81 protein-coding genes and 1 pseudogene are annotated in these 87,960 nt (G+C 65.6%); 49 read left to right on the top strand and 33 right to left on the bottom strand.

Annotated features, from left to right (window positions below; genetic code table 11):
- Window positions 1–233: 233 nt before the first annotated feature.
- The 4 genes from OGL92_RS16425 to OGL92_RS16410 all read left to right on the top strand — a co-directional run bounded on the left by OGL92_RS16425 (window position 234) and on the right by OGL92_RS16410 (window position 5,418).
- Window positions 234–599: a CopG family transcriptional regulator gene (locus tag OGL92_RS16425; protein ID WP_263145455.1), complete on the top strand. Its 366-nt coding sequence runs from the start codon at window positions 234–236 to the stop codon at window positions 597–599.
- Between the two features lie 217 nt (window positions 600–816).
- Window positions 817–3,798, top strand: coding sequence for an N-6 DNA methylase (locus OGL92_RS16420; RefSeq protein WP_263145454.1), 2,982 nt, complete (start codon window positions 817–819; stop codon window positions 3,796–3,798).
- A 1,056-nt stretch (window positions 3,799–4,854) separates the two neighbouring features.
- Window positions 4,855–5,058 (top strand): hypothetical protein, encoded by a 204-nt coding sequence (locus tag OGL92_RS16415; RefSeq protein ID WP_263145452.1) that lies wholly within the window; start codon window positions 4,855–4,857, stop codon window positions 5,056–5,058.
- 135 nt (window positions 5,059–5,193) lie between these two features.
- Window positions 5,194–5,418 carry a hypothetical protein gene (locus tag OGL92_RS16410; protein WP_263145449.1) on the top strand — a complete coding sequence of 75 codons (225 nt, stop codon included), beginning with the start codon at window positions 5,194–5,196 and terminating at the stop codon, window positions 5,416–5,418.
- A gap of 246 nt (window positions 5,419–5,664) precedes the next feature.
- On the opposite strand, the gene OGL92_RS16405 is transcribed toward OGL92_RS16410, so the two are convergent.
- Complete coding sequence (locus OGL92_RS16405) at window positions 5,665–6,561, bottom strand: LysR family transcriptional regulator (RefSeq protein ID WP_263145447.1); 897 nt, start codon at window positions 6,559–6,561, stop codon at window positions 5,665–5,667.
- Between the two features lie 84 nt (window positions 6,562–6,645).
- Between OGL92_RS16405 and OGL92_RS16400 the strand changes: the two genes are divergently transcribed.
- Window positions 6,646–7,419, top strand: coding sequence for an NAD(P)H-dependent oxidoreductase (locus OGL92_RS16400; RefSeq protein ID WP_263145444.1), 774 nt, complete (start codon window positions 6,646–6,648; stop codon window positions 7,417–7,419).
- A gap of 367 nt (window positions 7,420–7,786) precedes the next feature.
- Here OGL92_RS16400 and OGL92_RS16395 read toward each other — a convergent pair whose 3' ends face one another.
- Window positions 7,787–8,680, bottom strand: a complete 894-nt coding sequence (locus OGL92_RS16395; RefSeq protein WP_263145441.1) for a LysR family transcriptional regulator — start codon at window positions 8,678–8,680, stop codon at window positions 7,787–7,789.
- Window positions 8,681–8,778: 98 nt separating this feature from the next.
- Between OGL92_RS16395 and OGL92_RS16390 the strand changes: the two genes are divergently transcribed.
- Both OGL92_RS16390 and OGL92_RS16385 read left to right on the top strand, forming a co-directional pair.
- Window positions 8,779–10,152 carry an MFS transporter gene (locus OGL92_RS16390; protein WP_263145438.1) on the top strand — a complete coding sequence of 458 codons (1,374 nt, stop codon included), beginning with the start codon at window positions 8,779–8,781 and terminating at the stop codon, window positions 10,150–10,152.
- The gene (locus tag OGL92_RS16385) at window positions 10,142–10,357 is read left to right on the top strand and encodes a hypothetical protein (protein ID WP_263145436.1); all 216 of its coding nucleotides are present in this window, start codon (window positions 10,142–10,144) and stop codon (window positions 10,355–10,357) included. The genes OGL92_RS16390 and OGL92_RS16385 overlap by 11 nt, the downstream gene beginning before the upstream one ends.
- Before the next feature lie 173 nt (window positions 10,358–10,530).
- Here OGL92_RS16385 and OGL92_RS16380 read toward each other — a convergent pair whose 3' ends face one another.
- The gene (locus OGL92_RS16380) at window positions 10,531–11,883 is read right to left on the bottom strand and encodes a PLP-dependent aminotransferase family protein (RefSeq protein ID WP_263145463.1); all 1,353 of its coding nucleotides are present in this window, start codon (window positions 11,881–11,883) and stop codon (window positions 10,531–10,533) included.
- Between the two features lie 163 nt (window positions 11,884–12,046).
- Here OGL92_RS16380 and OGL92_RS16375 point away from each other — a divergent pair, with 163 nt between their 5' ends.
- Complete coding sequence (locus OGL92_RS16375; RefSeq protein ID WP_263145433.1) at window positions 12,047–12,934, top strand: DMT family transporter; 888 nt, start codon at window positions 12,047–12,049, stop codon at window positions 12,932–12,934.
- A gap of 200 nt (window positions 12,935–13,134) precedes the next feature.
- On the opposite strand, the gene OGL92_RS16370 is transcribed toward OGL92_RS16375, so the two are convergent.
- From OGL92_RS16370 to OGL92_RS16360, 3 genes are all read right to left on the bottom strand, one after another.
- Complete coding sequence (locus OGL92_RS16370; RefSeq protein WP_263145430.1) at window positions 13,135–15,486, bottom strand: TonB-dependent siderophore receptor; 2,352 nt, start codon at window positions 15,484–15,486, stop codon at window positions 13,135–13,137.
- 76 nt (window positions 15,487–15,562) lie between these two features.
- Window positions 15,563–16,495, bottom strand: coding sequence for a FecR domain-containing protein (locus OGL92_RS16365; RefSeq protein ID WP_263145427.1), 933 nt, complete (start codon window positions 16,493–16,495; stop codon window positions 15,563–15,565).
- Window positions 16,492–17,001, bottom strand: coding sequence for a sigma-70 family RNA polymerase sigma factor (locus tag OGL92_RS16360; RefSeq protein ID WP_263145424.1), 510 nt, complete (start codon window positions 16,999–17,001; stop codon window positions 16,492–16,494). The genes OGL92_RS16365 and OGL92_RS16360 overlap by 4 nt, the downstream gene beginning before the upstream one ends.
- 713 nt (window positions 17,002–17,714) lie before the next feature.
- On the opposite strand from OGL92_RS16360, the gene OGL92_RS16355 reads away from it, so the two are divergent.
- From OGL92_RS16355 to OGL92_RS16345, 3 genes are read left to right on the top strand one after another with little or no spacing between them, the layout of a single operon-like run.
- Window positions 17,715–19,211: an HAD-IIA family hydrolase gene (locus tag OGL92_RS16355; RefSeq protein WP_263145422.1), complete on the top strand. Its 1,497-nt coding sequence runs from the start codon at window positions 17,715–17,717 to the stop codon at window positions 19,209–19,211.
- A 53-nt stretch (window positions 19,212–19,264) separates the two neighbouring features.
- Entirely contained in the window at window positions 19,265–20,536 is a 1,272-nt protein-coding gene (locus OGL92_RS16350; RefSeq protein ID WP_263145419.1) for an oligosaccharide flippase family protein, read from the top strand.
- Window positions 20,523–21,734 carry a CDP-glycerol glycerophosphotransferase family protein gene (locus tag OGL92_RS16345; RefSeq protein ID WP_263145417.1) on the top strand — a complete coding sequence of 404 codons (1,212 nt, stop codon included), beginning with the start codon at window positions 20,523–20,525 and terminating at the stop codon, window positions 21,732–21,734. The genes OGL92_RS16350 and OGL92_RS16345 overlap by 14 nt, the downstream gene beginning before the upstream one ends.
- Before the next feature lie 10 nt (window positions 21,735–21,744).
- Here the strand turns inward: OGL92_RS16345 and OGL92_RS16340 are convergent, their stop codons facing one another.
- Window positions 21,745–22,947 carry a DKNYY domain-containing protein gene (locus OGL92_RS16340; protein ID WP_263145415.1) on the bottom strand — a complete coding sequence of 401 codons (1,203 nt, stop codon included), beginning with the start codon at window positions 22,945–22,947 and terminating at the stop codon, window positions 21,745–21,747.
- Between the two features lie 234 nt (window positions 22,948–23,181).
- Here OGL92_RS16340 and OGL92_RS16335 point away from each other — a divergent pair, with 234 nt between their 5' ends.
- The 4 genes from OGL92_RS16335 (at window position 23,182) to tadA (ending at window position 27,855) form a co-directional block, all read left to right on the top strand.
- A complete protein-coding gene (locus tag OGL92_RS16335) occupies window positions 23,182–24,195 on the top strand; it encodes an extracellular solute-binding protein (RefSeq protein ID WP_263145413.1) in 1,014 nt (337 codons plus the stop codon).
- Between the two features lie 2 nt (window positions 24,196–24,197).
- Window positions 24,198–25,781, top strand: a complete 1,584-nt coding sequence (locus tag OGL92_RS16330; protein ID WP_263145411.1) for an iron ABC transporter permease — start codon at window positions 24,198–24,200, stop codon at window positions 25,779–25,781.
- Between the two features lie 206 nt (window positions 25,782–25,987).
- Entirely contained in the window at window positions 25,988–27,358 is a 1,371-nt protein-coding gene (locus OGL92_RS16325) for a multicopper oxidase family protein (protein ID WP_263145409.1), read from the top strand.
- Entirely contained in the window at window positions 27,355–27,855 is a 501-nt protein-coding gene (gene tadA, locus OGL92_RS16320; protein ID WP_263145407.1) for a tRNA adenosine(34) deaminase TadA, read from the top strand. Before OGL92_RS16325 ends, tadA begins: the two co-directional genes overlap by 4 nt.
- A 19-nt stretch (window positions 27,856–27,874) precedes the next feature.
- Here tadA and OGL92_RS16315 read toward each other — a convergent pair whose 3' ends face one another.
- The 4 genes from OGL92_RS16315 to mltF form a co-directional block, all read right to left on the bottom strand.
- Window positions 27,875–29,635, bottom strand: coding sequence for a hypothetical protein (locus tag OGL92_RS16315; protein ID WP_263145404.1), 1,761 nt, complete (start codon window positions 29,633–29,635; stop codon window positions 27,875–27,877).
- Window positions 29,632–30,603, bottom strand: coding sequence for a glycosyltransferase family 2 protein (locus tag OGL92_RS16310; protein WP_263145403.1), 972 nt, complete (start codon window positions 30,601–30,603; stop codon window positions 29,632–29,634). Before OGL92_RS16310 ends, OGL92_RS16315 begins: the two co-directional genes overlap by 4 nt.
- An 11-nt stretch (window positions 30,604–30,614) precedes the next feature.
- Window positions 30,615–30,962, bottom strand: a complete 348-nt coding sequence (locus OGL92_RS16305) for an EamA family transporter (protein WP_263145401.1) — start codon at window positions 30,960–30,962, stop codon at window positions 30,615–30,617.
- A gap of 116 nt (window positions 30,963–31,078) precedes the next feature.
- A complete protein-coding gene (mltF, locus tag OGL92_RS16300; protein ID WP_263145399.1) occupies window positions 31,079–32,539 on the bottom strand; it encodes a membrane-bound lytic murein transglycosylase MltF in 1,461 nt (486 codons plus the stop codon).
- A 209-nt stretch (window positions 32,540–32,748) separates the two neighbouring features.
- Here mltF and purL point away from each other — a divergent pair, with 209 nt between their 5' ends.
- From purL to OGL92_RS16285, 3 genes are all read left to right on the top strand, one after another.
- Window positions 32,749–36,645 carry a phosphoribosylformylglycinamidine synthase gene (gene purL, locus OGL92_RS16295; RefSeq protein WP_263145397.1) on the top strand — a complete coding sequence of 1,299 codons (3,897 nt, stop codon included), beginning with the start codon at window positions 32,749–32,751 and terminating at the stop codon, window positions 36,643–36,645.
- Window positions 36,646–36,759: 114 nt separating this feature from the next.
- Window positions 36,760–36,999 (top strand): CDGSH iron-sulfur domain-containing protein, encoded by a 240-nt coding sequence (locus OGL92_RS22235; protein WP_263145395.1) that lies wholly within the window; start codon window positions 36,760–36,762, stop codon window positions 36,997–36,999.
- 166 nt (window positions 37,000–37,165) lie between these two features.
- A complete protein-coding gene (locus OGL92_RS16285; protein WP_263145392.1) occupies window positions 37,166–37,483 on the top strand; it encodes a YqfO family protein in 318 nt (105 codons plus the stop codon).
- Window positions 37,484–37,683: 200 nt separating this feature from the next.
- Here the strand turns inward: OGL92_RS16285 and OGL92_RS16280 are convergent, their stop codons facing one another.
- The gene (locus OGL92_RS16280) at window positions 37,684–38,187 is read right to left on the bottom strand and encodes a L,D-transpeptidase family protein (protein ID WP_263145390.1); all 504 of its coding nucleotides are present in this window, start codon (window positions 38,185–38,187) and stop codon (window positions 37,684–37,686) included.
- Window positions 38,188–38,225: 38 nt separating this feature from the next.
- A complete protein-coding gene (locus OGL92_RS16275; RefSeq protein ID WP_263145387.1) occupies window positions 38,226–38,780 on the bottom strand; it encodes an NUDIX hydrolase in 555 nt (184 codons plus the stop codon).
- A gap of 155 nt (window positions 38,781–38,935) precedes the next feature.
- Between OGL92_RS16275 and OGL92_RS16270 the strand changes: the two genes are divergently transcribed.
- The 4 genes from OGL92_RS16270 (at window position 38,936) to purT (ending at window position 41,591) form a co-directional block, all read left to right on the top strand.
- Entirely contained in the window at window positions 38,936–39,538 is a 603-nt protein-coding gene (locus tag OGL92_RS16270; RefSeq protein WP_263145385.1) for a CoA pyrophosphatase, read from the top strand.
- Between the two features lie 42 nt (window positions 39,539–39,580).
- Entirely contained in the window at window positions 39,581–40,105 is a 525-nt protein-coding gene (locus tag OGL92_RS16265) for a gamma carbonic anhydrase family protein (protein ID WP_263145383.1), read from the top strand.
- On the top strand, window positions 40,105–40,305 hold the full coding sequence (locus OGL92_RS16260) for a DUF1289 domain-containing protein (protein WP_263145381.1): 201 nt from the start codon (window positions 40,105–40,107) through the stop codon (window positions 40,303–40,305). Before OGL92_RS16265 ends, OGL92_RS16260 begins: the two co-directional genes overlap by 1 nt.
- Before the next feature lie 104 nt (window positions 40,306–40,409).
- Entirely contained in the window at window positions 40,410–41,591 is a 1,182-nt protein-coding gene (gene purT / locus OGL92_RS16255) for a formate-dependent phosphoribosylglycinamide formyltransferase (protein WP_263145379.1), read from the top strand.
- A 76-nt stretch (window positions 41,592–41,667) separates the two neighbouring features.
- Here the strand turns inward: purT and OGL92_RS16250 are convergent, their stop codons facing one another.
- Together OGL92_RS16250 and ccsA are read right to left on the bottom strand one after the other, a co-directional pair.
- Window positions 41,668–42,492 carry a transporter associated domain-containing protein gene (locus OGL92_RS16250; protein ID WP_263145376.1) on the bottom strand — a complete coding sequence of 275 codons (825 nt, stop codon included), beginning with the start codon at window positions 42,490–42,492 and terminating at the stop codon, window positions 41,668–41,670.
- A 10-nt stretch (window positions 42,493–42,502) separates the two neighbouring features.
- Window positions 42,503–43,303: a cytochrome c biogenesis protein CcsA gene (gene ccsA, locus OGL92_RS16245; RefSeq protein WP_263145372.1), complete on the bottom strand. Its 801-nt coding sequence runs from the start codon at window positions 43,301–43,303 to the stop codon at window positions 42,503–42,505.
- Window positions 43,304–43,479: 176 nt separating this feature from the next.
- Between ccsA and ffh the strand changes: the two genes are divergently transcribed.
- The 11 genes from ffh (at window position 43,480) to OGL92_RS16190 (ending at window position 52,865) form a co-directional block, all read left to right on the top strand.
- On the top strand, window positions 43,480–44,856 hold the full coding sequence (gene ffh, locus OGL92_RS16240; protein ID WP_263145367.1) for a signal recognition particle protein: 1,377 nt from the start codon (window positions 43,480–43,482) through the stop codon (window positions 44,854–44,856).
- 152 nt (window positions 44,857–45,008) lie between these two features.
- Complete coding sequence (rpsP, locus tag OGL92_RS16235) at window positions 45,009–45,260, top strand: 30S ribosomal protein S16 (protein WP_263145365.1); 252 nt, start codon at window positions 45,009–45,011, stop codon at window positions 45,258–45,260.
- A 20-nt stretch (window positions 45,261–45,280) separates the two neighbouring features.
- A complete protein-coding gene (gene rimM / locus OGL92_RS16230; protein WP_263145362.1) occupies window positions 45,281–45,817 on the top strand; it encodes a ribosome maturation factor RimM in 537 nt (178 codons plus the stop codon).
- A gap of 16 nt (window positions 45,818–45,833) precedes the next feature.
- Entirely contained in the window at window positions 45,834–46,577 is a 744-nt protein-coding gene (gene trmD / locus OGL92_RS16225; protein ID WP_263145359.1) for a tRNA (guanosine(37)-N1)-methyltransferase TrmD, read from the top strand.
- Between the two features lie 42 nt (window positions 46,578–46,619).
- The gene (gene rplS / locus OGL92_RS16220) at window positions 46,620–46,970 is read left to right on the top strand and encodes a 50S ribosomal protein L19 (protein WP_263145358.1); all 351 of its coding nucleotides are present in this window, start codon (window positions 46,620–46,622) and stop codon (window positions 46,968–46,970) included.
- Between the two features lie 177 nt (window positions 46,971–47,147).
- A complete protein-coding gene (gene xerD, locus OGL92_RS16215; protein WP_263145460.1) occupies window positions 47,148–48,044 on the top strand; it encodes a site-specific tyrosine recombinase XerD in 897 nt (298 codons plus the stop codon).
- Window positions 48,045–48,123: 79 nt separating this feature from the next.
- Complete coding sequence (locus tag OGL92_RS16210; protein ID WP_263145356.1) at window positions 48,124–48,879, top strand: DsbC family protein; 756 nt, start codon at window positions 48,124–48,126, stop codon at window positions 48,877–48,879.
- Window positions 48,880–48,992: 113 nt separating this feature from the next.
- Window positions 48,993–49,481, top strand: coding sequence for a GFA family protein (locus tag OGL92_RS16205; RefSeq protein ID WP_263145353.1), 489 nt, complete (start codon window positions 48,993–48,995; stop codon window positions 49,479–49,481).
- Between the two features lie 121 nt (window positions 49,482–49,602).
- A complete protein-coding gene (locus tag OGL92_RS16200; RefSeq protein WP_263145350.1) occupies window positions 49,603–50,907 on the top strand; it encodes a homoserine dehydrogenase in 1,305 nt (434 codons plus the stop codon).
- A gap of 105 nt (window positions 50,908–51,012) precedes the next feature.
- Window positions 51,013–52,437, top strand: a complete 1,425-nt coding sequence (gene thrC / locus OGL92_RS16195; RefSeq protein ID WP_263145348.1) for a threonine synthase — start codon at window positions 51,013–51,015, stop codon at window positions 52,435–52,437.
- Between the two features lie 143 nt (window positions 52,438–52,580).
- Window positions 52,581–52,865: a DUF3509 domain-containing protein gene (locus OGL92_RS16190; protein ID WP_263145347.1), complete on the top strand. Its 285-nt coding sequence runs from the start codon at window positions 52,581–52,583 to the stop codon at window positions 52,863–52,865.
- Window positions 52,866–53,091: 226 nt separating this feature from the next.
- Here OGL92_RS16190 and OGL92_RS16185 read toward each other — a convergent pair whose 3' ends face one another.
- A complete protein-coding gene (locus tag OGL92_RS16185; protein WP_263145344.1) occupies window positions 53,092–53,553 on the bottom strand; it encodes an NUDIX domain-containing protein in 462 nt (153 codons plus the stop codon).
- Between the two features lie 171 nt (window positions 53,554–53,724).
- Between OGL92_RS16185 and OGL92_RS16180 the strand changes: the two genes are divergently transcribed.
- Window positions 53,725–55,047, top strand: a complete 1,323-nt coding sequence (locus OGL92_RS16180; RefSeq protein WP_263145342.1) for a DEAD/DEAH box helicase — start codon at window positions 53,725–53,727, stop codon at window positions 55,045–55,047.
- A 45-nt stretch (window positions 55,048–55,092) separates the two neighbouring features.
- Here OGL92_RS16180 and OGL92_RS16175 read toward each other — a convergent pair whose 3' ends face one another.
- Together OGL92_RS16175 and OGL92_RS16170 are read right to left on the bottom strand one after the other, a co-directional pair.
- Window positions 55,093–55,395, bottom strand: coding sequence for a hypothetical protein (locus OGL92_RS16175; protein ID WP_263145340.1), 303 nt, complete (start codon window positions 55,393–55,395; stop codon window positions 55,093–55,095).
- A gap of 63 nt (window positions 55,396–55,458) precedes the next feature.
- Window positions 55,459–57,264, bottom strand: coding sequence for a S8/S53 family peptidase (locus OGL92_RS16170; protein ID WP_263145338.1), 1,806 nt, complete (start codon window positions 57,262–57,264; stop codon window positions 55,459–55,461).
- 159 nt (window positions 57,265–57,423) lie between these two features.
- Here OGL92_RS16170 and OGL92_RS16165 point away from each other — a divergent pair, with 159 nt between their 5' ends.
- Window positions 57,424–57,819, top strand: coding sequence for a transcriptional regulator (locus OGL92_RS16165; RefSeq protein WP_263145335.1), 396 nt, complete (start codon window positions 57,424–57,426; stop codon window positions 57,817–57,819).
- 85 nt (window positions 57,820–57,904) lie between these two features.
- Here OGL92_RS16165 and egtD read toward each other — a convergent pair whose 3' ends face one another.
- The 3 genes from egtD to OGL92_RS16150 form a co-directional block, all read right to left on the bottom strand.
- The gene (egtD, locus tag OGL92_RS16160; protein ID WP_263145333.1) at window positions 57,905–58,870 is read right to left on the bottom strand and encodes an L-histidine N(alpha)-methyltransferase; all 966 of its coding nucleotides are present in this window, start codon (window positions 58,868–58,870) and stop codon (window positions 57,905–57,907) included.
- Between the two features lie 2 nt (window positions 58,871–58,872).
- Window positions 58,873–60,162, bottom strand: a complete 1,290-nt coding sequence (gene egtB / locus OGL92_RS16155; RefSeq protein WP_263145331.1) for an ergothioneine biosynthesis protein EgtB — start codon at window positions 60,160–60,162, stop codon at window positions 58,873–58,875.
- 185 nt (window positions 60,163–60,347) lie between these two features.
- Complete coding sequence (locus tag OGL92_RS16150) at window positions 60,348–60,650, bottom strand: hypothetical protein (protein WP_263145329.1); 303 nt, start codon at window positions 60,648–60,650, stop codon at window positions 60,348–60,350.
- Window positions 60,651–61,008: 358 nt separating this feature from the next.
- Between OGL92_RS16150 and OGL92_RS16145 the strand changes: the two genes are divergently transcribed.
- The 3 genes from OGL92_RS16145 to OGL92_RS16135 all read left to right on the top strand — a co-directional run bounded on the left by OGL92_RS16145 (window position 61,009) and on the right by OGL92_RS16135 (window position 66,097).
- On the top strand, window positions 61,009–61,614 hold the full coding sequence (locus OGL92_RS16145; protein ID WP_263145327.1) for a biliverdin-producing heme oxygenase: 606 nt from the start codon (window positions 61,009–61,011) through the stop codon (window positions 61,612–61,614).
- Window positions 61,615–61,623: 9 nt separating this feature from the next.
- A complete protein-coding gene (locus OGL92_RS22230; protein ID WP_263145325.1) occupies window positions 61,624–63,780 on the top strand; it encodes a GAF domain-containing protein in 2,157 nt (718 codons plus the stop codon).
- A gap of 268 nt (window positions 63,781–64,048) precedes the next feature.
- Window positions 64,049–66,097: a response regulator gene (locus tag OGL92_RS16135; protein ID WP_263145322.1), complete on the top strand. Its 2,049-nt coding sequence runs from the start codon at window positions 64,049–64,051 to the stop codon at window positions 66,095–66,097.
- A gap of 19 nt (window positions 66,098–66,116) precedes the next feature.
- On the opposite strand, the gene OGL92_RS16130 is transcribed toward OGL92_RS16135, so the two are convergent.
- The 3 genes from OGL92_RS16130 to OGL92_RS16120 all read right to left on the bottom strand — a co-directional run bounded on the left by OGL92_RS16130 (window position 66,117) and on the right by OGL92_RS16120 (window position 68,244).
- Complete coding sequence (locus OGL92_RS16130; protein WP_263145320.1) at window positions 66,117–66,833, bottom strand: RNA pseudouridine synthase; 717 nt, start codon at window positions 66,831–66,833, stop codon at window positions 66,117–66,119.
- Between the two features lie 62 nt (window positions 66,834–66,895).
- Window positions 66,896–67,615 (bottom strand): TorF family putative porin, encoded by a 720-nt coding sequence (locus OGL92_RS16125; RefSeq protein WP_263145317.1) that lies wholly within the window; start codon window positions 67,613–67,615, stop codon window positions 66,896–66,898.
- A 449-nt stretch (window positions 67,616–68,064) separates the two neighbouring features.
- Window positions 68,065–68,244 (bottom strand): hypothetical protein, encoded by a 180-nt coding sequence (locus OGL92_RS16120; RefSeq protein ID WP_263145316.1) that lies wholly within the window; start codon window positions 68,242–68,244, stop codon window positions 68,065–68,067.
- Between the two features lie 248 nt (window positions 68,245–68,492).
- On the opposite strand from OGL92_RS16120, the gene OGL92_RS16115 reads away from it, so the two are divergent.
- The 3 genes from OGL92_RS16115 to OGL92_RS16105 all read left to right on the top strand — a co-directional run bounded on the left by OGL92_RS16115 (window position 68,493) and on the right by OGL92_RS16105 (window position 70,707).
- Window positions 68,493–69,329 carry a S1-like domain-containing RNA-binding protein gene (locus tag OGL92_RS16115; protein ID WP_263145314.1) on the top strand — a complete coding sequence of 279 codons (837 nt, stop codon included), beginning with the start codon at window positions 68,493–68,495 and terminating at the stop codon, window positions 69,327–69,329.
- Window positions 69,330–69,557: 228 nt separating this feature from the next.
- On the top strand, window positions 69,558–70,283 hold the full coding sequence (locus OGL92_RS16110) for a transporter substrate-binding domain-containing protein (protein ID WP_263145312.1): 726 nt from the start codon (window positions 69,558–69,560) through the stop codon (window positions 70,281–70,283).
- Window positions 70,284–70,473: 190 nt separating this feature from the next.
- Window positions 70,474–70,707, top strand: coding sequence for a DUF3509 domain-containing protein (locus OGL92_RS16105; protein ID WP_263145310.1), 234 nt, complete (start codon window positions 70,474–70,476; stop codon window positions 70,705–70,707).
- 142 nt (window positions 70,708–70,849) lie between these two features.
- Here the strand turns inward: OGL92_RS16105 and OGL92_RS16100 are convergent, their stop codons facing one another.
- Together OGL92_RS16100 and OGL92_RS16095 are read right to left on the bottom strand one after the other, a co-directional pair.
- On the bottom strand, window positions 70,850–71,830 hold the full coding sequence (locus OGL92_RS16100) for a zinc-dependent alcohol dehydrogenase family protein (RefSeq protein ID WP_263145308.1): 981 nt from the start codon (window positions 71,828–71,830) through the stop codon (window positions 70,850–70,852).
- 111 nt (window positions 71,831–71,941) lie between these two features.
- Window positions 71,942–72,523, bottom strand: coding sequence for a DUF488 domain-containing protein (locus OGL92_RS16095; RefSeq protein WP_263145307.1), 582 nt, complete (start codon window positions 72,521–72,523; stop codon window positions 71,942–71,944).
- Between the two features lie 349 nt (window positions 72,524–72,872).
- Here OGL92_RS16095 and OGL92_RS16090 point away from each other — a divergent pair, with 349 nt between their 5' ends.
- A complete protein-coding gene (locus tag OGL92_RS16090) occupies window positions 72,873–73,064 on the top strand; it encodes a CsbD family protein (protein ID WP_263145304.1) in 192 nt (63 codons plus the stop codon).
- A 334-nt stretch (window positions 73,065–73,398) separates the two neighbouring features.
- Complete coding sequence (locus OGL92_RS16085; RefSeq protein WP_263145302.1) at window positions 73,399–73,638, top strand: DUF2789 domain-containing protein; 240 nt, start codon at window positions 73,399–73,401, stop codon at window positions 73,636–73,638.
- A gap of 807 nt (window positions 73,639–74,445) precedes the next feature.
- Here the strand turns inward: OGL92_RS16085 and OGL92_RS16080 are convergent.
- From OGL92_RS16080 to OGL92_RS16065, 4 genes are all read right to left on the bottom strand, one after another.
- Complete coding sequence (locus OGL92_RS16080; RefSeq protein ID WP_263145299.1) at window positions 74,446–74,859, bottom strand: GNAT family N-acetyltransferase; 414 nt, start codon at window positions 74,857–74,859, stop codon at window positions 74,446–74,448.
- 16 nt (window positions 74,860–74,875) lie between these two features.
- A complete protein-coding gene (locus OGL92_RS16075) occupies window positions 74,876–75,103 on the bottom strand; it encodes a hypothetical protein (RefSeq protein ID WP_263145297.1) in 228 nt (75 codons plus the stop codon).
- 519 nt (window positions 75,104–75,622) lie between these two features.
- The gene (locus OGL92_RS16070) at window positions 75,623–76,126 is read right to left on the bottom strand and encodes a hypothetical protein (protein WP_263145458.1); all 504 of its coding nucleotides are present in this window, start codon (window positions 76,124–76,126) and stop codon (window positions 75,623–75,625) included.
- 178 nt (window positions 76,127–76,304) lie between these two features.
- Window positions 76,305–76,673, bottom strand: a complete 369-nt coding sequence (locus OGL92_RS16065; RefSeq protein ID WP_263145295.1) for a DUF2025 family protein — start codon at window positions 76,671–76,673, stop codon at window positions 76,305–76,307.
- 225 nt (window positions 76,674–76,898) lie between these two features.
- Between OGL92_RS16065 and dgt the strand changes: the two genes are divergently transcribed.
- On the top strand, window positions 76,899–78,395 hold the full coding sequence (dgt, locus tag OGL92_RS16060; protein WP_263145292.1) for a dGTPase: 1,497 nt from the start codon (window positions 76,899–76,901) through the stop codon (window positions 78,393–78,395).
- A 13-nt stretch (window positions 78,396–78,408) separates the two neighbouring features.
- A complete protein-coding gene (locus OGL92_RS16055; RefSeq protein ID WP_263145289.1) occupies window positions 78,409–79,665 on the top strand; it encodes a hypothetical protein in 1,257 nt (418 codons plus the stop codon).
- Between the two features lie 163 nt (window positions 79,666–79,828).
- On the opposite strand, the gene OGL92_RS16050 is transcribed toward OGL92_RS16055, so the two are convergent.
- Entirely contained in the window at window positions 79,829–80,170 is a 342-nt protein-coding gene (locus tag OGL92_RS16050; RefSeq protein ID WP_263145288.1) for a YajD family HNH nuclease, read from the bottom strand.
- 99 nt (window positions 80,171–80,269) lie between these two features.
- The gene (locus OGL92_RS16045; protein ID WP_263145286.1) at window positions 80,270–80,971 is read right to left on the bottom strand and encodes a YebC/PmpR family DNA-binding transcriptional regulator; all 702 of its coding nucleotides are present in this window, start codon (window positions 80,969–80,971) and stop codon (window positions 80,270–80,272) included.
- Between the two features lie 222 nt (window positions 80,972–81,193).
- Between OGL92_RS16045 and OGL92_RS16040 the strand changes: the two genes are divergently transcribed.
- A complete protein-coding gene (locus OGL92_RS16040; RefSeq protein WP_263145285.1) occupies window positions 81,194–83,140 on the top strand; it encodes a methyl-accepting chemotaxis protein in 1,947 nt (648 codons plus the stop codon).
- Between the two features lie 374 nt (window positions 83,141–83,514).
- Here the strand turns inward: OGL92_RS16040 and OGL92_RS16035 are convergent, their stop codons facing one another.
- Window positions 83,515–83,796, bottom strand: a complete 282-nt coding sequence (locus OGL92_RS16035) for a peptidylprolyl isomerase (protein WP_263145282.1) — start codon at window positions 83,794–83,796, stop codon at window positions 83,515–83,517.
- Between the two features lie 721 nt (window positions 83,797–84,517).
- Between OGL92_RS16035 and OGL92_RS16030 the strand changes: the two genes are divergently transcribed.
- The 3 genes and pseudogenes from OGL92_RS16030 to OGL92_RS16020 form a co-directional block, all read left to right on the top strand.
- Window positions 84,518–85,708: a sugar transporter gene (locus OGL92_RS16030; RefSeq protein WP_263145281.1), complete on the top strand. Its 1,191-nt coding sequence runs from the start codon at window positions 84,518–84,520 to the stop codon at window positions 85,706–85,708.
- Window positions 85,709–86,163: 455 nt separating this feature from the next.
- Window positions 86,164–87,009 carry a CAP domain-containing protein gene (locus OGL92_RS16025; RefSeq protein ID WP_263145278.1) on the top strand — a complete coding sequence of 282 codons (846 nt, stop codon included), beginning with the start codon at window positions 86,164–86,166 and terminating at the stop codon, window positions 87,007–87,009.
- A gap of 311 nt (window positions 87,010–87,320) precedes the next feature.
- Window positions 87,321–87,960: pseudogene (locus tag OGL92_RS16020) on the top strand (hypothetical protein); the annotation flags it as partial.

Here is an 87,960-nt window from a genome sequence, read left to right as displayed (position 1 = left end):
GCGTAGACATGCGTAAGTATGCTTATAGTCGCGCCTTCTGAGCTTTTCGCATAGATACGCATATGTTTGCGCCTAGCTGGACGGCAAGATGTGTGTTGGTAGGGTACGGGCAGGCCCGTACCCTACCAACACCTCCCCTTATTCGCCTTCGACTCAACGAATCTTGCTCTGCGAGGCAGACAGCCGCTGCCGCGTCTAGGGGCAAAAGCGCAACAGCAACAACAGGAGCACCCATGACAGGCGGTACCAAAGAAAAGGCTCTAGCTCGCCGACGCGGCAAGCCAATCGAGGTTTGGGTTACTGATGAGGAAAAGGCGGCGATCATAGAGAAGGCCGAACAAGCTGGCCTGTCTCGGTCGGGTTATCTTCGCGCCCTTGGTTTGAATACGCCAATCCGGTCGGTCGTTGATCTGACCGCAGTGGCTGATTTGGCCAAGGTCAATGGCGACCTCGGGCGGGTCGCTGGACTTTTAAAACTTTGGCTCTCAGAGAAGCGTGGCCAAGGTGCCAGGCCGTTAGACGTTGAAACTGTGATGAATGACTTTCGAACGATGCAGGCACAGATTTTGGATCTTATGAGTCGTATCGTCTACAAGTAAAAATAAAGATGACATTGCGGGCATGGTTTTGTGTCTCCTGTCATATCCTTTGTGAAGCATGACGAGATTTCGAGTGTAGGGTGAGTGACATTGTTGAGTACTGGCATGATTGATAAGACGATATACCGCTCCATGGATATGTAGAAAACGCGCTAACAGCCATCGTATAGCTGTTTTAAGTCTATAATTTAAATCACTCAAAGTACTGAGTCTACCAATGAATAAAATTCAGAAGAAATTGATACTTAACTATATTGTCAAGCATGATCCGAATGGGGTGTTGATTAAATCTATAGAGCCAGCCGACGATTTTATAGGGGGTCAAATTGAATATAATGAAAAGTCTCTCAAGCTGCATAGAAAAATATCTTTTCTAGGTGATGAGGAGTATGTCCGTGCTTACTTAATCGTCAAGCTAAAGAAAGAGCTGGGCTATGGGGCGAAAGAAGTTGTATTTGAAGTCGAGAAAGAGTACAGCATCGGGCGTCCGAGTAAGAAATCTGCTCGTATTGATCTAGTAGTAAGTTACCCTGATAATTGGCCTGAAATTAAAAAAAGAGGAGTTCCTTTTCTTTTTGTTGAATGTAAAGCACCAGAGAAGTTTGAATCGGATAAAGATTTTCTAAAAGGGCAGCTTTTCAATCTTTCGCGGCAAGAGCCAATAGTCCCTGAGTTGGGTGTTTATTATACTGCTACGATAGATGGTAAAAACCTGCTGGACAAATGCGTAATTGTAAATCTCTCTGAATATCCCACGTGGGAGGATTGGGATAAAGATGGTCAAGCATCAAACTCCATAATCCCTGACAGTTTTGGCGTGCCGAAGAACCTAGAATATGCAAATGTAAAATGCTCAACAAAGCTGCAGCGCCAGCTAAGAACCGATGTGACAAAATTGGAGTTTGATCGTCTAAGAAAAGAGCTTCACGATGTAATATGGGGCGGGGGTGGAACTAATAACAATGATGTATTCGTCATATTGGTACGCCTCTTTCTATGTCGCGTTTACGACGAGCTAGAAACTCCGCCGGATGAGAACTATTCATTCCAAAGAACTGCATATAATAATGGGCTTGTGGAATCACCCGAAAGCGTTGTCACCAAAATGACAAAAATTTTCCGGCAGGCCGCAAAAAATTATTTAGGTTACTCCGATTCCGAGATCGCCGAAACCACACCGTTTGAGGCGAAGAAAATATCGGCTGCAAAAGTGGCCTTCGTGGTAGAGCAGTTACAGGATAAATCTTTAACCCGAAATACACATAGGGGTGAAGGAGATTTGCTGGGAGACTTCTTTGAAGGTATTGTTTCGCAAGATTTCACCCAAACCAAAGGCCAGTTTTTTACTCACATAAATCTAGTTAACTTTTGTTTTGCCTTGTCTGGATTCGGAGAGGAGGTTGTTGAAACTTTTTTACGTGAGCGCGACAACCAAGGTAGGCCTAGAATACCAAAAGTTATTGACCCATCTTGTGGGTCAGGCGCATTTTTAATAGCAGCGTTAAAAGAGGGAACCAAAGTTCTCTCGCCGCTAAATGGCAAACTTCCCCCCAGACTTGAACAATATGCAAATATGTGGTTCGGTGAAAAGAATCAAAATGGATGGGCCAGGGAGTTTCTCTATGGCATTGAACCTAATGCCGACTTAGGAATGGCAACGAAAGTCAATATGATTTTGCACGGAGATGGAAGCACAAACATCTTTGTCAAAAGTGGATTGGAACGCTTCGCAGAGTATGCTTCTAAAGATAGGTCGCATGGCTTGGCAATTACTAAAGAAAAACCGCTAGAGTTTCCTTATAAGAAAGTATGCAATGAAGAGTTTGATTTCGTGTTCACTAATCCTCCGTTTTCAATATCCCTTAGTGGGGACGAGAAAAAGCAGCTTGATAAAGACTTCATGCTGGGAAGTGATAGTGCCAGCGAGAATCTTTTCATAGAGCGTTGGTATCAACTACTTAGAGAGGGAGGAAAGTTTGTTTCGGTAATACCCGAAACTATCTTGGACTCTTCCAGTAGTTCGAATATTAGACTATTTCTTTTTGAGCACTTCAATATTAAGGCGGTAATTTCGCTACCTTACGTCGCATTTAAGCCTTTTACGAGTACAAAGACCTGCATTCTGTTTGCTGAAAAGAAGACAAATGAACAAGTAATGGCTTGGAATCAAGCTTGGGAAAAGCACGAGAAAGAATATCGAAAAAAGATAAAAGGGTTTAAATCTGCTGATGAAAGAGTCAGAGCAAAATTTGCCAAGGAATTGATTCCTGGAATATCCCCTGAAGCTAGTGTTAATGAAGTTCTTGCTAGCTATTCAAGTGAGCTTGATGAAATAGTTAAAGATGGTAGCTCGTGGATATTCAAGCACGTGGTGGCATGTCCTACTATTGATAACTATGAGATATTTTTGGCTGAGCCGCAACATGTTGGCTACAGAAGACGGAAGGGTTTGCCTGATCTCGATCAGCCTAATGACTTGTATGCCTTTGATAAGCAAGGCAGTGTGATAAAAAACTATAAGGAAGGTGGCGTAGAAAGTCTTAGATATGGCTTTAGAGTGAATCTAAGCGACCTTTCAAACCGGCCCAGCCTGCGCATTGACCCAAAATATGTGCATCTTTGGACAAAGAAATTTGGGCAGGCTTTTGCGTCTTCAGATCTGTCGATCCGAATCAGAGACCTCGCCATTCCTCACAAAGCGAACAAATTACCTAAAGGAGCTCTTTCTGAGCCGAGAAAGCTAATTGATCTCGCAAATGTGGAAGCAAAAATGTCAATTCTTTTCGGGATCGACGAGGTTGACGAGATAGGCTCCGATAAAATTGAGTTCGGTGAGTGTGATATTGCTATTTCAAAATTGGAACCTTATCTCGGGAAGGTCGTGGTAAATAACAAAGAAGAAGATTGGATTGGAAGTCCTGAATGGCTGACATATAAATTATCGCCAAATGTTCATGATATCGACTATTTGCGATTTTTACTTCTTACTCCGGAAATGTTGGAAGTTTATCGGTGTTTGCAATCTGGTAAAAGGCATGCGCGACTTTCTGAAGCAGATCTCCTTTCCATATCAGTGCCTCACAAAGGCGAAGTTGAGCAACGTCGAATAGCTAAGGAATGCAAATTAAACATAAGTCGCATTCTCTCAAAGAGGGCGGAAATTTCGGAGCTTAGAAGAGAGATTGATGACTTTTTCTGATCCGTAATAAATCTCCAGGCTCTCTAAATTATGAGTCTGGAGATGCTGTTGCGTTTATAAGATACTGCTTATGAGTAGGGGCGCGAGATGCACAATTCAAGTTCAGCGCCATGAGTTGCGATACTTGACTAGGCGTACTACCGTGTGCTTGTCGAGTATGATTATGTTGTTCGTTTCGCAGAAAGATTGACATGAGATGAGAGATCTACCACACGACGAAGCAATGGCGATCCTGCTTTCCGCCGATCCTGCCTACGCATCTCAACTGCTTGTTGACGTAGGCTGCAGCGGTGATCCCGCAGAGCTGGCCGTCTTGTTACGGCATTTGATCAATGCGTTAGGGCCAGACGAGGGCGGAAAGCCTGATAGCTCAACGCGAGACTTTTGGAGCAAATGGGGTTCATTTATACCCGACAAGAAGCTATTTGAGGCTGCGGTTGAGTGTTTGTGCAGTCAGTCGAGGGCAGGTGGCTAGAAGTTTCCCTGCCCCACGCACCGGCAGACTGATGGGATTCAAAGCGTGGCACTTCTCATGGTACTGAGTATTGGGTATGGCTTATACATACCAGTTTCAAAGGGTTTATGTTGCCATTTGATAATAGAGTGGGAATGATTGGGCATCCGACATTGCCCGACACGATCTGGTTAGAACGATTATTGAGGCGCAAGTCGGACACGTGGAGCATGGCTGAAAAGCCTTACTGTTAGGCATTCCGATGGTGACTGGAGACCGTTCTCAAATTACCGAGGCGGTCGAAGTTGACTTGTGGCAGGCCATGGTTCAAGCAGAGGATATCCCTGCTGATTTGAAAGGATTTGTTCACGAAGCTGCCTTACGGGCAGCGGTGAGTCGTGACCTTCATGAAATGGCCAAGGCCTTGCAGAGTGCCGGGGACAGAAACAAAGAGCAATCTCTCTTTGTAGGTGGTTGCCGAACAGAGCCAAGGCACTCATGACTCGCGACCCGCGACTCAAGTTTGGGCTGACAGAAGCCACCTGGTTCTATGCAGGTGCGCCGTGCATGTCAGACCCAACTGATGAAAGGATGTGAAACCGATGCATGGCCTTGAAGAAGAATACCCAGGGGATCGTCATTGGCTCGAGTTCGTGGCGCTATACAAAGCGGACTATCTCGACGAGAACGCATATCGGCTCGCCACCATCATGAATGGTCGGCTTGATGAAGCCGTAATCGTTTATGGCAAAAGAGGTCTGGTGGAAGCGAAGTGGTGGATTGACCGGGAGGTCCCAGCCCTCTAAGGCTTGCGTCCCATCGACTGCTTGAGCAATGCGCACCTGATCAAGCATTTACGCACAGTTTTGATGCGTATGCCATGAACGCGGCGCTGAGGCTACATGCAACCCGTTAATGAAGATCAATGCAAAATTTAGAGCATGATCAAACGTCTGGATTCCCTGCAGCTCCCCAGGGAGTCGTACTCGATTCAACAGGGCCGCGACGAAACGCTGTTTTTGTGTCAAGACGGTGGCCAATGGTTTGTGTTCTACGGCGAGCGAGGTATCCAGTCGTACGCTCGCATCTTCTACCGGCTCGATAGTGCCCTGAGGGAATTTGAGGCCAGATTGAGCCCTCTCGCACCACGTATTGGTTTGAAGTGAAGTGCGTTTCGACAGCGATTGATCGTTATCGCCAACAGCGGCCCTGGGGGGCGATGGAGATGGCGGTGAAAGCGGAGGCCGGATCAAGGCTTCCTGTGCCGGCCGAGGCCGCCGCGCGCGCGGCTCGGACCTGCTGGAACGCCTTTCACTGCCCGGTCATGTAGGCGCCGCGTCATCGCCGGAGATGAGGATCCTGGGCAGTGTCGTTCGCATCGCCGGCGTGCCGGTGAGTCCCGTACTGCAGGCTCATACCGAGTCTGCGATGCGCTCCCGCAGCCATTGGTGGGCGGGATCGCGATGGACCCGTTCGGGCCAGAGCATGAGCATCTCGAAGCCGGGGACGTCGAGGGGCGGTTCGACGACTTGCAGCGCGGCATCGCTGTGCACCAACCGCGACGGCACCATCGCCACCAGATCGGTGCTCGCCAGCACTGCCCTTAGGAACAGGAAATGCGGCACCGACAGCGCGACCCGGCGCGTCATGCCTTTCTCGGCGAGGGCTGTGTCGGTCACGCCCTGGAATCCGCCACCGTCCGGCGACACGATCACATGGTCGAGCGTGCAGAACTGCGTCAGGCTGGGGCGGCGTTTCAGCCGCGGGTGCCCGGCGCGCCCGGCCAACACGTAGCGCTCCGTGAACATTGGCTTGCGCCGTAGATCCGGCGGCGCTTCGCTGCCGATCAGGAAGGCCAGGTCGATGTCGCCTTGCTCCGCTTTCCTCGCCACCTGCGAGGGCGCGCTTTGGACGACGGCCAGGCGCATGGCCGGCGCGGCCGCCCGCAGCGTGGCGATGGCGGGCAGCAGGATCGTGTACTCGCTGTAGTCGAAAGCCGCGATGCGCCAGGTCTGGTCGGCCTGGGCCGGATCGAAAGGGGTGGAAGGCGCCACCGCCTGCTCCAACGCGGCCAGTGCCTGCCGCAGCGGCTCGCGCAGTTCGTCGGCGCGTGAGGTCGGCCGCATGCCACGGGGGCCGGGCAACAGCAGGGGATCGCCGAAGAATTCGCGCAAGCGGGCGAGTTGTACGCTCACGCTGGGCTGTGACAGATGCAGCCGTTCGGCCGCGCGGGTCACGTTGTGCTCGATCAACAAAGCGTCGAGCGTGACCAGCAGATTCAGGTCGAGGCGTCTCAAGAAATTACTCATGGCAATACCAGAGATACTGGAAATTCATTTCGACTATAGCTGGTGGCCCTTTATCGTGCTTCATCCACCGATGGAGCACCTGCCGTGAAAATCCTGCTTGTCCATGCCCACCCCGAGCCAACCTCTGTCACCCACCGACTCGCCGAAATCGCGAGCGAGGTCCTGAAGGGCCAGGGTCACGAGGTCATGCACTCCGACCTGTACGCCATGGGATGGAAGGCGGGGTTCGACGCCCAGGACTTTCCCAGGCGAGCCAATCGGGATCGCCTGTCCTTCATCGAGGAGTCGGACCATGCGTTCTCCCAGGGGTGCCAGACGCCCGATGTCGACGCTGAACAACGCAAGCTCCTGGCGGCCGACGCGGTGATCCTGCATTTCCCGCTGTGGTGGTTCGGCATGCCGGCGATCATGAAGGGCTGGGTGGACCGGGTGTGGGCCTACGGCCTGGCCTATGGCTACGAAGGTGCAGGCAACGCCTATCGCTATGGCGATGGCGGCTTCGCCGGAAAGCGCGCGCTGCTGGCCGTCTCGGTCGGCGGGCCGGCGATCGACTACTCGCCGCGGGGCATCAACGGCCCCCTGGAGCAACTGCTCTTTCCCATCACCCACGGCACGTTGTTCTTTCCCGGCATGCAGGTCCTGCCCACCTTCGCGGTCTATGGCGCGGCGGGCATCGCCGCCCAAGGCATGGCCGAAGCCAGCGCGGCCTGGCGCGGCCGGGTGGAGCGCCTGTTCGAGGACGCGCCCATCGCTTTTCGCCGGCAGAACGGCGGCGACTACCCGGACCGCCACGTGCTCGCCGAGCACGTGGCGCCGAATCGGACGGGCTTGACCGCGCACATCGCCGACGTTCCTTGATCCGCCGTGACACGCGGATGCCAATGGCGAGCGCGATGCCCGGCTCCCATGGCACTCGATATGGACCTACCCCGTTTCTTCAGCGCATGGCTCGCCGGCCTCGAGGTCTGTCGGACGCCTTTGGCGGCTATCCCTCTTGGAAGGACACCAGGCGAACGAACCGTCGCGCTCCAGTTCGTGAAACGGGTGGGCGAGCACGCGCGGTGATGTCGGGCGCAGGCGGCGCGATACGTTGAAGCGCAGCCTCGGCTGGGTGAGCGGGCGATGGAGGCTGACGCCTTTCCCGTTGTCGCCGATCAGGTCGAGCAGGGTTCGCTGTGGCGGGCGAGCTCGCGGAAACGCTGGTCCGCTGCGTGGTGTGAGCCGATCAGCTCGACTCCATCCGGGGCGCGGCCTCCAAGCCCAGGCCCGCCTTCTCGGTAACGGCTTTGGCGATGAAGTCCATTACCGCCCGCAGCGGTGCGGAGCGGCGCAAATCGCGGTGGACGACCAGCCAGATGTCGCGCGAGAACAGCGGACCTTCATGTTCCAGCCTTACCAATCCGGGTCCTTCGTCGCCCAGGAAACAGGGCAGCCCGGCAACGCCGGCCCCGGCACGTGCCGCCGCGAGATGGCTGCCGATGTCGCTCAACTCGCAGCCGATCGCCCGGTTGCCGGCGATCCCCAGCAGCCATTGTTGCTGGGGCATGTCGGCGAACTGCGCATCGTAGGCAATGAACGCCCAGTCCTCCGGGCGGTGCATCGCGAGGTAGTCCGGGCTCGCATACAGCGCGAAAGGCATCTGTCCCAGTTTACGTACCACGCTGCTGGATTCCGCGGGGCGCACCAGGCGCAGGGCGATATCGGCCTCGCGTCGGCTCAGCGATACCTGCTGTGCCTGCGCCGAAACGGAAAGCTGGATGCTCGGATGCTCGGCACGGAAATCCACCAATCGGCCCGCCAGCAGGTGCGTCACCAACACCGGGGGCGCGCTGAGCGTCACCTTTCCCGCCAGCGGCTCCTGACTGGCACGCGCCAGGCGCTCCACCGCAAAGGCCGACGTCTCCATCGCCTTGGCCTGCTCATAGACCTGCACGCCCATGGGTGTGAGCCGGCAGGAACGAGGCAGGCGTTCGACCAACGGAACCTGCAGCTCGGATTCCAGCGCCGCCAAGCGGCGGCTGACGGTGGCGTGGTCCACCTGCAGGGATCGGGCGGCGCCCGACAGGGTGCCGGCGCGCGCGACCGCCAGGAAATGACGAAAGTTCTCCCAGTCGAACATCTAGGCGTTTTCTCAAGTATGAGGTGCGATTTTAGGGAATTTACGCGGACATACCCGAACCCTAGCATCAGAACCCAGGTTTTTTATCGGGTGTTCTCATGGCTTCGTCATCTTCTTCCGCGCGCGGCACGCTGCTTGCGGCCGCGCTGGGCTTCGTGGTCGTCCTGCTGGACGTCAGCGTGGTCAACGTCGCGCTGGACGCCTTGCGCCAGGCATTCGCCACCGATGTGGCCGGCCTGCAAGGGGTCATCAATGCCTATACGCTGGTCTTCGCCGCACTGTTGCTGAGCAGCGGTGCCCTGGGCGACCGCCTTGGCGCGCGCCGGGTCTTCCTGCTCGGGTTCGTGGTGTTCACCCTGGCATCGGCGGCCTGTGGTGCGAGCGGCAGCTTGCCGGTCCTGATCGCCGCCAGGGCGATCCAGGGTTTGGGGGCGGCGCTGCTGGTGCCGAATGCCTTGGCCATGCTGCAGCAGGCATTCCCGGACCGCGAACAGCGCAGCCGCGCGGTGGGCTGGTGGGGTGCGTTCGGCGGCATCTCGCTGGCAGCCGGCCCGGTGTTGGGCGGGATCCTGGTGACGCATCTGGGCTGGCGCAGCATTTTCCTGATCAATCTGCCCATAGGGCTGGCCGGGGTCTACCTGACGCTGCGCCATGTGGCGCCCCATGGCGGCAGCCACCGGCGCAACCTCGACTGGGCCGGCCAAGGCGCCGCCATCCTGGCGCTGGCCGCGCTGACCCTGGCACTGACCGAAGCCGCGTCGCTTGGCTGGGAGCATGGCGTGGTTCGAGGAAGCCTGGCGCTGGCCGTCATCGCGGCCCTGGGGTTCATCCGGATCGAGGCCCGCAGCCATTCGCCGATGCTGCCATTGGCGTTGTTCCGGACTCCCACCTTCACCCTGGCCTCGGTGGCGGGTGTGGTGGTGAACTTCGCTTATTATGGGTTGATCTTCGTGTTCAGCCTGTTCTTCCAGCTCCAGCAACACCTCTCCGCACAACAGACCGGGCTGGCATTCCTGCCCATGACCCTCGTGCTGATGGCGGTCAATGTGCTCGCGGGACGCTTGATCACGCGCATGGGGGCCCGCCTGCTGATGGTCTTCGGGCTGGCGCTGGCCGCCTTCGGATATTCGTTGCTGATGCCGGTCAGCGTGGACGGCAGCTATTGGCTCCTGGTCGTGCCGATGCTGCTGGCGGCCAGCGGGATTGCCCTGATGGTGCCGACCATGACCAACGCGACGCTGTCTTCGGTGGCGGCAGCGCGGGCGGGCATCGCCTCGGGTGTGCTCAATTCCGCCCGGCAAGTCGGCGGCATGCTCGGCGTGGCCGTCTTTGGCTACCTGGTTCGCGATACCGCGCCGGAGGCCTTCATGCATGGCATGCATGTGTCGATCGGCATTTCCGTGGTGCTGCTTCTGTCTGCGAGCACCCTATGCTGGCTTGGCATTCGGCCGGACCGTCCCCGTGATTTCTGATGACCGTCGACAGCCGATGAGGGTTTCCGAGCGGCTGCCGATCGATAAAGGTCGAGCCGGCCCCGACGGCGGGTTCGAGTACTTTCCGCATGCCTCGCCCAGTGTCTTTACCTGCATCTTCAACCGCCAGCGCGACCAGGCGCTGTACCGGGTGGATATCGACGCGGCGAGCGGCGCCGTGGTGTCGGTAACGCCTTTCCGCTGAGCCTCATCCGGCCCGCCCGCCCCACCCGCGATCATGATGATGTCGGCGGGGTTCCTCCGCTTGAGTTGTACGGGGACCCGCGCGCGTCCGGTCGACCTCATCGGTCATTCGTGCGTTCAGGTCGAACCTTCTGGATGGCCGTGCAACCTTTTTCGCCGCCCCAGAGCGGCCGGTCAGCAGGGGCGAAGCAGGTGCGCGAGCGCCTCGAACAGCCGGTTGTCGGTGCATTGCGCCACGTTGAAGCGCATGAAGGCGCTTTCCGATTGCGACAGGCTGAAGGCATTGCCCGGCGCGAGGACGATGTCGTGGCGCAGGGCGCGGCGCGCCAGGTCCACCGCATCCAGGCCGTCCGGTAGGCGGCACCAGAGGAACATGCCCGCGCGCGGTTCCAGCCAGGGCGTGATGCCCAGGGCGGCGAGGCGCCGGATCGCCGCCGGCATGGCCTGGCCCAGGCGCTGGCGCAAGCCCTCGACATGCCGCCGGTAGCTGCCGTCCTTGAGCATGCGGTAGACCAGCTCCGCGCTCATGCGCCCGCTGCCGAAGGCGGTGGCGATCTTCAGATCGGCCAGCGCGGCGATCCAGTCGGGACGCGCGGCGATGTAGCCGCAGCGCACCGAGGCGGACAGCGTCTTGGAGAAGCTGCCGACCTGCACCACCCGCTGCAGGCCGTCGAACGCGGCCAGGCGGGGCGCGGGCTGCGGTTCGAAGTCGGCGAAGATGTCGTCCTCGACGATGGTCAGCGCATGCTGCTCGGCGAGTTTCAGCAGGCGGTGGGCGACCACCGGCGAGAGCGTCGCGCCGGTCGGGTTGTGCAAGGCCGAATTGGTCAGGTACAGCCGCGGCCGGTGTGCCTCGAGCGCCTGCTCGAAGCGCGCCACGTCCGGGCCCACCGGGGTGTAGGGCACACTGACCACCTTGGCCCGATGTGCCCGCAGCAGGGGGTGGAAATTGAAGTAGCAAGGGTCGTCGACCAACACGGTGTCGCCCGGTTCGAGGAGGAAGCGGCAGACGAGGTCGATCGCATGGGTGCCGGAATCGGCCAGCAGGATCTGTTCCGGATCGGCCTCGATGGCGTGCTCGCCCAGCCGCCGCGCCAATAGCTGCCGCAGCGCGGGCAAGCCGAGCGGGGTGGCGTAGTCGGCCAGGACCGCGTCCTCGGCACGGGCCGTCGCGCGCAAGGCGCGGCGCAGGCTCTCCTGGGGCAACCAGTCGGCGGGAAGCCAGCCGCAGCCGGGCTTGAGCAGCCCTTCCTGCGCGCCGAGCGACTGGTTGGCGACCCACAGGGGGTCAACCTCGCGTTCCAGCCGAGGGCCGATCTCGGCCAGGGCCATCGGCGGCAACGGCTGGCAGACGTAGAACCCCGAGCCGCGCCGGGCCTGGATGGTGCCTTCGGCGGCGAGGCGGTCGTAGGCTTCCACTACCGTGGATTTGGAGACGCCCAGGGTTTCCGCCAGGCCTCGAATCGACGGCAGGCGCGCGCCCGGCGGCAGTTGGCGGCGGTTCATGCGCAGGTGGATCTCCTGCATGACCCGGGCGGTCAGGGTATCCGCCTGCGCGGTGATGAAGGCCGTCATGCTGCGTACCGTCCTTTGTATCAGTACAGTTCTGCGGAATTGTACTGATCTGTCTCTGGTCGCGTCCAGGCGACGAGGCGAGGATGGCGCGGAATGAACTCAAGGGTGGTGCGTCATGCGGAAAGCGTCTGGTGGGTGGCTCAATGGATTTCTCGGCGTGGTGATCTTCAGCGGTTCGTTGCCGGCCACGCGTATCGCCGTGGCCGACTTCGACCCGGTGTTCCTGACCAGCGCGCGAGCCGCGATCGCCGGTGCGATCGCGCTGGCCCTGCTGACCCTGTTGCGGGCGAAGCGCCCGGCGCGCGGCGAGCTGTCCGCGCTGGTGCTGGTGGCGCTCGGAGTGGTGGTGGGGTTCCCGCTGTTCACCGCCCTGGCGCTGCAATTCATCACGGCGGGGCGCTCGGTGGTCTTCATCGGCCTGCTGCCGCTGGCCACGGCGCTGTTCGGCGTGCTGCGCGGCGGGGAACGGCCACGGCCGGTGTTCTGGCTGTTCGCGGTGCTGGGAAGCGGTTGCGTGGTCGGCTTCGCGTTGATGCAGGACCAGGCCGCGTCCTGGCGCGGCGACCTGCTGATGCTGGCCGCCATCGTCGTCTGCGGCTACGGCTACGCCGAGGGCGGCCGGCTGTCGCGGCACCTTGGCGGTTGGCAAGTGATCTCCTGGGCGCTGGTGCTGTCGCTGCCGGTGATGGCGGCGCTGAGCCTGGCCACCCAGCCGCTGGACTGGCAGCGCATCGGCCTGCCGGCCTGGGGCGCGCTGGCCTATGTGTCGCTGTTCAGCATGCTGCTCGGCTTCGTCTTCTGGTACCGCGGCCTGGCCCAGGGCGGCATCGCCGCGGTGGGGCAGTTGCAGCTGCTGCAACCCTTCCTCGGCTTGGCCCTGGCCGCGCTCCTGCTGCACGAGGCCATCGGCTGGCCGATGTTGGCCGCCAGCCTGGCCATCTGCCTGTGCGTGGCGGCCGCCCGGCGCTTCTCGGCACCCGCACCGGTGGCGAACCTTCGCTGAGGGGCAGAGGGACTCCAGCCCGGCGCTGCGCGCCGGAGCACCGGGCAAGGGCGATCGGCGACACGCGACGCCCTCTCCGCCGAGCCGCGCCGCCTATGTCGCGAGTATCCTCGAAGGCCGCGTGCGCGGGGGCGCGGTGGTGGGGCGGATGGGGTGCCGATCCTTGCGAGCCGGCGTGCATCGAGCCCCGGACGGTGGCCTCACCAGCGGTAGTTCACCGAGCCGATCAGGCTGCGTTCGTCGCCATAGCGGCAGGTGGTGCCGCAGTACAGGTAATGCTTGTTCATCAGGTTCTGCGCCTTGGCCGACACGTCCCAATGGTCGTCGAGGCGATAGCTGACCAGAGCGTCGACCAGGGTGTAGCCCGGAATCTTGCCGTCGTAGCCCGATGAGGAGGTGCGCGTGGTGCCGGTGTAACGCGCGCCGGCCGCCACCTTCAGTTGGGGCAGGCCGAGGTCGGCGAGGCGGTAGGACACCCACAGGTTCGCGCTGTGGTAAGGCACCGCCTCGAGGCGCCGGCCGACGTTCGCTTCGGTGCGGTCTTCCAGAATCCGCGCGTCGGTGTAGCTGTAGGCGGCGCTCAGGTCCAGGTTGTCGCTGAAACTGCTCTTGGCCTCCAGCTCCAGGCCCTTGGCGCGGGTCTTGCCGTATTGCACGTAGCGGGCGGTCTCGGCGTCGTAGCTCAGGGCGTTCTTCTGCGTCAGCGTGTACACCGCGGCGCTGAGCAGGGTGTCGCTACCAGGGGGCTGGTAGCGCAACCCCGCTTCGTACTGTTCGCCTTCCAACGGGGCGAAGGCGTTGCCATAGGCCGGGTTGTTGACGCTGGCGGGTTGGAACGACTGGCTGTAGCTGAGGTATGGCGCCAGGCCGTTGTCGAACAGGTAGACCACGCCCAGCCGCCCGGTGGTCTTGCTGTCGTCGCGGCTCTGCCGGCTGTGGCTGGCGTAGCTGTCGGTGGCGGTGCGGGCCCAGTCGCGGCGCCCGCCGAGCAGCAGCACCCAGCGTTCGTCGAAGGTGATCTGGTCCTGCAGGTAGACCCCGGCCTGGTTGCTGTGCAGGTCCGAGCCGCTGTCGGCGGCGGTGTTGGCACCGACGCCGGTGTGCCGCGGGTCGGCCAGGTCCAGGGGCGGCGCCAGTTGGGCGAGGCTGGCGCTGATGGAGCGGTGCGAGTCGTAGGTCTTGTGGTAATAGTCCACGCCCGTCAGCACCTTGTGCTGCCAGCGGGCATTCCCCAGGTCCCACTGCAGGCTGTTGTCGCTGGTCCAGCCGGTGGAGCGCTCGTCGCGCTCGCTGTAGCGGCGCAACAGGCGGTCGCCGGACAGGGCGTAAGGGATCAGGTAGTTCCAGTCGGTATCGGCCTGGAAATAGCGCAGGCTGTGGTTGAGTTTCAGACTGTCGCTGAAGCGGTGCTCGAACAGATAGCCCAGGGTGTCCATGCGGTTGTTGAAGTGGTCGTACCCGGGCTCGCCGACGAACAGGTGGCGGCCCACCTTGCGTCCGGCCGTATCGCTGTAATCGGTCATGGCATAGGGCAGCGGCGGCGCCAGTTGGGTGAAGGTTTCCTGGTGGCTGGCCAGCAGGGTCAGCGACGTGTCGTCGTCGGGGTGCCAACCGAGCGCCGGGGCGATGTAGCGGCGGTCGTCGTCGACGTGATCGAAGGCGGTGCCGCTGTCGCGCCACAGGCCGGTCAGGCGGTAACTGAAGCGACCCTGTTCGTCCAGGCGGTCGCCGAGGTCGAAGGTGTACTGGCGGCGGTCGTGATTGCCATATTCCAGGCCCAGTTCGTGCAGCGGCGTATCGGTCGGGCGCTTGCTCAGCGTGTTGATCACCCCGCCCGGCGACAACTGCCCGTAAAGCACCGAGGACGCGCCCTTCAGGACTTCCACCCGCTCCAGGCCATAGGCCTCGACGCTGCCGTCGTAGGGGTTGGATTGCAGCTTCATGCCGTCGCGCAGGATGCCGCCGCTGCCGGAGCCGACGTTGAAACCGCGCAGCGTGAAGTCGTCGGCGGTGCGGCTGAAGCCGCTCGGCTGGCTGAGCAGGCCCGGCGTGTATTGCAGGGCATCGGCCAGGTTGTCGCTCTTGCGCGCGTCCATTTCCGCGCGGGTCACCACCGAGATCGATTGCGGCACCTTGACCAGGTCGGTGTCGGTCTTGGTGGCCGCGCGGGCCCGGTGGGCCACATAGCCGCCGTCGTCCTCCGCGCCGACCCCGGGTGCGGCGCCGCTGATGTCGATATTGCCCAGGGTCAGCGAGCCGTCTTCGCCGGGCTGGACGCTGATCGCGCCGCTGGCGGTGAGCTGAATGCGCAACCCGGAGCCTTGCAAGGCACGGCGCACCGCGCCGGCCGCGTCCAGCCGGCCGCTCACGCCGGCGGCCTGGCGGCCCTGCACGTCGGCGGGCACGAACAGCACCTGGCGGCCGCTGAGCTGGCCGATCCGCATCAGCGTTTCCGTCAGCGGGCCGGCGGGCAGGGCGTAGTCGACGAGGCGGTCGGAGGCGAGGACGCTGGCACTGCACAGGGCCAGGGGGAGCAGCAGGAACGGGCGCATGACGGGTCTCGACAAGGGGGATGTACTGGTATGTGAGACGAGCCGGAGTTTTTTATAGGCCTGCGGAGAAAAAGAATCAGGCGGTGGCGATGCGCGTCCAGTACCCCAGGTAGCGTTCGACGCGGATCGGCAGGATTTCGCCCAGCGCGGTGAGCGCCTGGTCGCTGTGGTCCAGGCTGAAGACCCCGGAGATGCGCAACGCCGAGGCGCGTTCGGTCACCTGCAGGATGCCGTGGTGATAGGGGCGTAGCCGTTCGATCACCCAGCCCAGGGTGCGGTCATAGGCCTCCAACTGGCCGTGGCTCCAGGCCAGCGGGTCGCCCAGTGGGCGGGGCAGGAGCGTGGCGATGCCGGCCTCGAGGCGGGCGGCCTGCCCGGCGTGCACCGCCAGGGCCGAGGCTCCGGCCAGGGCTTGCGCCCGGCCTTCCAGCATCCACAGGGTGGCCTCGTCGTTTTCGAGGCCGAGCACGCAGCGGCCGGCACCCAGTTCGATGCGGCCCTGGCGGCAGTCGATGAACAACGGCCGGTCATGATCGGCGGCCGCCTGCACCAGCATTCGCCCCTGGCGCAAGCGCAGGCGCCGGCCGCGGGCACTGAAGTCGATATCGAACTGGCTCTGCGCATCGAGCAAGACCTGGGAGCCATCGGCCAGCGTCACCGGGCGGCGTTCGCCGGTGCCGCTGGCCACATCCGCGCCCAGGCCACCGAGAGGCCAACCCGCGCGCGTTAGCAGGTAGGCGCTGCCGCCGAGCCCGCCCACCGCCAATGCGCCCCGTAACAGCGCCCGGCGTTGCTGGCCGGCTGCGCCGAGCGCCTGCCGCGCGCCGGGCTGCTGCAACGGCGCCAGCATGCGCCCCAGGCGCTGTTGCAGGGTTTCCCAGGCTTCCCGGTTCGCCTTGTCGCTCAGCCAGCGTTCGAAGTCGCGGCGCTCCTCCGCGCCGAAGGTGCCGGAGCGTTGCCGGCTGTGCCATTCCATGGCCTGTTCGACGGCGGCGGGCAGCGCGTTCATGGGCTTGCCCGGTAGCAGGCTTTCAGGCCTTGCATCACGTATTGCTGCACCCGGCTCACCGACACGCCCAGGTCCGTGGCGATGCGCGCGTAGGTCAGTCCATCGACATGGCTCATCAGGAAGGCCGTCCGTGCCTTGGCCGAGAGCCCGTCCAGCAAACGATCGATCTCCAGGAGCGCTTCGATCAGCAAATACTGTTCTTCGGGGGAGGGCGCCCAGGATTCCGGCTCGGCCGCCAGGGCCTCCCGATAGGCGCGTTCCAGGTCGGCGCGGCGCCATTGGGCGAACACCAGACGCTTGCCGATGGTGGTCAGCAGGGCGCGTGGCTCGCGAATGTCCTGGGGCGCCGCCATCGCCACGACCTGGGCGAAGGTCTCCGAGGCGAGGTCGGCCGCCACTTCGCCGCATCCCAGGCGCATGCGCAGGCGCTCGAACAGCCAGCCGTGGTGCTCGCCGAACAAACGGTGCAAGGCGCGAGTGCGGACGTCGAGGGCGCGCGAGGTCATGGCGAGAATATCTTTCAAATGAAAAACGTTTTCATATGATGCCAAAGCGCCGCGGACACTGGCAACGCTGCCTTGCAACGCTTCGCGAAGGCCGGGCTGGAGGTCTGCTGGCTATCGCCCCTGGACTGGCACCGACCGTTCGTGTGTTAGGCCCTCGCCGGGCCGAGCCGCCGTGCCATGCCGGGGTGTCGTTTCGCCACCGCCGCGAAGGCGTGGAGGCTGCTCGATGCCCGTGCGTTATCGACGACGTGCACCCTGGGGCGAGCCGGGAAAAGCCGGGGCGAGGCTGGCCCGCGTCATTTTGGTGTTGCTTGAACCCGCGTTTCGTCTACATTCGTGCGCTACGCATTGCTCAGGGCGGTTCGCCCTGGATTCTGCCAGCTCGCCCGCGGGCGAGCGCCCCCGTAAAGGCCTGGTTGTCGAGACATCGGCGTAACACGCTCGAACGGCTTCGACTGCGCTGCCTCCCTTTGGTACTCCCTCGGGCGCGAAGGCGCTCGATCGGGCCATGTCCGCGCGACCGCCAAGCATTCGCTGAGCCGGGCCGGCGGAACACCCTCTCGGGGGCGGCGTTCGGGGGGCCGGAGTCGCGAGCGTGGAATTTTCCGCGTGCCAGGTGTCCCATTGCGCAGGCTATGCCCGGCATGGGGTGCCGCAAAACAAGATAATCCATGCTTTCAACAAGCATGTTTCGGAAGTCCTGGACAGAAGGTATGGAAATGCTGGGCATCATTCTCGCGGCCGGGGTCGGTTCCCGTTTACGACCCATGACCAATAGCAAGCCCAAATGTCTGGTGACGACGGCGGGAAAGCCCATCCTGCAGTACCAGATCGATGCCTATAAGCAGGCCGGCTTCGACCGCCTGCTCATCGTGGTGGGTTACGAGGGGCACGCCATCCGGGAGTATTGCAAGCATATAAAAGGCATCCGGATCGAGATCGTCGAGAACGCCGACTACGAAATCACCAACAACATGTATTCGCTGCATCTGTGCCGCGCCCACGCCAAGGGCAGGCCCTTCGTCCTGAACAACGCCGACCTGGGCATCGATCCGCAGATCGTCGCGAGGTTGATGGCGCACGACGCGGCGGACGCCGTGGCGGTCGATACCTCGACCTACAACCGCGAGTCGATGAAGATCACCCTGGATGCCGAGGGCTACATCGACGACATTTCCAAGGGCATCGACGAAGCCGATGCGTTCGCCTGCTCCATCGACTTCTACAAGTTCTCCGGCGAAGCGTCCGAGGTCTTTTTCGACGAAATCGGCCGGATCGTCGAAAGCGAGCGCAACCTGAAGGACTGGACCGAAGTCGCCATGCAGCGGCTTTTCCGCAGCGGCCGGCTCCGCTTCATGCCCTGCGACATCGCCGGGCTGGACTGGGTGGAGGTGGACAACTACGACGACCTCGCGCGCTCCGACAGGACATTTTCCAAGCTGGACGAGCGCTTGCAGGAGATCGACACGGTGCTGCTGGACCTGGACGGCACGGTGTACATCGGGCGCGAAGAGGTTCAGGGCGCCAGCCGGGCGGTGGAGAAGCTCAAGGCCCAGGGAAAGAACGTCTTTTTCCTGTCGAACAACTCGTCCAAGAACAAGGCGGACCACGTCTCGGTGCTGCGCAGCATCGGCGTTGACAGCACGCCGGCGCAGATCGTGCTATCCACCGATGCGCTGGTGGATTATCTGGTCGCGGCCAACGTGGAGAAAATCCACGTGCTGGGCACCCGGAGTTTCAAGACGCTCCTGACCGAGCAGGGCTTCCAGGTGGAGGCGTCTGAGCCCGAGTACGTCGTGGTCGGCTACGACACCGAGCTCGACTATCGGAAGCTGGTGGACGCCTGCAAACACATCAACGCCGGCACCGACATCCTGGCCACCCACGGCGACGCCTTCTGCCCCTCCGAGCACGGTCCGATTCCGGATATCGGCGCCTTGCTGGCGATGATCAAGATGGCCACCGGGAAGGAGCCGAAGAGGGTATTCGGCAAGCCGAGCAGCGACATGGTGCTGCCGCTGATCAGGAGGTTCGGGCTCGATCCCAAACGCACCCTGATCGTCGGCGACCGGCTGCACACCGACATCCTGATGGCCAAGAACCTCGCGAGCTACGGCCTGCTGGTGCTGACCGGCGCGACCACCCGCGACCAGCTGGAGAGTTCGCCGATCGTCCCGGACTTCGTCATAAACTCCATCGGTCATCTGTAAACGATGGCTGGAGTGGAGCGCATCGCCTGGCCGATCCGCCCGTACGCGACGCCATGAACGTCGACAGGCTCAGAGCCGCCCTGGGGCATGGCGTGTCGCGTAACGCGGCCGCCCTCGGCAGCGTGCAGATCGCCAACTACCTGGTGCCGCTGCTGTTGCTGCCCTTTTTCGCGCGCCAGTTGGGCATGCAGGCGTTCGGCACGGTCGCGATGGTCCTGGCGGCCATCCAGGTGGCCTTGGTCGTCACCGATTACGGGTTCTCGCTGTCGGCCACCCTGGACATCTCGCTGAACCGCGACGACCGGGCCTATGTGAATCGGAAGATCGGCGCGGTGTTCGGCGCCAAGGCCCTGCTGGTCGGCGTGGTCGGCTCGGCGTTCCTGATCGCCCCGTACCTTTACGAGCCGTTGCACGACTACCGGACGTTTCTCGCCGCGGCGATCCTGGCCGTCCTCGCCCAGGCCTTCCAGCCGATCTGGCTGTTCCAAGGCCTGGAACGCATGAAGCCGGTGGCGCTGTATATGGTCGCGACGAAGATCCTCTACGCCGTCCTGGTGCTTGCGCTGGTCTCCTCGCCGGCCGACGGATTGCGCGTGATCCATTGCTGGGGCCTGGCCCAGGCCGCGGGCCTGGCGCTGGGTCTGTACCTCCTGCACGCGCAGGGTCATCGGATCGCGATGCCCTCGTTGCGCGCGGTGGGCGAAGAGCTCGGACGGGGTGCGGGGTTCTTCACCTCACGCATCGCCGTCTCGCTCTACACGTCCGCCAACAGCCTTTTCCTGGGCACCCAGGGTGCCGCCGGGGTGGCGCTGTTTTCCGTATGCGAACAGCTATACAAGGCCGGGCAGAGCGTCACGGTGCCGCTGAACGGCGCCCTGCTTCCCTACATGGCCCGCCACCGGGATTGGCGTTTTTTCTTCAAGGCCCTCGGCGTCAGCCTGGCTGGCCTGGCGCTGGGCTGCCTCGTCCTGGCGCTGTGCGCCGAACCGCTGCTGGTAGGGGTCTTCGGCGAGGAGTACCGCGCCGGCGTTCCGGTCCTCCTGGTCTTCCTGTGCACGGTGCTGGTGAACTACCTCGCGGTCGCGTTCGGCTATTCCGCCTACGCCGCCCTGGGCAAGGTGCAGGTGGCCAACGCCACGGTGATCGTCGGCGGCCTGGCGCATTTGCTATTCCTGGCGGGTCTGTACGGGTTCCATGCGCTCACGCCGTTGAGCGTGGCCCTGGCCACCTTGCTCACGGAAACCCTGGTGATGGTCGCGCGGGTGCTGGGTGTGTATCTCTTGAGGAAGCGTATGCGGGAGGGCGAGCCACATGGGGTTGCGTAGGTTCGGAAAGTTCGGCTCTTCCCTGGCGCAGATTCCCGTGTGGGCGCTGAGCTGGCTGGTGCCGCGCAAGGCCGATCTCTGGGTGTTCGGCGCCTGGCGTGGGCAGGCCTTCAGCGACAACCCCAAGTACCTTTATACCTACGTGAAAACCCATTGCCCGCGGATCGAGGCGGTCTGGATCACCAAGTCGAGAACCCTCGACAGGGCGCTCCGGGCGCAATCGGTCGATTCGTGCTTCTACCTGAGCCCGCGCGGGCTGTACTGCCAGCTCCGGGCCCGGGCGATCTTCTTCACCCATACCCAGGACAGCGATTTCCTCGGCGCGGCGGTGGCCAGGAACACTTACTCCTGCCAGCTCTGGCATGGCACGCCGCTGAAGAAAATCATGTTCGACGATCCCGAGCACGTGCAGAGCGAGAACCGCCTGTCGAGGCGGCTCGCGGCCTTCCTGTTCCCCTGGCTGAGGAACAGGTGGAGCCTGATCGTCGCGCCCTCCGGGGGCGTCGCCGAGCGTTTGCAGGGCGCCTTCAAGGGCACGCCCGTAGCGGTGACCGGCTATCCGCGGAACGACAGCGCGACGCCCGCCCAGGTTTCGGCCGAGCCCCGGCGGATCCGCGAGGTCATCTACATGCCCACCTTCCGCGGCGCCGCGGGCTCTTCCTCCAGCGACGAGGCGATAAACGCGCTGTTCGACGCGGCGGGGTTCGACATCGCCTGGATGGACGCGCGCTGCGCGGAGTTGGACATGGTGCTAACCATCCGGCTGCATCCGTCCAACCGCCTGCGCGCCGAACTGCAGCGGCGGATTCTCGCGTCGAACCGCATCCGGTTCGACCAGAGCGCGGATTTCTACGCATGCATCGACCGCTACGACGTGCTGATCACCGACTATTCCAGCGTGTTCTTCGACTTCCTGCTGACCGGCAAGCCGGTGATCCATGCGGGGTTCGACGTGCAGCACTACATCCGCGATACCCGCGCCTTCTATCAACCGTACGAGGACATCTGTCTGACCCCGGGCCTGTCCGACTGGCCGCAGGTGATGGCGCTGCTCGAGCGCTTCATCGAGCAGGGGTTGGACGAGGCCTACCGCAGTCGCTACGCCCGCCTGGCCGCCTGGGCCAACGACCGCTTCGAGCGTTCCTGCTCGGAGAACGTGGTCCGCTACGTCGAAGCCCACCTGTCCCGACGCGCCTGATGGCCGCGGCTCAGTCGTGCTGGTACTGGCGTAAGGTTTCCTCGCTGAAGGGCGCGACGGTTTCACCGCGATGATAGAGAAAGCGGTCGTCGCGGGCGTCCACCCGGTCGTAGCGCTCGCCGGGCAGCAGGGTGAAGCGCTTGGAATCGGCCTCCGGCAAGGGGCGGCCTTCGAACAGCACTCGGCCGGCGTTGATCGCGTAGCCGGGGTCGAGGATCGCCAGGTCGTCGGCGACCTGGCCGAGGTTGAGGGCCCGATCCGGCTGGTGTGGGGAAAAGTAGTACAGCTCGCGGTCGGCCTGGACGTAATAGATGCTCCGCTCGAAGAAGCGCAGCGCCTTCACCTGGTCGCGCACCGGCACATAGCGGCCGTCGTGCTTGTACGCCAGCAGATGCCCATTCAGCAGTGCCCAGTAGGGATTGCTGCGCAGCCCGGTCAGGCCGTGGTAGGTGGTCAGGACCAGGCTGTCGATGGCGGTACGGCTGACTTTGAAATATTTCTCCAGGGGGTCGGCGCCCTCCCGGGCGATACCCAAGCTGTGCAGGTCGCCGCCGTTGCGGAATACCAGCGGGCCCGAATTTTCGTCGAGGACCTCCAGGTCCGTCGCCCGCGTCAGCGGCAGGCGGTATTGCATGAAAAACAGCCCGCGGGCATCCGCGGCGAAGTAGGGTTCGTCCCCCACCATGTTCAGGCTGGCGGGGTCGGCTCCGAGCAGCCGCCGGATGACAGGGCCGTCTTCCCCTTCGAATTCGCCATACCAGGCGGCGCGGGCGTCTGCCAGGTAATGGCGGCCGACCCGCCGGGTGGTGGCCGGGTCGAGGTGATCGATGCGATAGCCGTAACGGAACAGGTGCCGGTCGTCGCGGGCGAAGTCTTCCGCCAGGACGGTGAAGCTGGCCGGATCGGCCTCGATCGGTCGCCAGGTGTAGTAGACCCGCTGGCGATCGCGCGCATAGCGCTGCGACAGGGGGCGGAAGCTGGCGGCGTCGGCGCCTTCGATCAGCGTGCGTCCGCGCTCGAAGGCGTTGCCGCCGGGAATGTAGGCGATGTCGCCGAACGGCGTGCGGTAGTAGTTGGCGCTGACTGTTTCATCCAGGAGCGTGCCCGAGCAACCGCCAAGGCCGGCCGCCAGGACCAGCAGCGCGGTCGCGCCGAATTTCCGAACGAGCCTGCTCGGCGAGTCCGTGGGACGGGCGATGAAGGCTGGTTGCATGGCGATTTTTCCTCGTACTGCGGCCGGCCGGCGGGCGGGCATTTTCGCGGGTTGTCGAGTGGTGCTGATCGGACTTTTCAAGGGCGCGCGGGGTTCCGCCGCCATGGCGGCATGGGCGCGTCGGTTGGCGCGACCGAGGGTCGCAGCGAGCGTCCTGCTTGCGAATGATGTGCAGTTATCCGGTGCGGGCCCGTATAATTTTCCGAATACATCAGTATCGAGAGGGAATAGCGAATGACGGCACGTCTTGTAGCGCGGATGGTACGCCTGTGCGGCGCCGGTATCCTGTCCTGTGGCCTGCTGGCTCCGACCGCCTGGGCGGACCCGGTGACCCTGACCCTGTACAACGGCCAGCACGAGGCCACCGGCCGCGCCGTGGCCCAGGCCTTCGAGGCGAAGACCGGCATCAAGGTGCTGATCCGCAAGGGCGGTGGCGGCCAGCTCGCCAACCAGATCGCCGAGGAAGGCGCGCGTTCGCCGGCCGACGTCATCTACACCGAAGAGGCGCCGCCGCTGATCAAGCTGTCCAGCCAGGGCCTGCTGGCCAAGGTGGACGAAGCCACCCTGGCCCAGGTCGATCCGCGGTTCTCCGACAACAACGGCAACTGGCTGGGCATCACCTCCCGCGTCCGGGTGCTGGCGTACAACCCGAAGCGGGTCGCCGAGAGCGAACTGCCGCAGCACGTACTGGACGTCGCCGGCCCCGAGTGGGCCGGCAAGATCGCCTTCGTGCCCAGCAGCGGCGAATTCCTCGGCCAGACCGCCGCGGTGATCCGCCTGAGCGGGCGCGAGGCGGCCGAGGAGTGGCTCACCGGGCTCAAGGCCTTCGGCGCCACCTACACCAACAACGTCATCGCCATGAAGGCGGTCGAGAACGGTGAGATCGGCGCGGCGCTGATCAACAGCTACTACTGGATGGCGCTGAAAAAAGAGAAGGGCGAGCTGAACTCCAAGCTGCACTATTTCGCCGATGGCGATGCCGGCGGACTGGCCAGCGTGTCCGGCGCGGCGGTGGTGAAGGCCAGCAAGCATCCCCAGGAGGCCCAGCAATTCCTCGCTTTCATGGTCAGCGAGGAAGGGCAGAAGGCCATTCTCAGCAAGTCCGCCGAATACCCGGTGAACAAAGCCGTGGCGGCCGACCCGCTGCTCAAGCCCTACGATCAGTTGAAGCCGCCCGCGCTCAGCGCCGCCGAAATCGGCCTGGCCGAAGACGCCCTGGATCTGCAACGTGAAGTCGGGCTGAACTGATCATGCATTCCGAGGTGGTGGACCAGGCGCTTCCGGCGCCGTCGGCGAGCCCGGGACGCAGGCGGCGCAAGTCGCCGCCGTTCTGGCTGCGGATTCCCTTGATGGCGTTGGTGCTGGTCGCCGCGTTGCCGCTGTTCTACGTGGTCGCCCGGGCGTCCGAGACCGGCCTGCTGGTCGCCTGGCAATTGCTCTGGCGGCCCTTCGTCTTCGGCCTGCTGGCCAACACCCTGAAGCTGATGGTGCTGGTCACCCTGGGGTGCGCGACCATCGGCCTGGCCCTGGCCTGGCTGGTCGAGCGCAGCGACCTGCGCGGGCGGCGCCAGTGGAACGTGCTGTTGTGCCTGCCGTTCGCCATTCCCTCGTTCGTCAGCGGTTTCACCTGGATTTCCATCAGCCCGATGTTCGAAGGGCTGGGCGGCACCGTGCTGGTGATGATCCTGTCGAAGTACCCGCTGATCTACCTGCCGGTGGCCGCGACCCTGCGCAACCTCGACCCGGCCCTGGAAGAGTCGGCGCGAATGCTCGGCTACAACCGCCGGCAGATTTTCTGGCGGGTGACCCTGCCGCTGCTGCGCCCGGCGCTGATGGCCACCAGCCTGCTGGTGGCGGTGCACATGCTGGTGGAGTTCGGCGCGCCGTCGATCATGCGTTACCAGACCTTCACCACGGCGATCTACCAACAGTTCGAACTCGAGTTCAGCAACGCCAATGCGGCCATGCTCTCCGCGCTGCTGCTGGCGCTGTGCATGCTGATGCTCTGGGGCGAGTTCCGCCTGCGCGGCCGTGGCTTCGCCCGCACCGGCCAGGGCGCCGCGCGGCGCTCGGCGCCGGTCCGCCTGGGAGCCTGGGCGGTGCCGGCGCAACTGGCGCTGGTGGCGCTGGTGGCGATCGGCTGCGGTACGCCGTTGAGCATGCTCGGCTTCTGGATCGTCGAAGGCAGCTCCGCCAGCTTCCCGCTGATGACCATCCTGGAAACCCTCGGCTCTTCCCTGTCGCTGTCCTTCGGCGGTGCCTTGCTCAGTTGCCTGCTGGCGCTGCCGGTGTGCCTGGTGGTGGTGCGCTACCACGGGCGCCTGGCCTGGCTGGCCGACCGCCTGCCCTACCTGCTGCACGCCCTGCCGGGGCTGGTGATCGCCTTGTCCCTGGTGTTTTTCGCCCTGGGCTACGTGCCGGCGCTGTACCAGACCGCCAGCCTGCTACTGATCGCCTATGCGCTGCTGTTCATGCCGATGGCCCAGGGGCCGATCCGCGTGGCCCTGGAGAAAGCCTCACCGCAACTGGAGGAGGCCGCGCGCACCCTGGGCCACACGCCGATGTCGACCTTCCTCAGGGTGACCCTGCCGATCATCTTCCCGGCCATAGGCGCGGGCTTCGTGCTGGTGTTCCTCGATTGCATGAAGGAGCTGACGGCCACCCTGATCCTCGGCCCCACCGGCCTGGACACCCTGGCGACGGCGGTGTGGTCGCACACCGCGAACCTGGAGTACGCCGCTGCGGCGCCCTATGCGGCCTTGCTGGTGCTGGTGTCCGGTTTACCGGTCTACCTGCTCACCACCCGCGCCTATCTGCGTCAGCAGGGGGCCTGAGCGATGCCGGCGGTGGCGCCGTGTCGCAGGGCGCCGCTGCCAAAGGCACCGCCCGCTGTGCCAGAATGCGCGGCGTCCGATCGACCCGTCCCGCGCGCGGGTCGACGAGCTGGCCCCCGCCAGAGGGGCACCGAGGTCTGCAGAACCTGAACGGACCGAACGCCTGATGGGTCCCGCGAAGCCTTTCCGACGAGGAACCTGATCCCATGTCTTTCACCCGCAGACAAATCCTGACCGGCCTGGCCGGACTCGGTGTCGTCGGCCTTGGCGCCGGTGGCGTCCGCTATTGGCTGGGCCGGCCGGAGAACGCCGCTACCCATGACTACGAACTGATCGCCGCGCCGCTCGACGTGGAGCTGGTGCCTGGGCACCCGAGCACCGCCTGGGCCTACGGCGGGCAGGTGCCGGGCGTGGAGCTGCGCTGCCGGCAGGGCGACTGGCTGCGGGTGCGCTTCATCAACCGGCTGGACGAGCCCACCACCATCCACTGGCATGGTATCCGCCTGCCCCTGGAGATGGACGGGGTGCCCTACGTCTCACAGTTGCCGGTGCTGCCCGGCGAGTATTTCGATTACCGCTTCCTCACCCCGGATGCCGGCAGCTTCTGGTACCACCCCCACACCAGCAGTTCCGAGCAGCTCGGGCGCGGCCTGGTCGGCCCGCTGATCGTCGAGGAGCGCGAACCCAGCGGCTTCCTCCACGAGCGCACCCTGAGCCTGAAGACCTGGCATGTGGACAGCGAGGGCCGCTTCACCGCCTTCAGCGTGCCCCGCGAGGCCGCCCGGGAAGGCACACGCGGGCGGCTCACCACCCTCAACGGCAAGCCGGCGCCGGTGCTCGAGCTGCCGGCCGGCCAGGTGGTGCGCCTGCGCCTGCTCAACCTGGACAATACCGTCACCTACCGACTCAACCTGCCCGGCGCCGAGGCGCGCATCTACGCGCTGGACGGCAACCCCATCGTGCCGCGCCCGCTGGGCAAGGAATATTGGCTGGGGCCGGGGATGCGCATCGAGCTCGCGCTGAAGGTTCCCGCCGCCGGCAGCGAGCTGTCCCTGCGCAACGGGCCGCTGCGCCTGGCCACCTTGAAGAGCCTGGCCAGCGAGCAGGCTCCCGGCGACTGGCCGGCCGCGCTGCCGCCTAACCCGATCCCCGAGCCGGATCTGCAGAAGGCGGAAACCCTGCGCTTCAATTTCGAGTGGACCGCGGCGCTGTCGAGCAACGTCGAGCGGGGCGGCGCCTACAGTTTCTGGCAGATCAACGGCATCGCCTGGGACATCAAGGACAAGACTTGCGCCGACCGGCCCATCGCGACCCTCAAGCGCAACGGCCACTACATCTTCGAACTGCGCAACATGGCCCAGTACCAGCACCCGATCCATTTGCACGGCATGGCGTTCAAGGTGCTGAGTTCGGACCGTAAACGCATCGTGCCGTACTTCACCGACACCTACCTGCTGGGCAAGAACGAGACCGCGCGGGTGGCCCTGGTGGCGGATAACCCCGGCGTCTGGATGTTCCATTGCCACGTGATCGATCACATGGAAACCGGCCTGATGGCCGCCATCGAGGTCAAGTGAAACCGAGACCGCCGCGCCGCCCGCGAATCATCGACCGTAGCCAGGACCTGCACTTCATGGGCGAGGCGCTGGCCCTGGCGCGTGCCGGCATGGCCCTGGGCGAAGTGCCGGTGGGCGCGGTGCTGGTGCAGGACGGCGAAGTGATCGGGCGCGGCTACAACTGCCCGATCTCGACCCACGACCCCAGCGCCCACGCGGAAATGGTCACGGTGCGCGCGGCGGCCGCGGCCACCCGCAACTACCGCCTGCCCGGCAGCACCCTGTACGTCACCCTGGAGCCGTGCAGCATGTGCGCGGGGCTGATCGTGCATTCGCGGATCGCCCGGGTGGTGTATGGCGCCACCGAGCCACGGGCCGGCGTGGCGATCAGCCGGGGGCAGTTCTTCAGCCAGGACTTCCTCAACCACCAGGTGCTGGTGGAAGGCGGCGTGCTGGCCGAGGAGAGCGGCGAGATGCTCCGCGAATTCTTCAGGACGCGCCGCCAGGCGGGCGAGTGAGCGCCCCCGCCGGCACGGGTCAGCGTGGGGGGAGCCCGGCCTTTTCCCGGTAGTACTGGGCGTTGGTGACGGCGTGGATTTCCAGGTTGTCCACTTTCAGCAGCGTGCCTTTGGGACACCTGAACCTGACCTTCATCGTGCCGCCCATGGGTTCGAGCGCATCGACCCGCAAGGTGCCCATGCTCAGGGTCTGGGGTGGGCTCATGTGGTTGAGGCGCAAGCGGCTGCTGCGCATCTCGCCGTCCGGCCTGAAGTAGTCCAGCTGGAGGTAGTCGCAGGACGGGGAAAAGTCCCGGGCGTCGAAACGCACCACCGGGAAACCGCCCAAGACCTTGAAGCCGATGCCCGGCCAGACGATGGCGGCGTCCTTCGCCGTCACCCGCCCGCCCTGTGCGCTGAAAGGATTGCCCTCGATACCTTCGAAGCGCAGCGCGCCGGGGTCGGCGCGGGCCACGCGCTGGTGATGGACATGGCTCAGGTCCGGCATCAAGGGCCGGCTGTAGCGCTGGTGCAGGTAGCCCAGCGCCATGCCCACCAGCGCCACCCCGGCCAAACCGGCCAGGCTGGGCAGGCGTCGGGGCGCATGCCAGAGCGCGCCGAGGCCGAGGCCGGCCATCAGGGTCAGGGGCAGCTCCAGCGCGCCGACGGAGTAACGGGCGCTGTGCATCACCAGCAGGAGGATCGCCAGCTGGTAGGCCACCACGCACGCGAGCAGCCAGGCGAACAGCCGCTGGCGGTGGCTCCACAGACCGAAGCAGGCGAGGCTGAGGAGCAGCACCCGCCAGGCCCGCTCGTTGAAGAAATGCCGGCTCAGCGTGGCCTGGCTGAAGAACAGGGTGGCGCCGGCCTTCTGCGTCAGCAGTTCGGCGAGGGCCGGGGCGGGCAGATCGGCCAGCACGGCCTTGGCGACTTTCCCCAGGCGCCGCTCGCCCTCGAGCGACAGGTGGGGGAAGTCGTCGACCACCAGCGTGTGATCGTGCAGCAGGCCGTAGTAGGGCGGCTCGTAGCCCGCGACCGCCGGGTTGCTGCCGAAGTACAGCGCGGCTCCGCTGCCGGTGGCCACCATCGGCAGGTCGAACTCGACCTTGTTGTAGGCGATGTAGGCGAACGCGCCGGCACCGGCGATCAGATGCAGGACCAGCAGCCCGCGGGCGCTGCGCCTGACCGTCGGCGAGCCTTTGCCGATCAGCAGAGCGCAGGCGCCCAGGGCGGCGAGGATCCAATAGACGTAGGTGGCGCGAACCAGGATGGAACAGAGCAGGGCGATGCCGCCCAGGACGACCGGCCAGCGTTTTTCCGGCGTGCCGACGAGGATCGCCGAGCACCATAGCCAGAGGCTGACGAAGAACAGCTGCGGCGGCTCGCTCAGGGCCGGCACCAGCACTTCCGGGAGCAGCGGCGCCACGGCGATCAGCCAGGCGACCGCGGCTCCGGCGGCGAAGCCGGCGGTGCGCCGCAGGCTGTCGAACGCCAGCAGCAGGATCAGGCCAGAGAGCACCAGGTTGGCCTGCACCGCGAAATCGTTGTCCGCGCCGAACAGCGCCAGGTAGATGAAGGAACCCGGCGCGACGATCAGGTGCGCCGGATCGGCGAACAGCGCCGGGGCATCCTCCAGAAAACGCCGCGCCAGGGGCAGGTAGGTGACCCGCGTATCGAAGGCCTGCAGCGTGGCGAACGGCGATAGCCTGTACCACAGCTGCTGGACCAGCAGCGGTGCCCACAGGCCGAACAGAAGCGCGAGGTATCGGGGTTCCCGGAGGGAGGCGAGGCGAATGCTCATTCGATCGGTATCGAGTGCGGGGTCAGTTGAGGGTGCAGGGGTTCCTGCGGCGTGCTGCTGATGTCGTGGTGCAGGAAGGCGATCAGCAATTGCGTGCCGATCAGGATCGGCAGCCCCGCCAGCATCACGGTTCCGCTGGTGGCGGGTACCCCGTGCAGGTCGCTGCTCAGCCATTCGCTGAGGCCGAACAGGGTCCCGCCGAGCACGAACAGGGTGCCCAGCAGGCTGTACAGCGAGCCGATGTTGAAGTCGCGCAGCCAGTAGTTGTAGACGTAGCGGCGGAGCAGCCGCGACAGGTGCTTGCGGGCGAATTCGGGCAGCACCTTGCGCACGTCCAAGCCCGAGGTCTCGTCGGCATAGATGGCGTCCATCGGGATGTCCTTCACCACCGCGCGCACGGTATTCAGGCGGAACAGCATGTCGGTCTCGAAGAAATAGCGGGTTTCCAGCTTCTCCAGCGGCAGTTCCTGCAACACATGGGTATGGATCGCGGTGTAGCCGTTGGTGGGGTCCATCATGTTCCAGTAGCCGCAGCTCAGCTTGGACAGGAAGGAAAGCATGGCATTGCCGATCAGGCGCACCTTGGGCATGTCGCGCAGCGACTCGTGCCGGTAGAAACGGTTGCCCTTGGTGTAGTCGGCGCGCCCGCGCTGGATCGGACGGACGAAATAGGGGATCAGGCGCGGGTCCATCTGCCCGTCGCCGTCGACCTTCACCACGATGTCCATGCCATCGGCGATCGCCTGCCGGTAGCCGGTGATGACGGCGCCGCCCACCCCCAGGTTGACCGGGTTGCGCAACACCTGGACGCGCGGGTCCTGGCAGTTTTCCTCGACGAAGGTGCCGCTGCCGTCGGGGCAGCAGTCGTCGATCACGTAGACCTTGGTCACCATGCTCGGCATGGCGGCCAGCACTTGGAGGATATGGGCGCGAACTTTGTAACAGGGGATGGCGATGGCGACTTTCATGGTTGTCCCGTTCATGTGGAGGCCGCGAGCACGACGCCGAGCAGGATGAGCCCGCCTCCCAGGAAGGTTTTCAGGTGCAGGGGCGAGCCGAAGAAGAAGTGTTCGAGTACCGGCACGATCAGGAAGGCCAGGCCCATGAAGGGGTAGGCCAGGTACAGCGGCACGTGGCGCAGGATCCAGATCCAGAACAGCGTGGTGAAGCCATAGAGGCAGAGCGCGGCGATCAGCGCGCCGTTGAACACCCAGGCTTGCCAGTCGGTCGCCGTCTGGATGTTCATCGCGGCCTGCTTGAACAGGATTTGCCCGGAGGCGATGCCGGTCACGCACAGCAGCGTGGCGAAGATATAAAGGGGCGACAAGGGACAACCTCGGTGGCACAACGGAAGTGGGCGCTGCGGCGCGCGATAGTATCGGGTTCGGCCGTCGGAGTTCCATAGGCGCTTTCGCCGCGGAAGGCGCGCGCGGCGGCCTACGGTCAGTTCGGCAGGCTTTCCAGAGGCTTTTCCTTGATCACCGCGGGCATGTGCAGGGCACTTTCGGCGATCTGCGTGCCTTCCATCTGCGGTTGGGTCACCCAGGTGAGGATGTCGTAGTAGCGACGGATGTTCTGCACGAAGTGCACGGTCTCGCCGCCCCGCGCATAGCCGAAGCGGGTCTTGCTGTACCACTGCTTCTGCGCCAGGCGCGGCAGCATCTTCTTCACATCCAGCCACTTGTTCGGGTCCAGCCCTTCCTGGCGGGCCAGGCGGCGGGCGTCGCCGAGGTGGGCGATGCCGATGTTGTAGGCGGCCAGGGCGAACCAGGTCCGGTCCGGCTCGAGCAGTTCGTCGGACAGGCCTTCCTTGATCAGGGCGAAGTACTTGCTGCCGCCGAGGATGCTCTGCCGCGCATCCAGGCGATTGGCCACGCCCATGGCCTGGGCGGTGCTCTGGGTGAGCATCATCAGGCCGCGCACGCCGGTCTTGGAGGTGGCCGCGGGTTGCCAGAGCGACTCCTGGTAGCCGATGGCGGCGAGCAGGCGCCAGTCGATCTCCTGCTCCTGGGAGGCGCGGCGGAAATGCTGTTCGTAGCGCGGCAGGCGTTGCTGCAGGTGCTTGGCGAAGGTGTAGGCGCCGACGTAGCCGAGCACGTCGACGTGACCGTAGTAGCGATCCTTCAGGCGTTGCAGGGTGCCGTTCTCCTGCACCCCGTCGAGGAACCGGTCGACTTCCTGCAGCAGGCTCTGGTCTTCCCCCGGCGCGACCGCCCAGCCCAGCGCGCGGGAGTCGCCCAGGTCGAAGGCCACCCGTACGTTAGGGAAGTACACCTGGTTCATCGCCAGCTCGTTGGAGTCCACCAGGGTCAGGTCGATCTGGCCCTCGTCGACCATGCGCAGCAGGTCGACCACCTCGACGGCGGAGGATTCCTCGTATTGCAGCTCGGGATAGCTGCGCTTGAGCACGGCCAGTTGCTCGGCGTGGGTGCTGCCTTGCAGGACCAAGATGCGCTTGCCCAGCAGGTCTTCCGGACGGGTGGGGCGCGGCGCGCCGCTGCGGTAGATGACCTGAGGCGTGACTTCCAGGTAGGGGTGAGAAAAACGCGCCTGGGCCTTGCGCCCCTCGCTCGCCACCAGGCCGGCGGCGGCCAGCACCGGGCCGTTCTTCTGGTTCAGGCGGTTGAACAGGTCGTCGAGGTTGTCGGCGGTCTCGACCTGCAGCTTGACGCCGAGGTCTTCGGCGAAGCGTTTCACCAGTTCGTACTCGAAACCGGTCTCGCCGCTGCGGTCCTGGAAATAGGTGGCCGGGCTGTTGCGGGTGACCACGCGTAGCACGCCGTCCTCCTTTATACGCTCCAGGGTGCTGGGTGTTTTTTCAACGCAGCCGCCGAGCGCCAGGAGGATTCCGGTCGCCAGCAGCCAGAAGGCCCGGCGGGGGCGGAACGCCATGGGGATGAACATCGGCGCAGTATACGCAAAGCGGCATCGCCGCCATATCTGGACAGCCGGGGAGCGCTCTGGTAGTGGCGCGGGCCGGCGCAGCCACCGCGCGGGGCGCCGGGATCGGCCCGCCGCCGGGGCCGCCGAAGCCCGCGCCGCAGCCTTGGGCGATCAGTCCCGATAGGCTAGAATGCACGGCCTCAACGCTCCCCCTCCGAGGCTGTTCCCCGATGCTTATCCTGCGCGGCGCTCCCGCCCTTTCCGCTTTTCGCCACGGCAAACTGCTCGAGCAACTGACCGCCAAGGTCCCCGCCGTGACCGGGCTGTACGCCGAATTCGCGCATTTCGCCGAGGTCGCCGGCGTGCTCGGCGACGATGAAACGCAGGTATTGGCACGGCTGCTGAGGTACGGTCCCAGCGTGCCGGTGCAGGAGCCCAGCGGCCGCCTGTTCCTGGCAGTGCCGCGCTTCGGCACCATTTCGCCCTGGTCGAGCAAGGCCAGCGACATCGCCCGCAATTGCGGGCTGGCGAAGATCCAGCGCCTCGAGCGCGGCATCGCCTACTACGTCGCCGGCGAATTGAGCGACGCCGACGCCCAGGCCGTGGCCGCCGCGCTGCACGACCGCATGACCCAACTGATCCTGCCGCGCCTGGAAGACGCCGCCGAACTGTTCAGCCACGCCAAGCCGCGTCCGCTGACCGCGGTGGACGTGCTCGGCGGTGGCCGCGCGGCCTTGGAGAAGGCCAACGTCGAGCTCGGCCTGGCCCTGGCCGACGACGAGATCGACTACCTGGTGAAGAGCTTCGGCGAGCTGGGGCGCAACCCCCACGACATCGAACTGATGATGTTCGCCCAGGCCAACTCCGAGCATTGCCGGCACAAGATCTTCAACGCCAGCTGGGACATCGATGGCGAGAGCCAGGAGAAATCCCTGTTCGGCATGATCAAGAACACCCATGAGCTGCACCGCGAAGGCGTGCTGTCCGCCTACAAAGACAACGCCGCGGTGATCGTCGGCCACCGCGCCGGCCGCTTCTACCCGGACCCGGAGTCGCGCCGCTACGGGGCGACCCAGGAGCCGGTGCACATCCTGATGAAGGTGGAGACCCACAACCACCCGACCGCCATCGCGCCCTTCCCCGGCGCCTCCACCGGCTCCGGTGGCGAGATTCGCGACGAGGGCGCCACCGGCCGCGGCGCCAAGCCCAAGGCGGGGCTGACCGGCTTCACCGTGTCCAACCTCAACATCCCCGGCTTCGAACAACCCTGGGAAGTGCCCTACGGCAAGCCCGAGCGCATCGTCACGCCGCTGGACATCATGCTCGAAGGGCCCCTGGGCGGCGCGGCGTTCAACAACGAATTCGGCCGTCCGGCCCTGACCGGTTACTTCCGCACCTTCGAGCAGGCGGTGCAGACCCCGCGCGGTGAAGAAGTGCGCGGCTACCACAAGCCGATCATGCTCGCCGGCGGCATGGGCAACATTCGCGAGGAGCACGTGCAGAAGGGCGACATCTCGGTCGGCGGCAAGCTGATCGTGCTCGGCGGCCCGGCCATGCTCATCGGCCTCGGCGGGGGCGCGGCGTCCTCCATGGCCACCGGCGCCAGCTCGGCCGACCTGGACTTCGCCTCGGTGCAGCGCGACAACCCGGAAATGGAGCGGCGTTGCCAGGAGGTCATCGACCGCTGCTGGCAGCTGGGCGCGGACAACCCCATCACCTTCATCCACGACGTCGGCGCCGGCGGCCTGTCCAACGCCTTCCCCGAACTGGTCAACGACGCCGGCCGCGGCGGTCGCTTCGACCTGCGCGCGATCCCCAACGACGAACCCGGCATGAGCCCGCTGGAAATCTGGTGCAACGAGTCCCAGGAGCGCTACGTGCTCTCCGTGGACGCCGAGGACTTCGAGCGCTTCAAGGCCATCTGCGAGCGCGAGCGCTGCCCCTTCGCGGTGGTCGGCGAGGCCACCGCGGAACGCCGCCTGACCGTGGCCGACAGCCACTTCGACAACCATGCGGTGGACATGCCCCTCGAGGTGCTGCTCGGCAAGGCGCCGCGCATGCACCGCAGCGCCAGCCGCGAGGCGGCGCTGGGCGACGACTTCGACGCCAGCGGCCTGGACCTGGAAGAAGCCCTCGGGCGTGTCCTGCGCCACCCGGCGGTGGCCAGCAAGAGCTTCTTGATCACCATCGGCGACCGCACCATCACCGGGCTGGTGGCCCGCGACCAGATGGTCGGCCCCTGGCAGGTGCCGGTGGCCGACTGCGCGGTGACCGCCACCAGCTTCGACGTCCATACCGGCGAAGCCATGGCCATGGGCGAACGCACGCCCCTGGCCCTGCTGGACGCCGCCGCCTCCGGGCGCATGGCGATCGGCGAGACGCTGACCAACCTCGCCGCCGCGCACATCGAGAGGATTTCCGACATCAAGCTGTCGGCCAACTGGATGGCCGCCGCCGGCCATCCGGGCGAAGACGCGCGGCTCTACGACACGGTCAGGGCGGTCGGCATGGAGCTGTGCCCGGCCCTGGGCATCGCCATCCCGGTCGGCAAGGACTCGATGTCGATGAAGACCCGCTGGCAGGACGAGGGCGTCGACAAGAGCGTCACCTCGCCGCTGTCGCTGATCGTCACCGGTTTCGCCCCGGTGAGCGACATCCGCCGCACCCTGACCCCGCAACTGCGCCTGGACAGGGGCGAGACCGACCTGATCCTGATCGACCTCGGGCGCGGCCAGAACCGCCTGGGTGGCTCGATCCTGGCGCAGACCCATGGCCGCCTCGGGCGCCAAGCGCCGGACGTGGACGACGCCGAGGACCTGAAGGCCTTCTTCGCGGTGATCCAGGGCCTCAACGTCGACGGCCACCTGCTGGCCTACCACGACCGTTCCGACGGCGGCCTGATCACCAGCGTGCTGGAAATGGCCTTCGCCGGGCATTGCGGGGTGAACCTCGTCCTCGATCCGCTGGCCGACCGCCGCGAGGAACTGGCGGGCGTGTTGTTCAGCGAGGAGCTCGGCGCGGTCATCCAGGTGCGCCAGGACATCACCGCGGACGTGCTGGCACAGTTCAGCGCGGCGGGCCTGGAGGACTGCGTGGCGGTGATCGGCCAGCCGTTGAACGGCTCGGACGTCGTCGTCGATTTCGCTGGCGAGCCGGTGTTCGCCGGGCAGCGGCGGCTCCTGCAACGCCAGTGGAGCGAGACCAGCTATCGCATCCAGCGGCTGCGGGACAACGCGGAATGCGCCGAGCAGGAATTCGACGCGCTGCTCGACGAGGAGAACCCCGGGCTGTCGGTCAAGCTGTCCTTCGACGTGAACCAGGACATCGCCGCGCCCTACATCAAGAAAGGCGTGCGCCCGCAGATCGCGGTGCTGCGCGAGCAGGGCGTCAATGGCCAGGTGGAAATGGCCGCGGCCTTCGACCGCGCCGGCTTCGCCGCCCACGACGTGCACATGAGCGACATCCTCGCCGGTCGCGTCGACCTGGCGAACTTCAAGGGGCTGGTCGCCTGCGGCGGCTTCTCCTATGGCGACGTGCTCGGCGCCGGCGAGGGCTGGGCCAAGTCGGCGTTGTTCAACAGCCGCGCGCGCGATGCCTTCCAGGGGTTCTTCGAGCGCAAGGACAGCTTCGCCCTGGGCGTCTGCAACGGTTGCCAGATGATGTCCAACCTGCACGAGCTGATCCCCGGGACCGAGTTCTGGCCGCACTTCGTGCGCAACCGCTCGGAGCAGTTCGAGGCGCGGGTGGCGATGGTCCAGGTGCAGGAGTCGGCTTCGATCTTCCTGCGCGGCATGGCCGGTTCGCGCATGCCGATCGCCATCGCCCACGGCGAGGGGCATGCCGAGTTCGAAAGCGAGGAGGCCCTGCTGGAGTCTGACCTGTCCGGCTGCGTGGCGCTGCGTTTCGTCGACAACCACGGCAAGGTCACCGAGGCCTACCCGGCCAACCCCAACGGTTCGCCGCGGGGCATCACCGGGCTGTGCAGCCGCGACGGCCGCGTGACCATCATGATGCCGCACCCCGAGCGGGTGTTCCGCGCCGTGCAGAACTCCTGGCGTCCGGACGACTGGCAGGAAGACGGCGGCTGGCTGCGCATGTTCCGCAACGCCCGGCACTGGGTGGACTGAGCCACGGCGAAGTCGCCCGGCCGCCGCGAAGGCGGCAGCGTCCAGGGAACCGGCTCGGACCAGCCGGATTCCGGCGCGCCAGCGCTCATCCCGCCGCGCGCGTCGCTGCCCGACGTGCGCGCGGTCCGGCCCGGCCAGTCGCTGCGCCTGTGCACCTGCGGCCGTTCACCCGAGGGGCCCGATTGCCCCGCGACCTGCGAGGCGGGGCTGGAATTGCGGGTAAGGCGCCAGGGGTATCTGTCGCTGTGCCGGTGCGGGCGCTCCGCCGACCTGCCGTACTGCGACGGCAGTCATGCTCCCGCGACGGTCTCCTGGCGTGAGCGCTGGCGGCGCTTTCGTCAGGGCGCCGAGTAGCTGAGGGCTTACAGCGGGTGTGGCGTTTCACGGCTGAACAAGGCCGGCCAGGGCCGAGTCGATATCCTGTAGCGGCCTCGGCGGCCTCGGCATCAAGGCTAAGTGCCATCATGGTGCGCTATCATGTGCCCTCGCAGTCCAGCGCCCGTTCCCTTCGGAGGCCTTGATGTACAAACTCTGCTTCTACGTTCCAGAAACCCACCTCGAAGCCGTCAAGCGCGCGGTCTTCGCCGCCGGCGGCGGGCGCCTCGGTGCCTACGAGAATTGCTGCTGGCAGACCCTGGGCCAGGGCCAGTTCCTGCCGCTCGAGGGCAGCAAGCCCTATCTGGGCGAGGCCGGGGCCCTGGAACGGGTGGCGGAGTGGAAGGTGGAGCTGGTGGTCGCCGACGAACAGCTCCACGACACGGTCAAGGCGCTCAAGCGCAGCCATCCCTACGAGACGCCCGCTTTCGACGTGTGGCGGCTGTCCGACCTGCAGTTCTGACGACCGGCCTTCCCGCATCCGCCCGCCTCCCCGGGCGAGACTCTCCGGTGCCGGGGCCGGCATGCAAAGGTCAAGGTGGTCGGATTTGCCGCGTGGATCGGCGCGAAGGGCGACTCGTTGCGCGGAAGGCGGCGTAGGGCGGTGCGAGCCACGCCCGCTCATGCCGGAAGATCGCTCGGCGAGCGCCCGGGCGTCCGGCCTCAGGGGCGGATCTCGATCATGGTGCCGTCCTTGACCAGCTTCCAGACCTCGCGCATGTCGCTGTTGGTCATGGCGATGCAACCCTCGGTCCAGTCCAGGGTATGGAAGTACCACTCGGGGTATTCCGCGCTCAGCGGGGTGCCGTGGATCAGGATCATGCCGCCCGGCTTGACCTTCTGCGCCTTGGCCTGCTCCACGTCGCGGGCGTTGGGGTAGGAGATGTGCATGGCCAGGTTGTAGCGTGCGCTGGTCTTGCGCCAGTCGATCCAGTAGAAGCCTTCCGGGGTGCGTTTGTCGCCTTCGCGCAACTTCGGTCCCTTGGGCTGCTTGCCGAGGGAGATGCGGTAGGACTTGAGCACTTCGCCGCGATTGAGCAGGTGCAGGCGATGTTCGGATTTCAGCACCAGCACCTTGTCGATGGCCTTGCCGTCCAGCGTGGGAGCCTCACCGGCCTGGGCCAGGGCGGCCACGAACGAACAGAGAAGGGCGAGCAACCAGCGCATCGAAAACGTATCCCGAGAGTGATGCGACCGCGGCGCGGTCAGACTTTTTTGAGGTAGGCGGACAAGGGGGCCAGGGGCTCGTTGCGCACCGGATAGCGCTGGGTCCGCCGATCGGCGAAGAAGCATTCTAAAGTGCGTCCCACGGTCGGGAAAGCCAGTTCGGACCAGGGGATCTCCTCTTCGGCGAACAGCCGCACCTCCAGGCTTTCCTCGCCGCAGGCGAAGGCGCCGTCCGCCAGTTCGGCGCGGAAGAACAGGTAGACCTGGTCGATGTGCGGCAGGTCGAACAGCGTATAGAGCTCGAGCGCCTCGACCCGGGCGCAAGCCTCTTCCAGGGTCTCGCGAGCCGCCGCCTGGGCCATGGTCTCGCCGTTCTCCATGAAGCCCGCCGGCAGCGTCCAGTAGCCGCGCCGCGGCTCGATCGCGCGCCGGCAGAGCAGCACCTGGCCGTTCCACACCGGCAGGCAACCGGCGACGATCCGCGGGTTCTGGTAATGGATGAGCGAGCAGGCGTCGCAAATATAACGCAGGCGGTTGTCGCCCGCGGGGATGCGCTGGCTCACCGGGCCGCCGCACTGGCTGCAGAATTTCATCGGGCTTCCTCGTCAACGGGAGTGGCGCACAGCGGGCCATCTTGGCGGCGAGTCGTCCCGGCGGCAAGTGCGGCGGCGACGGTCATCCCCCGGGGGTTGGGCCGGTCGTCGCTTCGTGCCATGATGCCCGGCAGAACAAAGAACGAGAGCGCCCCATGCTGGACGAGCTGCTGCGTCGCGTGCAGAGCCACTCACCCCGTCTCTTCGAGACCGACCGCGCCTTCCCCGAGGCCGCCGTGCTGGTGCCCATCACCCGCAGCGACGAGCCGGAACTGATCCTCACCCTGCGCGCCAGCGGCCTCTCCACCCACGGGGGCGAAGTCGCTTTCCCCGGCGGCCGCCGCGACCCGGAAGACCGCGACCTGATCCACACCGCCCTGCGCGAGGCCGAGGAAGAAGTCGGCCTGCCGCCGGGCCTGGTGGAAGTCATCGGCCCACTGAGCACCCTGGTCTCGCGCCACGGCATCAAGGTCACCCCCTACGTCGGCTTCGTGCCGGATTTCGTCGAGTACCGCGCCAACGACGGGGAGATCGCCGCGGTATTTTCCGTGCCGCTGACGTTCTTCCGCGACGATCCGCGGGAAACCACCCATCGCATCGATTACTTCGGCCGGAGCTGGTACGTGCCCAGCTATCGCTTCGGCGAGTACAAGATCTGGGGGTTGACCGCGATCATGGTGGTGGAACTGACCAACCTGGTATTCGATGCCGGGATCGATCTGCACGAGGCGCCGGCCTCCTACCTCAAACTGAGCTGAGCCGTCCGTGGCGAGGCCCCGAGTCCCTCAGAGGAACGCCTGATGAAATACGCTTTGGGCAATGCCCGTGTCGAAACCCATCCCGACAGCTGGGTCGCCCCCGGCGCCACCCTGATCGGCAAGGTGCGCCTGGAGGCCGGCGCCAGCGTCTGGTTCGGCGCGGTGCTGCGTGGCGACAACGAGCTGATCCTGATCGGCGAGAACAGCAACGTGCAGGACGGCACCGTGATGCACACCGACCCCGGCTCGCCGCTGACCATCGGCAAGGGCGTGACCATCGGCCACAACGCCATGTTGCACGGCTGCACCGTGGGCGATCACAGCCTGATCGGCATCAACGCGGTGGTGCTCAACGGGGCGAAGATCGGCAAGCACTGCATCATCGGCGCCAACGCGCTGATCGCCGAGGGCAAGGAAATCCCCGACGGCAGCCTGGTGATGGGCTCCCCCGGCAAGGTGGTGCGGGAGCTCAGCGAGGCGCAGAAACAGATGCTCGAAGCCGGTGCCGCGCATTACGTGCACAACGCCCAGCGCTATGCCCGCGACCTGACCGAGCAGAACGACTGATGGAGCCGCGGCGCCCGGTGGCTTCGCCCTGCGTGCACGTGTGCGCCCTGGACGAGCAGGACATCTGCATCGGTTGCCAGCGTTCGATGGATGAGATCACCCGCTGGGGGCGCATGGACGACGCCGAACGCCTGCGTGTGCTGGCGCGCTGCATCGAGCGGGGGAAGGCCCAGGGCCTGTTCCTGATCGAGCCGGACTGAGCCCGATGGTGGCCTGGCTGCCCTGCCGGACGTTATTCGAAGAGCTGTCCCCTGAATCGGGCCGGCGTCCTTTCTTCCCATCGCTTCAAACCTGAGGAACCAAGATGCCCCGTATCGGAACCCCGCTGTCGCCCAGTGCGACCCGTGTATTGCTGTGTGGCTCGGGCGAGCTGGGCAAGGAAGTCGCCATCGAGTTGCAACGCCTGGGCGTGGAAGTGATCGCCGTGGACCGTTACGCCGATGCGCCGGCGATGCAGGTGGCGCACCGCAGCCACGTGATCAGCATGCTGGACGGCGAGGCCCTGCGCGCGGTGATCGAGCGGGAGCGCCCGCACTACATCGTGCCGGAAATCGAGGCCATCGCCACCGCCACCCTGGTGGAGCTGGAGAGCGAAGGCTACACCGTGGTGCCGACCGCCCGGGCCGCGCAACTGACCATGAACCGCGAGGGCATCCGCCGCCTGGCCGCGGAGGAACTCGGCCTGCCGACCTCGCCCTATCGCTTCGCCGATACCCTCGACGCCTATCGCGCCGCAGTGGCGAGCGTCGGCTATCCCTGCGTGGTCAAGCCGATCATGAGTTCCTCCGGCAAGGGCCAGAGCCTGCTGAAGAGCGACGCCGACCTGCAGGCTGCCTGGGACCATGCCCAGGAGGGCGGTCGCGCCGGGAAGGGCAGGGTGATCGTGGAGGGCTTCATCGATTTCGACTACGAGATCACCCTGCTGACCGTACGCCACGTCGGCGGCACCACCTTCTGCGCGCCCATCGGGCATCGCCAGGTGAAGGGCGACTATCACGAGTCCTGGCAGCCGCAGGCGATGAGCCCGCGCGCGCTCGCCGAATCCGAGCGGATCGCCCGCGCGGTCACCGAGTCCCTGGGCGGGCGCGGGCTGTTCGGCGTCGAACTGTTCGTCAAGGGCGATCAGGTGTGGTTCAGCGAGGTATCCCCGCGTCCCCACGACACCGGGCTGGTCACCCTGATTTCCCAGGACCTGTCCGAGTTCGCCCTGCATGCCCGGGCGATCCTCGGCCTGCCGATCCCGGCGATCCGTCAGGTCGGTCCCTCGGCTTCGGCGGTGATCCTGGTGGAGGGGCGTTCCCGGGAAATCTGTTTCTCCAACCTCGGCGTGGCCCTGGCCGAGCCCGATACGGCGCTGCGCCTGTTCGGCAAGCCCGAGGTGGACGGTCAGCGGCGCATGGGCGTGGCCCTGGCGCGGGATGCCTCGGTGGAGGCGGCGCGGGCCAAGGCGACGCGCGCCGCCCAGGCGGTGGACGTCAGCCTCTGAGGACGGGGTTGGCATTGCCCGCCGTGCGATCGGTGGCGGGCAGGGAGGCTCTGCCGGTACCAGCGGCGGGTGCCGCTCAGCGGGGCCAGCGTTCCGGGGTGAAGCCGGCGTTCCACAGCTTCACCTGCTCGACCCGGTTGTGGTCGATCTCCAGCACTTCCAGCCGATAAGGGCCGATCTTCAGGCAGACGCCGCTTTCCGGCAGGCTCTCCAGCGCTTCGGTGATCAGGCCGTTGAGGGTTTTCGGTCCCTCGCTGGGCAGTTGCCAGGAAAGGCGCTGGTTCAGTTCGCGGATCAGCACGTTGCCGTTGATCCGGTAGCTGCCATCGCCGAGGGCCTGGATGCCTTGGGGGAAGGGCGTCTCCAGGCTGGCGAAGGTTCCGATCAGTTGCTGCAGGATGTCTTCCAGGCTGACCAGCCCCACCAGTTCGCCGTATTCGTCCACCACCAGGCCGAGCCGCCGCTGCTGCTTCTGGAAGTGGCGCAATTGCTTGGCCAGCGGGGTGCTTTGCGGGACGAAATAAGGCTCGCGGCTGGCGGCCAGCAGGGTGGCGGCGTCGAAGGTGCCCTCGCCCAGCAGGCGGGCGATCTGCCGCACGTGGATCACCCCTTGCACCTGGTTGATGTCGCCGCGGTAGAGCGGCAGGCGGCTGTGGGGCGTCCTGCCGAGCTGTTCGAGCATGCTCGCCGGCGTGCCGTCCAGGTCGAGCCCCTCGATCTGCCCGCGCGGCACCATCACTTCGTTGACGCTGAGGTGTTCCAGGGCGTGCAGCGGGTCCTCTTCCTGCGTCGGCGTCTGCCGCACGGCCGGGCTCCGGCGGCCCAGGGCCCACAGCAGAAAGGCGGCGAGGGCCAGGGCGATCGACAGGCCGAGCAGGAGTCCGCTGAAGAATCCGTTCATGGGTGCCACGTCAGATGTGCAGGATGAATTCGCGGACCAGCTTGCTGCCGAAATAGGCCAGCATCAGCAGGCAGAAGCCGGCGAGCGTCCAGCGGATGGCCTTGTGGCCCCGCCAGCCGAGGCGATGGCGGCCCCACAGCAGCACCCCGAACACCACCCAGGCGAAGCACGACAGGATGGTCTTGTGGGCCAGGTGCTGGGCGAATAGGTTCTCGACGAACAGCCAGCCCGACAACAGCGACAGCGAGAGCAGGCCCCAGCCGGCCCAGAGGAAGCCGAACAACAGGCTTTCCATGGTCTGCAGGGGCGGGAAGTTGCGAATCAGGCCGGACGGGTGCTTGTGCTTGAGCTGGTAGTCCTGGAGCAACAGCAGCAAGGATTGGAACACCGCCATGGTCAGCAGCCCGTAGGCGAGGATCGACAGCAGGATATGGGCGAGGATGCCCGGTTCCTCGTCGATCGGGCTGACCGTGCCCGAGGGCAGGAACTGCGCGAGCAGCACCGTCAGGCAGCCGAGCGGCAGGAGCACCAGCAGCAGGTTCTCCACCGGGATGCGCAGGCAGGCGACCAGGGTCAGCAGGATCACCGCGAAGGCGATCAGGCTGGCGGCATTGAAGAAGTCGAGGGACAGGCCCGGCACCGCATGCAATTGCATGAACAGGCTGCCGCCATGGAAGAACAGGGCGATCACGACGAGCAGCGCGAGCAGGGTCCTGTTCGGCTTTTCGTGTCTGGCCAGGCGAAGGCCTTGATAGAACGCGGCGCCGGCGTACAGGGCGGCGGCCGCCAGGCTGGGCAGCAGAGGGTGCATAAGTCCTTGTAAGGCAAGCCCGAAAGGGGGCGAGTGTGGCACAGAACCGCCCGCCCACGAAAGACCGCTGGCGGTGCGGCAGGCCGAAGTCTCCGATATAATCCGCCGCCTGCCGCATGTCCGGGCGCCCCGACCCTCGCCGTCGGCCCCGCCACCCGTTTCTGAAAGGAACCTGCATGTTCGAAAACCTGACCGACCGCCTCTCGCAGACGCTGCGCCACGTCACCGGCAAGGCCAAGTTGAGCGAAGAGAACATCAAGGACACCCTGCGCGAAGTGCGCATGGCGCTGCTGGAAGCGGACGTCGCGCTGCCGGTGGTCAAGGACTTCGTCAACAAGGTCAAGGACCGCGCGGTCGGCACCGAGGTGTCGAAGAGCCTGACCCCGGGCCAGGCGTTCGTGAAGATCGTGCGGGCCGAGCTCGAGACCCTGATGGGCGCCGCCAACGAAGACCTGGCGCTGAACGCCACGCCGCCGGCGGTGATCCTGATGGCCGGCTTGCAGGGCGCGGGCAAGACCACCACCGCCGGCAAGCTGGCGCGCTTCCTCAAGGAGCGCAAGAAGAAATCGGTGATGGTGGTCTCCGCCGACGTCTACCGCCCGGCGGCGATCAAGCAACTCGAAACCCTGGCCGGCGAAGTCGGCGCGATCTTCTTCCCCTCCGACCTGACGCAGAAGCCGGTGGCCATCGCCGAGGCGGCCATCCGCGAGGCCAAGCTCAAGTTCATCGACGTGGTCATCGTCGACACCGCCGGGCGGCTGCACGTCGACGCCGAGATGATGGACGAGATCAAGGCGGTCCACGCGGCGATCAACCCGGTGGAAACCCTGTTCGTGGTGGATGCGATGACCGGCCAGGACGCCGCCAACACCGCCAAGGCGTTCGACGAGGCGTTGCCGCTGACCGGCGTGGTGTTGACCAAGGTAGACGGCGACGCCCGTGGCGGTGCCGCGCTGTCGGTGCGCGCCATCACCGGCAAGCCGATCAAGTTCCTCGGCATGGGCGAGAAGAGCGAAGCCCTCGACCCCTTCCACCCGGATCGGATCGCATCGCGCATCCTCGGCATGGGCGACGTACTCAGCCTGATCGAGCAGGCCGAGCAGACCCTGGATCGCGAGAAGGCGGAGAAGCTCACCAAGAAACTGAAGAAAGGCAAGGGCTTCGACCTCGAGGACTTCCGCGACCAGTTGCAGCAGATGAAGAACATGGGCGGCCTCGGCGGCCTGATGGACAAGCTGCCGCAGATCGGCGGGGTCAACCTGGCGCAGATGGGCAGCGCACAAGGCGTGGCGGAAAAGCAATTCAAGCAGATGGAGGCGATCATCAACTCCATGACCCCCGCCGAGCGCCGCGATCCGGACGTCATCAGCGGCTCGCGCAAGCGGCGCATCGCCCTGGGTTCCGGCACCCAGGTGCAGGACGTGGGCAAGCTGATCAAGCAGCACAAGCAGATGCAGAAGATGATGAAGAAATTCACCGCCAAGGGCGGCATGGCCAAAATGATGCGCGGCATGGGCGGGATGTTCCCCGGCGGCGGCATGCCCAAGATGTGAGGGCAGGGCGCTCCCCGGAGCGCCGTCCCGATCGCCGGACTAAAAAGACATTTGCATTAGTCCGGATAATCCTTAGAATATGCGGCCTTTCGGGCCCCCGGCCCAAGCCTGCAATATCGTTTGCAAAGCACCGACTACAGGAACGAAGTTCAATGGTAACCATCCGTCTTGCCCGTGGCGGCTCCAAGAAGCGCCCCTTCTACCACCTGACCGTGACCAACAGCCGCAATGCGCGCGACGGTCGTTTCGTGGAGCGTATCGGTTTCTTCAATCCGATCGCCACTGGCGCCGAAGTGAAGTTGTCCGTCGACCAGGAACGCGCCACCTACTGGCTGAGCCAGGGTGCACAGCCTTCCGAGCGCGTCGCTCAACTGCTCAAGGAAGCCGCTAAGGCCGCCGCCTGAGCGCACTCCGGCAGACCGTCATGAATACGCTGCCCGCTGATGCCGAGGACCTCATCGTTCTCGGCAAGATCGTTTCGGTACACGGTATTCGTGGCGAGGTGAAGGTCTACTCCTTCACCGATCCGCTGGACAACTTGCTGGATTATCGCCGTTGGACGCTCCGGCGCGACGGTGAGACCCGCCAGGTCGAAGTGAGCGCTGGCCGGCTCCAGGGCAAAGTCCTGGTGGCGCGGCTCAAGGGGCTCGAAGATCGGGAAATCGCGCGAACCTACGCCGGTTTCGAAATCTGCGTACCCCGCGACTCGCTGCCCGACCTGAGCGAGGGCGAATATTACTGGTACCAGTTGGAAGGCCTCAAGGTGATCGATCAGCACGGACAATTGTTCGGCGTCATCGACCACCTGCTGGAAACCGGCGCCAACGATGTGATTGCGGTGAAGCCCTGCGCGGGTAGCCTGGACGGTCGCGAACGCCTGTTGCCCTATACCGAGCAATGCGTGATTTCGATCGACCTGGCCGCTGGCGAGATGCGGGTGGACTGGGACGCGGACTTCTGAAGCCCATGGCAATACCATGAGATTCGACGTCATCACGTTGTTTCCCGACATGTTCGCCGCCATCGGCGAGTACGGCATCACCAGCCGTGCGGTCAAACAGGGCCTGCTCGAACTGACCTGCTGGAATCCGCGCACCTACACCGAGGATCGCCACCAGACGGTGGACGACCGACCCTTCGGGGGCGGGCCGGGCATGGTGATGAAGATTCAACCCCTGGAGCGCGCGCTGGCGGCAGCCCGCGAGGCGGCCGGGGAGCGGGCGAAGGTGATCTACCTGTCGCCGCAAGGTCGCCCGCTGGTACAGGCGGCCGTGCGTGAACTGGCGAAAGAGGACGCGCTGATCCTCATCGCCGGGCGCTACGAAGGCATCGACGAGCGTTTCATCGAAGCGCACGTGGACGAAGAATGGTCGATCGGCGATTACGTGTTGTCCGGCGGTGAGCTGCCGGCGATGGTGCTGATTGATGCGGTGACCCGCTTGCTGCCCGGTGCATTGGGCCATGCGGATTCCGCCGAGGAGGATTCGTTTACCGACGGCCTGCTCGACTGCCCGCACTACACCCGTCCCGAGGTGTACGCGGGTAAAGGTGTTCCGGGGGTGCTGCTCAGCGGCAACCACGAACACATCCGGCGCTGGCGTTTGCAGCAGTCCCTCGGAAGGACCTACGAACGCCGCACCGATCTTCTGGATTGCCGCTCGCTTTCTGGAGAAGAGAAAAAGCTGTTGGCGGAATACCTTCGCCAGCGGGACGATAGTTAACGTATCGATGGCGAGTCTGACGGCTTGTCTTAGGAGCACAGCATGAGCAACAAGATCATTCAGCAGATCGAAGCTGAACAAATGAATAAAGAGATCCCGGCGTTCGCCCCCGGCGACACCGTGATCGTTCAAGTGAAAGTGAAGGAAGGTGACCGTCAGCGTCTGCAGGCCTTCGAAGGCGTGGTCATCGCCAAGCGCAACCGCGGCCTGAACAGCGCCTTCACCGTGCGCAAGATCTCCAGCGGTGTCGGCGTGGAGCGTACCTTCCAGACCTACTCCCCGCTGGTCGAGAGCCTGAGCGTCAAGCGCCGCGGCGACGTGCGCAAGGCCAAGCTGTACTACCTCCGCGACCTGTCCGGCAAGGCAGCGCGCATCAAGGAAAAACTGGCCTGAGTCCGGTTCTCTCCTTCGCGAAAAGGCAGCCTTCGGGCTGCCTTTTTCGTTTCCGCTCCCGCGTCTCGGCGCCGCGCTTCCCTGGTGCGGGTCGCCTCCAGCCTCCTCAAGTTCGCTGGTGGGAACGGCCCGGCTATGGAAAACTGCCAGCCCCTCGAACGGTTGCCGCTCGCCACGATGTCTACCCTGGATCACCCCCTGATCGACCGCTTCCTCGATACGCTCTGGCTGGAGAAGGGTCTTTCGGTGCATACCCGCTCCGCCTACCGCAGTGACCTGGCCCACTACAACGCCTGGCTCGATGGGCGAGGCTTGAGCCTGGAGCGGGCCGGCCGCGAGCCGATCCTCGATTACCTGGGCTGGCGCCTGGGCGAAGGGTACAAGGCACGTTCGACGGCGCGCTTTCTCTCCGGTCTGCGGGGGTTCTACCGGTTCCTTCTGCGCGAGCGCGTGATCGCCGAAGACCCCACCCTGCAGATCGAACTGCCACGGCTTGGGCGTCCCTTGCCCAAGTCCCTCTCGGAACAGGATGTCGAAGCCCTGCTGGCGGCGCCCGACCTGGACGACCCGATCGGCCTGCGCGACCGGGCGATGTTCGAGGTGCTCTACGCCTGCGGTTTGCGGGTCAGCGAATTGGTGGGCCTGACCCTGGAACAGGTCAACCTGCGCCAGGGGGTGCTGCGGGTCTTCGGCAAGGGCAGCAAGGAACGCCTGGTGCCCCTCGGCGAGGAAGCCATCGCCTGGCTGGAGCGTTACCAGCGCGAGGCGCGGCCGATGTTGCTGGGCGGCAAGCCGAGCGATGTGCTGTTCCCCAGCCAGCGCGGCGAGCAGATGACCCGGCAAACCTTCTGGCACCGCATCAAGCATCAGGCCCAGGTCGCCGGGATCCGCAGGGCGCTTTCGCCGCACACCCTGCGCCATGCCTTCGCCACCCACTTGCTGAACCATGGCGCCGACTTGCGGGTGGTGCAGATGCTGCTCGGCCACAGCGACCTGTCCACCACGCAGATCTATACCCATATCGCCAAGGCCCGCTTGCAGGACCTGCACGCCCATCACCACCCGCGGGGCTGAGCCCGCCGCTCGGCAGTCCATGGCCACGACCGCGGAGCGATCTGTGATAGGCTTTCCCGATTCCAGACAGGAGTGCTACATGCGCGTTTCTCGTATGCTGACCGGCGTGGCGCTCGCCTTCGCCGCCGTCGCCACCCAGGCTGCCGATCCCGACCAGGCGATCCGCCAGACCCTCAAGTCCATCCAGCCGGATCTGCCGATCGAGGCGGTGTCCGAGAGCCCCTTGACCGGTATCTATCAGGTCCACCTCAAGGGCGGTCGCCTGTTGTACGCCAGCGGCGACGGCCAGTTCGTCATGCAGGGCATGCTCTTCAAGGTCGAGAACGGCGAAGCCGTCAACCTGACCCAGAAAGCCGAAAGCAAGGGCATCGCCAAGGAAATCGCCAGCATTCCCACCAGCGACATGGTGGTCTTCGCGCCGAAGAACCCGAAGACGCACATCACCGTCTTCACCGATACCGACTGCGGGTACTGCCAGAAGCTGCACAGCGAGGTGGCGGAGTTGAACCGCCAGGGCGTCGAGGTTCGTTACGTCGCCTTCCCGCGCCAGGGCATCGGCTCCCACGGCTACAACACCTTGGTCAGCGTCTGGTGTTCCAAGGACCGCCAGGCGGCGATGAACCTGGCGAAGAATCGCGAGGAAGTCCCGGCGGCGAAGTGCGACAACCCGGTCGCCAAGGAATACCAGCTCGGCCAATCCATCGGCGTCAATGGCACCCCGGCCATCGTGCTCGCCGACGGCGAACTGATCCCCGGCTACCAGCCCGCACCCGACCTGGCGAAGCTCGCCTTGCAGGCCGGTGGCGAGTCCACGCAGGTCAGCCGCACCAACTGAGTCGAACCGCCTATCGGGCGCGACATCCGCGCGCGTCCGTTGGGCAAACCTCTGCGTCGCGACCCGTTCGAATGGGTATCGGGTCCACGACCCGGCCCACCCGAGGAGGTCACATGAAACTCGAAGGTTCCTGCCACTGCCGGGCCGTTCGCTTTTCCCTGGAGTCCGCGCAGCCCTATCCCTTCATGCGTTGCTACTGCTCGATTTGTCGCAAGACCGCGGGCGGCGGTGGCTATGCGATCAACCTGGGGGGCGACAACCGCACCCTGAAGATCCATGGCCGCGAGCACATCGCTGTCTACCGCGCGCGTCTCGAGCAAGCGGATGGCAGCATGGCGCTGAGTTCCGGGCATCGCCACTTCTGCAAGACCTGCGGCAGCGCGCTCTGGCTGTGGGACCCGAACTGGCCGGATCTCCTGCATCCCCACGCTTCGGCCATCGACACGCCCCTGCCGGTTCCTCCCGAGCACACCCACCTGATGCTCGACTCCAAGGCCTCCTGGGTCGAGGTGAAACGTGGCGAGGAGGATCGCTGTTTCGCCGATTACCCCGACGAATCCCTGGCCGACTGGCACGAGCGCCATGGCCTGAGTGATATCTGAGCGAGCGGAGGCGGTCCTTCCACGGCCCAACCTTATTTGACTAAAGACCGGGCGCTTCGTAATGTTCGGCTCTTTTCCTCGGTCGGACGGCCCGATCGTCAGCAGTAATGGGGAGTGCAGCGTGAAACCGGTCAAAGTAGGTATCTGTGGGTTGGGGACCGTCGGGGGCGGCACCTTCAATGTCCTCCAGCGCAACGCCGAGGAAATCGCCCGCCGCGCCGGCCGCGAGATCGAAGTCGCGCAGATCGCGGCCCGTCGTCCCAACCCAAGATGCAGCACCGGCGAGACTCCCCTGACCGCCGACATTTTCGAACTGGCCGACAACCCCGAAATCGATATCGTCGTCGAGCTGATCGGCGGTTACAGCCTGGCTCGCGATCTGGTGCTCAAGGCCATCGACAACGGCAAGCACGTGGTCACCGCCAACAAGGCGCTGATCGCCGTCCATGGCAACGAGATCTTCGCCCGCGCCCGTGAAAAAGGCGTGATCGTCGCCTTCGAGGCCGCCGTGGCGGGCGGCATCCCGGTGATCAAGGCGATCCGCGAAGGCCTGGCGGCGAACCAGATCAACTGGCTGGCCGGCATCATCAACGGCACCGGCAATTTCATCCTCAGCGAGATGCGCGAGAAAGGCCGCGCCTTCGACGACGTGCTCCAGGAAGCCCAGGCGCTCGGCTACGCCGAAGCCGACCCGACTTTCGACGTGGAGGGCATAGATGCGGCGCACAAGCTGACCATCCTCGCTTCCATCGCTTTCGGCATTCCCCTGCAGTTCGACAAGGCCTACACCGAGGGCATCAGTCAGTTGGCCACCGCCGACGTCGGCTATGCCGAAGCGCTGGGGTACCGGATCAAGCACCTGGGCGTCGCCCGGCGCACCGCCAGCGGCATCGAATTGCGCGTCCATCCCACGTTGATTCCCGCCGACCGCTTGATCGCCAACGTCAACGGCGTGATGAACGCCGTGATGGTCAATGGCGATGCGGTGGGCAGCACGCTGTTCTACGGTTCCGGCGCCGGCATGGAGCCGACCGCCTCGGCGGTGGTGGCCGACCTGGTGGACGTGGTGCGGGCGATGACCTCCGACCCGGAGAACCGCGTGCCGCACCTGGCGTTCCAGCCCGACTCGCTGTCCGACCATCCGATCTTGCCCATCGGCGCCTGCGAAAGCGCCTACTATCTGCGCATCCAGGCCAAGGATCACCCGGGCGTGCTGGCCCAGGTCGCGACCATCCTGTCCGAGCGCGGCATCAACATCGAGTCGATCATGCAGAAGGAAGCCGAGGAGCACGACGGCCTGGTGCCGATGATCCTGGTCACCCATCGGGTGATCGAGGCGCGCATCGACGACGCCATCGCCGCCCTGGAGGCTCTGGAAGGCGTCGCCGGCCGCGTGGTCCGCATCCGCGTCGAGCAGCTCAGCTGAGACGAATCATGAATCCTGTCGCGGCAGGTCGCCGCTCGCGGACATCCGGCAACCGCCGTTTCCCGTGACGAGCCGACGCGCCGCGCGAACCCCAAGGTTTTGAACATGCGCTACATCAGTACCCGCGGCCAAGCGCCTGCGCTGAATTTCGAAGACGTGCTGCTCACCGGTCTGGCCAGCGACGGCGGCCTCTATGTGCCGGAAAACCTGCCGCGCTTCACCCTGGAGGAAATCGCGTCCTGGGCCGACCTGCCGTACCACGAGCTGGCGTTCCGGGTGATGCGCCCCTTCGTCGCCGGCAGCATCGCCGACGCGGATTTCCGCCGGATTCTCGAAGAAACCTACTCGGTGGGCGAGAAGGGCGTGTTCGCCCACGAGGCGGTCGCACCGCTGCGCCCGTTGAAGGGTAACGAATGGGTCCTGGAGCTGTTCCACGGCCCGACCCTGGCGTTCAAGGACTTCGCCCTGCAATTGCTGGGACGCCTGCTCGACCACGTGCTGGAGAAGCGCGGCGAGCGCGTGGTGATCCTCGGCGCGACCTCCGGGGACACCGGTTCCGCGGCGATCGAAGGCTGCCGCCGCTGCGCCAACGTCGACATCTTCATCCTCCACCCCCATCAACGGGTGTCCGAGGTGCAGCGCCGGCAGATGACCACCATCCTCGGCGACAACATCCACAACATCGCGGTCGAAGGCAACTTCGACGATTGCCAGGAGATGGTCAAGGCGAGCTTCGCCGATCAGGGCTTCCTCAAGGGCACCCGGCTGGTGGCGGTGAACTCGATCAACTGGGCGCGGATCATGGCCCAGATCGTCTACTACTTCCACGCGGCGCTGCAGCTCGGCGCGCCGGCGCGTTCCATCGCCTTCTCGGTGCCGACGGGCAATTTCGGCGATATCTTCGCCGGCTACCTGGCGCGCAACATGGGCCTGCCGATCAGCCAGTTGATCGTCGCCACCAACCGCAACGACATCCTGCACCGCTTCATGAGCGGCAATCGCTACGCCAAGGAAACCCTGCATCCGACGCTTTCGCCGTCCATGGACATCATGGTGTCGTCCAACTTCGAGCGCCTGCTGTTCGACCTGCACGGGCGTAACGGGGCCGCCATCGCCGCGCTGATGGACAGCTTCCGCCAGGGTGGCGGTTTCAGCGTCGAGGACGAGCGCTGGAGCGAGGCGCGCAAGCTCTTCGATTCCCTGGCGGTCAGCGACGCGGAAACCTGCTCGACCATCGCCGAGGTGTTCGATGCCTGTGGCGAACTGCTCGATCCCCATACCGCCATCGGCGTGCGGGCCGCGCGCGAATGCCGGCGCAGCCTGAGCTCGCCGATGGTGACCCTGGGCACCGCCCATCCGGTGAAGTTTCCCGATGCGGTGCGGGAAGCCGGCGTGGCTCGGGCGTTGGAGCTGCCCGCGCACCTGGCCGACCTGTTCCAGCGCGAGGAGCGCTGTACGGTCCTGCCCAACCAGTTGCAGGCGATCCAGGCATTCGTCGGTCAACACGGCAATCGCGGCAAGCCGCTCTGAGGCACCGCGAGACGCAAGGCCGGCCATGTGCCGGCCTTTTGCCTTGTAGCTCGGGACGATTTGAGGTATGAGTTTATAGAACTTCAGGGCATAACCTGGGGTCAGTGATAAACCTACTTCAACTCTTTCTACAGGTGATCGACATGGACAGCACAGCCCAATTGCTGGTTGACGCCCTGGCGCCTTACGAGGTGGACCTGGGCCTCGCCCGTCCCGATGGCGGACGGGTGATTACACTGCGGAACGAAGCGGGCGAGGTGGTGGTGGAGCGTCTGGTGCGGCAGATCGAGCTGAACGATCGTACGTTGCTCACCGACGTCGTGGATGGCCTCAGGCGCGACCTGCTGGTCCGTGGGGCTCGCATCGACCCGATGGTCGCGGCCGCGGCGCTCGATCGCACGCGCGTGCGCAGTTTCGCCGCTTTATAGCCGACGCTTTGCCTGTGGAAAATGAGCCCCGCCCGTCGCGGGGCTTTTTTCTGGGGAACATGTTGCGAAAACCGCAGTCAGTATCTTTACGGCGCGTCATACCATTCCGCTCCTATGGTGACCCCACGCGCCGGCCTGGCTTGTCTCCCAATAAGCCGGGTGTTTGACCCCGAGCCTCCCTCCCCAGGGCTCGGGGTTTATTTTTTTCCGGCCTTTCAATTCCCTTTCATCCCCTGATTTTCGCGAACGCGGCCAGACAGCGGCGTAGCCGTGCATCCGCCAGCAGGGGCGCCAGGGTCATTCCCTGGTTGCCCTCGAGATTCACCCAGCGCAGTTCCTCCAGTTCGGCGGCCGGCTGCAAGCGGCTTTCGCCAGGCAGGGTGCCCGGTTCCTGGTCGGAGGCCGCGGCCAGCGGCCATGCGCCGACGAACAATTCGGCCTCGATGCGCGTGTCGGGCTCGTTGGCGGCTACCGCGCTGAAGCGCCCGAGCGGCTGGAGCGCCGTGGTGTCGAGGCGCAGGTGCAACTCCTCCCAGAGCTCGCGCGCCAAGGCCTGGTGGGCGCTTTCGCCGGCTTCGTATTTACCGCCAGGCAGCATGAAAGCCTGGGTTCCGCGCTTGCGCACCAGCAGGAGTCGCCCTTGGTCGTCGTGCAGGCAGGCCGCGGCGATGGTCAGAATGGATGTCACGTGAGGCTCCGAAGGAATGGCGCCGGCAGGCGCGGGGCAGGGCATGGGCTCCGCCCGCCAGGATACCCGCGAGCCTGGAAGAATGCCGGCGTTCGATGGACGACGCGGGCGTTCCGGGGCGACAACCGTTACCCTATGCCGTCGTTTCCGCCGTTTTTCATCGAGGTGCCCGTGTTTGCCCAATTCGCCCTGCACGAACGTCTGCTCAAGGCCGTCGCCGAGCTGAACTTCGCCACACCCACTCCCGTGCAGGTGGCGGCCATTCCGCCAGCGCTCGAAGGCCGCGATTTGCGGGTGACCGCCCAGACCGGCAGCGGCAAGACCGCCGCCTTTCTCCTGCCGCTGTTGAACGGCCTGATGGGCGACCCGCAACCGAGGGTGCGGGTGCGCGGCTTGATCCTGTTGCCGACCCGCGAGCTGGCCCAGCAGACCCTCAAGGAAGTCGAGCGCTTCGCCCAGTTCACCTTCATCAAGTCCGGGCTGGTCACCGGCGGCGAGGACTTCAAGGTACAGGCGGCGATGCTGCGCAAGGTGCCGGACATCCTCATCGCCACACCCGGACGGCTGATCGAGCACCTCAACGGCGGCAAGCTGGATCTGACCGAGGTGGAAGTGCTGATCCTCGACGAAGCGGACCGCATGCTGGACATGGGGTTTTCCGAGGACGTCGACCGGATCACCGCGCTCTGCGCCGGGCGCCGGCAGACCCTGCTGTTCTCCGCCACCACCGGCGGCGCCGCATTGCGCGAGATGGCCACGGCGGTCCTGCGCGACCCCCTGCACCTGCAGTTGAACAGCATCGGCGACCTCAGCGAAGGCACCCGCCAGCAGATCATCACCGCCGACGACACCCTGCACAAGGAACGCCTGGTGCAATGGCTGCTGGCCAACGAGACCTATCAGAAGGCACTGATCTTCACCAATACCCGAGTCCAGGCCGATCGCTTGAGCGGCCTGCTCATCGCCTGCCAGTTCAAGGTCTTCGTGCTGCATGGGGAGAAGGACCAGAAGGATCGCAAGCTGGCCATCGACCGGCTGAAACAGGGCGCGGTGAAAATCCTCGTGGCCACCGATGTGGCGGCCCGCGGCCTGGATGTCGAAGGCCTCGACCTGGTGATCAACTTCGATATGCCGCGCTCGGGCGACGAATACGTGCACCGCGTCGGGCGCACCGGGCGCGCCGGCACCCAGGGCCTGGCGATTTCCCTCATCTGCCACAACGACTGGAACCTGATGTCCAGCATCGAGCGTTACCTCAAGCAACGCTTCGAGCGACGGGTGATCAAGGACCTCAAGGGCAGCTACAGCGGCCCGAAGAAGGTCAAGGCGTCCGGCAAGGCGGTAGGGGTCAAGAAAAAGAAAGGCGACAAGAAGACCGAAAAGGCCGCGCCCAAGCGCAAGCCGGTTTCACGGCGCCCTCGGGACAGCGCGCCTTCGGCGCTGGTCAGCCAGGACGGCCTGGCGCCGCTCAAGCGGAAGAAGACCGAGCAGTAGCGCCGGCTGGACGGGGCGTCGCCGACGACGCCCGGAGTCCCCGATTCACGGAGCCTTGTGGGTGCCCTTCACCGGGTCGGCCTGGCGCTCGGCCTGATCCAGCTCCTGCAGACGCTTGTCATAGGCGGCACAGTCGTCCGGCAGGGTTTCCGCGGAGCTCTTGACGTGCATCTGGTTGAGCTCCTGGTTGATCTCCTTGGCTTTCTGCGGGTTCTGCTCGGTCACCTGCTTGACCTTTTCCGCCAGTTGCTGGGCCTTGGCGGTGGCTTCGTCCGGGGTGCAGGTGGCGAATGCCGAGAGAGGCGCGAGCAGGGTCAGTGCCAGGCCCAGGGGGAGAAAGGTTTTCATCGGTCGGCTCCTTGAGATGAGTGCGTATGGCTATTCGGTGGATAGCCGGCGCGGGTGGAAAGTTCAGCGCACCCGGTCCCGGCTCTGCACGGCGAGGTCCAGGGCTTTCTGCATGTCCAGGCGCGCCGAGCGACCGATGTCCTTGTTCTTGAGATCGTAGTTTCGTTCGGACGGAATGATCGGCGCGGTGAGATCGTCGCCCTGGACGGGCTCGAAGTCGTATTCCTCGCCGATGGTCATGGCGCTGCGGCGCAGCAGCATGCGCAGCTGCTCCGGTTGCAGCTTCGGGTTGATCGACAGCATGGCGGCGACGATGCCGGTCACCATCGGTGTGGCGTAGGAGGTGCCGCAATGCACCGCGCCCCGTTCGCCTGGCTTCAGGGTCGAGGCGCGGGTGCAGGCCGAGGCGGTGATGTCGACGCGCATGTCGATGTTCGAGGTTTCGCGCTTGACCGCGTAGGCGGGGTCATCGACGGCGACGCCGTCCCGTTCGCTGCGCTGGTGGCCGCCGACCACCAGCAACTGTTCGGTGATGAAGGAGGAGGGCAGGCGGTATTCGTCCTGGCCGGAGAAGGACGAGCCGTTACCGGCCGAGTTCACCACCACCACGTCCGGGTGCTCGCGGCGCAGCCAGAGAAAGAATTCCTCGAGCAGTTCCTCGTAGCCGCCCATGGCGATCCCCGAGCGCACCAGGGAATCGACTTCGTCGCCCTCGACGTTCTTCGCGCCGACCCGGTGGATGCCCCAGCTCCAGTTCAGCACCCGCACGCCGTCCTCCACCAGGTTCACCGAGGCCGCGACGTTGGCGGTGATGCCGGCGTCCGAATTGCGTTCGACGATCACCTCGAAGCCCGGCCCCGCACCATCCAGGCCGCTGAGGAAGCCGGTATTGCCCCCGGCGTCCCACTTCGCCGCGAGAATGCCCGCGACCGTCGAACCATGGGTATCGGGTTTGGCGGCGTCCCGGGCGTACAGGCAGGTACCCGCGCGTTCCGGGCGGCAGGGTCCCAGGTAGTCGGCGAAGTCCGCGGAATCGAAGTCCACGTCGCGCTCGATCACGCCGATGCGCAACGGCGTGGTCTGGATCGGCGAGGGCTTGGCGGGAATACGGCGCCGGTAGTAATTCACCGCGTCCATGAACCGGTTGGCCGCCCACTCGTCGCCGCTGGGCTTCTCGGGCTTCTCGGGCTTCTCGCCGGCTTCGCCTTCCTCGCCCTTCTCCGGGGCCGACTCCTCGACCACCACGGCATCGACGCTGACCTCGCTGCCCAGGCGCAGCACCAGCGCGTCGCGTTCGACGAGGGTCTTCGCCGGCAGGCGCAATTGGTAGAGGTTCAGCGCGGGGATGGCGCCCACCACCTTGGCGGCGTATTTGTCCGCGAGGCGTTTCGCCTCGTCGAGGCCGGCATGGTCTTCCTCGATCAGCACGCTGACCAGGTCCACGTAGGTGGTCAGGCCATCCATGTTCTTCGCCACTTCGTCCGGCTTGGCGGCGAGCACCTGGCTGTCGTTCAGCGACAGCCACACCGGGTTGCTCTCGCGGCCGCCCTGGCGCAGGCGCAGGGGGCCGCTACGCAGGCGGCTGGCCTGCAGGCCCAGGCGCAGGCCGCTGCCTTCGCGGTGGACCTGGGCCGGGGGCAGCTCGCGTTCGTTCAGCAGCACCTCGAATTCGCCCTCGGCAAGGCCCGCCGCGCCCAGGCAGAAATCCTGATGCTCGCGCTCCAGCAGGTCGCCGCAGCGTTGCAGCCGCTCGATGCGCAGCCCCTCTTCGGCATTGGCGCCGAAGACACTGCCCAGGCCGGTGAGCAGCAGCGGTAGCCAGAACGAACGAGGGGAAGGGCGGGGGGGCGAATGCGGCAACGACGTCATGGACAGCCAGGCTCCGATATGAGATGTGGGGTGTGACTGCGCCGTCGCGCCTTTCGTTCGACGTCCCTTCGGCTGGGCGATCGAACCATCGGGAAAGCCCCGCGGTCGGTATTCTCAAGGGCGCGATCGACGTCGCCCATCCGACGAGAGGATTTTCGTATGGCGCATGATTGGGAACTCATCGAGCGTTTGCTGCATGAGGCGCAGAACTCTGCCGACGACTCGTTCAAACCCCGCCTGTACGCGGAGCAACTGGCGGGCGACCGCCTCGAAGCGGGCATCCCGCTGGAAGGCAGCGTCGATCATCTCAAGCAGATAGCCGGGGACTTGGAGGGCGTGCTCTACCAGGGCGGCTTCATCGAGCCTCGCACCACGGAGCAGGGCGGCACCGGCAACAACTTCGTCCTCACCGCCCGCGGCGCGCGTTTGCTCAGCCTGATCGGCAGCAGCTTTCCGGAAAGCGTGGAGTTTCGTCGTCGCCTGGACGAGCAGGGCGAGATCGCCTTGGACGGTGAAGTGTTCGATCAACTGGCGGACAGCGTGGCGCGGACCTGAGCCCTTCCACTCCCCCCGCGCGCTAACGGAAAACCGCAGACCTCGACGACGGCGCAGTTCCCTTTTGGGGCTGCGCCGTTCTCGTTCACACGCGGCGCATGTAATGCACGCTGAACAGCTCTTTCTCGTCGGTCCACACCCGCACAGGCTCGAACCCGGCGCGGCCGGCCAGCCGCTGGAAGCCTTCGCGGCTGTACTTGTAGGAGTTTTCCGTGTGCAGGGTTTCCCCTGGGATGAAGTCGTAGCGCTCGCCTTCGATGCGCAGGGTTTGCGCCCGCGGGCTCGCCAGGTGCATTTCGATCCGCGAGTGAGCCTCGTTGAAGAAGGCGCGGTGGGCGAAGCGCGAGGGTTGGATATCGCTGTCCAGCTCGTCGCGGATGCGCCAGAGCAGGTTCAGGTTGAATGCCGCCGTGACCCCGGCGCGGTCGTTGTAGGCGGCTTCCAGGATGCGTTTGTCCTTGACCAGGTCGACGCCGATCAGCAGGCCGCCGCCGGCGGGCAGCAGGTCGTGCAGGTTGCGCAGGAAGACCTCGGCATCCTTTGGGTCGAAATTGCCGATGCTGGAACCGGGGAAGAAGGCCAGGGGATGTTCGCCGATGAAGCTGCCCGGCAGGTGCATCGGCCGGGTGAAGTCGGCGCAGGCGGCGTGCACGTCGAGCCAGGGGTAGTCGGCGCCGAGCCGGTGGGTGCTGGAAAGCAGGAAGTCGCGGGAGATGTCGATGCCCAGGTAGCTACTCGGGCGCAGGGCTTCCAGCAGCAGGCGGACCTTGCGGCTGGCGCCGCTGCCCAGCTCGATCAGGCTGGCGCCGGGGCCGGCGATCTCGGCGATTTCCCCGGCGGCCTCGCGCAGGATGCTTTCCTCGGTGCGCGTCGGGTAATACTCCGGTTGCAGGCAGATCTGCTCGAACAGCTCCGAGCCGCGGCGATCGTAGAAGAACTTCGGTGGCGTGCGTTTCGGCGCGCTGGCGAAACCCTGGAGGATTTCCGCGCGCAGGTCGTTCTCTTCGCTGTCGGGAAACTGTTCGTCGTGGAAACGGATCGCTAACGCCATGCTCAAGCCTCCTGGGCCAGGCGCAGGCCGGAGAACTGCCAACGCATCGAGGGATAGAAGAAGTTGCGGTAGCTGTCGCGGATATGCTCTTCGGGCGTGGCGCAGCAGCCGCCGCGCAACACCATCTGGCCGGACATGAACTTGCCGTTGTATTCGCCCAGGCTGCCCTCCAGGGCCTTGAAGCCGGGGTAGGGGCGGTAGGCGCTGCCGGTCCACTCCCAGACGTCGCCGAACATCTGTTGCAGCCCCTCGGCGTTTTCCGGCGCCGCCATGGGCTGCAGGTAGCCGGACTCGGCGAAATTGCCACGTGGCGCGAGGCCTTGGGCCGCGACTTCCCACTCCGCCTCGCTCGGCAGGCGCGCGCCCGCCCAGGTGGCATAGGCATCGGCTTCGTAGAAGCTGAGGTGGCTCACCGGGGCGCCCGGATCGAGAGCGCGCAGGCCGCCCAGGGTGAATTCGCACCAGGCGTCCTCTTCGCGCCACCAGTAAAGCGGCGCCTGCCAGCCGGCCTGTTGCAGCAGGCTCCAGCCATCGGCGAGCCACAGGTCGCTGCGCCGGTAGCCACCGTCGTCGATGAACGCGAGGTACTCGGCGTTGTTGACCGGCCGGTTGGCCAGGCGGAAATCGTCGATGAACACGCGGTGGCGGGGGCGTTCGCAGTCGAAGGCGAAGGCGTCCCCGGCATGACCGATATGGCGCACCCCGCTGGTGTAGGCCTGCCAGCTCAGGGGAACGGCCGTCCGTTGCGGCGCGCGCGGCAGGTCGTCGCGGTAGACCGGCATCAGCGGGTTCTGCGCGAAGATGTGCTTGATGTCCATCAGCAGCAATTCCTGGTGCTGCTGCTCGTGCTGCAGGCCCAGTTCGACGCGCCGCGCGATCTCCGCCGCCCACTCGAGCGGCGGTGCCGACAGCAGGTCGCTCATGGCGTGGTCCACGTGCGCGCGGTAGGCATACACCTGGGCCACCGTGGGCCGCGACAGCAAGCCGCGCCGGGCACGGGGAAAGGGCTTGCCGTGGGTTTCGTAGTAGGAATTGAACAACCGGTCGTAGGCGGCGTCCGGGCTACGGTAGCCCTTCAGGAAGGGGGTCAGCAGGAAGGCTTCGAAGAACCAGCTGATGTGCGCGAGGTGCCACTTCGGCGGGCTGACGTCGGCCATGCTCTGGATCAGGAAGTCCTCCGTCTGCAAGGGCGCGCAGAGTCGCTCGGAGGTCTGGCGTACCCGCAGGTAGCGCGCCAGCAACTGATCCAGGCGTTCCTGGCAGGGTTCGAGATCGCGGACCCTTTGAGGCATTCGACGCGCTCCTGTACAGGCTATGCGTGGCCGCCACGACAGTGGGGATGTCTGGAAAACGACAGAGCGCTATAAGCAAAGTTTCAAATGGAATGACGGGGGGTATCGGTAACGCGCGATGGGCGACGGGCGGGCCGCCCGATCCGCCTCGGACGGCTACCGCCCGAAACGGATGGTCGCCGGGCTCAGTAGTTCGGCGGCGTTTCCGGGATGCCGGTGCCGTCGGTCAGGCAGGGCATCGTCCAGGGCTCCAGGCGCAGGCCTTTGTCGGTGATGGCCGCGCGCGCCTGCTGCAGACGTTCGGCGAAGCGTTCCGCGTCGCTGTATTCCTGGCTGGGAATGTTAGAGGCGGCGAACACTTCCTTGCCTTGCACGTCGCTCACACTGAAGCTCAGGCCGCCGTTCTCCTCCTGGATATGGCCGCTGTAGGGTTTGAAGGCTTCGTGGATCAGGCGCGTGGCCGTTTCCAGGGAAAGGGGCTTGCTCATGGGGAATCTCCAGGTTTCGTTCGGTCTCAGGGGTTGACCCCGGCGTACCGGTACAAGGTTCCCGTCGACCGATGAATGAGGCGTCCCGCTTGCAGGCCTTAGGCCATGACCGTCCATCCCGACAACCACAAGACGCATGCCAAAAAACGCCGGTGTTGGTACTCTGCGTGCCTCGTGGCCGGCATGACCGCAGGTCCCCGCGGGCTGAACTTTGCGCGCTCACAGGGTCTGTTAACTAGCGCGCTGGCCTCGCCGGCCGCCACCTTCACCCGTCCTTCATCGCTCGTTCCAGGTTCTTTCGCGTTTTCCGCAGTCTCTGGAAACACATCAACGAGGCACCACCCGGAATGCAGATGGCATGACCGCAGGTTTTCAGATTTCTCCCGTCCTGTTCGCCTTGCGCGACGCGACGCGGCAGTTGCATGCGGAGCTGGACGCCACGTCCCCGCTGACCCGCCCCGGGCTTACCGAAGACCAGTACCTGCGTTACGTGCGCCGCGTGCTCGGCTGGATGCGCCCGCTGGAAGCCAGGCTCGCGCGAATCGACTGGCACGCTGAATTGCAGGCCGAGCAGCGCTTCCACAAGACCCGCTGGCTGGAGGCCGACCTGCTCGCCGCCGGGTTAGACCGCGGCGCATTGGCGCGGATCGATGAATGCCCCCAGGTACCGTTGGCCGAGAACCTCGCCAGCGCCTTCGGCCTCGCCTATGTGGTCGAGGGTGCCACCCTCGGCGGTGTAGTACTGTACAAGCGCCTTGCTCCGCGTCTGCCCGGCCTGCCGCTGGAGTGGCTGCAAGGCTATGGCGCCGCGACCAGCGGCCTGTGGCAGCAGTTCCAGCAGCAGCTCGCCCGGAACATCCGCAGCGAAACCGACATCCAGCAGGCGCAGCACGCGGCCCAGGACGCCTTCCGCTCGTTCCGTCTCTGGGTCAACCAAGAGGTCGCGCAAGCATGCCCGACATGAGGGTCCCGCGTGGTTGACCAACCCATCACCCTCGCCAACTGCGAGGACGAGCCGATCCACGTCCCCGGGGCGATCCAGCCCCATGGCGCGATGATCGTGCTGGATGCCGCGCAATGCGTGCTCGGCTACAGCGTCAACCTGCCGCAACTGCTCGGCTTCACGCCGGCGCTGGGCGAGCCGCTGCGTGAAGCGCAGGTCGGCGCGTCGGTGATGGCCCTGCTCGGCGAGAAGGACGTCTCGGTCAACCGCTGGAGCAACGCCGTCGAGGGCTGGCTGGGCGACACCCTGTACGACATCATCGGGCATGCCTACGACGGCGTGCTTTACCTCGAATTCGAACCGCGTCCGGTGGGAACGACGGCCTTCACCGCCTTCGCCCTGAACGCCCAGCGGATCATCGGCCAGGTGCAGCAGCGCCACGACGTCGAGGACTTGCTGATCGGCGTGACCGAGGAAATCCGCCGGATGACCGGCTACGACCGGGTGATGGCCTACCGTTTCAAACCCGACCTGTCCGGCGAGGTGTGCGCCGAGTCGCGTCGCGAGGACCTGGTCAGCTACCTGGGCCAGCGTTATCCGGCCTCGGACATCCCGGCTCAGGCGCGGCGCCTGTACATCCAGAACCCGATCCGGCTGATCGCCGACGTGACCTATAGGCCCGCGGCCCTGGTGCCGGACCGCCACCCCCTCAGCGGCCAGCCGTTCGACCTGAGTTTCAGCGCCCTGCGCAGCGTGTCGCCGATCCACTGCGAATACCTGACCAATATGGGCGTCGCAGCCTCCATGAGCATTTCCATCGTGGTCGGCGGTGAATTGTGGGGCCTGTTTTCCTGCCACCACATGACACCCAAGCGCGTGCCCTATCCGGTGCGGATGGCCTTCCAGGTCTTCTCCCAGGTGTGCAGCGCGGTGATCGAGCGCCTCGAGGCGAGCCGCGCGGCGGAAACCCAGCGGTTGGCCGCCGAGCTGCAACTGAGCCTGGTGCGCCATGCGCGGGATTCCGACGACCTGCTGGGCTCGCTCACCCGCCAGTTGCAGGAGGTTTCGCAACTGCTGCCCAGCGATGGCGCCGCGGTGATGCTCGGCGGTCGCCTGAGCTGCATCGGCGACGGCCTGCCGGAGGATTTCGTCCGGAGGGTGGTGCAGCAGCTGGAACTGGACGACAGCCTGGAAACCTTCCACACCGAGAAGTGGCCCCATCCGCTTCCGCAGTTGCCGGAGGCGCGCTTCTGCGGCGTGCTGGCGATCCGTTTCCACCGGCAGGCGTCCGGCTGGATCCTCTGGTTCCGCCTGGAAGAGGTGCAGACCATCAACTGGGGCGGCAAGCCGGAGAAAATCCTCTCCGTCGGCCCCTCCGGCGCGCGCCTGACGCCGCGGGGCTCGTTCGAGGCCTGGGAAGAGGTGGTCAGCGGCCGCTCGGCGGTCTGGGGCCCCACCGACCTGAACATCGCCGAGAAGCTGCGCATCGAACTGATGGAGCTGTGCCTGAACCGCGCCAGCGAAATCGACCGCATGCGCCAACGGCTGATCGCCGTGCTCGGTCACGACCTGCGCAACCCGCTGCAATCGATCTCCATGGCGGCGGCGATGCTCTCGCCGAACGACACCCGCACCGCCGAGCTGCGCCAGCACATCACCAATTCCAGCGGGCGCATGGAGCGCCTGATCAGCCAGATCCTGGAGATGAGCCGCTTGCAGGCCGGTGCCGGAATCACCTTGCAGCGGGTGCCCACCGATCTGTCGCGGCTGGTCGGGGAAATCATCAGCGAGACCGGCCTGGCCTATCCGGGCCTGAACATGGAAACCGCCATCACCCCCGGCGTGATGGTAGACGCCGATCCCGACCGGATGGCCCAGGTGGTCGCCAACCTGCTGAGTAATGCCCGTCACCACGGCACCCAGGGCCGTCCGGTGCTGGTGAGCCTGAGCCAGGACGACAGCCACGCCATCCTCTCGATTCTCAACGAGGCCGAAGTCCTCTCCGAGGAGCGTCTAGCCTCCCTGTTCACTCCGTTCAAGCAACACCTGCCCGAGCACGGGCGCAACAAGAGCGGGCTGGGCATTGGCCTGTACATTTCCCAGGCCATCGTGCTGGCCCATGGCGGCACCATCGAGGTGACCCAGGGCGACGGCATCATCACCTTCAAGGTACGCATGGCCCGTTGAATCCAGCGCTCGGCGCTGCGGAGCATCCCCCTCGCTCCGTGGCATCGCCTTCCGCGGCCTCGGCGGTTCATCTCCGCGATCCCCGGACAAGGTTCGGGCACTCGACGAGCTGGCCCTTGTCGAAACGAATCCTTCCGAGCGACGATGCGTCGCTTGAGCCTGTCCGTGTGAGCCCATGAGTCCCGAATCCCCCGTTGTTCCCGGTTTCCCTGCGCACCCCGGTGAAATGGCCGCGCTCATCCGCCGCCACGATTGGGCCGGAACGGCCTTGGGACCTCTTTCGAGCTGGCCGGCCTACCTGCGCACCAGCATCGACTTGATGCTCGGCGTGCCGACCCCCATCGTGCTGATCCTCGGCCAGAGCGGCCTGCTCATCTACAACGATGCCTATGCGACCCGCGTGGCCGCCGACCGCCATCCGGACACCTTCGCCAGGCCGGTCGAGCAGGCCTGGCCGGAGATCGCCGATTGGAACCGGGACATTCTCGAACGCGGCCTGAAGGGCGAGTCGATCTCCTACGAGAACCTGCACTTCGTACTGTTCCGGCGCGGCCGGCCCGACGACTCCTGGATGAACGTCTATTACAGCCCCTTGCCCGATCAGGACGGCGTGCCCGCCGGGGTCATGTGCATCATCGTCGACAACACCGAGAAGGTGGTGGCCGAGCGTGGGCGCCAGGATGCCGAGGCGCGCCTGCGCCTGGCCAACGAGCGGATCGACCTGGCGCTCAACGCCGGCGCGGTGATCGGCACCTGGGTCTGGGACGTGCCCGGCGACATCTTCGTCGGCGACGAGCGTTTCGCCCGCGCCTTTTCCCTGGACCCGACCCAGACCGCCGAAGGGGTGCCCCTGGACTTGGTGGTGCAATCCATCCATCCCGACGACCGCGCCGCCACCGAGGCGATCATCGCGCGCGCGCTGGCCCAGGGCGGGGCCTATCGCGCCGAGTACCGCGTGCGGCAACTGGACGGCCAGTACCGCTGGATCGAGGCCAATGGCCATTGCGAGCTGGACGAACAGGGAGCGGCCCTGCGGTTCCCCGGCTTGCTGATGGATATCCATGAACGCAAGTGCAGCGAAAACGCCTTGCGCGAGCTCACCGCGACCCTCGAGCAGCGGGTCGCCGAAGCGGTCGCGGAGCGCACCATGGCGGAGGAAAAACTGCGCCATGCGCAGAAAATGGAAGCCATCGGCCAGCTCACCGGCGGGATCGCCCACGACTTCAACAATCTCCTGGCCGGCATCATCGGCAGCCTCGACCTGATCCAGCGACGCATGTCGGAGGAATCGCGCGGGCGCACCCAGCGCTTCATCGACGCCGCCAGCCACGCGGCCCATCGCGGCGCTTCCCTGGTGCAGCGCTTGCTCGCCTTCGCCCGCCGGCAATCCCTGGACAACCAGCCGACCGATATCAACGCCCTGATAGATTCCCTGGAAGACCTGCTACGCCGCACCCTGGGCGAACGGGTGATCCTGGAAACCCGCCTGCACGAGGGGCTCTGGCTGACCCTGAGCGATACGCCGCAACTGGAGAGCGCGCTGCTCAACCTGGCGATCAACGCACGGGACGCGATGCCCGAGGGCGGCCGCCTGACCATCGAGACCGGTAACGTGCGCCTCGCCGCCGGTCACGCCGAAGGCTACGAGCTGGAGCCCGGCGACTACCTGTACATGGACGTGCGCGACACCGGGAGCGGGATGGCCGCCGATGTCATCGAACACGCCTTCGAACCCTTTTTCACCACCAAGCCGATCGGCCAGGGCACCGGCCTGGGCCTTTCGATGGTGTACGGCTTCGTCAAGCAGACCGGCGGCCATATCCGCATCAGCAGCGCGCCCGGGCAGGGTACCCTGTTCCGCCTGTACTTCCCCCGCCACGACGCCGCGCCGCGCGCCGAGCCGCCACCGGCCGAGACGGCCGCGACGCCCCAGGGCGAGGGGGAGCGCATCCTGGTGGTGGAAGACGACCGGGTGGTGCGCATGCTGATCGTCGAGGTCCTGCGGGAACTGGGTTACCAGGTGGAACAGGCGGAAGACGCGCAACAGGCGCTGGATACCCTGAATGGCGAGCTGCGCATCGATCTGTTGCTCACCGATGTCGGCCTGCCGGGCATGAATGGCCGGCAACTGGCCGAACACGCCCGTGAGCTGCATCCGGACCTGCGCGTGTTGTTCGCCACCGGCTATGCCGAGGGCGCGGAGGTGCGCGGCGGTTTTCTCGATGTCGGCATGGACATGATCGCCAAGCCGTTCTCCCTGGACGACCTGGCGGCGAAGGTCCGCGGCATGCTGCAGGGCGAGGCCACGCAGTGCTGAGGCGCTCCTGGGCGGGCGTTCAGAAGCGCTCGTCGGCGCCCAGATAGCGCCATTGCCCCGGTTGCAGCTTCGACATCGCCACTCGGCCGATGCGCAGCCGCCGCAAGCCGAGCACTCGCAGCCCGACGCTTTCGCACATGAAGCGCAATTGCCCGGGTTGCGGGGTCTTCAGGGCGAAGCGCAGGCGCTGCTCGCTCTGCCAACTGACCTTGCACGGCGACAGCACGTGCCCGCGGTAGCGCATGCCGTGCTGCAACGCGGCCAGGCCATCCGCCGCCAGCGTGCCGGTCACGTCCACGGTGTATTCGTGCTCGAGTTTATGGGCGTCCTCCAGCAGCTTGCGCGACACGCTGTAGTTCTGGCTGAACACCAGCAGGCCGCTGGCGTCGGGCTCCAGTTCGCTGACCGCTTTGAGGGTGCTCAGGTGGCGCTTGAGCGGACGTATCCCGGAACGATCCTCGGGCCAGCGGTTCTCCGGGGTCAGCAGCGGCAGGATCGCTTCGAGGCTGGCGGCGTGGCCGGCCGGCTTGTTCAGCAGGATGCTGACCGGCTCCAGGGGCGTCGCGGTGGCCCCGGGCAACAGTTCGATACGCTGCGCCTCCACTTTGAACTGCGGTTCCTCCACCACCGCGCCATCGACGCTGACCCAGCCGCCCTCGATGTACAGCTCGGCCTCCCGGCGTGAGCAGGGCAGGAGTTCGGCGAGTCGTTTGGACAGGCGCACGGGATCGGTCATGGCGGCGGCATCGGCAATGGAAAGGGCGCTAGTGTAACCGCAGCGCCTCTCCCATGGCCCGTTCAGAACAGCGGGCGCGAGGCTTTCAGCAGCAGATAGCCGTCGCACTGGCTGTTCAGCCCGGAGTACAGCGAGCAGGCCTGGCCGCGGAGGCTGGAGCCGCTGTAGGACAGGTCCAGGTCGATGCCGAGCCAGGGCCGGGTGAGGTTCAGCGACCAGTCGTTGAACACCCGCACGTTGCCCCCGTTGGCCAGGGTGACCGGCGTGTCCAGGTCGTGGTTGCCATATTTCATGGTGATGTCGACGCCCAGCAGCGAGCGCGTGCCCAGGTCGGCGTAGAGCGTGCCGTCGAAGCGGCCCGGCCGGTCGCCCAGCGCGGCGCCGAGGCGGCTCTGGAACAGGCTCATGCCGGCGAACACCTGATGGCGGTCGAGGGCGCTGTTTTGCGGGCGGGCGAAGCGGATCATGCCCAGCTCATAGCCCAGCTTGTCGTCGAAAACGTGCTTGAAGCCGGTGTAGGAGTCGATTTCCAGGTTGCGGGCATCGAACAGGTCCATGTTCGGCGACCACTGGCCGATGTACCAGCCGCTGTCGTGGCTCAGGTCCAGCCCGCCATGGAAGGAGCCGACGCTGTCGGTCTTGACCAGCCCCTGGGCCATGCTGCGGGTCGGGGTGGTGGCCAGCTTGAGTTCGAAGTCGCCGATATCGCGGCGCATGACCTGGGCCAGGGCCGGACTGCTCAACAGCAAGCCCAGCCCGAGCAAGAATAAAAATTTGTACATCCTTCTTCACTCCTTTAAGGAAAAACGAGCAGGAGTGGCTCACGTAGTCACGTTGCAGCCAGGGGCAGGGGCGCACAGACCTTGCCAGCGAAGCGCGCGGCTCGTAGCGGCGCGCGGCCGTTCAGCCGCGCGGGTTGCCCTGGAGGGGCGGGCTAGACACCTGGCGCGCCCTTTCGGCAGGGCGCGGCGCGCGGTTCAGGATAACGGCTGAGGCGGCGCGGACGGCGCCATTCGTCGATCCGCCGGTAAACAGCACGTGGAGGGATGGCGTCTCGGCATCAAAGCGCTGGCGCATCCATGGCACAAGAAAACCGAGGAAGAGGGCGGGCGATCCGGGCGAGGCCGGTCGACGATGGAAAAGCGGATGAGGCGAAGAAGGGGAGGCGAAGCGGAGGAAGTGGGCGCGCGTAACGCGCTTCCGAGGAAGCGCGGACACGAAAAGCAGACGATTACTTCTTGCTGATGGTGATGTGGCGAGACGGGCCGTTGACCTGACCGCTTACACCTTTGGCGACTTGCTGGATCTCGCCGCCGGCATTCAGGAAGGCCGCGACCTGGGCTTCGATGGACTCGCGGGTCTCGACGGCGGGGGCGGGCTTGCTCTTGGTATTCGCTACTTTTACGCGCATGGCTATCAACCTGTCTCAAAATCGATGCGGCCATCCATTGTACAGGAAATAACCAACAGAAGCCCGATAAAAAATAGGGATGTCCGAATCGACAGGTTTATCCCGTGGAATCAGCGGGCTGGGCGGCTCGGCAGGCGCTGCGCACGCGCCCGGCGAGCGCGATTCATGCCGCCGAGCCGGCCGGCGGCCAGGGTCGGCGGGCCGGGAAAACCGGTTAGAATGGCGGCCTGTCTTCCAAGGTATCCAGCATGGCACTGATCGGGCGCTTCAACTCTCTGCAGGTGGTCAAACGGACCGACTTCGGCCTTTACCTCGACGGCGAGGCGGAAGGCGAAATCCTGTTGCCCAATCGCTACGTGCCCAAGGATCAGCCCAGCGAGATCGGCGACTGGCTGAACGTCTTCCTCTACCTGGACAGCGACGACCGCCCCATCGCCACCACGGAAACCCCCAAGGCCCAGGTGGGCGGCTTCGCCAGCCTGAAAGTGGTGGAAATCAACCGGGTCGGGCTGTTCCTCGACTGGGGCCTGCCCAAGGACCTGCTGCTGCCCCACTCGGAAGAGAAGAAGCCGCTCCAAGTCGGCGACTATTGCGTGGTGCACGTCTACCTGGACAGGCGCAGCAAGCGCATCACCGCCACGGCGCGTTTGGATCGCTACCTAGACAACACCCCCGCGCGCTACTCGATCGGGCAGAAGGTGAATCTGCTGGTGGCCGAGGCCACCGATATGGGCTTCAAGGCGATCATCGAGGGCCGTCACTGGGGTCTCATCCACAAGAACGAAGTGTTCAAGTTCCTCCGCAGCGGCATGCAGGAGACCGGCTACATCAAGGAAATCCGCGCCGACGGCAAGATCAGCCTGAGCCTGCAACCGGTCGGCGAGGATGCCGCCGAGAGCCTGAGCGAGCGCATCCTGTCCGAGTTGCGGCGCCAGGGCGGTAGCCTGGCGGTCAGCGACAAGAGTCCGCCCGAGCTGATCAGCTCGCTGTTCGGCGTCAGCAAAGGCAACTTCAAGAAGGCCATCGGCGGGCTCTACAAGCAGGGATTGGTGATCATCCATGGCGACCGCATCGAGTTGCCCTGAGGGGCCGCCATGGCGTCTTCGCGCCAGGACGGGAGCTGGCCGCATTCCGCTGCCCCTGCGGACGAGGTAACGGGGCTGGCCATGGACAGGGCATCGACACTCGGCACGGACCCACATCCCCTCGCGTCTTCGTTTCGGCGCCAGGGTCGAACGGCGGCGTGCGGGCTGGCGCTGCGAATCCTGGCCGCGCTCGCCGCCCTCCATGGCCTGGCCGGCCCGGCGCTCGCGATGGCCGCGGAGCAGCCGCCGTCGCTGCTGCTCTGCCATGAGGACCGCGACGCCTATCCCTGGAGCATGGCCGACGGTTCCGGGCTCAATCGCCAACTGCTGGCCCGAGTCGAACGGGCGTTGCCGGTGCAGTTCCGCTATGTGGCCCTGCCCTGGCGGCGCTGCCTGGACGGCGTGGCGCGAGGGTTGTACGACGGCGCCTTCGCGGCCAGCTTCAACCTGGAGCGGACGAAGGGGGCGGTGTATCCCCTCACGGCGCAAGGCCTTCCGGAACGGGGGAAGCGCCTGCACACCGCCACCTATGCGCTCTACCGGCGCATCGGCCAGGGCCCCGAATGGGACGGCGCCGCCTTCCATCGCCTGGACGGCCGCATCGGCTCTCTCTCGGGGTTCTCCATCGTCGACTTTCTCCGCGCGCGCGGGGCGGAGGTGGACGAGACCAGTCGCGATCCGCTGGCGCTGCTGAGCATGGTGAAGAATCGCCGCATCGAGGCGGCCGCCTTGCAAGTGTTGCGGGCGGATTTCATCCTCAAGGCCCATCCCGAGTTGAATGATGACCTGGAAAAAGCCGAGATCCCGCTGGAGGTGAAGGATTACTACCTGGTGTTCTCGCCGCATTTCGCCGCGCAACGGCCGCAGGTCGTGCGACAGATCTGGGACTCCATCGAGGATCAACGGGAATCCCTGGGCTACCAGGCGAACATCAAGGCCTTCATGAGCCAATAGGGAGGCATGTTCCTAGACGTGCAGATTGCACGGGGAAAACTTCTCGGTCGGGCGTCTTGCATAGCAAGAATCCCGATTATCATATTAACTATCTGATAGTTAAAGGTTTTTTCATTCGCCTTGGCCTGGCATGCAAGCTGCTGGGTGAAGGGATCAGCCAATCCCTCATCCCGCCGTATCGGAGTACGCCATGAGCCTCGACGTCGCCAAACTGACCCAAGCCTTTCCCGGTTTCAGCTTTTCCACCCAGGCGCACGCCGATGGCGGCTATGTGCTGGGCTTGGAAAAAGAAGGCCGGACCTTCCAGCGGGTGATTCCCACCAGCAGCGTTCCCGTCCATCTGGAATGGGTCATCAACACCCTGCGACGGGATATGGCGCTGGAGCACAGCGACGTGCCGGTATTGGCCTTTACCACGCCCTGAGAGTCGCCCCGCAGTGGGCGGCGACACCGACGGCCCATGGACCAGGTGATCGCCCCCAGACGTCAGTGACCGCATTTCCGCTTAGGCTGGCCAGCACCCTGGCTGGCCTGAAAGGCGCCGAGACGCCTTGCAGGCCTGGTCGTCAGTCGGCGACCACCATCACCTTGCCGTTGCGCTCGCCTTTCCCGGCGGCCTCGACGGCGTCCTTGATCCGGCTCACGGGGAAGGTATCGCCCACCCGGCCTTTCAATTTGCCGCTGGCGATCAGCCCGATCAGTTCCTTCAGCACGGCGTCGCGCTGCTCCTTGCCGGCCTGGCGGAACCACTGGTCCAGCCAGAATCCACGTACCTGGATGTCGTGGAAAATAAGCAGGCTGGGATCGATCTGGCAGGGCTCGTCGCCCATCCGTCCGTAATTCACCAGGATGCCGCCATCCGCCAGGCAGGTCGCCAGCCGGCCGATCACCTCGCCGCCGATGGGGTCGATCGCCAAGCGGATCGGCGCCTTGTCCACCGCCTTGGCCACGCGTTCCGCCAGGTCGGGGCCATCCAGCAGCACCACGTCGCCGCCTTCCTGCTGGACGATATCCGCTGCTTCCTGGCGGCGCACGATGTTCACCGTGCGCAGGCCGCGTAGCTTGGCGAGTTGCACCAGGTACAGGCCGACGCCGGAGTTGGCCGCGCTTTGCAACACCCAGTCGCCCGCCTTCAAGTCGACGAATTCCCGCAACATCAGCAGGGCCGCCGGCGGGTTGACGGTGAGCATCGCCAGTTGCCGGACATCGCCCTCGGCGGGCAGCGGCAACACCGCCTCGGCCTTCGCCGGCACGTGGCTCGACCAGCTGCCGCAGCCGGAGGGCAGCAGCACGCGCTGTCCGGCTTTCAGCTTATCCACGCCGCTGCCGCATGCGTCGATTTCGCCCACGCCCTCGTTGCCGGCGAACGCCGGCAGGGGCGGCAACCGGCCGTACTCGCCGCTCAGGGTGAGCAGGTCGGAAGGGTTGATCGGCGCCGCCAGCACCTTGATCAGGACCTCGTCGGGTTTCAGCGAAGGCCGTTCGAGTTCGACGGCCTTTATCACTTCTTCGGGTTTACCGTGGCGTTCGTATTGGGCTCTGAGCATGGGAAAAGGACTCCTGTCGGGGGAAGGTGGGATGCGCCGTACCGAAGCGGCGCCTGTTCAGCTGATTGCCGCCGCGTGCGGAAAGTTCGGCCCCTGAGCCCTCGGGCGTTCTCACTCCGGGGCGAACAGGTCGCCCTGATGGGCCTGGAAGCGGGGATCGGCGCCATAGCTCAGCCGCCCCTCGACGATCCGCGCCTGCGGCCCGTAGGCATGGGGCTGGCAGCGCTGATCGTCGAGGATGTGGAGCACCTCATGGCCGCGGAAATGCAGGACATCCGCGATCAGGGCGCGATGGCATTGTGTCCACATCCGTTCGGCACACATCACCGCGACGCGCCGCGCGCTGGCGAACGCCAGCAGCTTGTCCAACCCTCGGGCGAATTCCGCGCTGTCCAGGTGATCGGCATAGCCGCGGAACGCCGGATTGCGCCAGGCGGTGTTCGGCGAATCGGCCGTCGGCTCCCGCCGCCCGCCCAGTTCGGGGAGCCACCGGTAATCGATGCCCTGCGCCGCCAGGGCGGCGCGCAACGGGCCTTCGCCGAATTGCGGGTAGCGCTTGGACGAGGGGAAACGCCGCACGTCGGCGACTCCCTGCACGCCGTAAGGGGTGAGCAGGGCCAGGAACACCTCGATCGGCAACGTCGAGTGGCCGAGGGTCCATAGGCGCAGCGGGGGCGGATTCGGCGAAGACATGAGCCAGGAGCCTCGCGAAGGGGGGCGAAAGTGGCGCGGATACCGGAGGTCCGCCAGCCGCGATGGGTTGTCCGGCGCGCCCGAAACCCGGGCTCGGGCCGTCCCGGGGCGCATGGCATGCGAGCGCTCGGGCCTGGGCGCCGAGTCGCGGGGCGTTCGTCTAGCGACCTTCGGCGAGTCGTTTTATTTCCCGTCACTCGACTGGCGGCACGGCGAATCCATATGCCGAAGCCGTTTATCCGGTAACCGCTCGAAACAGCCGGGTTTGAAAAAAATAAGAAACTCCCGGGTGTGGGCCAGAGTCAGCTTATATGTCAATCGTGACGAAAACCTAACCCAGGAGATTCCCATGGGCAGCACTTCGGACAAAATCAAAGGCGCTACCAACGAAGCCGTCGGTAAGGTCAAACAAGGCATCGGCGAAGCCACCGACAATGCCAGCCTAAAAGGCGAAGGCAAGCTGCAAGAGCATAAAGGCGAAGCGCAGCAAGCGGTCGGTAAAGCCAAGGATGCCCTGAAGAAAGGCATCGACAAGGCATGATGCCTTGCACGATCTGAGACGTGCCTTCGTCATCGAGCGAAGGTGACGTCCAGATAGGTTACGGCAGAACTTCGTGGAAGATTCTGCCGTTATTGTTTAAAGGATGGGGTTTTATATCCCCGAGTAGTGTGTCGGTGAAATCATCGCCGATATCCCGCACGTTATTCTTTCGCCGCTCGATTCCACACTCCTTATTGCCTCGGCCTTCATGGGCTCGGCTGCCGTTAACGCCGCTCACCGGCTCGTTTCGTCCGCCTGATATTGGCTGAATTTCCCGACGGGTGCGTCTGTCCTAATTAGGGAACACGACTTTCGCCGTATGAGGAGAACGATAATGGATTTACCCAACCACAATCTCGCCGCTTTGTTCGATCAATTGGGCCTGGACAGCGATCCGGACAGCATCGATGCCTTCATCGCCGAACACGCCCCCCTGCCCGACGAGGTCAAGGTCACCGAAGCGCCTTTCTGGAGCTCCGCCCAGGGGACATTCCTCAAGGAGCAGATGATGAAGGATGCGGATTGGGCCCCGGCCGTGGATGAGTTGAACGTGCGCCTGCACGAGACCAAATAGCCTTCCTTGCCTCGATTCTCGAGCGGGCCACACAGGCGGCAGGGCGGATAAAGGCAATCTTGTTATCCGCCTTGTGAGTGATTCGCCGATATAGCTGGCTTACCTGCCGTTAGTTCCTTTCCATACGTTTCTATTCGTTCGCGGCGTCGAGTGCGCGCTCGTATCTCGCTCGTGTTCTGGCACGTGAAGTTTGCGTGTGGAGCAGGCGGTGAGGCAGGGCGAGTCTTCATATGCGCCTGGCTGCGGCGTCCGGGATTGGTGGATAACGCGGGCGGTCCACCCTACGGGGATTCTGCGTGGGGAGTGACGCTATCCGCCGAATGCTTGGCCTCTCGATCTGCATGTGCCTGCGCATTGGCTGCGGCGTCCGGGATTGGTGGATAACGCGGGCGGTTATCCACCCTACGGGGATTCTGCGTGGGGATTGACGCCATCCGCTGAGTGCTTGGCCTCTCGATCGGTATGTGCCTGCGCATTGGCTGCGGCGGCCGGGGGCGGGTGGATAACGCGAGCGGTTATTCGCCCTACCGGGTTCTGCGTGGGGATTGATGCTATCCGCTGAGTGCTTGGCCTCTCGATCTGCATGTGCCTGCGCATTGGCTGCGGCGGTCGGGGGCGGGTGGATAACGCGAGCGGTTATTCGCCCTACCGGGCTCTGCGCAGGGTGTGCGTTTTCGCGTTTGTTGAACCGGGGCGGATGGGCAGGCATCGGTATCCTGGCCTGCGCGCGCGTTCCGTTATTGCCCGAGGACCCGGGTGGCGAGCGCCTGCGGGCAAGCCGTGGAGTTCACTGGCGAGGCGTCGGGTTCAGTGCTGGGAGAGTCCGGCATTTCCAAGGGCGATCAGGGGTTTGCTGCGGCGATAGCGGGCCAGGCGCTCGGTGAGCGTGGCCGGCAGGTCGGTGCAGGGCTGGAAGTCGAGGCGGGCATAGAACCCGGCGAGATCGGGATGGCAGAACAGCCAGATCGGTCCCGGGTGCGCGGCGCGGGCGGTGCGGACCAGGCCGGATGCCACGCCCCGTCTGCGCTGCGGCGCGGCCACCAGCAGGCGGGTCAGCCAGTGGCCATCCGCTTCCGGCCGCAGGCAGAGGGCCGCGATCGGTTCGGGGGCCTGGGCGACCCATACCGCATCGCCGCCGCGGACGCGGGCCGGCGCGCGCTGGTCGCGATAGAAGCGGTTGGCCAGCGGCAGGGCCAGGTCCGGCAGCCGACGGTAAAGCATGTCCATCCGGTGTGGATCAGCGCTTGCCCATGGAGCGGCGGGTGCCCCGCGGCGCCGGGCCGGGGCGTTTGTCGTGTTGGCTGACGTGGCCTTTCGGCGGACGGTTCTTCTCGTTCTTGGCCTTCAGGAACTGCCCGGGGGAAAAGGGGAACTCGAAGGCTGGGATTTCCGCCTGCGCGGGTTCGCCGGCGGGGCTGGCGTCCGTGGACGCGTCGGCGGGGGAGAGGGGGTCTGTCGAAGTCATGGAGCACCGATGGAGGTCGTGACGGCGCGGCAGCGACGCCAAAGGCGCGCATTATAGCGGCGCGCCCAGGCAAAGCGATGGCGCCGTATGTCTCCAGGCATCCGGCTTCCGCCGCGCGCTCGGGGCAACGCGAGCCGGGCTGCGAGCAGCGGGACGAGCCCTGCGGGCCGGTCGGAGCGCCGTGTCGAAGCGCTCGAACCCGAGTGGGGCGCCCGGTGCCCGTCGTGGGCAAATGTCCCCGGAGCGGCCCGGCGCAGGCATCGCGTGCCGGCACAAGCCCGGGTTGCGATCGGAAGCCTCGAGCCGGTCAGGCGAGGACGCGCCAGCTACGTCGGGTAAAGAGGCATGCCGGATGGATCGGCGAGTGCTGGACGCGGGCCCTTCTAAGGGGCCCCAGGTCTGTAGGCGAAATCAGCGAGCGCAGGTCAGGCAAGGCAAGAACAGCCGAGGACGCGGAGTGTGCCTGCTGTAACTGAACCTTCGCGGCATCCCCGAGCGCAGGCGCTTTTCCTACAGCGCCTAGGGTGCTTCGTCCGGGATCGGCTCTTCTTCCAGGGCCGGCGCGGCGACCAGGGCATTCACCAGGCTCAAGGCCTTGTCGAAGGAGGGGTAGCCGCTCTTCGCCACGTCCAGTTCCGCGTAGGCCTTGCGATAGTCCTCGGCCTGCACCGGATCGGCCTCGGTGAGCAGGTAAGGCTCGGCATAGATCTTGTAGAGCAGGGCGGTGGCGTAGGGGTGTCCGCGATCCGCCGAGGCTTCCAGCAGCTTCATCACCTCGTCGACCTGCGGCCCCTGGCGGATCTTCAGCACCGCCCGGTAGAAATCGGCCTCGCCGGTCTTGTCCTCGCTGGCGGCGCGATCCAGCAGGGCCGCGGCCAGCTCGTAGTTTTCCATGTCGCCCGAGCTGATCAGCAGCTTGGCTTGCAGCATGTCGTTCTGGTAGAGCAGACGTTCTTCGCGACAGCGGTCGCCGCTCATGGGCTCGTCGCAACCGGGCGAGCTCGCGCAGCCCGCCAGGAGCATCAGGGCCGCGAGGGCCAGGCAGGGGGCGGGTTTCGGATGGGCCATGGGCTTCGCTCTGCAACGGACGTCGAGGTTCGACCCCGGCCCTGCCACGAGGGTTCGCATGCCGGGGGGTCGTTGCCGAGCTTAGCGGAATAAGCCGGCGCGCGGCAGCCGCCGCGCGCTTGCGCCCCGGGCGTCAGCCGCGCGCGGTGTCCGCCAGGCCCTGCGTCGAGCCGTCGGCCGGCCGGCGCAGGTTGCGCTGGGCGACGATCTCCGGCAAATCCTGGCGGCGCATGTACACCCGCAGCGGCTCGCTCAGGTTGAGGCGGTCGTCGATGTGCTGGTCGAGCAGCAACTGGATCGCCTCGCGCTTGAGGCTCATCAACCGGGCGTCGACGGCCTGCCAGACGAACTCGCTGGTCGGCACGATGCTGCTGTCGGCCACGTCCATGCCGAACGAGTCCTCGCTGAAGCGCACGATGTGCCGGCCGGTCTTGGTGTTGAAGCCGACGAAGCCGTTGAGCCGGTCGGCGGCCTCGCAAATGCGGGCGGAAGTGATGCTCATGGGTGAACCTCGTGGAGGGGCCCCGGCGGGGGCGGAGGGTCTGCGGATCGACAGGGTTATACCCGGAACCCGCCCACCGCACGCGTGACCCAGGGTCGCAGCCGGTTGGCCTGCCGCGCCGCCCGTGCGGGCCGGCGACGGGCCGCATCGGCTCGCCGCCTTGGTATCCGCTGCGCGGCGCGCTAGGCTGCCGGACCGGCACCCCGCCAGCGAGAGCGAACTGCGATGCAAGGCCCCGTGAACTTCAAGGACAAGATTTCCCGCCAGCGCCCCCACGGCAAGGCCGAGGAGCGGCCGCTGGCGTCCCAAGGCGAACTCGGCGCCCTGATCGACCAGTTGGAAAGCGACCGCGGGCGGATCATCAACTCCGCGGCGGTGCGGCGCCTGCAACAGAAGACCCAGGTCTTCCCGCTGGAACGCAATGCCGCGGTGCGCAGCCGCCTGACCCATTCCCTGGAGGTGCAGCAGACCGGGCGCTTCATCGTCAAGACGCTCTACAAGCAGCTCGGCGCGCGGGCTCGCGACTACGGCCTGGACGGCCTCGACGGCGCGCTGGAAAGCCTGGTGGAAATGGCCTGCCTGATGCACGACATCGGCAACCCACCGTTCGGGCATTTCGGCGAATTCGCCATCAACGACTGGTTCGGGCGCCGCCTCGACGGCCTGTTCGCCGCCGCCGTGGCCGCCGACCAGGGCGATGCCGGGCTGCGCGCGCGCATGCTCACCGACCTGAAGAGCTTCGAGGGCAACGCCCAGGCCATCCGCCTGGTGGTCAAGCTGCTGCGGCTCAACCTGACCTACACCCAGACCGCCGGCCTGCTCAAGTACGTGCGCCCGGCCTACCGGCCGCGCCCGCAGCCGGGCACGCCGGCCTGTTACCTGAACAAGAAACCCGGTTTCTACCTCTCCGAGGAGCCCTTCATCGACGACCTGCGCGCCGCCCTCGGCATGGCGCCCGGCACCCGGCATCCCCTGGCCTACATCATGGAGGCGGCGGACGACATCTCCTATTGCCTGGCGGACATCGAGGATTCGGTGGAGAAGGGCATCCTCGACGTCGACCTGCTGGCCAGCCTGCTGGTGGCCAAGTTCGCCGAGCAGCAGTCGCCGGACGCGATCATCCCCGGTTCCACCCGCAGCTTCGGCGAGGTGGTGCGCTATGCCCAGGAGCGCTCGCGCAACGAGCCGATCAACAAGGTCAGCGAGTTCTTTCTCTGGTTGCGCGTCAACCTCATCCACCCGCTGGTGCGGCACGCCGCCGGGCAGTTCATCGAACAGCTCGAGGCGGTCTACCAGGGCACCCTCGACCGCGCCCTGCTGGAGGACGACAGCCTGCCCAACGCCATCGTCCAGACCTTCAAGGCGGTGGCCCTGGAACGGGTGTTCTGCCACCGCGAAGTGGAAACCCTGGAGTTGCAGGGCTACCGCATCCTGCAGGGCTTGCTGGGGTTCTACGCGCCCCTGCTGGGGGTGCCCGCCGCCGACTTCCTCGCCCTTACCGGGAATGCCTACCGCGGTGCGCCGAACCTGCAACTGCTGATCCACCGCCTGCCCAGCCAGCAGGTCAAAGCCTACCACGAGGCGCTGAAAGGCCTGCCCGCGGACAGCCCCGACCGGGGCCTGTGGGAGTTCTACCATCGCTGTCGGATGCTGCAGGATTTCATCAGCGGAATGACCGACCAGCACGCCCAGGACGAATACCGCACCCTCTCGGCCCTGTGACGGTGCCCCGCGGATGACTCGCCAAGCGCTCGACCCGGCCGGCCGCGACGCCCTGCGTGCCTGGCTGGCGCGTGGCGCCGCGCGATTGAACCGTTACGCCAAGCTGATCGGCTCGGTGTTGTTCCTGTTCTGCTCCGGTAGCGGCTTCCTCGCGCTGTTCGCCTATTTGCAGGCGATCGGCCGCCCGGACCTGTTCATGCCGTCCTTGAGCCTGGGCCCGGCGCTGTTCGCCTGGCTGTTCGCGGTGGCCCTGATCGCCTTGGCGGCGCTGGCGTGCCTGCTGGCGCCCTCGCTGATCCTCGCCTTGTTCCTGGCCCAGCGGCCCTCGGACGAGGCGGCGCGGCGGCTGCTCGCCAGCCATGCCTACCGGATCGTCGCCTCGGGCTTTGCGCTGTTGCTGGCGGCCGCCTGGATCATCCCGCTGGAGCGGGTTTACTGGGTCTTTCCGCTGCTGTTCGCCTGGGTTTCGCTCGCCACCGGCCTGCTCTGTGTCGGGTACCCGGCATTCCGCCGGGCGCTCGGCGAGCCTCTGGCGCCGCGCGGCCACCGGGTACGCGGGGGCGACCTGCTGGGTTTCATCCTGTCGGCCAGCGCCATGCTGACGTTGGCGGTGCTGGCGGGGGTCTTTCCCGCTGCCTTCGCGATCGACGCCTATCGCGGCGGCGACACCGACTGGGACCTGCTGAAGGCCCTGGCCATCTGCCTGGTGTCGATGCTGCTGGCGGCGACCCCGACCCTGGCGTTCCACCTGACCCGGGGCGATACGCTGCGCAAGCTCCGCCATGGCGCCCTGGCACTGGGCCTCTGCGTGGCGCTGTTCTTCCTGTTGTCGTTGCCGTTCTTCGGCGTGCTCACCTACGCGGCGGCGCGGGTCGTCCACCTGCGCGAGACGGAGCCTTCCACTTACCTGATCAGCCCGCGCTATCCGCCGTCGACCTTCGCCGGCCGCGGCTGGCGGGCGCAGAGCCGCGACGAGGATGGCGGGCGCACGCGGATCGAGGCGTTCCGCCAGTACCGCTTCGGCACCATGAACCTGCTCTGCCCGGCGGCGTTGCGCGAGGTCCGCCTGAGGCGCTGGCCGGACCTGTCCTCGACTTGCCTGGCGATTCGCGAGGCGGATTTCACCCTGCTACCCGTGCCGGAAACCCCGCCGACGCCGGCCGTCGAAGGGCGCCCAGCGACGGGGACCTGTGTGTCGGTACGCGCCTTGACCCGGCCACCGCGCGTGCTGCGGCAGGAACGGGTGTGCCTGTTCGCGGCGCCGCTCTAGGGCCCACGCAGGCGGCAAATCCCGTCGCCGGGGAGGTTGCAACCCGTTGTCGGATCGGGCCGGAGATTGGCCGCAGAGGGCGCGCGAATCGGATACGCGCCATGCGCGGGCGCCTACGCGACCCGAGCCGCCCCTTGGCTTGGCGCTGCTTCGCGCCGCCGGCTCACTCCTGCTTCTTCAGCAGGTCGGCCAGCCCGGCCAGGCCCTTGAAGGTGGTCTTCGGGCCCTGGTCGCCGCCGGGCGTGGCCTCGGCGAAATACTGGTTGTCGGTGTAGCGCGAGTGCTCGTTGTCGTGGCAGTACAGGCAGAGCAGCTCCCAGTTGGAGCCGTCTTCCGGGTTGTTGTCGTGGTTGTGGTCCTTGTGGTGCACGGTCAGTTCGCTGAGGCGTTTGCCGGAGAACTCGCGGGCGCAACGGCCGCAGACCCAGGGGTACATCTTCAACGCCTTTTCGCGATAGCCCTGTTCGCGCTGGCTGTAGGGGGTGGAAGGCTTGTTCGTGCTCATGGAGAAGGCCTGTGCTGACGAGAGAGGCGAGGGTGACAGCCTAAGCGGCGGCGGCGAGAGGGTCCATCCGGCCGCCTCGCCATCCGTCCGCCGCCGGGCTTAGCCGGCCAGCCCGACGTAGACGTTCTGCACGTCGTCGTGGGCATCCAGGGCGTCGAGGAAGGCTTCGACCTCCTCCAGCTCCGCCTCGCCCAGGGTCACCGGGTTCTTCGGCCGGTAGCCCAGTTGCGCGGATTGCACGGTGAACCCCTGGGCCGGCAGGGCCCGGCACACGGTGTCCATGTCGGTGGCGTCGCAGAGGAACAGGGTGGCGCCGTTTTCCGCGGGCTCGAAGTCCTGGGCGCCGGCTTCGATGGCGGCCAGCTCGGGATCGGCATCCGCCGCGGCGGGCGCGGCCTCGACCATGCCCAGGTAGTCGAAGTCCCAGGTCACCGAGCCGGAAGCGCCCAGTTGGCCCTTGCGGAACAGCACGCGGATCTCCGCCACGGTGCGGTTGATGTTGTCGGTCAGGCACTCGACGATCACCGGCACCCGGTGCGGGGTGAAGCCTTCGTAGGTGGTGCGCTCGAACTGCACCGCCTCGCCGAGCAGGCCGGCGCCTTTCTTGATCGCGCGCTCGAGGGTCTCGCGTGGCATCGAGGCTTTCTTCGCCTGTTCCACCACCAGGCGCAGGCGCGGGTTCATGTCCGGGTCGGCGCCGGCGCGCGCGGCGATCATGATTTCCTTGGACAACTTACCGAAAACGCGGCCTTTGGCATTCGCGGCGGCTTCTTTGTGTTTGGCTTTCCACTGTGCGCCCATGGGGGTTCTCTTGCGGGTGGGGAATCGAGCTGCGGATTCTAGTCGCTTCGCGCGTGCCGGAAACACCTCCGGCCGACACCCTGCGGCGATCACCCCGGGATAGGCTGATCCGCGTCAAGGTCTGGCGGCTTTTTGCCATCAAATTCCTCGCACTTTTGCCCGATAATGCAATCGCATGCTCACCATTCACGCCAAGGATCGGTTTCCTCTCTCGGGTACCTCATGAAACAGTCCCACACCGATCGCGCCAGCTGGCTCAACAACCTGTCCGTTGGCAAGAAGCTCGGCTTCGGCTTCGGCTTCATCCTCCTGGCCTTGCTGCTGGTCGCCGCCATCGGCGCCTTCAGCGCCGCGCAATTGAGCGCCCAGCTGAGCAAGACCCAACTGACCTCCACCATCCTCAACCATGGCCTGGAGATGCGCCTCTACGAAGTGACCTACGCCAGCGGCGGCGACCCGGCGGCCCTCGCGCTGCAGGCCGAGGCGGCGCGGCAGATGGACGAGAAGATCGACGAGGGCCTGTTACGGCTGGTGCGCCCGGTCAGCGTCGACCTGCTCAAGCGCCTGAAGGTAAGCGTGGACGCCCACCACGACGGCTTTAACGCCCAGGTGAAGGCCCGGCAGGCCAGCGCCGACGCGCGCAAGCCGATGGTGCGGATCGCCGACCAGATGAGCGCCACCTTCGCCGCCCTGCTGGCGAAGAGCCTCGAACAGGCACGGCAGGCGCCGGACGCCGACAGCGTGCAGGCGCTGGCCACCGCCACCCAGCTCCAGGGCCTGGTGACCGAGGCACGGTTGCTGAACCTGCCTTACCTGTCGCTGCCGAGCCCGGACAACGCCCAGGCGATCCTCGCCAGCCTGGACAAGCTGGCGAGCGCCACCCAGGCGGCGCGGGCCAGCCTGCCGGCCCCCTACGGCGGCGACCTCGACGCCGCCGCCCAGGCGGTCGACGGCTACCGGACCCTGTTGCAGACCATCTTCCAGCAGGACCAGCAGTTGCAGGCCCGCGGCCAGGACCTGATCGCCACCACCAACCAAAACGTCGGCATGCTCCAGGCCCTCACCGCGGACCAGTTGAAAGGCGCGGAAGAGCGGCGGCAGCAGGCCGAGCTGGAACTGGCGGCGGTGTCCGTCCTCGCGCTGATCCTCGGCATCCTCGCCGCCTTCATCGCCCACCGGCAGATCGTCCCGCCGCTGCGCCAGACCGTGGAGCGGGTACGGCGGGTCGCTGCCGGCGATCTCACCGGCGACATCCACAGCGACCGCCGCGACGAGCTCGGCCTGCTGCAACGCAGCATGCAGGAGATGTCGCGCAACCTGCGCGAACTGGTGGGTGGCATCACCCATGGCGTCACCCAGCTCAGCACCGCCGCCGAAGCCTTGTCCGCCGTCAGCGGGCAAACCAGCGCCGGGGTGAGCCAGCAGCGCAGCGAGGTGGACCAGGTGGCCACCGCGATGAACGAAATGGCCTCCACCGTGCAGGAAGTCGCGCGCAACGCCGAGGAGGCGTCCCGTGCCGCCCAGGCCGCCGACGACAAGGCCCGTCGCGGCAGCGCGGTGGTCGGCGACAGCGTGCGGCAGACCCAGGTGCTGGCCCAGGACATCGACCAGTTGGGCGAGGCCATGGTGCGCCTGACCCAGGAGAGCGAGAAGATCGGCAGCGTGGTCGACGTGATCAAGAACGTCGCCGAGCAGACCAACCTGCTGGCGCTCAACGCCGCCATCGAGGCCGCGCGCGCCGGCGAACAGGGCCGCGGGTTCGCCGTGGTGGCCGACGAAGTGCGCAGCCTGGCGCAGCGCACCCAGGGCTCCACCCAGGAGATCGAAAGCCTGATCGCCGCCTTGCAGGCCGGCGCCGGGGAAGCCTCGCAGCTCATGGAACGCAGCCGCGAACGCACCGACACGACCGTCGCATTCGCCCGCCAGACCGAGGCCTCCCTCGCCGAGATCAACCAGGCGGTCTCGCACATCCAGCAGATGAACCAACAGATCGCCACCGCCGCCGAGGAACAGAGCGCCGTCGCCGAGGAAATCAACCGCAGCGTGGTCAACGTCCGCGACATCGCCGACCAGTCCGCCACCGGCTCCGAACAGACCGCCGCCTCTACCCTAGAACTGGCGCGCCTCGGCACCCAGCTGCAAACCCTGGTGACGCGCTTCAAGGTCTGAGGCGGGCCCCCTTGGCGCGAGCCGCCCCCACCGTTCAGCGGGCGCCGCCTCAGCCTCGGCGCCCGTGAACCGGCGGATAAGCTTCGCGTTACCCACCCTACGGGAAACGTAGGGTGGATAACCCGCTCGCGGTTATCCACCAAGAAGGTCGATACGGGCGTGCAGAGAAGCGGGCATTGCGTGGAAGCCAATATCGGTGCTCGATCGGCTTCCGAGCATTGGCGGATAAGCTTCGCGTTATCCGCCCTACGGGAAACGTAGGGTGGATAACCCGCTTGCGGTTATCCACCACGAGGTCGGCACCGGGCTGAACGCCCGCGACGTGCTCACCGAGGCGCGTCGGACTTGCCGGGAGCGCCGGTTGCCTGGACGGATCAGTCCTGGCGGCTGGTGACTTCCAGCAGGTGGTAGCCGAACTGGGTCTTCACCGGCCCCTGTACCACGTTGAGCGGCGCGCTGAACACCACGGTGTCGAATTCCTTGACCATCTGGCCCGGGCCGAAGGAACCGAGGTCGCCGCCCTGGCGGCTGGACGGGCAGGTGGAATTGTCCTTGGCGACCTGGGCGAAGTCGGCGCCGCCTTCGATAGCGGCCTTGAGTTCGTTGCACTTGGCTTCGCTGGCGACCAGGATGTGACGGGCAGTGGCTTTGGCCATGGGGTGACTCCTCGATGATTGAGCCGACGAGGCTACCGGAATCGTCCGGTTGTTCAAGAGAAAGAGTGCCCGGGCCGACTAGCCGGAATGAGTGCACGGGGCCCGCGGCGCGGCGAGCGGGCGATAGCCTAGCGTGCCGAGTAGTGCGAACGGCCCCCGAAATCCTTGCCGGTGTCCGGCCCGCGCTTGGCAGTAATCAGCAGCATGGGCGCGTGGCGGATGGGGCGATCCGGCTGCGAGGCTCGTGCAGATGTGGGCGCCAATGCTTCGGTATCGACGAGGGCCGCCGATGAGCGCGCGGCGGCACGCCTTTCACGGATTTATGGCTGCAATTGCTCGCCGTCGATCAGGCGCAGGGGGCGTCTGTCGGCGAAGGCGCGGGCCTCTTGGGTGAAGGCTCTCTGGAGGGGACCAATGGCCGGGCCGAAGGAGCGTTCGCCAACCTTGGCCCAGGCTCGACCCTCCCAAACGACAAATGGCCGGATGCTCCGTTGTAGAGCGGTGGAGACGAGGCGTAGAATCCGCGCCTTCGTATCGCCCCTTCACCGCGCACTCCGTTGCGCCCGTCGTCTTCCCGGCCGTGAGCCGGATACTTCGGCTCCTGCGTGCCCTTGCATCCGGGATGCCTTCTTCGAATTTTCCGCAGGCTGTCCCTGCCGTGCGCGGCACGCGACGATAGCCTTGCGGTCGCAACAGGTCGCGAGCCTCAGACAGTCTTGAAATGAACACACCCTCGAATGCCCCGGCCGGTAGTTGGCTCAGCGTCGTCGCCTTGGCCTTGGCCGCTTTTATCTTCAACACCACTGAGTTCGTGCCGGTCGCCTTGTTGAGCGACATCGGCCAGAGCTTCGACATGCCGACGCCCCGGGTCGGCCTGATGCTGACGATCTACGCCTGGGTGGTGGCGCTGGCCTCGCTGCCGATGATGCAACTGACCCGCAACGTCGAGCGACGGCGGCTGCTCACCGGGATCTTCGTGCTGTTCATCGTCAGCCACCTGCTGTCCTGGGTGGCCTGGAGTTTCGGCGTGCTGCTGGTGAGCCGGATCGGCATCGCCCTGGCCCATGCGGTGTTCTGGTCGATCACCGCGTCCCTGGCGGTGCGCGTGGCCCCGCCGGGCAAGCAGGTGCAGGCCCTGGGGCTGTTGGCGACCGGCACCTCGCTGGCCATGGTCCTCGGCATCCCGCTGGGGCGCGTGGTGGGGGAAGCGCTGGGCTGGCGCACCACTTTCATGGCGGTCGCGGTGTTGTCCGTGCTGACCCTGCTCTGCCTGATCAAGACCCTGCCCCTGCTGCCCAGCCAGAACTCCGGTTCGCTGAGGAGCCTGCCGATGTTGCTCAAGCGCCCGGCGCTGGTGTCGATCTACGTCCTCACGGTGCTGGTGATCACCGCGCAGTTCACCGGCTACAGCTACATCGAGCCCTTCGCCAAAACCGTGGCGCACCTCAGCGAACACATGACCACGGTGCTGCTGTTGCTGTTCGGCGGTGCCGGCCTCTTCGGCTCGCTGCTGTTCAGCCGCTACAGCGCGCGCTACCCGAACGGCTTCACCCTGTTCGCCATCGCCGCCCTGGCGCTGTGCCTGCTCGGGCTGCTGCCGGCCGCGCGGAACGCCACGGCCCTCGGCGCGCTGGGCATGGCCTGGGGCATCGCCATCATGTGTTTCGGCCTGGCGTTACAGGCGAAAGTTCTCGCCCTGGCGTCGGATGCCACCGACGTGGCGATGGCGCTGTTCTCCGGCCTCTACAACGTCGGCATCGGCGGCGGCGCCTTGCTGGGCAGCCTGGTCAGCCTCCACCTGGGATTGCCCAGCATCGGCAACGTCGGCGGCGCGCTGGCGGTGATCGGGCTGCTGGTGTGCGGCGTCGCGGCCTACCGCTTCGGCACACCAACCAAGCCGAGCGGAACCTGAGGTAGCCGGAGCTTCGCCGCCTCGATCCAGGGCGCCGAGACCCTTCGGCCCAATCCAGCTCCTCGACCCTCGGCGGATAAGCTGGCGCGTTATCCGCCCGACGTCCGGGGTGGACACCCGCTCAGGGGATCCACCACAAGCCAGAACGCAGACGCACAGGTGGCTCACCCGCCGTGTCGTCGTAGGGTGGATAACCCGCTTGCGGTTATCCACCACAAAGCCAAGGCATCGCCGCATAAATGGCCCGCCACGTCTCTCTTGGATCGAACCGTGGGGTGGATAACCCGCTCGCGGTCCACCCCAGAACTCACGACCTATCCGTCCTGTGTCGAGCAAGTCGCTTTTGGTCTAATGGGCTTTCCAGAAGCGGCCACCGTGCTCGGCGCGGCCGTTCGGTGGCAGAGGGCCGCGGGCTCGCGCATCATGGCGGTCCGCTCGTTGAGAAGGAGTCACCCATGCGTCGATGCCTGACGAATTTCAGCCTGCTGCTGGCGGGATTGTTGGCCGTGGGCGTTGCCCGGGCCGCCGAGGAAGCGCAGCTCGTCGACCGGATCAATGCCTACCGCGCCGACCCCCAAGGCTGCGCCGGGCAGCCGGAAGCGGTCGGCCCGCTGTCCGCCGACCTGCGCTTGTCCGCGCCGACGGCGACGGACGTCGGTGCGTTGCAGCAGGCGTTGAGCCAGACCGGTTACCAGGCGGCCGCGCTGCACCTGCTGCGCCTGTCCGGCCCCGACAGCGTCGAGGCGGCCATGGGCGCGCTGCAACAGAAATTCTGTCGCCAACTGCTGGGCGTGCAGTACACCGACATCGGCGTGTCGCGCAGCGCGAGCGACTGGCGCATCGTCCTGGCGCGACCGCTGCTGTCCGGTGGGCTGGATGACTGGCAAGCCGCGGGCCAGGCGGTGCTGGAGCAGGTCAACGCAGCCCGGGCGCAGCCGCGCCAGTGCGGTCGCGAGTCCTTCGCCGCGGCGCCACCCCTGGCCTGGAACGCGCTGCTCGGCGAAGCGGCCTTGGCCCACAGCCGCGACATGGCCAACGGCAACTTCTTCTCCCACCGCGGCAGCGATGCCAGCCAGCCCGAGGAACGCGCCCTGCGCGCCGGCTACACCTGGAGCCGCCTCGGCGAAAACATCGCCGCTGGCGAGGGCTCGCCCACCGGCACCGTCGACGGCTGGCTGGCCAGCCCGGCCCATTGCGCCAACCTGATGAACCCGGCCTTCACCGAGATGGGCGCCGCCTATGGGGTCGATCCGCGCAGCGATGCCGGCATCTACTGGACACAGGTGTTCGGCGCGCCCTAGGTCACTGCGGCCTATCGGCGCGCAACGCGCCTGTGGGAAAAGCCTTGGGTAACGTGTGTTTCCGCTCCATGACTCGAGGAAGCGCGCAGCGGTCGTCGGTGGAGAGAGACGCCTTTCCGCCATGCGATGGGCGCAGGGCGGCGGAAAGAGTCGGTAACGTTGGCTGTTGTTTTGTGGTTACGATCACGTTTTCGGCCTCTCCGTCGTTCGTCCTGTGATCGAGCGCTGCTTCGCGGTTGTCGGGCGCGAAGGGGCTGTGCCACAGTCGCGGCCGATTCGTTCATGGAAGGCAAGAGGAGAGGAAAGGCGTCATGAACACGCCTGCCGAACCCGGTTTCTACATCGTCCAGGACCCCATGCCCCGCCAGAGCCTCGAACGGCTGCTGCTGCCCGAGGCACAGGCCCCGACCCTGGAGAAATTCCGCAGCCTCAACCCCCACCTCAGCCAATGGGCCAAGCCCGGGCAGATGGCGGTGATGAGCGCCTCCCCCGAACGCATGTGTACCTTGCAGGAAGCCCTGCTGATGGAAGCGGCGGCCAAGGTCGATGCCGCCCTGGCGCCCATGAGCGACGACGACGCGCGCTTCCTGGTGCGTAACCGCGACCTCATCGAACCCTTCCTGCAGGACGGCGCCGGCGCCCTCGGCACCGCCACCCTGATGGTCGGCAAGCACCTCGACGACCTGGGCCATACCCTCAAGGCCCTGGAGCAGCTCTACCAGCGCAGCTTCGACCAGGCCGGCAGCCTGCGCGGCAACGCCTTCTTCGCCGAGCGCCAGCACCTGATGCGCCAGCTCGACGCCAGCCTCGGCCCGTTGGTGCGCAAGGGCGTCGGCCTGCCCGACCACCCCAACCTGCGTCAGGCCCTGGGCCTCTCCAGCCGCAGCCTGGTCCACCACTGGAGCAAAGCCGGCCGCGCCGGCGCCATCCCTGGCTACGCCAGCTACATCA

Origin of the sequence: Pseudomonas sp. RIT-PI-AD (assembly GCF_025642785.1) — a bacterium.
GTDB lineage: Bacteria > Pseudomonadota > Gammaproteobacteria > Pseudomonadales > Pseudomonadaceae > Pseudomonas_T.
This window is presented reverse-complemented; position numbering and strand designations above follow the sequence as displayed.

Coding starts and splice junctions, on each gene's coding strand:
- egtD (WP_263145333.1), bottom strand. CDS start 58,870: ATGGCGTTAGCGATCCGTTTCCACGACGAACAGTTTCCCGACAGCGAA.
- OGL92_RS16280 (WP_263145390.1), bottom strand. CDS start 38,187: ATGCGCTGGTTGCTCGCCCTTCTCTGTTCGTTCGTGGCCGCCCTGGCC.
- OGL92_RS16275 (WP_263145387.1), bottom strand. CDS start 38,780: ATGAAATTCTGCAGCCAGTGCGGCGGCCCGGTGAGCCAGCGCATCCCC.
- OGL92_RS16415 (WP_263145452.1), top strand. CDS start 4,855: ATGCATGGCCTTGAAGAAGAATACCCAGGGGATCGTCATTGGCTCGAG.
- OGL92_RS16210 (WP_263145356.1), top strand. CDS start 48,124: ATGCGCGTTTCTCGTATGCTGACCGGCGTGGCGCTCGCCTTCGCCGCC.
- OGL92_RS16405 (WP_263145447.1), bottom strand. CDS start 6,561: ATGAGTAATTTCTTGAGACGCCTCGACCTGAATCTGCTGGTCACGCTC.
- OGL92_RS16335 (WP_263145413.1), top strand. CDS start 23,182: ATGACGGCACGTCTTGTAGCGCGGATGGTACGCCTGTGCGGCGCCGGT.
- rimM (WP_263145362.1), top strand. CDS start 45,281: ATGAATACGCTGCCCGCTGATGCCGAGGACCTCATCGTTCTCGGCAAG.
- OGL92_RS16050 (WP_263145288.1), bottom strand. CDS start 80,170: ATGAGCACGAACAAGCCTTCCACCCCCTACAGCCAGCGCGAACAGGGC.
- OGL92_RS16410 (WP_263145449.1), top strand. CDS start 5,194: ATGATCAAACGTCTGGATTCCCTGCAGCTCCCCAGGGAGTCGTACTCG.
- OGL92_RS16380 (WP_263145463.1), bottom strand. CDS start 11,883: ATGCAGGAGATCCACCTGCGCATGAACCGCCGCCAACTGCCGCCGGGC.
- OGL92_RS16285 (WP_263145392.1), top strand. CDS start 37,166: ATGTACAAACTCTGCTTCTACGTTCCAGAAACCCACCTCGAAGCCGTC.
- OGL92_RS16420 (WP_263145454.1), top strand. CDS start 817: ATGAATAAAATTCAGAAGAAATTGATACTTAACTATATTGTCAAGCAT.
- OGL92_RS16425 (WP_263145455.1), top strand. CDS start 234: ATGACAGGCGGTACCAAAGAAAAGGCTCTAGCTCGCCGACGCGGCAAG.
- OGL92_RS16045 (WP_263145286.1), bottom strand. CDS start 80,971: ATGGGCGCACAGTGGAAAGCCAAACACAAAGAAGCCGCCGCGAATGCC.
- OGL92_RS16065 (WP_263145295.1), bottom strand. CDS start 76,673: ATGAGCATCACTTCCGCCCGCATTTGCGAGGCCGCCGACCGGCTCAAC.
- OGL92_RS16375 (WP_263145433.1), top strand. CDS start 12,047: ATGCGGAAAGCGTCTGGTGGGTGGCTCAATGGATTTCTCGGCGTGGTG.
- purL (WP_263145397.1), top strand. CDS start 32,749: ATGCTTATCCTGCGCGGCGCTCCCGCCCTTTCCGCTTTTCGCCACGGC.
- OGL92_RS16350 (WP_263145419.1), top strand. CDS start 19,265: ATGAACGTCGACAGGCTCAGAGCCGCCCTGGGGCATGGCGTGTCGCGT.
- ffh (WP_263145367.1), top strand. CDS start 43,480: ATGTTCGAAAACCTGACCGACCGCCTCTCGCAGACGCTGCGCCACGTC.
- OGL92_RS16330 (WP_263145411.1), top strand. CDS start 24,198: ATGCATTCCGAGGTGGTGGACCAGGCGCTTCCGGCGCCGTCGGCGAGC.
- OGL92_RS16395 (WP_263145441.1), bottom strand. CDS start 8,680: ATGTTCGACTGGGAGAACTTTCGTCATTTCCTGGCGGTCGCGCGCGCC.
- OGL92_RS16360 (WP_263145424.1), bottom strand. CDS start 17,001: ATGACCTCGCGCGCCCTCGACGTCCGCACTCGCGCCTTGCACCGTTTG.
- OGL92_RS16145 (WP_263145327.1), top strand. CDS start 61,009: ATGACCGCAGGTTTTCAGATTTCTCCCGTCCTGTTCGCCTTGCGCGAC.
- OGL92_RS16365 (WP_263145427.1), bottom strand. CDS start 16,495: ATGAACGCGCTGCCCGCCGCCGTCGAACAGGCCATGGAATGGCACAGC.
- thrC (WP_263145348.1), top strand. CDS start 51,013: ATGCGCTACATCAGTACCCGCGGCCAAGCGCCTGCGCTGAATTTCGAA.
- OGL92_RS16130 (WP_263145320.1), bottom strand. CDS start 66,833: ATGACCGATCCCGTGCGCCTGTCCAAACGACTCGCCGAACTCCTGCCC.
- OGL92_RS16190 (WP_263145347.1), top strand. CDS start 52,581: ATGGACAGCACAGCCCAATTGCTGGTTGACGCCCTGGCGCCTTACGAG.
- OGL92_RS16070 (WP_263145458.1), bottom strand. CDS start 76,126: ATGCTCCTGGCGGGCTGCGCGAGCTCGCCCGGTTGCGACGAGCCCATG.
- OGL92_RS16080 (WP_263145299.1), bottom strand. CDS start 74,859: ATGCTTTACCGTCGGCTGCCGGACCTGGCCCTGCCGCTGGCCAACCGC.
- xerD (WP_263145460.1), top strand. CDS start 47,148: ATGTCTACCCTGGATCACCCCCTGATCGACCGCTTCCTCGATACGCTC.
- egtB (WP_263145331.1), bottom strand. CDS start 60,162: ATGCCTCAAAGGGTCCGCGATCTCGAACCCTGCCAGGAACGCCTGGAT.
- OGL92_RS16310 (WP_263145403.1), bottom strand. CDS start 30,603: ATGAAAGTCGCCATCGCCATCCCCTGTTACAAAGTTCGCGCCCATATC.
- OGL92_RS16085 (WP_263145302.1), top strand. CDS start 73,399: ATGGATTTACCCAACCACAATCTCGCCGCTTTGTTCGATCAATTGGGC.
- OGL92_RS16030 (WP_263145281.1), top strand. CDS start 84,518: ATGAACACACCCTCGAATGCCCCGGCCGGTAGTTGGCTCAGCGTCGTC.
- OGL92_RS16095 (WP_263145307.1), bottom strand. CDS start 72,523: ATGTCTTCGCCGAATCCGCCCCCGCTGCGCCTATGGACCCTCGGCCAC.
- OGL92_RS16090 (WP_263145304.1), top strand. CDS start 72,873: ATGGGCAGCACTTCGGACAAAATCAAAGGCGCTACCAACGAAGCCGTC.
- OGL92_RS16055 (WP_263145289.1), top strand. CDS start 78,409: ATGACTCGCCAAGCGCTCGACCCGGCCGGCCGCGACGCCCTGCGTGCC.
- OGL92_RS16040 (WP_263145285.1), top strand. CDS start 81,194: ATGAAACAGTCCCACACCGATCGCGCCAGCTGGCTCAACAACCTGTCC.
- OGL92_RS16250 (WP_263145376.1), bottom strand. CDS start 42,492: ATGAACGGATTCTTCAGCGGACTCCTGCTCGGCCTGTCGATCGCCCTG.
- OGL92_RS16390 (WP_263145438.1), top strand. CDS start 8,779: ATGGCTTCGTCATCTTCTTCCGCGCGCGGCACGCTGCTTGCGGCCGCG.
- mltF (WP_263145399.1), bottom strand. CDS start 32,539: ATGTTCATCCCCATGGCGTTCCGCCCCCGCCGGGCCTTCTGGCTGCTG.
- OGL92_RS16340 (WP_263145415.1), bottom strand. CDS start 22,947: ATGCAACCAGCCTTCATCGCCCGTCCCACGGACTCGCCGAGCAGGCTC.
- OGL92_RS16100 (WP_263145308.1), bottom strand. CDS start 71,830: ATGCTCAGAGCCCAATACGAACGCCACGGTAAACCCGAAGAAGTGATA.
- OGL92_RS16205 (WP_263145353.1), top strand. CDS start 48,993: ATGAAACTCGAAGGTTCCTGCCACTGCCGGGCCGTTCGCTTTTCCCTG.
- OGL92_RS16150 (WP_263145329.1), bottom strand. CDS start 60,650: ATGAGCAAGCCCCTTTCCCTGGAAACGGCCACGCGCCTGATCCACGAA.
- OGL92_RS16115 (WP_263145314.1), top strand. CDS start 68,493: ATGGCACTGATCGGGCGCTTCAACTCTCTGCAGGTGGTCAAACGGACC.
- OGL92_RS16325 (WP_263145409.1), top strand. CDS start 25,988: ATGTCTTTCACCCGCAGACAAATCCTGACCGGCCTGGCCGGACTCGGT.
- OGL92_RS16120 (WP_263145316.1), bottom strand. CDS start 68,244: ATGCGCGTAAAAGTAGCGAATACCAAGAGCAAGCCCGCCCCCGCCGTC.
- purT (WP_263145379.1), top strand. CDS start 40,410: ATGCCCCGTATCGGAACCCCGCTGTCGCCCAGTGCGACCCGTGTATTG.
- OGL92_RS16125 (WP_263145317.1), bottom strand. CDS start 67,615: ATGTACAAATTTTTATTCTTGCTCGGGCTGGGCTTGCTGTTGAGCAGT.
- OGL92_RS16075 (WP_263145297.1), bottom strand. CDS start 75,103: ATGACTTCGACAGACCCCCTCTCCCCCGCCGACGCGTCCACGGACGCC.
- dgt (WP_263145292.1), top strand. CDS start 76,899: ATGCAAGGCCCCGTGAACTTCAAGGACAAGATTTCCCGCCAGCGCCCC.
- OGL92_RS16165 (WP_263145335.1), top strand. CDS start 57,424: ATGGCGCATGATTGGGAACTCATCGAGCGTTTGCTGCATGAGGCGCAG.
- OGL92_RS16025 (WP_263145278.1), top strand. CDS start 86,164: ATGCGTCGATGCCTGACGAATTTCAGCCTGCTGCTGGCGGGATTGTTG.
- OGL92_RS16355 (WP_263145422.1), top strand. CDS start 17,715: ATGGAAATGCTGGGCATCATTCTCGCGGCCGGGGTCGGTTCCCGTTTA.
- OGL92_RS16270 (WP_263145385.1), top strand. CDS start 38,936: ATGCTGGACGAGCTGCTGCGTCGCGTGCAGAGCCACTCACCCCGTCTC.
- OGL92_RS16175 (WP_263145340.1), bottom strand. CDS start 55,395: ATGAAAACCTTTCTCCCCCTGGGCCTGGCACTGACCCTGCTCGCGCCT.
- OGL92_RS16260 (WP_263145381.1), top strand. CDS start 40,105: ATGGAGCCGCGGCGCCCGGTGGCTTCGCCCTGCGTGCACGTGTGCGCC.
- trmD (WP_263145359.1), top strand. CDS start 45,834: ATGAGATTCGACGTCATCACGTTGTTTCCCGACATGTTCGCCGCCATC.
- OGL92_RS16345 (WP_263145417.1), top strand. CDS start 20,523: ATGGGGTTGCGTAGGTTCGGAAAGTTCGGCTCTTCCCTGGCGCAGATT.
- OGL92_RS16315 (WP_263145404.1), bottom strand. CDS start 29,635: ATGAGCATTCGCCTCGCCTCCCTCCGGGAACCCCGATACCTCGCGCTT.
- OGL92_RS16265 (WP_263145383.1), top strand. CDS start 39,581: ATGAAATACGCTTTGGGCAATGCCCGTGTCGAAACCCATCCCGACAGC.
- OGL92_RS16110 (WP_263145312.1), top strand. CDS start 69,558: ATGGCCGCGGAGCAGCCGCCGTCGCTGCTGCTCTGCCATGAGGACCGC.
- rpsP (WP_263145365.1), top strand. CDS start 45,009: ATGGTAACCATCCGTCTTGCCCGTGGCGGCTCCAAGAAGCGCCCCTTC.
- OGL92_RS16035 (WP_263145282.1), bottom strand. CDS start 83,796: ATGGCCAAAGCCACTGCCCGTCACATCCTGGTCGCCAGCGAAGCCAAG.
- OGL92_RS16170 (WP_263145338.1), bottom strand. CDS start 57,264: ATGACGTCGTTGCCGCATTCGCCCCCCCGCCCTTCCCCTCGTTCGTTC.
- OGL92_RS16105 (WP_263145310.1), top strand. CDS start 70,474: ATGAGCCTCGACGTCGCCAAACTGACCCAAGCCTTTCCCGGTTTCAGC.
- ccsA (WP_263145372.1), bottom strand. CDS start 43,303: ATGCACCCTCTGCTGCCCAGCCTGGCGGCCGCCGCCCTGTACGCCGGC.
- OGL92_RS16370 (WP_263145430.1), bottom strand. CDS start 15,486: ATGCGCCCGTTCCTGCTGCTCCCCCTGGCCCTGTGCAGTGCCAGCGTC.
- rplS (WP_263145358.1), top strand. CDS start 46,620: ATGAGCAACAAGATCATTCAGCAGATCGAAGCTGAACAAATGAATAAA.